General features: G+C 64.1%; 100 protein-coding genes, 1 tRNA gene and 1 riboswitch (1 of these 102 cut by a window edge). Of the genes, 52 read left to right on the top strand and 49 right to left on the bottom strand.

Going from position 1 to position 112235, the window contains the following annotated elements; all coding sequences use genetic code 11:
- Both ACDC66_RS01805 and ACDC66_RS01810 read right to left on the bottom strand, forming a co-directional pair.
- A protein-coding gene (locus tag ACDC66_RS01805) for an MHYT domain-containing protein (RefSeq protein ID WP_376694961.1) crosses the window boundary here: on the bottom strand, window positions 1-590 show its 5' portion. Its footprint begins 172 nt before the window's first position; only the first 590 of its 762 coding nucleotides appear in the window; the start codon lies at window positions 588-590; the stop codon falls past the left edge of the window.
- A gap of 207 nt (window positions 591-797) precedes the next feature.
- The gene (locus tag ACDC66_RS01810) at window positions 798-1832 is read right to left on the bottom strand and encodes an alpha/beta hydrolase (protein WP_376694962.1); all 1035 of its coding nucleotides are present in this window, start codon (window positions 1830-1832) and stop codon (window positions 798-800) included.
- A 103-nt stretch (window positions 1833-1935) separates the two neighbouring features.
- Here ACDC66_RS01810 and ACDC66_RS01815 point away from each other — a divergent pair, with 103 nt between their 5' ends.
- From ACDC66_RS01815 to ACDC66_RS01825, 3 genes are read left to right on the top strand one after another with little or no spacing between them, the layout of a single operon-like run.
- Window positions 1936-2418: a dihydrofolate reductase gene (locus ACDC66_RS01815; protein ID WP_376694963.1), complete on the top strand. Its 483-nt coding sequence runs from the start codon at window positions 1936-1938 to the stop codon at window positions 2416-2418.
- Window positions 2419-2467: 49 nt separating this feature from the next.
- Entirely contained in the window at window positions 2468-3391 is a 924-nt protein-coding gene (locus tag ACDC66_RS01820) for a cation diffusion facilitator family transporter (protein WP_376694964.1), read from the top strand.
- Window positions 3391-4206 carry a symmetrical bis(5'-nucleosyl)-tetraphosphatase gene (locus tag ACDC66_RS01825; protein ID WP_376694965.1) on the top strand — a complete coding sequence of 272 codons (816 nt, stop codon included), beginning with the start codon at window positions 3391-3393 and terminating at the stop codon, window positions 4204-4206. Before ACDC66_RS01820 ends, ACDC66_RS01825 begins: the two co-directional genes overlap by 1 nt.
- Before the next feature lie 16 nt (window positions 4207-4222).
- Here the strand turns inward: ACDC66_RS01825 and aroE are convergent, their stop codons facing one another.
- Window positions 4223-5044 (bottom strand): shikimate dehydrogenase, encoded by an 822-nt coding sequence (gene aroE / locus ACDC66_RS01830; RefSeq protein WP_376694966.1) that lies wholly within the window; start codon window positions 5042-5044, stop codon window positions 4223-4225.
- Between the two features lie 190 nt (window positions 5045-5234).
- On the bottom strand, window positions 5235-6239 hold the full coding sequence (gene hemB, locus ACDC66_RS01835; protein ID WP_376695142.1) for a porphobilinogen synthase: 1005 nt from the start codon (window positions 6237-6239) through the stop codon (window positions 5235-5237).
- Between the two features lie 756 nt (window positions 6240-6995).
- Here hemB and ACDC66_RS01840 point away from each other — a divergent pair.
- The gene (locus tag ACDC66_RS01840) at window positions 6996-7877 is read left to right on the top strand and encodes an NAD-dependent protein deacetylase (protein WP_376694967.1); all 882 of its coding nucleotides are present in this window, start codon (window positions 6996-6998) and stop codon (window positions 7875-7877) included.
- 9 nt (window positions 7878-7886) lie between these two features.
- Here ACDC66_RS01840 and dusB read toward each other — a convergent pair whose 3' ends face one another.
- On the bottom strand, window positions 7887-8924 hold the full coding sequence (gene dusB / locus ACDC66_RS01845) for a tRNA dihydrouridine synthase DusB (protein WP_376694968.1): 1038 nt from the start codon (window positions 8922-8924) through the stop codon (window positions 7887-7889).
- A 66-nt stretch (window positions 8925-8990) separates the two neighbouring features.
- On the opposite strand from dusB, the gene ACDC66_RS01850 reads away from it, so the two are divergent.
- Window positions 8991-9404 (top strand): PilZ domain-containing protein, encoded by a 414-nt coding sequence (locus ACDC66_RS01850; RefSeq protein ID WP_376694969.1) that lies wholly within the window; start codon window positions 8991-8993, stop codon window positions 9402-9404.
- A 12-nt stretch (window positions 9405-9416) separates the two neighbouring features.
- Here ACDC66_RS01850 and yihA read toward each other — a convergent pair whose 3' ends face one another.
- The gene (gene yihA, locus ACDC66_RS01855; protein ID WP_376694970.1) at window positions 9417-10016 is read right to left on the bottom strand and encodes a ribosome biogenesis GTP-binding protein YihA/YsxC; all 600 of its coding nucleotides are present in this window, start codon (window positions 10014-10016) and stop codon (window positions 9417-9419) included.
- Window positions 10017-10095: 79 nt separating this feature from the next.
- On the opposite strand from yihA, the gene ACDC66_RS01860 reads away from it, so the two are divergent.
- The 3 genes from ACDC66_RS01860 to ACDC66_RS01870 all read left to right on the top strand — a co-directional run bounded on the left by ACDC66_RS01860 (window position 10096) and on the right by ACDC66_RS01870 (window position 12346).
- Window positions 10096-10719, top strand: coding sequence for a c-type cytochrome (locus tag ACDC66_RS01860; RefSeq protein WP_376694971.1), 624 nt, complete (start codon window positions 10096-10098; stop codon window positions 10717-10719).
- Between the two features lie 107 nt (window positions 10720-10826).
- Window positions 10827-11522, top strand: a complete 696-nt coding sequence (locus ACDC66_RS01865) for a thiol:disulfide interchange protein DsbA/DsbL (RefSeq protein WP_376694972.1) — start codon at window positions 10827-10829, stop codon at window positions 11520-11522.
- Between the two features lie 5 nt (window positions 11523-11527).
- A complete protein-coding gene (locus ACDC66_RS01870; RefSeq protein ID WP_376694973.1) occupies window positions 11528-12346 on the top strand; it encodes an endonuclease/exonuclease/phosphatase family protein in 819 nt (272 codons plus the stop codon).
- Here ACDC66_RS01870 and ACDC66_RS01875 read toward each other — a convergent pair.
- Window positions 12290-13075, bottom strand: coding sequence for a sulfite exporter TauE/SafE family protein (locus ACDC66_RS01875; protein WP_376694974.1), 786 nt, complete (start codon window positions 13073-13075; stop codon window positions 12290-12292). The two genes, ACDC66_RS01870 and ACDC66_RS01875, sit on opposite strands and share 57 nt — an antisense overlap.
- Window positions 13076-13158: 83 nt before the next feature.
- On the opposite strand from ACDC66_RS01875, the gene ACDC66_RS01880 reads away from it, so the two are divergent.
- The 5 genes from ACDC66_RS01880 to ACDC66_RS01900 all read left to right on the top strand — a co-directional run bounded on the left by ACDC66_RS01880 (window position 13159) and on the right by ACDC66_RS01900 (window position 21561).
- Window positions 13159-15093: a transglycosylase SLT domain-containing protein gene (locus ACDC66_RS01880; RefSeq protein ID WP_376694975.1), complete on the top strand. Its 1935-nt coding sequence runs from the start codon at window positions 13159-13161 to the stop codon at window positions 15091-15093.
- Between the two features lie 45 nt (window positions 15094-15138).
- Complete coding sequence (locus ACDC66_RS01885; protein WP_376694976.1) at window positions 15139-16095, top strand: complex I NDUFA9 subunit family protein; 957 nt, start codon at window positions 15139-15141, stop codon at window positions 16093-16095.
- Window positions 16082-17329: a multifunctional CCA addition/repair protein gene (locus ACDC66_RS01890; RefSeq protein ID WP_376694977.1), complete on the top strand. Its 1248-nt coding sequence runs from the start codon at window positions 16082-16084 to the stop codon at window positions 17327-17329. The genes ACDC66_RS01885 and ACDC66_RS01890 overlap by 14 nt, the downstream gene beginning before the upstream one ends.
- Window positions 17330-17446: 117 nt before the next feature.
- Complete coding sequence (locus ACDC66_RS01895; protein ID WP_376694978.1) at window positions 17447-20515, top strand: efflux RND transporter permease subunit; 3069 nt, start codon at window positions 17447-17449, stop codon at window positions 20513-20515.
- Between the two features lie 14 nt (window positions 20516-20529).
- Window positions 20530-21561 (top strand): efflux RND transporter periplasmic adaptor subunit, encoded by a 1032-nt coding sequence (locus ACDC66_RS01900; RefSeq protein ID WP_376694979.1) that lies wholly within the window; start codon window positions 20530-20532, stop codon window positions 21559-21561.
- Between the two features lie 73 nt (window positions 21562-21634).
- Here the strand turns inward: ACDC66_RS01900 and ACDC66_RS01905 are convergent, their stop codons facing one another.
- The gene (locus ACDC66_RS01905) at window positions 21635-22444 is read right to left on the bottom strand and encodes an ABC transporter ATP-binding protein (RefSeq protein ID WP_376694980.1); all 810 of its coding nucleotides are present in this window, start codon (window positions 22442-22444) and stop codon (window positions 21635-21637) included.
- Between the two features lie 2 nt (window positions 22445-22446).
- Window positions 22447-23400 carry a FecCD family ABC transporter permease gene (locus ACDC66_RS01910; RefSeq protein ID WP_376695143.1) on the bottom strand — a complete coding sequence of 318 codons (954 nt, stop codon included), beginning with the start codon at window positions 23398-23400 and terminating at the stop codon, window positions 22447-22449.
- A 91-nt stretch (window positions 23401-23491) separates the two neighbouring features.
- On the opposite strand from ACDC66_RS01910, the gene ACDC66_RS01915 reads away from it, so the two are divergent.
- Window positions 23492-24004, top strand: coding sequence for an RNA pyrophosphohydrolase (locus ACDC66_RS01915; RefSeq protein ID WP_376694981.1), 513 nt, complete (start codon window positions 23492-23494; stop codon window positions 24002-24004).
- A gap of 132 nt (window positions 24005-24136) precedes the next feature.
- Entirely contained in the window at window positions 24137-25552 is a 1416-nt protein-coding gene (locus tag ACDC66_RS01920; protein WP_376694982.1) for a M20/M25/M40 family metallo-hydrolase, read from the top strand.
- 9 nt (window positions 25553-25561) lie between these two features.
- Here the strand turns inward: ACDC66_RS01920 and ACDC66_RS01925 are convergent, their stop codons facing one another.
- Genes ACDC66_RS01925 through ACDC66_RS01935 form a run of 3 tightly spaced genes read right to left on the bottom strand, consistent with a single transcriptional unit; the run spans window position 25562 to window position 28341 of the window.
- Window positions 25562-26341, bottom strand: a complete 780-nt coding sequence (locus tag ACDC66_RS01925; RefSeq protein ID WP_376694983.1) for an SAM-dependent methyltransferase — start codon at window positions 26339-26341, stop codon at window positions 25562-25564.
- Window positions 26342-28141, bottom strand: a complete 1800-nt coding sequence (locus tag ACDC66_RS01930; protein WP_376694984.1) for a tetratricopeptide repeat-containing diguanylate cyclase — start codon at window positions 28139-28141, stop codon at window positions 26342-26344. It lies immediately after the preceding gene.
- A complete protein-coding gene (locus ACDC66_RS01935; protein WP_376694985.1) occupies window positions 28132-28341 on the bottom strand; it encodes a hypothetical protein in 210 nt (69 codons plus the stop codon). Before ACDC66_RS01935 ends, ACDC66_RS01930 begins: the two co-directional genes overlap by 10 nt.
- Before the next feature lie 133 nt (window positions 28342-28474).
- Here ACDC66_RS01935 and ACDC66_RS01940 point away from each other — a divergent pair, with 133 nt between their 5' ends.
- Entirely contained in the window at window positions 28475-28849 is a 375-nt protein-coding gene (locus ACDC66_RS01940) for a DUF6164 family protein (RefSeq protein ID WP_376694986.1), read from the top strand.
- Here the strand turns inward: ACDC66_RS01940 and recQ are convergent, their stop codons facing one another.
- The 3 genes from recQ to groES all read right to left on the bottom strand — a co-directional run bounded on the left by recQ (window position 28850) and on the right by groES (window position 32830).
- Window positions 28850-30670 carry a DNA helicase RecQ gene (recQ, locus tag ACDC66_RS01945; protein ID WP_376694987.1) on the bottom strand — a complete coding sequence of 607 codons (1821 nt, stop codon included), beginning with the start codon at window positions 30668-30670 and terminating at the stop codon, window positions 28850-28852.
- Window positions 30671-30830: 160 nt separating this feature from the next.
- Window positions 30831-32480: a chaperonin GroEL gene (gene groL, locus ACDC66_RS01950; RefSeq protein WP_376694988.1), complete on the bottom strand. Its 1650-nt coding sequence runs from the start codon at window positions 32478-32480 to the stop codon at window positions 30831-30833.
- A 59-nt stretch (window positions 32481-32539) separates the two neighbouring features.
- Window positions 32540-32830, bottom strand: a complete 291-nt coding sequence (gene groES / locus ACDC66_RS01955; protein ID WP_376694989.1) for a co-chaperone GroES — start codon at window positions 32828-32830, stop codon at window positions 32540-32542.
- Window positions 32831-33101: 271 nt separating this feature from the next.
- Here groES and cutA point away from each other — a divergent pair, with 271 nt between their 5' ends.
- The 6 genes from cutA (at window position 33102) to accC (ending at window position 38831) form a co-directional block, all read left to right on the top strand.
- Complete coding sequence (gene cutA / locus ACDC66_RS01960) at window positions 33102-33422, top strand: divalent-cation tolerance protein CutA (protein ID WP_376694990.1); 321 nt, start codon at window positions 33102-33104, stop codon at window positions 33420-33422.
- A complete protein-coding gene (locus tag ACDC66_RS01965; RefSeq protein ID WP_376694991.1) occupies window positions 33419-35704 on the top strand; it encodes a protein-disulfide reductase DsbD in 2286 nt (761 codons plus the stop codon). Before cutA ends, ACDC66_RS01965 begins: the two co-directional genes overlap by 4 nt.
- Complete coding sequence (locus ACDC66_RS01970) at window positions 35701-36246, top strand: TlpA family protein disulfide reductase (RefSeq protein ID WP_376694992.1); 546 nt, start codon at window positions 35701-35703, stop codon at window positions 36244-36246. Before ACDC66_RS01965 ends, ACDC66_RS01970 begins: the two co-directional genes overlap by 4 nt.
- 302 nt (window positions 36247-36548) lie before the next feature.
- Window positions 36549-36995: a type II 3-dehydroquinate dehydratase gene (gene aroQ / locus ACDC66_RS01975; RefSeq protein WP_376694993.1), complete on the top strand. Its 447-nt coding sequence runs from the start codon at window positions 36549-36551 to the stop codon at window positions 36993-36995.
- Window positions 36996-36998: 3 nt separating this feature from the next.
- Window positions 36999-37478 (top strand): acetyl-CoA carboxylase biotin carboxyl carrier protein, encoded by a 480-nt coding sequence (gene accB / locus ACDC66_RS01980; RefSeq protein ID WP_376694994.1) that lies wholly within the window; start codon window positions 36999-37001, stop codon window positions 37476-37478.
- 6 nt (window positions 37479-37484) lie between these two features.
- Complete coding sequence (gene accC, locus ACDC66_RS01985; protein ID WP_376694995.1) at window positions 37485-38831, top strand: acetyl-CoA carboxylase biotin carboxylase subunit; 1347 nt, start codon at window positions 37485-37487, stop codon at window positions 38829-38831.
- A 188-nt stretch (window positions 38832-39019) separates the two neighbouring features.
- Here accC and ACDC66_RS01990 read toward each other — a convergent pair whose 3' ends face one another.
- The 5 genes from ACDC66_RS01990 to ACDC66_RS02010 all read right to left on the bottom strand — a co-directional run bounded on the left by ACDC66_RS01990 (window position 39020) and on the right by ACDC66_RS02010 (window position 48474).
- Window positions 39020-39493 (bottom strand): chemotaxis protein CheW, encoded by a 474-nt coding sequence (locus ACDC66_RS01990; protein WP_376694996.1) that lies wholly within the window; start codon window positions 39491-39493, stop codon window positions 39020-39022.
- Between the two features lie 8 nt (window positions 39494-39501).
- Window positions 39502-45138 carry a hybrid sensor histidine kinase/response regulator gene (locus ACDC66_RS01995; RefSeq protein ID WP_376694997.1) on the bottom strand — a complete coding sequence of 1879 codons (5637 nt, stop codon included), beginning with the start codon at window positions 45136-45138 and terminating at the stop codon, window positions 39502-39504.
- A gap of 99 nt (window positions 45139-45237) precedes the next feature.
- Window positions 45238-47277, bottom strand: a complete 2040-nt coding sequence (locus tag ACDC66_RS02000) for a methyl-accepting chemotaxis protein (protein WP_376694998.1) — start codon at window positions 47275-47277, stop codon at window positions 45238-45240.
- Window positions 47278-47431: 154 nt separating this feature from the next.
- On the bottom strand, window positions 47432-48010 hold the full coding sequence (locus ACDC66_RS02005; protein WP_376694999.1) for a chemotaxis protein CheW: 579 nt from the start codon (window positions 48008-48010) through the stop codon (window positions 47432-47434).
- Between the two features lie 32 nt (window positions 48011-48042).
- On the bottom strand, window positions 48043-48474 hold the full coding sequence (locus tag ACDC66_RS02010; protein ID WP_376695000.1) for a response regulator: 432 nt from the start codon (window positions 48472-48474) through the stop codon (window positions 48043-48045).
- A 186-nt stretch (window positions 48475-48660) separates the two neighbouring features.
- Here ACDC66_RS02010 and gshB point away from each other — a divergent pair, with 186 nt between their 5' ends.
- From gshB to ACDC66_RS02035, 5 genes are all read left to right on the top strand, one after another.
- A complete protein-coding gene (gshB, locus tag ACDC66_RS02015; RefSeq protein WP_376695001.1) occupies window positions 48661-49599 on the top strand; it encodes a glutathione synthase in 939 nt (312 codons plus the stop codon).
- Entirely contained in the window at window positions 49596-50465 is an 870-nt protein-coding gene (locus ACDC66_RS02020) for an energy transducer TonB (RefSeq protein ID WP_376695002.1), read from the top strand. The genes gshB and ACDC66_RS02020 overlap by 4 nt, the downstream gene beginning before the upstream one ends.
- Window positions 50466-50577: 112 nt before the next feature.
- On the top strand, window positions 50578-51099 hold the full coding sequence (locus tag ACDC66_RS02025; RefSeq protein ID WP_376695144.1) for a YqgE/AlgH family protein: 522 nt from the start codon (window positions 50578-50580) through the stop codon (window positions 51097-51099).
- Complete coding sequence (gene ruvX, locus ACDC66_RS02030) at window positions 51092-51529, top strand: Holliday junction resolvase RuvX (protein WP_376695003.1); 438 nt, start codon at window positions 51092-51094, stop codon at window positions 51527-51529. Before ACDC66_RS02025 ends, ruvX begins: the two co-directional genes overlap by 8 nt.
- On the top strand, window positions 51526-52422 hold the full coding sequence (locus ACDC66_RS02035; RefSeq protein ID WP_376695004.1) for an aspartate carbamoyltransferase catalytic subunit: 897 nt from the start codon (window positions 51526-51528) through the stop codon (window positions 52420-52422). The genes ruvX and ACDC66_RS02035 overlap by 4 nt, the downstream gene beginning before the upstream one ends.
- Window positions 52423-53126: 704 nt before the next feature.
- Here ACDC66_RS02035 and ACDC66_RS02040 read toward each other — a convergent pair.
- Complete coding sequence (locus ACDC66_RS02040; protein ID WP_376695005.1) at window positions 53127-53363, bottom strand: accessory factor UbiK family protein; 237 nt, start codon at window positions 53361-53363, stop codon at window positions 53127-53129.
- A gap of 122 nt (window positions 53364-53485) precedes the next feature.
- Between ACDC66_RS02040 and ACDC66_RS02045 the strand changes: the two genes are divergently transcribed.
- From ACDC66_RS02045 to ACDC66_RS02060, 4 genes are all read left to right on the top strand, one after another.
- Window positions 53486-53824: a P-II family nitrogen regulator gene (locus ACDC66_RS02045; RefSeq protein WP_376695006.1), complete on the top strand. Its 339-nt coding sequence runs from the start codon at window positions 53486-53488 to the stop codon at window positions 53822-53824.
- A gap of 128 nt (window positions 53825-53952) precedes the next feature.
- Window positions 53953-55848, top strand: a complete 1896-nt coding sequence (locus tag ACDC66_RS02050) for a M1 family metallopeptidase (RefSeq protein ID WP_376695007.1) — start codon at window positions 53953-53955, stop codon at window positions 55846-55848.
- Between the two features lie 264 nt (window positions 55849-56112).
- Window positions 56113-56664: a putative Fe-S cluster assembly protein SufT gene (gene sufT, locus ACDC66_RS02055; RefSeq protein ID WP_376695008.1), complete on the top strand. Its 552-nt coding sequence runs from the start codon at window positions 56113-56115 to the stop codon at window positions 56662-56664.
- A gap of 99 nt (window positions 56665-56763) precedes the next feature.
- Window positions 56764-59016: a putative bifunctional diguanylate cyclase/phosphodiesterase gene (locus tag ACDC66_RS02060; protein ID WP_376695009.1), complete on the top strand. Its 2253-nt coding sequence runs from the start codon at window positions 56764-56766 to the stop codon at window positions 59014-59016.
- Between the two features lie 48 nt (window positions 59017-59064).
- On the opposite strand, the gene ACDC66_RS02065 is transcribed toward ACDC66_RS02060, so the two are convergent.
- From ACDC66_RS02065 to ACDC66_RS02075, 3 genes are all read right to left on the bottom strand, one after another.
- Entirely contained in the window at window positions 59065-60846 is a 1782-nt protein-coding gene (locus ACDC66_RS02065; RefSeq protein WP_376695010.1) for a TonB-dependent receptor domain-containing protein, read from the bottom strand.
- A gap of 140 nt (window positions 60847-60986) precedes the next feature.
- Window positions 60987-61190, bottom strand: a riboswitch (cobalamin riboswitch).
- Between the two features lie 94 nt (window positions 61191-61284).
- Entirely contained in the window at window positions 61285-63768 is a 2484-nt protein-coding gene (locus tag ACDC66_RS02070; protein ID WP_376695011.1) for an acyl-CoA dehydrogenase, read from the bottom strand.
- A 3-nt stretch (window positions 63769-63771) separates the two neighbouring features.
- A complete protein-coding gene (locus tag ACDC66_RS02075) occupies window positions 63772-64650 on the bottom strand; it encodes an alpha/beta fold hydrolase (protein WP_376695012.1) in 879 nt (292 codons plus the stop codon).
- Window positions 64651-64771: 121 nt separating this feature from the next.
- Between ACDC66_RS02075 and ACDC66_RS02080 the strand changes: the two genes are divergently transcribed.
- Complete coding sequence (locus tag ACDC66_RS02080; protein WP_376695013.1) at window positions 64772-65365, top strand: TetR/AcrR family transcriptional regulator; 594 nt, start codon at window positions 64772-64774, stop codon at window positions 65363-65365.
- 180 nt (window positions 65366-65545) lie between these two features.
- Here the strand turns inward: ACDC66_RS02080 and zapE are convergent, their stop codons facing one another.
- Together zapE and ACDC66_RS02090 are read right to left on the bottom strand one after the other, a co-directional pair.
- Window positions 65546-66631 carry a cell division protein ZapE gene (gene zapE, locus ACDC66_RS02085; RefSeq protein WP_376695014.1) on the bottom strand — a complete coding sequence of 362 codons (1086 nt, stop codon included), beginning with the start codon at window positions 66629-66631 and terminating at the stop codon, window positions 65546-65548.
- A 3-nt stretch (window positions 66632-66634) separates the two neighbouring features.
- Window positions 66635-67294: an alpha/beta hydrolase gene (locus tag ACDC66_RS02090; protein ID WP_376695015.1), complete on the bottom strand. Its 660-nt coding sequence runs from the start codon at window positions 67292-67294 to the stop codon at window positions 66635-66637.
- A 101-nt stretch (window positions 67295-67395) separates the two neighbouring features.
- Here ACDC66_RS02090 and ACDC66_RS02095 point away from each other — a divergent pair, with 101 nt between their 5' ends.
- Complete coding sequence (locus tag ACDC66_RS02095) at window positions 67396-68004, top strand: acyl carrier protein phosphodiesterase (RefSeq protein WP_376695016.1); 609 nt, start codon at window positions 67396-67398, stop codon at window positions 68002-68004.
- On the opposite strand, the gene ACDC66_RS02100 is transcribed toward ACDC66_RS02095, so the two are convergent.
- Window positions 67980-68489, bottom strand: coding sequence for a c-type cytochrome (locus tag ACDC66_RS02100; RefSeq protein ID WP_376695017.1), 510 nt, complete (start codon window positions 68487-68489; stop codon window positions 67980-67982). The genes ACDC66_RS02095 and ACDC66_RS02100 overlap by 25 nt on opposite strands.
- A 66-nt stretch (window positions 68490-68555) precedes the next feature.
- Complete coding sequence (locus tag ACDC66_RS02105) at window positions 68556-68975, bottom strand: hypothetical protein (RefSeq protein ID WP_376695018.1); 420 nt, start codon at window positions 68973-68975, stop codon at window positions 68556-68558.
- A 176-nt stretch (window positions 68976-69151) separates the two neighbouring features.
- On the opposite strand from ACDC66_RS02105, the gene ACDC66_RS02110 reads away from it, so the two are divergent.
- Entirely contained in the window at window positions 69152-71416 is a 2265-nt protein-coding gene (locus tag ACDC66_RS02110; RefSeq protein ID WP_376695019.1) for a putative bifunctional diguanylate cyclase/phosphodiesterase, read from the top strand.
- A gap of 89 nt (window positions 71417-71505) precedes the next feature.
- Window positions 71506-71582: transfer RNA gene (locus tag ACDC66_RS02115), tRNA-Arg, on the top strand.
- Window positions 71583-71885: 303 nt separating this feature from the next.
- Here the strand turns inward: ACDC66_RS02115 and ACDC66_RS02120 are convergent.
- Window positions 71886-75872 (bottom strand): non-ribosomal peptide synthetase, encoded by a 3987-nt coding sequence (locus ACDC66_RS02120; RefSeq protein ID WP_376695020.1) that lies wholly within the window; start codon window positions 75870-75872, stop codon window positions 71886-71888.
- A 382-nt stretch (window positions 75873-76254) separates the two neighbouring features.
- On the bottom strand, window positions 76255-77442 hold the full coding sequence (locus tag ACDC66_RS02125; protein ID WP_376695021.1) for a serine hydrolase domain-containing protein: 1188 nt from the start codon (window positions 77440-77442) through the stop codon (window positions 76255-76257).
- A gap of 137 nt (window positions 77443-77579) precedes the next feature.
- On the opposite strand from ACDC66_RS02125, the gene ACDC66_RS02130 reads away from it, so the two are divergent.
- The 4 genes from ACDC66_RS02130 to ACDC66_RS02145 all read left to right on the top strand — a co-directional run bounded on the left by ACDC66_RS02130 (window position 77580) and on the right by ACDC66_RS02145 (window position 84530).
- Entirely contained in the window at window positions 77580-79367 is a 1788-nt protein-coding gene (locus ACDC66_RS02130; protein WP_376695022.1) for a diguanylate cyclase domain-containing protein, read from the top strand.
- A gap of 2 nt (window positions 79368-79369) precedes the next feature.
- Complete coding sequence (queC, locus tag ACDC66_RS02135) at window positions 79370-80050, top strand: 7-cyano-7-deazaguanine synthase QueC (RefSeq protein WP_376695145.1); 681 nt, start codon at window positions 79370-79372, stop codon at window positions 80048-80050.
- Window positions 80051-80171: 121 nt separating this feature from the next.
- Window positions 80172-82553: a protein kinase domain-containing protein gene (locus tag ACDC66_RS02140; protein WP_376695023.1), complete on the top strand. Its 2382-nt coding sequence runs from the start codon at window positions 80172-80174 to the stop codon at window positions 82551-82553.
- Between the two features lie 138 nt (window positions 82554-82691).
- Window positions 82692-84530, top strand: coding sequence for an SLC13 family permease (locus ACDC66_RS02145; RefSeq protein WP_376695024.1), 1839 nt, complete (start codon window positions 82692-82694; stop codon window positions 84528-84530).
- 45 nt (window positions 84531-84575) lie between these two features.
- Here ACDC66_RS02145 and ACDC66_RS02150 read toward each other — a convergent pair whose 3' ends face one another.
- Together ACDC66_RS02150 and ACDC66_RS02155 are read right to left on the bottom strand one after the other, a co-directional pair.
- Window positions 84576-85421 carry a substrate-binding periplasmic protein gene (locus ACDC66_RS02150; RefSeq protein WP_376695025.1) on the bottom strand — a complete coding sequence of 282 codons (846 nt, stop codon included), beginning with the start codon at window positions 85419-85421 and terminating at the stop codon, window positions 84576-84578.
- A gap of 78 nt (window positions 85422-85499) precedes the next feature.
- Window positions 85500-85844, bottom strand: coding sequence for a Rieske (2Fe-2S) protein (locus ACDC66_RS02155; protein WP_376695026.1), 345 nt, complete (start codon window positions 85842-85844; stop codon window positions 85500-85502).
- A gap of 15 nt (window positions 85845-85859) precedes the next feature.
- On the opposite strand from ACDC66_RS02155, the gene ACDC66_RS02160 reads away from it, so the two are divergent.
- A complete protein-coding gene (locus tag ACDC66_RS02160) occupies window positions 85860-86126 on the top strand; it encodes a hypothetical protein (protein ID WP_376695027.1) in 267 nt (88 codons plus the stop codon).
- On the opposite strand, the gene ACDC66_RS02165 is transcribed toward ACDC66_RS02160, so the two are convergent.
- From ACDC66_RS02165 to ACDC66_RS02215, 11 genes are read right to left on the bottom strand one after another with little or no spacing between them, the layout of a single operon-like run.
- Window positions 86123-87811: a Na(+)/H(+) antiporter subunit D gene (locus ACDC66_RS02165; protein ID WP_376695028.1), complete on the bottom strand. Its 1689-nt coding sequence runs from the start codon at window positions 87809-87811 to the stop codon at window positions 86123-86125. The genes ACDC66_RS02160 and ACDC66_RS02165 overlap by 4 nt on opposite strands.
- Window positions 87812-88105 (bottom strand): hypothetical protein, encoded by a 294-nt coding sequence (locus ACDC66_RS02170; protein ID WP_376695029.1) that lies wholly within the window; start codon window positions 88103-88105, stop codon window positions 87812-87814.
- Entirely contained in the window at window positions 88102-89562 is a 1461-nt protein-coding gene (locus ACDC66_RS02175; protein WP_376695030.1) for a proton-conducting transporter transmembrane domain-containing protein, read from the bottom strand. The genes ACDC66_RS02170 and ACDC66_RS02175 overlap by 4 nt, the downstream gene beginning before the upstream one ends.
- Complete coding sequence (locus tag ACDC66_RS02180) at window positions 89559-91043, bottom strand: monovalent cation/H+ antiporter subunit D family protein (RefSeq protein WP_376695031.1); 1485 nt, start codon at window positions 91041-91043, stop codon at window positions 89559-89561. The genes ACDC66_RS02175 and ACDC66_RS02180 overlap by 4 nt, the downstream gene beginning before the upstream one ends.
- A complete protein-coding gene (locus ACDC66_RS02185; RefSeq protein ID WP_376695032.1) occupies window positions 91040-91411 on the bottom strand; it encodes a cation:proton antiporter subunit C in 372 nt (123 codons plus the stop codon). Before ACDC66_RS02185 ends, ACDC66_RS02180 begins: the two co-directional genes overlap by 4 nt.
- Window positions 91411-91857, bottom strand: a complete 447-nt coding sequence (locus ACDC66_RS02190) for a Na(+)/H(+) antiporter subunit B (protein ID WP_376695033.1) — start codon at window positions 91855-91857, stop codon at window positions 91411-91413. Before ACDC66_RS02190 ends, ACDC66_RS02185 begins: the two co-directional genes overlap by 1 nt.
- Window positions 91854-92378, bottom strand: a complete 525-nt coding sequence (locus tag ACDC66_RS02195) for a DUF4040 domain-containing protein (RefSeq protein ID WP_376695034.1) — start codon at window positions 92376-92378, stop codon at window positions 91854-91856. The genes ACDC66_RS02190 and ACDC66_RS02195 overlap by 4 nt, the downstream gene beginning before the upstream one ends.
- 26 nt (window positions 92379-92404) lie before the next feature.
- Complete coding sequence (gene mnhG, locus ACDC66_RS02200; protein ID WP_376695035.1) at window positions 92405-92734, bottom strand: monovalent cation/H(+) antiporter subunit G; 330 nt, start codon at window positions 92732-92734, stop codon at window positions 92405-92407.
- The gene (locus tag ACDC66_RS02205) at window positions 92727-93020 is read right to left on the bottom strand and encodes a monovalent cation/H+ antiporter complex subunit F (RefSeq protein WP_376695036.1); all 294 of its coding nucleotides are present in this window, start codon (window positions 93018-93020) and stop codon (window positions 92727-92729) included. Before ACDC66_RS02205 ends, mnhG begins: the two co-directional genes overlap by 8 nt.
- Complete coding sequence (locus tag ACDC66_RS02210) at window positions 93017-93502, bottom strand: Na+/H+ antiporter subunit E (protein ID WP_376695037.1); 486 nt, start codon at window positions 93500-93502, stop codon at window positions 93017-93019. The genes ACDC66_RS02205 and ACDC66_RS02210 overlap by 4 nt, the downstream gene beginning before the upstream one ends.
- A 49-nt stretch (window positions 93503-93551) precedes the next feature.
- Window positions 93552-94973: a phospholipase D-like domain-containing protein gene (locus ACDC66_RS02215; protein WP_376695038.1), complete on the bottom strand. Its 1422-nt coding sequence runs from the start codon at window positions 94971-94973 to the stop codon at window positions 93552-93554.
- Window positions 94974-95095: 122 nt separating this feature from the next.
- Between ACDC66_RS02215 and metK the strand changes: the two genes are divergently transcribed.
- The 3 genes from metK (at window position 95096) to metF (ending at window position 98868) form a co-directional block, all read left to right on the top strand.
- The gene (metK, locus tag ACDC66_RS02220) at window positions 95096-96313 is read left to right on the top strand and encodes a methionine adenosyltransferase (RefSeq protein WP_376695039.1); all 1218 of its coding nucleotides are present in this window, start codon (window positions 95096-95098) and stop codon (window positions 96311-96313) included.
- A 142-nt stretch (window positions 96314-96455) separates the two neighbouring features.
- Complete coding sequence (ahcY, locus tag ACDC66_RS02225) at window positions 96456-97916, top strand: adenosylhomocysteinase (protein ID WP_376695040.1); 1461 nt, start codon at window positions 96456-96458, stop codon at window positions 97914-97916.
- Between the two features lie 91 nt (window positions 97917-98007).
- Entirely contained in the window at window positions 98008-98868 is an 861-nt protein-coding gene (gene metF / locus ACDC66_RS02230; RefSeq protein ID WP_376695041.1) for a methylenetetrahydrofolate reductase [NAD(P)H], read from the top strand.
- Between the two features lies 1 nt (window position 98869).
- Here metF and ACDC66_RS02235 read toward each other — a convergent pair whose 3' ends face one another.
- On the bottom strand, window positions 98870-99067 hold the full coding sequence (locus ACDC66_RS02235) for a CPXCG motif-containing cysteine-rich protein (protein ID WP_376695042.1): 198 nt from the start codon (window positions 99065-99067) through the stop codon (window positions 98870-98872).
- Window positions 99064-100050: an isoaspartyl peptidase/L-asparaginase family protein gene (locus tag ACDC66_RS02240; RefSeq protein ID WP_376695043.1), complete on the bottom strand. Its 987-nt coding sequence runs from the start codon at window positions 100048-100050 to the stop codon at window positions 99064-99066. Before ACDC66_RS02240 ends, ACDC66_RS02235 begins: the two co-directional genes overlap by 4 nt.
- Before the next feature lie 97 nt (window positions 100051-100147).
- On the opposite strand from ACDC66_RS02240, the gene ACDC66_RS02245 reads away from it, so the two are divergent.
- Window positions 100148-100555 (top strand): MAPEG family protein, encoded by a 408-nt coding sequence (locus ACDC66_RS02245; protein WP_376695044.1) that lies wholly within the window; start codon window positions 100148-100150, stop codon window positions 100553-100555.
- A 4-nt stretch (window positions 100556-100559) separates the two neighbouring features.
- Here the strand turns inward: ACDC66_RS02245 and ACDC66_RS02250 are convergent, their stop codons facing one another.
- Window positions 100560-101087 carry an NUDIX hydrolase gene (locus ACDC66_RS02250; RefSeq protein WP_376695045.1) on the bottom strand — a complete coding sequence of 176 codons (528 nt, stop codon included), beginning with the start codon at window positions 101085-101087 and terminating at the stop codon, window positions 100560-100562.
- 86 nt (window positions 101088-101173) lie between these two features.
- Between ACDC66_RS02250 and ACDC66_RS02255 the strand changes: the two genes are divergently transcribed.
- Window positions 101174-102619 carry an SMP-30/gluconolactonase/LRE family protein gene (locus ACDC66_RS02255; protein WP_376695046.1) on the top strand — a complete coding sequence of 482 codons (1446 nt, stop codon included), beginning with the start codon at window positions 101174-101176 and terminating at the stop codon, window positions 102617-102619.
- A gap of 31 nt (window positions 102620-102650) precedes the next feature.
- On the opposite strand, the gene ACDC66_RS02260 is transcribed toward ACDC66_RS02255, so the two are convergent.
- Together ACDC66_RS02260 and ACDC66_RS02265 are read right to left on the bottom strand one after the other, a co-directional pair.
- On the bottom strand, window positions 102651-103568 hold the full coding sequence (locus ACDC66_RS02260) for a 5'-3' exonuclease (RefSeq protein WP_376695047.1): 918 nt from the start codon (window positions 103566-103568) through the stop codon (window positions 102651-102653).
- Window positions 103568-104167, bottom strand: a complete 600-nt coding sequence (locus ACDC66_RS02265) for an HNH endonuclease (RefSeq protein WP_376695048.1) — start codon at window positions 104165-104167, stop codon at window positions 103568-103570. Before ACDC66_RS02265 ends, ACDC66_RS02260 begins: the two co-directional genes overlap by 1 nt.
- Before the next feature lie 230 nt (window positions 104168-104397).
- Between ACDC66_RS02265 and ACDC66_RS02270 the strand changes: the two genes are divergently transcribed.
- The 7 genes from ACDC66_RS02270 (at window position 104398) to ACDC66_RS02300 (ending at window position 110930) form a co-directional block, all read left to right on the top strand.
- Entirely contained in the window at window positions 104398-105747 is a 1350-nt protein-coding gene (locus ACDC66_RS02270) for a Do family serine endopeptidase (protein WP_376695146.1), read from the top strand.
- 289 nt (window positions 105748-106036) lie between these two features.
- Complete coding sequence (locus ACDC66_RS02275) at window positions 106037-106339, top strand: post-PEP-CTERM-1 domain-containing protein (RefSeq protein ID WP_376695049.1); 303 nt, start codon at window positions 106037-106039, stop codon at window positions 106337-106339.
- The gene (locus ACDC66_RS02280; RefSeq protein ID WP_376695050.1) at window positions 106336-107334 is read left to right on the top strand and encodes a hypothetical protein; all 999 of its coding nucleotides are present in this window, start codon (window positions 106336-106338) and stop codon (window positions 107332-107334) included. Before ACDC66_RS02275 ends, ACDC66_RS02280 begins: the two co-directional genes overlap by 4 nt.
- A gap of 102 nt (window positions 107335-107436) precedes the next feature.
- Window positions 107437-108540 carry an MlaE family ABC transporter permease gene (locus ACDC66_RS02285; RefSeq protein WP_376695051.1) on the top strand — a complete coding sequence of 368 codons (1104 nt, stop codon included), beginning with the start codon at window positions 107437-107439 and terminating at the stop codon, window positions 108538-108540.
- Window positions 108534-109331 (top strand): ABC transporter ATP-binding protein, encoded by a 798-nt coding sequence (locus ACDC66_RS02290; protein WP_376695052.1) that lies wholly within the window; start codon window positions 108534-108536, stop codon window positions 109329-109331. The genes ACDC66_RS02285 and ACDC66_RS02290 overlap by 7 nt, the downstream gene beginning before the upstream one ends.
- Window positions 109332-109335: 4 nt before the next feature.
- Complete coding sequence (locus ACDC66_RS02295; RefSeq protein ID WP_376695053.1) at window positions 109336-110304, top strand: MlaD family protein; 969 nt, start codon at window positions 109336-109338, stop codon at window positions 110302-110304.
- The gene (locus ACDC66_RS02300; RefSeq protein WP_376695054.1) at window positions 110301-110930 is read left to right on the top strand and encodes an ABC-type transport auxiliary lipoprotein family protein; all 630 of its coding nucleotides are present in this window, start codon (window positions 110301-110303) and stop codon (window positions 110928-110930) included. Before ACDC66_RS02295 ends, ACDC66_RS02300 begins: the two co-directional genes overlap by 4 nt.
- Here the strand turns inward: ACDC66_RS02300 and ACDC66_RS02305 are convergent.
- Window positions 110924-112030, bottom strand: a complete 1107-nt coding sequence (locus tag ACDC66_RS02305) for a GGDEF domain-containing response regulator (RefSeq protein WP_376695055.1) — start codon at window positions 112028-112030, stop codon at window positions 110924-110926. The two genes, ACDC66_RS02300 and ACDC66_RS02305, sit on opposite strands and share 7 nt — an antisense overlap.
- Window positions 112031-112235: the final 205 nt, after the last annotated feature.

Genomic DNA, 112235 nt, shown 5'->3' on the forward strand with positions numbered 1-112235 from the left:
GGTATGAAGCTCATTCCGGACATGGCGGTGTAGTGCATGCCGCATACCGCCAGGCCCATCAGAAGCGGGCTGAACAGTCGCAAGGCGCCTCGCCAGTGCACGATGATGCGCAAGGCGGCGGTGGCGGCCGCGATGGCGATACCGATCGACAGCGCGGTAATCAGATTGTCGTGCTGCATCGCCATCGGCATGCGCATGGCTGACATGCCGACGTAATGCATCGCCGCCACGCCCAACCCGAACGCCAGACCGGCCAACAGCCAGGCCGAGGTACTCTCGCGCCAGCGGTAGGCCGCATACAGCCCGATGCCGGAGAGTGCGACCGGCAGTCCCAGCGACAGAAATGTCGTGCCGATGTCGTAAGTCACCGGTCCGTCCATGCGAAAAGCCAGCATGCCGATGAAGTGCATGGCCCATATGGCGCAGCCGCCGAAGACCACGGCGGCCAGCGTCAGCCACCCGAAGTTGATACGACCGTTGCGTTCGACGATGAAGTCGGCGAGGTAGAGGCTGACCAGGGCGCCGACGACCGAGATGACGTAGGACAGCGCAACCAGCGCCAGATCGTGGCTGCCGATGAAACTTTGCATGAGATTTTCCTTCCCTTGGTTGATAGGCGCCGCGTATAAATGCGGCCCAGGGGAGAATTTTTGCCTATTGCCGGCAATGGATTGTGAAGGGCGATGGATTCGGCCGCATCGCGACGGCACCGGCAGGGGGTGCGCGGCGTTCGGTCGCGGACGTCGCCCCGCTGCCGGCCGAGCACCGATCCCGCACAGAGCCTTTCAGATATGCCTTCAGGGGCGGACTTGCCCCGATGTGGCCTGTTCCAGCCAGGGAATGGCCAGTTCCAGGACGGCGTCGCGGTCGAGTATCAGTGCCTCGTGCGAAGGTGCATCGACGATCTTCAGGGTGGCATCGGGCAGCGTCCGGTTCAACTGCCGGGCATGCTCCACGGGGACGAGACGGTCAGCCTCGCCGTGGATCAACAATACCGGCGCATGGATATCGCCAGCACGGGAGATCGGCGCCGCGTCGTTCAGCGCCAGGTCGGCCCGGTCCCGCGCATGGGCCAGCGCTCTGTCCATTCGGCCTTCGGACAGGAAAGGGCGGATGTAGAAAGGCGCAAGGTGCCGAAGTGCGCCGGGCAGCGCGGTTTCGAGCCGTGCGTACGGCGCGACGGCGACCACGGCGTCGGGTTGGCTGTCGGCAGCGGCCAGCAAAGCCGCGGACGCGCCCATCGAGACTCCGAACAAGACCAGTGGAGGTGTGTATTGCTCGCGGTTGCGCGTCCAGTCGATGATGGTTTGAAGATCCCTTGCCTCGCGCGCACCGAACGTGACGATCTCACCCCCTGAGCGACCGTGGCCGCGCTGATCGTAGAGCACGACATCCCAGCCTTCTCGGGCCAGTTCCATGGCGTGGGGAAACATTGCCCGATGCTCACCCTGCCAGCCGTGTATGGCGATGATGGTGCCCCTGGACGGCGTTCTCGGCGGCCCCATTGGCAATCCGGTGTGGAACCCCATCGACATCGAGCCGCCGTCTCGTTCGATCTCCATCCGGTTGGGATAGTCGCCGCTCGGCAGTACACCGACCTGCAGTTCGATGCCGTCCGTTGGAGCATCGACACGGGCCCGCTCGACCAGGAAGTGTCTGGCTGCGTGTGATTCCCAGGCCTCGTCCAACTCTTCGTTGAATATGCCGGTCGGATGATCGAGGTTCGGCGCACGCACCATGCGTTCACCGATATAGCTTGCGCACCCGGTCAGGCCCATGATCAGAAGTACAAGCGCAGGGCGAAAGCGGTATCCGAGGGCGTACGGGTGCATGGGCGAGATTGCTTGATTCGTGTGGTTCAACAGCCTACTCAACTCGGCAGAAGGTATCATCGAATTTTCGTGTAAAAAGGTTCCAGCCGTGCAGGAAGTGGTCATGATCGCCGCAATGGCTCGCAATCGCGTCATCGGTGACGAAGGCGATATGCCCTGGCATTTGCCCGCCGATCTCAAGCACTTCAAGGCGGTCACCATGGGCTGCCCGATTGTCATGGGGCGACGGACTTTCGAGTCGATCGGCCGGCCGCTGCCCGGCCGCGCCAACATCGTCATCAGCCGTTCCCGTCCGGATGTGCCCCAGGGTATCGTGCTGGCCGGCAGCCTCGAGGAAGCGCTCAAACTGGCGGATTCCGAGCGAGTGATGGTCATCGGCGGTGGCCAGATTTACCGCGAAGCGCTTCCCCGGGCCGACCGGCTGGAACTGACCCTGATCGATGCGGTGGTTACCGGCGATACCGTCTTCCCCGAATGGCCGACAGCGGAGTGGCGATTGTCCGCGATGCAGTCGAGACCGGCCGACGACAACAATCCCTACAACCTGGTCTTCGCGACCTTCGAGCGGGTGGCTACACGCGAGTGATGCCATCGGCAGGTACAATGATCGGCCCGCCACGGCATTAGTAACTCGAATGGCAGCCGCTTTTCGCACCAACGCCAATCTCGACCAGTACTGGCCGGACAAGCGCCGCGTCACGATCGTTGGTGCCGTCTGGAACCTCCTGCTGGCCATCGGCAAGATTGCGGCCGGCATCGTGGGCCATTCGCAGGCGCTGATCGTCGACGGCATGCATTCGCTCTCGGACATGGTCAGCGACGCAGTCGTGCTGGTGGCCGCCCGCTGGAGTGCCATCGAGGCCGATCACAACCATCCCTACGGCCACGGCCGCATCGAGACCGTCGCCACCGCGATTGTCGGCGTATTGTTGCTGGCCGTGGCGATCGGCTTCATAGTCGACGCCGTACTTCGGCTGCTCGAGCCCGAACGCTTGATGCAGCCGGGCTGGCTGGCCCTGTGGGCGGCGGCGATCTCGGTCGGAATCAAGGAAATCCTGTTCTGGTATACCCAGCGGGTGGCCCGGCGTTCCCGTTCGAACCTGATCATGGCCAACGCCTGGCACCATCGCTCGGATGCGTTATCGTCGATCGTGGTCATTGCCGGGGTGGTTGGCGCCATGGGCGGCCTGCTCTGGCTGGATGCCGTGGCCGCGATCCTGGTTGCCGGCACCGTGGCTGTAATGGGCGGGCGCTTTGCCTTTGATTCACTGGTCGAACTGGTCGACACCGGAGTGCCGCCTCGCGAGCAGAAGCAGTTGGCGAAGATCATCCTCTCGGTCGATGGCGTCCATGACTTCCGAGACCTGAGAACGCGTCTGATGGGCGGACAGATCGTGATGGACGTGTGCATTCTTCTCGATCCGCAATTGACCCTCGATGAAGCCAACCGCGTGGCCGCCATGGTTCGCACCCGACTGCTGAGCGAGTCGACCGAGGTTTTCGACGCGGTGGTCAGCGTTGCACCGCTGCGCGCGCCACGGATGCGTCGATCAGCCTGATGGCGCGCAGGGTCTTCATCGGTGATCTCCAGGGTTGCTGTACGCCGCTGGAGCGACTTCTGGAAAAGCTGCGCTTTGATCCGGCTTGCGATCGCCTTTTCCTGGCCGGCGACCTCGTCAATCGCGGCGGCGAATCGCTGGCTGCACTGCGGCTGGTGCATTCACTGCGCGAGGTCTCGACGACGGTGCTCGGCAACCATGACCTGCATCTTCTGGCCTATGCGCGCGGGCTGCTCGAGAAGAGCAACGCGGAGTTCGACGAGATCCTGGACGATGAACGCGCCGGGGAGTTACTGGACTGGCTGCAGCGTCGACCGTTGATCTGGTTCGACCGGGCGGCCGGCCTGGCGATGGTGCACGCCGGCGTCGATCCGCGCTGGGGGCCGGAGCAGGCGCGTGAACGCGCCGCGGAAGTCGAGCGGGCATTGACCGAATCGCCGGATGAATTCTTCGCCAACATGTACGGCGACGAGCCGGATCGCTGGGAAGCCGACTTGCCGAAGGCCGAGCGCCTGCGCACCATCACCAACGTGATGACACGTATGCGTTTCTGCAGTCCCGGGGGGCGCCTGGATTTCGCCACCCAGGGCGGACCCGGAAACGCACCACCGGGCTTCGCGCCGTGGTTTCATCATCTTCAACCGGACTGGCAGACGTGGACGCTGGTCTTCGGCCACTGGTCGCAACTGGGGCTTTATCAGGGTGAAGGCGTGGTCTGCCTGGACAGCGGTTGTGTCTGGGGCGGTTCGCTGTCGGCGCTTGTGATCGAGGGCGAAGAGCAGCGTATCGAAACGGTCGACTGCGGCGGAGACTGAAGAGAGAATCCGCAGCTCAGTCTTCCGCCAGGGCATTGAGAATCGGGGCGATATCCGGCCGCCGTCCCGTCCAGATTTCGAAAGCCAGCGCGGCCTGCCCGACCAGCATCCCCAGTCCGCCATGGATGACGACATTGTGCTTTTGGCACCAGCGCGCGAAAGTTTCGTGAGCCGGGCCGTAGTTGAGATCGTAGGCGATGGCCGATTCCGTCAGCCAGCCTCGTTCCAGCGGCGGCAGGCCCTGGTCATGGCCGGCACTCGTCGACTGGATCAATATGTCATGCGGTGAGTCCAAGGCTCCCGGCTCGAAACCCCCGCCCCGGATTTTGCCCAGGTGAGCGAACTTGTCGCACAGGCGCTCGGCGCGTTCGGCAGTGCGATTGACCACGGTGACGCATTCCGGTTGTCGATCGAGAAGCGGGCCGAGAATACCGGCGACCGCTCCGCCGGCACCGAGGATCAGGATCCGGCGGCCGGCCGGGTCGATGCCCAGGCGGTCCAGATCCAGCAGGAGGCCGGCACCGTCGGTGTTGTAACCGTGCCAGCCGTCGTCTTCCAGGCGGAGTGTATTGACGGCATGCGCCTGCCGGGCCGGCCGGTCGACGCGCGTACACAGCCTCAGGCCCGCTTGCTTGAGCGGCACGGTCAGGTTCGCGCCCGTACCGCCGTCGGTGCGGAATGCCGCAAGCTTCTCGGCCAGCTCGTCTATGCCGGCCTCGATGGCGCTGTAGTCAACGTCGATGCCGAGCTGTTTACCGAACAGGCGATGAATCCGCGGCGACAGGCTGTGCGTTATGGGCTGTCCGAAGACGGCCAGTTTGAATGTTTGAGTGCTCATCGGGCTTGGTGAAAAGAAAAGAAAAATTTGTCCACAGATGAACACAGATGAACACGGATAAAAGAAAGAAAAGAGAAAAAAGTCAGCTCAATTACATGAGCAAGTGCCCTTGTCCCGATTCTAGAATTTCTTGTTTTCAAAATCTGTGTTTATCTGTGTTCATCTGTGGACAAATATTCGGTTTTTCTTTTCAGTCCTTCAACAACTCGGCTGTTTCGAGGGCGGCATAGGTGAGGATGCCGCTGGCGCCGGCGCGGCGGATGGACAGGAGGGTTTCGAGCAGCACCTTGTCGTTGTCCAGCCAGCCCTTCGCCGCCGCGGCTTTGAGCATGGCGTATTCGCCCGAGACGTGATAGGCGAAGGTCGGCACGCCGAAGGCCTCATGCACGCGCCGGATGATGTCCAGGTAGGGCAGGGCGGGCTTGATCATGACCCAGTCGGCGCCTTCGTCGAGATCGAGCTCGACTTCATAGAGCGCTTCATCGCTGTTGCCCGGGTCCATCTGAAAGCTTTCCTTGCCGGCCTTGCCCAGGCTGGCCGCCGAACCGACTGCATCGCGGAAGGGGCCGTAGTAACTCGAGGCGTACTTGGCCGCGTAGCTGAGGATCAGGGTGTTGACGTGGCCGTCCGATTCGAGCTGTTCGCGAATGGCGCCGATGCGCCCGTCCATCATGTCCGAGGGCGCGACCACGTCGGCGCCGGCGTTGGCATGGCTTGTTGCCTGCCGGACCAGGGCGTCGACGGTGCGATCGTTGAGCACGTAGCCGTCCTCGTCGACGATGCCGTCGAGGCCGTGGCTGGTGTATGGGTCGAGCGCCACGTCCGTGATCACGCCGAGTTCGGGGAAGCGCTGCTTGAGCGCCTTGACGGTCGTTTGAACCAGGCCGTTCTCGTCCCAGGCCTCGGCGGCATCCTCGCTCTTGCGTTCAGTCGGCACCACGGGAAACAGGGCCATGGCCGGTATGCCGACTTCCAGGCAGCGTTCGGCCAGCCTGAACAGGCCGTTGTGCCCGACACGCTCGATACCGGGCATCGATTCCACCGCCTCGCGGCCGTCGGCGTCTTCCAGCACGAAAGCCGGCAGGATCAAATCGGCCGGCGACAGTCGGGTTTCTCGGGCCAGGTCACGGGCGAAGCGATTCGCGCGTGTTCGGCGCATTCGGGTGGATGGAAAAGGCATTGCTGATCCAATCAGTTGGATAATCAATCCATTATAAGGGGCGGGTGGTTGCTCTGTGGTGGGTCGTCTTGTGTTCTGTCGGCAGTTTGGCTGGTGGCCCTGACCGCGGTGCGGGCCTCGACAAGTCAAAATATATTCCGCCCGCCTGCTCCGCAGGCTGATGGCGGGTAACTTTTCTCTCGCGCGAGAAAAGTAACCAAAAGCGCGCTTAAAACATGGCGGCTGGCTGGGCGGTCATACCGCCACGGAGTGGCTTCAGTATTCTGTGCGGAGGCTTCGTTCTAACTCTCTGAGACGCAGGCGGGCTGACGACGTCCGCCTGGACAGGCCTGCACCCGGCGTCGCGACTTCGAGGACGAGTGTTCGAAGGCCGTGCCACGAATCTCGATCCAGGGCTCATTCACCTGAAGCGATCTGCAATGGCGTGGCTGAAGCCGGGGTGATCGAGGTCGGGCCATCAGAATGCAGATTACGCCCCAGCGACGCTGAGGACGCCATGTGTCTAGACGGAGCTAGAGCGAAGACGGAGGCAAAATACTGAAGCCCGCACACCCGCTTGGTCCTGCGGTGCATCCGCCATCTTTTCAGCGCGCTTTTGGTTACTTTTTTCGCGCGAGAAAAAAGTGACTCGCCGCAAGAGCCTGCGAAGCAGGCCGGGCGAAACCGCCTTTGAAGTGTCGAAGCCCGCACCGCGGCCGGTCGGCAACAAGCGAACCGCCAGCACCACGCATTACGACGCCTCTTAGAGCGTGAGATGCTAATCTCCGAGGCATGCCAGCCCAGATTCGCATACCCGAAATGCGCCCCGGCCAACCGGTTGATGTGCCGGCCGGCGACGTCGAGCGGCTGGTCGAATTCATCGATGCGCAAGAGAATCTTCTGGTCCTGACCGGCGCGGGTGTGTCCACCCGGTCGGGTATCCCCGCCTACCGCGACGGCAGCGGGCGCTGGCTGCAGCGCCGGCCCATTCTCTACCAGGACTTTTTGCGCTGCGAGAATTCTCGCCGGCGTTACTGGGCGCGCAGTTTCTTCGGCTGGCCGGTCATGGCGCAGGCCTCGATCAATGCCGCCCATGAATCGCTGGTGGCGCTCGAGGAGGCGGGCCGGCTCGGCAGCTTGGTGACCCAGAACGTCGATGGGCTGCACCGGCGCGCCGGACAGCGGCGCCTGATCGAACTTCACGGCCGACTCGAACGGGTCTGTTGCCTGGATTGCGGGCTCATCGGCAGCCGTGCCGAACTGCAGGATCGCCTGACGGAACTCAACCGCGACTGGACGGCCGAAGTGCGCGGCATCAACGCTGACGGCGACGCCCGGCTCGACGACAACGACTGGCCGGGGTTCCGGGTCGCCGACTGTGCGACCTGCGGCGGCTCGCTCAAGCCGCAGGTGGTCTTCTTCGGGGAGACCGTTCCATCGGCTATTCGCCAGGCGGTCGCAGAAGCGATCGAACAGGCATCCGCCGTGCTGGTTTTGGGCAGCTCGCTGGTGGTTGGTTCAGCTTACCGACTGGTGCGTGACGCATCCGCGCTCGGTCTCGAGGTGGCAGCGGTCAACCAGGGCCGTACGCGTGCCGACGATCTGCTTGCCTTCAAGGTCGATGCCTGCTGCGCGACGGCTATTGCCGAATCAGCGGCGATCCTGGCTAACTGAGTTCGTTCATCAGGCTGCTATCGAGAGTGACGGGTCGACCCCCGCGGCCAGCGCATCGAAGTATTCCCGCGTCAGCCTGAACTGCTCTCCGGGTGATTCAGCCCGATTGACGATCCGGCGGAATCCCGCATTTTCCGGCCGATCCTTGGCGTACCAGCCCAGGTGCTTGCGTGCGATGCGTACCCCTCGGAATTCGCCATAGAAGGCGTAAAGCGCTTCGAGGTGGCCGAGCAGGATGTCGCGTACCTCGCCCAGCGGCTTCTCCGGCAGGTATTCGCCGGTGGTCAGGAAATGGGCGATCTCGCCGAAGATCCAGGGGCGCCCCTGGGCGGCACGGCCGATGAGCAGGCCGGCGGCGCCGGTGTGATCGAGTACCTGCCGGGCTTTTTCGGGCGAATCGACGTCGCCGTTGGCCCACACCGGTATCGAGCGCTGGGAGACGATTTCGGCAATCGTGTCGTACTCGGCCCGTCCGGCATATTTCTGGTCGCGCGTCCGTCCGTGGACGGCCAGGGCCGCGATGCCGGACTCCTCGGCGATGCGGGCGATGTCCGGGCCGTTGCGGTGCGCGCTATCCCAGCCGGTTCGGGTCTTGAGCGTGACCGGCACATCCACGGCGGCGACCACTGCTTCGAGAATCCGTGCGACCAGGCATTCATCTCGCATCAGGGCCGAACCCGCCCAGGCCTTGCAGACTTTCTTGGCCGGGCACCCCATGTTGATGTCGATGATCTCGGCGCCGTGGTCGACATTGTGGCGCGCCGCCTCGGCCATGCGTTCGGGGACCGTGCCGGCGATCTGCACGCTTACCGGCCCGGGTTCGCCCTCGTGGTCCATGCGCTCGCGCGACTTGCGGGTATGCCACAGTGAAGGATCCGAACTGGTCATCTCCGAGGTGGCCAGCCCCGCACCCAGGTGGCGACAAAGCAGTCGAAACGGTTTGTCGGTTACCCCGGCCATGGGCGCCAGGCCCAGCGCAGGCGCGACGCGATACCCGCCGATCGGAAGAGCGCTGCCGGTTGTCTCGAGGGAAGCTGCAGATGCCATGCTTCATTGTATGATGTCAGGAGCGCCCATTTTATCGGCCGGGCCGTGCCCGGTTTCAAAGCGAGCATGAATTCAAACCAGGAACGCCGTCGTTTCCACCGCTTTCCGTTTCACGCCGACTGCGAGTTGCTGCTCGAGGACGGGCAGGGTTATCCCTGCGAATTGCTCGATCTGTCCATGAACGGGGCGCTCGTGCAGCTGGATGGATCGTCGGAATTCGACCTGGAGCGCCCGGGTGATCTCGGGCTTAAGCTGCGCGGGCTGACCGATGATGGTACGGCCGAGATGCTGATCGGCGTGCAGGCCGTGCGGATCGAGGAGCGGTGCATCGCCTGCCGTTTCGTTGACGTCGACGTCGATGCTTTCGAAAGCCTGAAGGATCTGGTGGCCGCCAACCTGGGCGACCTTTCCATGCTTGATCGCGAACTGACCCAGCTTGATTACTGGCCCGGGCTGTCGGTCTCGCCCGCCGAGGATTGATCAGAGGCTACTTCAATCGTCGAGCAGCCAGTTGGCCATGACGGCTTCGAGTTCGTCCAGGCCCTGACCCGTCGTCGCCGAGAAGGCCTGTACGCCGACGCTTTCTTCAACCGCCTTTCGGACTTTCATCTGGGATTCTTTCTGTTTACCCCGGCCGAGCTTGTCGGCCTTGGTCAACACCAGGTGAATCGGCAATCCACGACCGGCGGCCCAGTTGGCCAAGTCGACGTCGCCGGGCTTGAGCGGATGACGGATGTCCATGACGATCACCAGACCGGTCAGTGCGCGACGTTTCTCGAGATAGCCCTGGATCAGGCCCTGCCAGTGGCGCTTGAGATCACCGCCGACGCGGGCGAAGCCGTAGCCGGGCAGGTCGACGAGGTGGTGGGTGTCATCCAGCCGGAAGAACACCAGCTGCCGGGTCCGACCCGGCGTGCGGCTGGTCCGGGCCAGCGATTTCTGGCGGCACAGGCGGTTGATCAGGCTCGATTTGCCGGCATTGGATCGTCCCGCGATCGCGACCTCGGCGCCGTCGTCGGGCGGCAACTGCGAGCGTTCATGCACGCTGATCAGGTATTCGGCCCGGTGGAGCAGGGTCTGTACGGGTTTCATGGACTCAACACGGCTGGCACAGCGGAGGCTGAGAGGCGATAATATCAGTTTCAGACTTCCAATCAGGAGAAGGATCCAAATGGCTCGATTGTTGGTGATGCTGCTTGCGTCGGCGCCGCTTCTGGCACAGGCCCAGATCGTGGGCGATCCCGAAGCCGGTGAAGAGAAAGCGGCGGTGTGTTCTTCCTGTCACGGCATGGACGGTAATTCGCAGGTCAGTATGTGGCCGAAGCTGGCGGAGCAGCACGCCGGTTACGCGGCCCGCCAGTCGCGGCTCATTCGCGACGAGAAGCGCAGTGCACCGGAAATGTACCCGATCGTGGCGGATATGAGCGATCAGGACCTGGCCGACATTTCCGCTTACTACGAGCAACAGGCTCTCAAGCCGGGAGTTGCCGATGACGCGCTGGTCGATCAGGGTGAAGCGATCTACCAGGCAGGCAACCCGGAATCCGGCGTGCCGGCCTGTGGCGCCTGCCACGGCCCTTCTGGCAGCGGGATCAAGGGTGCCCACTACCCGCGATTGGGCGGCCAGCATGCCGATTACACGGAAAAGCGGCTCAATGACTACCGAAATGGCGTGACCAACGGTGACGACGATCCCTACAGCAAGATCATGGTCGCTGTCGCCGAGAACATGACCGACGAGGAAATCCAGGCCGTCAGTTCCTACATCGAGGGCTTGCACACGGCACGCTGGTAACCTCACGGTACGGCTTGGGAACCTCTGATCAAAGGTTCCCTCGGAACTCGCCCGCGCCGGGCGGGTCTGATTTGGCCATACAACACAAGACAACAGCGGAGTAATCAATGCGCAAGTTTCTCATCGTGATGGCGGGTGCAGCCCTGCTGGGCTCGAGTTCACTGCTGGCCCAGGATTTCCAGGAGGGCGAGCATTTCCAGCGGATCGGCAGCCCCGTCTCCACGCCGGACGACCGGATCGTGGTCACTGACGGATTCGGCTACCCCTGCCCCGCCTGCCGCCGCTTCATGCCCTATCTGAGCGCCTGGGAAGAAGATCTGCCCGATTACGTCGAAGTCGAGCGTCTTCCCATCGCGCTGCAGCCCGGCTGGGACCTGTTTGCGCGTGCTTACTACACCGCCGAGATCATGGGGATTGCCGACGAAACGCACGAAGCCATGTTCAAGGCCCTGCACGATGAGCGCCGCCAGTTCCGCAGTTTTGAAGACATTGCCGGGTTTTATGCCGAGCACGGAGTGGAAGAGGAAAGCTTCGTCAACACCTCGCAGTCTTTCGCCGTCGACGCGCGTATTCGCCAGAATCGTAACGACGTGCGGACTTTCGGCATTCGCGGTACGCCCGCGGTGATCGTCCAGGGCAAGTGGCGCGTGAGCCCCAATGGTTTGGGCAGCTATGACGAAATGCTCTCGGTCGTGGACTACCTGATCGAACGCGAGGCCGAAGCCCTCGGCCTGGGCGGTGATGCACAAGGGGCTGAAGGCGAGGACGCCGCGTCCGAACAGGCTGACGCGGCCACCAGCTGACTTCCGTGGGCGGGCCGTGCCGGCAGCTCAGGCTGCTGAGCTACAACATCCAGGCCGGCACCTCGACCGGCCGTTACCACGAGTATGTCACCCGTAGCTGGCGGCAGGTATTGCCCAACAACCAGCGTGTCGCCAACCTGGATTCGATCGCCGAACTGGTGCGCGACTACGATATCGTCGCACTTCAGGAAGTCGATTGCGGCAGCCTGCGTTCAGGCTTTCTCAACCAGGCCAAGTATCTCGCGACGCATGCCCAGTTTCCCTGGTGGAGTCACCAGGGCAATCGCAAGGTGGGCATCGTTGCCCATGCCGGTAACGGCCTGCTCAGCCGCATCGAACCCGGTGACATCGAAGAGCACCGGCTCCCCGGCGCCATTCCGGGGCGCGGGGCGATGGTGGCGCGCTTTGGCGAGGGCGACGCCGCCCTGTGGCTGGTGGTGCTGCACCTTGCACTGGGTCGTCGGGCGCGGTCGCAGCAGCTCGACTACGTGGCCTCGCTGGTGCATTCCTTTCCGCACGTGGTCGTGATGGGCGATTTCAACAGCGGGCCGGGTTCGCGCGAAGTCCGCCATTTCTGCGATCAGGCCGGCCTGGTGCGGCCGGGCGGCGAACCGGTGCTGACGTTTCCGTCCTGGCAGCCGCAACGGGCGATCGACCATATCCTGGTCTCGCCCAATATGCGGGTGAGCGATCTGCGGGCCCTGCCCGTGACCTTTTCGGACCACCAGCCGCTAGCCATGACCGTGGAAATCGACGACGAGGTCGAGTTACCAGGCCATGCGGACGGCAACCAGAATCAATACCCCACCGAATACTCGTCGTAAGCCCGATGCCGGCAAGCGGTGAGCCAGCGCCACGCCGAGCGGCGCGGCGGCCAGCCCGCCCGCGCCGATGGCCAGCATCCCCGGAAGCCAGATGTGCCCGAGTTGCTGGCCCGGCCCGGGCCCGACGGGCGCGATCAATGCAAACACGATCGAGCCGGCCAGCGCGATCGGCCAGCCACAGGCCGAGGCGTTGGCGACTGCCCGGACCATGGTGTAGCCGTTGCGGGCCAGGTAAGGCACGTTGAACGTGCCGCCGCCGATGCCGACCAGTGCCGAAGCCGCGCCGATAACCGGTCCGGCCAGCCACCACATTCGCGGGAAGGGGGCTCGGGAAGCGGGCTTCGGTGCCGGGGCGAACAACATGCGCAGGCCGATGATGGCCGCGATGATCGCGAAAACCCGGGCCAGCGCGTCGCCCGAGACGGACGTGGCCAGCCATCCCCCGGCAGCTGCGCCTGCTGCCACGCCGCTGCCCAGCCGGGCGATCGTCGGCCAGTCGACTGCGCCGCGTCGGTAATGGAACCAGACGGCACTGGCCGCAGTCAGCAACATGGTGGCCAGCGAAGTGGCGATGGCGACCGGGACGGCGACATTTTCGTCGATTTGCCGGACAGTGAGCAGGTAAGTGAGTGCGGGCACGATGACCAGTCCGCCGCCGATGCCCAGCAGTCCGGCCAGGATTCCGGCCGCAAGGCCGATGAGAAGCAGCAGGACGATGGAAACTAACACTTGTCAGGATGCCCGACTCGTAGCAGGATGCCTAGTGTACTGTCTGGTGCCAGGCAGTACATTGACGGTGGAGCGTTGAGGCGATGAAAGCAAGGATCATCTTAGTGGCCCTTTTGTCGGGTCTCTGGGCAACCGCCGTCCTTGCCGATCGCGCGGCCGAACGCGAGATCTTCCGACAGGGCTGGCAGGCGGCCGAAAGCGGCGACCAGCCGGGTATCGTGCAGGCCATATCGGCCTTGCCCGACTACCCGCTCACGCCCTATCTCCAGTTCGAACTGTTCCGGCAGCGCATTGATAAAGTGCCTGCGGAGGTGATGACCGAGTTCCTGGCCCGCTACCGCGACTGGTCGTTCCGGCCCCAGCTGGAGCGCAGCTGGCTGCGCAGCTTGGGCGAGCGTGAGGACTTCGACCGTCTGCTGGCCCATGCCGACGACAGCAAGGACACCCGCGTGCGTTGTCACGTGGCAGCCGCCAGGATTCGGCGCGGGCAGACTGAAGGGCTCGAGCCAGTCGTGCGCGAACTATGGCTGGTCGGCCGTTCGCAGCCGGATGCTTGTAACGAGGCCTTTTCCTGGTGGCGACGGCAGGGCAATCCCGATGCCGGCACGGCCTGGCGCCGATTCCGCCTCGCGCTGGATGCCGGCGAGGCCGGCCTGGCAAGCTACCTGAAACGCTACATTCCGGCCGACGAACGCCAGTGGGCCGATCGCTGGCTGGCGATGGCGCAGCGCCCCCATGTGACGCTTCGGCAGGCACGCCAATGGCGTGATCTGGACTACGCACGCCTGATCGTCGAATGGGGCTTGAAGCGTCTGGCGCGCAGCGACTGGAAGGCCGCCGACGAGTTCTGGCGAGTTTTGGTCCGTCACTTCGACTGGCCCGATGGGGAGCGCGCGGAGATCGAGCGTGATATCGCTCTTTTTCGCGCCGTGGCGCTCGACGCCGGCGCGGTTGCGGCGATCGACGCACTGCCCGACGCGGCCATGGACCAGCAGATGCTGGCCTGGCGGGCCCGCGCCGCCATGGCGCAAGGGCAATGGGCCGAGGTGCTGGCCAGCATCGAGGCCATGTCCCTGCGTGAGCAGGCCGATTCGCGCTGGCGTTACTGGCGTGGCCGGGCCCTGGCGGAACTGCAGCGTCCCGAGGCCATGGTGGCCTTTACGTCTCTCAGTACCGAGGCCCACTACCATGGCTTCCTGGCGGCCAGCCATCTCGGCCAGCCGCTGAGCCTGTGCGAGGAGACCCTGCAGGCCGATGACGCCGTCCAGCGTCGTCTGCTCCGCGATGCCGAATTCGAGCGCGTGCTGGAACTCTTTCACGTCGGCCTGCCCTGGCACGCTCGCAGCACGTGGCGACATCTCTCGCGTCGTTTGATCGAACGTGAGATCGAACAGGCGGCGCTGATCGCCGCCGGTCAGGGTTGGCATCACCTGTCGATCATCGCGCTCAACCAGACCGGGCGGCGTCAGGCCTACCCATGGCGTTTCCCCATGGCTGCCAAGGGAACGGTGCTGGCCGAGGCCCGGCGCTACGGCGTGGATCCGGCACTGGCCTACGGCCTGATGCGGGCGGAATCGGCCATGCAGCCCGACGCGCGTTCTCCGGCCGGCGCCCTGGGTCTCCTGCAATTGATGCCGGGTACGGCGCAGGCGGTTGCCAGGCGCCAGGGCCTGCGCTACGAAGGGTCCGAATCGCTGATCGACCCCGAAATCAACGTGCCGCTGGGCATTGCCCACCTGGGCGAGCTGTATCGGGATTTCGACGGCAACTGGGTGCGGGTGGCCGCCGCCTACAACGCGGGCGCCAATGCCGTCGAACGCTGGCTCGACGAGCGGCCCGAGACGCCGCCGGACGTCTGGATCGAAACCATGCCCTACTTCGAAACCCGCGACTACGTGCCGAAGGTGCTGGCCTTCGCCACCATCTACGAATGGCAACTGGAACGCCAGCCGCAGCTTCTCGCCGGGCAGATCATTCCCGGTTCGGGCCCGGCCGCCGGTTTTGCCTGCCCGCCGTGACGGGCGGTCGGTAGAATGGGGTTCGATTCCAGGTCTGGAGAGAACATGAGAGTGCTGATTCTGGGGGGTTCGGGTTTTGTCGGCTCGCACCTGACACGTCGCCTGGCGCGCGAGGGCCACGAGGTGACCGTGGCAACCCGCTATGCGCCGGGCTGCAAGCATCTCTGGGTGGTCCCGCAGGCAACGATCCGGCAGTTCGATCCGTTTGATCCGGCGAAACTGGCGGAGGAGCTGCGCGGTCACGATGTCGCCATCAACCTGGTCGGTATTCTCAACGAGCGCGGATTCGGCGGCGCCGGCTTTCGCCGCGCGCATGTGGAGCTGGTCGAGCGGATCATCGAGGCCTGCGTGGAGGCCGGTGTGCCGCGAATGATCCAGATGAGCGGGCTCAACGCGGGACGCGGCGAAAGCCACTATCTGCGAACACGCGGCGAGGGTGAGGCGCGCGTGCGCGCGGCCGATCGCGACGGGCGCGTGGCGGGCACGATTCTGCGTGCGTCGACCATCTTCGGGTCCGACGACAGCTTTCTCAATCGATTCGTGGGTCTGCTCAGGATCAGCCCCGTGCTGCCGCTGGCCCGGCCGGGGGCGAAATTCGCGCCGGTCTTCGTCGATGACGTGGTCGAGGCCTTCATGCGGGTGATGGCCGATGACGAGTCCGCGGGCAAGACCTATGAGCTTTGCGGCTCGGAGGAGTGGACCCTGATCGAAATCGTGCGCTGGTTGCGCGACCAGCTCGAGCTTCGGCGCCTGGTCGTGGGTCTGCCGGATTTTCTCGGCCGCCTGCAGGGCCTGGCCTTCGATTTTGTCCCTGGCAAGCCGTTCTCCAGCGACAACTTCAAATCGCTCAAGCTCGACAGCCTGTGCCAGAGCGACGGTTTCGAGGCGCTGGGTATCCGCCCCTGGGGAATGGCCGAGCGCGCGACGGGTTGGTTGCGTCCGGTTGACAAGCAGGCCCGATACCAGCAGTTTCGCCGCCAGGCCACGCGTGAGCGGACCTGAAGCCCGACCGGATCCGGCCGACGGCCTCCGAATCTACTGCGTCGGCGGCGCGGTGCGCGACCGCCTGCTCGGCCGCGCAGCCTCCGACGCCGACTATGTCGTTGTGGGCGCCACGCCCGAGATGATGCAAGAACGCGGTTTCCGCCCCGTGGGGCGCGACTTCCCGGTCTTTCTCCACCCCGTTTCCGGCGAGGAGTATGCACTGGCCCGCACCGAGCGCAAGGCCGGGCGGGGCTACCACGGTTTCGTCTTTCACACCGGACCCGAGGTGACGCTCGAGGATGATCTGGCGCGTCGCGACCTCACCGTCAACGCCATGGCCGAGGATGCCGAGGGACGGATTGTCGACCCCTTTGACGGCCGCCGTGATCTCGCCGACCGGGTGCTGAGACACGTCTCGCCGGCTTTCCGGGAGGACCCGGTGCGCATCCTGCGGCTGGCGCGCTTTCACGCCCGTTTTCCCGCTTTCACGGTCGCCAAAGAGACTCGGACCCTGTGCCGGGAAATGGTGGCCGATGGCGAGGTCGACCACCTCGTGCCCGAACGCGTATGGCAGGAACTGTCTTCCGCGCTGATGGAGACTCAACCGTCGAAGTGTTTCGAACTCCTGCACGAGACCGGCGCGCTGCGCGTGATCCTGCCCGAAGTCGAGCGGCTGTTCGGCGTGCCGCAAGTCGCCGAACACCACCCCGAGATCGATGCCGGTGTCCATACGTTGATGGTCGTCGACCAGGCCGCGCGCCTGGGGGCTGCGTTGCCGGCACGATTCGCCGCGCTGGTGCACGACCTCGGCAAGGGGCTCACACCGGCCTCCGAACTGCCCCGGCACGTCGGCCACGAGAAGGCCGGCCTGGCGCCCATCCGCGAGGTATGTGAACGGCTGCGGGTGAGCGTTGATTGTCGCGACATGGCGCTGCTCGTCGGTGAGCATCACCTCGTTGCCCATCGCGCCCTGGAGCTCAGGCCCTCGACGGTGGTGCGGCTTCTCGAGCGCCTGGATGCATTCCGTCGCCCCGAGCGGCTCGAACCTTTTCTGCAGGCCTGCGAGGCCGACCGCCGGGGCCGTACCGGCCTCGAGGAAGCGCCTTATCCCCAGGCCGATTTCCTGCGCCGGGCGCACGCGGAGGCAGCCGGGGTGAATGCGCGAGTGTTCGTTGAGCGCGGACTCGAGGGACCGGCCATCGCCGAGGCGGTGTACGCCGAACGTGTGAAACGGATCGCAGAATTCGACTAGGGCAGCCGGTTTTTCCAAATCGGCCGGCACCAATCGCCCCGGATGTTGTCAATGTCGTCATCGCGGGTGAGGGATGATGCCGATCCCCGACATAAGAACGACAACGGAGAATTCCTTTTGCCTCTGACTCGACTCGGACTGAGTAATCCGGTGGCCGTGGCCGTGGGCTGCATCCTGCTCGTGATCTTCGGGCTGCTGAGCCTGTCGCGCCTGCCGGTGCAGATGACGCCCAATATCGACCGGCCGACGATCTCCATTTCCACCGGCTGGCGGGCGGCCGCGCCGTCGGAAGTCGAGTCGGAAATCATCGAGCCGCAGGAGAACCAGCTGCGCGATGTCCCGGGCCTGCAGCGCATGACCGCTTCGGCTGGCCAGGGTAGTGGCTCGGTCAGCCTGGAGTTCGACGTCGGCGCCGACCTGAACCGGGCCCTGATCGAGGTGATCAACCGGCTCAACCAGGTGCCGCGCTATCCGGCCGATGTCACCGAGCCCACCGTGCGCGTGGGGTCCGACCAGTTCGGCGATACGGTCGCCTGGTTCGCCATCCGGCCGGTGCCGGACAACAACCGGCCGATCATCGAGTACCAGGATTTCATTGACGAAGTCGTCAAGGAGCGCCTGGAGCGGATTTCGGGGGTGTCTTCGGCCAACCCGCGCGGCGGCCGTCCTTTCGAAGTCCGTATCACCTTCGATCCCTACCAGGCCGCGGCCATCGGCGTCGACCTGACCCGCATCGGCCAGAGCCTGGGCCAGAACAACGACGTCTCCGGCGGCTTCCAGGAAGTCGGGCGGCGACAGTACACGCTGCGCTTCGCCGGGCAGTACGAAATCGCCGATCTGGAGAATCTGGTGCTCGAGTGGCGCGAAGGCCGGCCGGTCTATCTGCGCGATGTCGCCACCGTCGAGCGCGTCATGCGTGACTCTTCAGGCGTGATGACCCAGAACGGCGGCCCGTCGATCGCCATGAACGTCATCGCCGAGCCGGGCGTGAATGTGCTCGATGTCATGGGCGAGATTCAGACAACCATCGAAGAGTTGAGGGCCAGTCATCTGGATCAGGCGGGGCTGGATATCGAGCAGGTCAGCGACGACACGGTCTATATCCGCCAGTCGGTGGGCATGGTGGCCACCAACCTGATCGTGGGCATGAGCCTGGCGGTGCTGGTGCTGTGGTGGTTTTTCCGCAAGCTGCGCGCCACGCTGATGGTCGCGCTGGCCATTCCGCTGTGCCTTTGCTTTGCCTTCCTGGTGCTCGACGGGGTGGGGCGTACGCTCAACGTGATTTCGCTCGCCGGCCTGGCGTTCGCCACCGGCATGGTGCTCGACGCCGCCATCGTCGTACTCGAGAATATCGTGCGCCAGCGCGAGCAGGGCCGTGCCCCGCTGGAGGCTGCCGACCGCGGCACCGGCCAGGTCTGGGGCGCGCTGCTGGCCTCCACGGCCACGACCGTGGCCATCTTCCTGCCGGTGATGTTCCTGCAGGACGAGGCGGGCCAGCTTTTTGCCGACCTGGCGGTGGTGATTTCGGCGGCCATCGTCTGCTCGCTGCTGGTCGCCATCGTCGTCCTGCCGACCGCCAGTTACCGGCTGCTGGGCGATGCGTCGCTGGAGGACCGGCACGCGTCCTGGTGGCAGCGCGGATCCGACTTCATCATGACGCTCACCGATACGCCGCGGAGGCGCTGGGGCTGGATCGCCGGCTTGACCGTCGTGCCGATCCTTATCGGTGCCCTGCTGATTCCACCGGCCGACTACCTGCCCGAAGGTAAACGGAACTTCATTTTCGGATTTCTGCAGACGCCCTCTGGAATGGGGCCGGATACCGCCGAAGAGGAGCTGATCAAGCCCATCAATGAACGCCTGATCCCGTACATCAACGGTGAAAAGGAGCCGGCGATTGAAAATACATTCCTCGGCTTTTTCGGCAGCGGTGCATTTCTCGGCATGCGGGCCGCCGACGAAGACCGGGTCGACGAGCTGATCGATGTCGTCAACGAGGAGATCCTGACCGGCTTTCCCGATACCTTCGGCCGCGCCAACCGCTCGCCGATTTTCGGCGGTCGTGGCAGCCGGCAGATCGAAATCGACTTGCAGGCCGCCGATGTCGAGCAACTGCTGGCAGCCGGGCAGGCCGGATTCGGTCTCATTCAGGAAAAGATGCCAGGGGCTACCATCCGGCCGCAGCCAGGCCTTGAACTGGCGGAGCCCGAACTGCGGCTCGCGCCCGACGACCGCCGCATCGCCGAGTTGGGCTGGGCCCGCGGTGATGTCGCAACGCTTGTGCGCGCCTTCGGAAACGGCGCTTACCTGGGTGATTACTTTGATGGCGATCGCCGCCTGGATGTGATCCTGCGCGGGACCGAGTGGGCCACGCCCGAAGAGTTGATGAGCATGCCGCTGGCCACGCCTTCGGGGCGCATCGCCACGCTGGGCGAGCTGGCCGAGCTGGAACGTACGGCCGGGCCGAACCAGATCCGACGCGTCGACCGGCGCCGCACGCTGTCGCTGCAGGTCACGCCGCCTACTGGCATGCCGATGGAGACCGCGCTGGCCTTCCTGCAGGAAGAGGTTGAACCCGCCATCCGCGAGGCGTTGCCGCCGGACGGCGTGATTACCTACCGCGGCACGGCCGAGGCATTGGGCGAGACCCTTTCCAACCTCGCCGGCAGCTTTCTGCTGGCGATCGTGATTCTCTACCTGCTGATCTCGGCGCTGTTCCGTTCGTTCAAGGACTCGATCCTGGTGCTCATGACCATTCCGATGGCGACCGTGGGCGGTATCGTCGCGCTGCGCATCACCGGCTGGGTGACCGGCCAGGCGATGGATATGCTCACGATGATCGGCTTCGTGATCCTTCTGGGCCTGGTGGTCAACAACGCCATCCTGCTGGTCTATCGCGCCCGTGAGGGCGAACGCGAGGACGGGCTGAGCCGTCGTGCTGCGGTCGAGACCGCGGTTCGCCTGCGCCTGCGGCCGATCCTCATGAGCACCACCACGAGTGTTTTCGGCATGATGCCGCTGCTGGTGCTGCCGGGCGCGGGCACGGAACTGTATCGCGGCCTTGCCGCGGTTATCGTCGGCGGCATGGCGGTAAGCACCCTGTTTACCCTGGTGCTGCTGCCGTCGCTTTTGCGAACCAATGAAGACAAACAAGGCGCCGCCGAAGGCGAGGTGGTGCCGGCATGACAAGGGAATTTCGAATGACACGATTGTTTGTCGCGGCTGTTGGCCTGGTGCTGGCCGCTCCGCTGTGGGGCCAATTCGGCGGTGAGCCGAAGGTGGAGGTTGCTGTGGCCGAGCAGCGTGAGATGGCGCCGACCATGCAGGTCTCCGGAACCGTGCTGTCGCGCTCGGACGCCAGCCTCTCCGCCGAGGTCGAAGGCCGGCTGGTGCAGGTCGCCGATGTGGGCACCCGGGTCGAGGAAGGCGGCGTGGTCGCCCGAATCGAGGATACGACGCTGACTCTGCGCCTGGCCGAACTCGAAGCCGAGATCGACCGCGGCGAGTCGCGCCTGGTCTTCCTCAATACCGAACTGAATCGGGTGGAGCGCCTGGCCGAAACCAACCTGGCGGCGGCGAGCCAGATCGACCAGACACGCTCTGAACGCGACATGGCAAAAAGCGATCTGGCAGTGGCGCGTGCCCGCCTGGCGCAACTCAAGGATCAGATCGAGCGAACGCGCGTGCGCGCCCCGTTTTCAGGGGTGGTCGTCGAGCGGGTGGCACGAACGGGCGAGCGCGTCAGCGTCGGCGCGCGCATCGTGCGCCTGGTCGATCCCGAGAGCCTGGAAGTGGTCGCGCGCGCGCCGTTGCGCTATTACCGCTACGTGCAACCGGGTGACGAGTTGCGGGTCGATGCCGAGGGCGAGGTATTCGAGGCGCCGCTTCGGACCGTTGTCAGCGTGGGCAACGAGGACCTGCACGTGTTCGAACTGCGCCTGGATATCGATCGGCCGCTGCCGGTCGGCCAGACCGCTCGCGTGACGATTCCCACGGCGGAATTGCGCGAAGTGCTGGCCGTGCCGCGCGACGCACTCGTCCTGCGGGGGTCCGGCACGGCCGTGTTCGTGATCGAGGAAGACGGCACGGCTCGCCGGGCCAGCGTCTCGACCGGCATCGGTCAGGGTGACTGGATCGAGGTGGCCGGCCCGATCCAGGCCGGCGACCGGGTCGTCATTCGCGGCAACGAGCGTCTCCGGGACGGACAGACCGTCGAAATCCAGGAAGGCTGAGGCAATCGGGCAGCTGCGCGATCGAGGCAGCGCTTCGAGCACCGCCGCCCGAAGGGGCGGAAGACCGGACCCGCTATCTTTCGTGTCGCTCTCCCGCTCCACCGGCGACGGCGAAAACGCGCTGGTGGCCGTCATCGACCAGCCGCATGCGGCAGCGGTACAGGCGCGAGAGATTGTCAGCGGTCAGCAGCTCGCGGGTCGGCCCGGCATCCCATTCGCCGTTGCCGTAGAGCAACAGCACGTGCGAGCAGTAACAGGTGGCCAGGTTGACCTCGTGCAGGGCCATGACTGCCGACTTGCGCGCTTCGTGTACCTGGCGGTGGAGCACGTTCAGGATGGTCACCTGGTTGGCCGGGTCGAGATGGTTGGTCGGCTCGTCGAGCAGCATCACGGCCGGGTCCTGCACCAGCAGCGCGGCCAATGCCAGACGTCGTGATTCGCCGCCGGACAGGTCCATGCAGCTGCGGTCGGCCAGCTCCAGCATCTCCAGGTCGGCCAGCGCGTCGCGTGCGCGCTCATGGTCGAGTCTCGACTCGCGCGCCCAGGGCTTGAGGTGCGGGTGGCGTCCGACCAGTGCCGTTTCCAGGCAAGTTGCGTCGAAGGCGTAGTGGGTGTGCTGCGGCAGCATGCCCAGGCGTTGCGCGATGTCGCGACGGCTGCGCTCGTCAAGGCGTTTCGAGTCGAGGCGGATGCCGCCGCGCTCGGGTTCGAATACGCCGGCAAAGGCCTTCAGTAAGGTGGTCTTGCCGACCCCGTTGGGGCCCAGCAGGCCCCAGAACTCGCCCCGGCCGATTGCCAGGTTGAGATCGCGCGCGACATCGACCGAGCCGATGCGCACGTCGAGGTCCTCGATGATCAGTGGGCTGTTGGCCGAGGGAATCATGGTTACCTGATCCTGGCGGCGCGGTAGAGCAACAGCAGGAAAAGCGGCACCCCGATCAGGGCAGTGAGCACGCCCACCGGCAACTGCCGTGGCCCCAGGAGGCTGCGCGCCGCCGTGTCGGCCAGTACCAGGAATCCGCCGCCGAAAAGCGCCGAGGCAGGCAGCAGTACGCGGTGGTCTGCGCCCACGAGCAGTCGCATCAGGTGCGGCACGATCAGGCCGACAAACCCGATCGCGCCGGCCAGGGACACCGCCAGGCCGGTCAGCACAGAGGCGATCACGTAGATCTCCCAGAATCGCGCCCGCGCCGACTCGCCCAGCAACGCGGCCTGCAGTTCGCCGCCGCTGAGCACGTTGAGGCTGCGCGCGCGCAGCCACAGCACGCCGACGCCGGCGGCCAGCGGCAGCAGCCACCAGGCCGAAAGGGCGGTATAGCTCAAATCACCCATCAGCCAGTAGAGCATCGAGCGCAGGCTGGCGTCCGGCCCCGTGGCGAGGATCAGTGAGATGACCGCACCCCAGCCGGCAGCTACGACCACGCCGGTGAGCAGAACGCGCGTGGTGCTCCAGGGGCCGCGGCCGCGCGCGAGCACGAACACGATGATCATCGTCAGCATGGACCCGGCAAAGGCGAGCACGGGCGTGGGCAGGAAGCTCAGGCCGAAGCTCATGCCGATCAGGGCGAAGGCCGCCGCGCCGCCGGACAGGCCCAGCACGTAGGGGTCGGCCAGCGGGTTGCGCAGCAGCACCTGCATCAGGCAACCGGCCTGGGCGAGGAGGGCGCCGGTGACGAGCGCCGCGACGGCCCTGGGGACGCGCAGCTCGCCGATAACGCGCTGCATGGCCTCGCCGGCGCCGAACGGCCAGGCCCAGCCGCCGCTGCCCCAGCTGGCGGCCAGCAACAAGGCGGCGGGCGGCAGTGCCAGCAGGCCGGCCCAGACGATAATCCGCTTTATCACTGGTGCACTCGCCATGAATTGATTACCATTCGAGACAGTTGACTCTTTCCGCGGCCCGGTATGATAGCCGGCCGCGCTGACCATCACCATGATTGATCCGGACGGATTCAGACCCAACGTCGGGATCGTGCTGGCTCGGGAAGACGGGCGCGTGTTCTGGGCGCGTCGTGCCGGCAAGGATGGCTGGCAGTTCCCGCAGGGTGGCATGAATACCGACGAGACGCCCATCGAAGCGATGTATCGCGAGCTGGGCGAAGAGACGGGGCTCGGCCCCGAGCATGTTGAATTGCTGGGGCAGACGCCCGGCTGGCTGCGCTATCGCCTGCCGCGCCGCTATCGTCGCCGGCACCAGAAGCCCGTCTGCGTCGGCCAGAAGCAGGTGTGGTTCCTGCTGCAGTTCCTGGCCGACGACAACGCCTTCGACCTCGCTGCGGCCGACAAGCCCGAATTCGACCGCTATCGTTGGGTTGATTTCTGGTATCCGGTGCGGCATGTCATTCCGTTTAAACGGCGCGTCTATGTCAGGGCATTGCGGCATCTTGAACCGATGCTCGCTGAAATTCCAAATTCGAAGCACCAAATCACAAACAAATCTGAATGATCGAAATCCGAAAGTTCGAAACGGGCGGGATCCCCATACCCCGAGCCCAAGCCAACGAATGAAGCTGATCGGGAACGCTCGAACAGTCACGTCCGGCACTTTCGGTTTACCCCAATGAGGAGAACAGTAGAAATGCGATTTTTGCCATGGCTGGCCGTTGGCCTTTTCTTGTCCGGGCCGCTGGCCGCCGAGACTTTTTCCGACGAAGATCTGGCCGTCGCGCGGGAGCTGCGCGAGGCGGCGCTGGGGGGTGACGGGGGTTACGAGATCGTTGCCGACCTGACCACCCGCATCGGACCGCGACTGGCCGGCAGCGAGGCCGACGCAAAGGCCGTGGAATGGGCCGTGAAGATGTTCGAGGAAATGGGTTTCGACCGCGTCTGGACCGAGCCGGCGACCTTTCCGACCTGGCATCGCGGTCTCGAGCGCACCGAAATCGTCTCGCCGGCGCACCATGAATTGGTCACCCTGGCGCTGGGTTTCTCGCCGGCCACGCCCGAAGGCGGTATCGAGGCCGAAGTGGTGATGTTCGACGATCTGGCCGCGCTCGAGGCGGCCGACGAGTCCAAGGTGGCAGACCGCATCGTATTCATCCGTAACCGCATGGAGCGCACGCGCACCGGTTCCGGTTACGGCCAGGCCGTGGGCGCACGCTCGGTCGGCAGCCGGGTAGCGGAAGAGAAGGGCGCCCTGGCGCTGGTCATCCGTTCGATCGGGACTTCCAACAACCGCTTCGCTCACACCGGCATGCAGCGCTTCGATTCCGATGTTCGGTTACTCCCGGCCGTGGCGATTTCCAACCCCGACGCCGACCTGCTCGAGCGCCTGATGGCCGGTGACGAGCCGGTGCGCATCCAGGTCGAAGTCGACGCCGAAACAGTCGAGGCCTACACCTCGCAGAACGTCTTTGCCGAAATCACCGGCGCCGAGGCGCCCGAAGAGATCGTGGCCCTGGGCGCGCACCTGGATTCCTGGGATGTGGGAACCGGCGCGATCGATGACGGCGCCGGCGTGGCGATCATCACCGAGGCGGCGCGCTTGATCAAGGAACTCGATCAACGGCCGGACCGCTCCGTTCGGGTGATCCTGTTCGCCGCCGAGGAAATCGGCCTTTGGGGTGGCCGCGCCTGGGCCGACGCCCGCGAGTCGGAAATCGAAAACTACCAGCTGGTGGCCGAATCCGACTTCGGTGCCGGTGAAATCTACGGGATCAGCGCGCGGGTGCGCGATGCCGCCTGGCCGGTGATCGAGGCCATTCAGTCCGAACTCGAGCCCCTGGGTATCGAACTGGGGCGGCGGCAGGCTTCCGGCGGCCCCGATTTCTCGCCGGCGAGCCGGCTCGGCGTCGCGGCGGTCGACCTGCACCAGGACGGTACCGAGTATTTCGACTACCACCACACTGTCAACGACACGCTCGACAAGATCGAGCCCGAAGCGCTGGCGCAGAATGCCGCAGCCTACGCCGTGCTGGCCTGGCTGGGCGCCCAGGCGCCGGTGTCCTTCGGTTCGGGCGAGACCATTCTGGCCGAGGAAGAGCAAACCGACTGAACGGGTAGTTCAGTCCAGCGCCTCGAGCTTCGCAACCCAGGGCTCGTCCCGTTCGGCCTCACGCGCCGGCGGGATGACCAGGGTGGTGTACTCCTGGTAGCGGGCGTTGGGCAGATCGGCCAGGGTCATGTGATCGGCGCGGAAGTCCTCGATCGGCAGCCGGGCGGCTTCGTAGAGAATTACCGGCGTGTCGGCCTGATACCACTGCATGAGTTTGCCGACCAGGATCTGCAGCCGCCGCGGGTCGGGTTCGAAGCCGATGCATGCGATATTGCCGGCCAGCGCCACCTGCCACAGCAGCACCAACGCACCCGGATCCAGCTGGTGTCGATAAGCCAGAAAGCGCGTCGCCTCGTGGCTCTGTACACCCCGTTCGCCCGGATCGATTCCCAGGTCGGCATACAGACAGGCTTCGGCCGAAATACCCGGCTCCATGAAGGCGCTCAGTCCAGCGGAACGAACCTGTTCGATGGCTGCATGCGGCACCTGGGCGAAGATGCCCGGGTGGCCGTAGAAGACCGCGCAGACACGCCGGCCGGCCAGAACCGGCGAGACGATCTGCTCGGTCATTTTGCGGTAGGACTCGCGGCGGTCGACATGGTCGTCGTAGCAGTCGGTCAGATTGATTGCGTCGGGGCGTCGAGTCCTGACCCAGTCGAAGGTGAAGGGGTCGGCGAGCACCAGCACGTTGTCGGCCCGATCGATCTCGCCGATGGCCCGCTCCGGGATGTGGCGGCCGAGCTGGATGCCGCTGCCGACGACGATCAGTTGTCCCTGGCGGTCGATCAATTAAGACGTTCCGGACTCGTTGTCGGCGATGACCACGCTGTTCCGGCCACCGTGCTTGGCGCGGTAGAGGGCCTCGTCGGCACGGCGCCGGAGTTCCTCCAGCGGCTCTTCCCGCCCCAGCTCAGCTACCCCGAAGCTCATGGTCAGCGGCTTGCTGTTTCCACCGTACTTGATTGTGGCGAGCGCCTCTCGCACGGCGTCGAGTCTGGTTAGCGCGTCCTCGACGGTTGCGTCCGGCAGGCACAGCGCGAACTCCTCGCCGCCGATGCGGCCGATGTTGGTCGAGCTCGGGAAAGCCTCGCGCAGTACGCGAGCCACCTCTTTCAGCGCCCGGTCTCCGGCGATATGTCCGAATTCGTCGTTGACGCGCTTGAAATAGTCGATGTCGCCGAGGGCGAGTACCAGGGGACTGTGATCGTGATGCGCCTTGTCGGCCATCGTCCGGGCGGTATCGAAGAACCGGGTATGGTTGTTCAGCGCGGTCAGGCTGTCGAGTCCGGCCAGGCGTCGGAAGTGGCGTCGTTCCCGCAGAACGCGGATCAAAAGCAGGATCAGGATCAGGAACAGAAACGCGCCGAATGCGTATGCGAGCCAGCGCAGCCGCTCCTGGTGGCGTCTCGATTCGGTCTGCAGTTCGCTGACCCGTTGCTGTTCCCGCAGCAGGGCGAGTTCCTGCTCGCGTGAACGCATGTCGAAGGCGACTTGCAAGTGGGCGAGCTGGCGAGCGCGTTCAAGGTCGAGAAAGCGCTCGCGTGCTTCGAGTTGCTGGCGCATGTAAGCCAGGGCTTGCTCGTGGTTTCCTCTTCCCGTCTCGATGTCACTGAGCATGCCGTAGGCCTCGGCGATGTAGTCCCAGGTCTCGTCGTCCTCGAGCGGGGAGAGAGCCTGCTCGAGCAATCTTTCGGTCGTTTCAAGCTCGTCGAGCTCCCAGTGAAGACGGGCCTTATAAAATCGCGCCTCGGCCAGCCCGGAGTGAAAGCCGGTTTCCCGTAGTCGCGGCAGGACTTGCTGGAACAGTTCTTCGGCCTGCTCGAAATCGCCGGTGGCGCGAAACAGGTCGGCCAGGCCGCTCTGAATGATGCCGGTGACCAGTTCGTCGCCCGTTTCAATGCAGATACCGAGCGCCTCGCGATAGTGGCGACGCGCCGGTTCGAACATGTCGGCCGTTTTGTAGACGAAAGCGAGCCGGCCGTGGCTAATGCAAACATTGCGTGCGATGCCGTTCCCTTGGGCAAATTCGACTGCACGTTTGCCGTAGTCAATAGCCTGCTGGGTCTCTCCGATCTTGGCGTAGACGTAGGCAGCCAGGCTGAAAGTTTTGGAAACGTCTGCCGACTCCGACGGATCAAGCCTCCCGGACAGTTCCAAGGCGCGGTTTAGGTAGTTGAAGGTTTCCTCCCAGCGGCGCAGAAACATGGCGACGTTGGCCGCTAAAGCATATGCCCGGACTTCCTGTTTGAGAGCCAGGGGCTTGTCGAAAAGATCTTCGAGCTGCTCGAGCGCCTTGTCTAAATCGCCGGCAAGCGTATGGTTGCGGGCTTTGAGGAGCCAGAAGTCCCCGCGTTGCTCGGGTGTGGCTTCGGCCAGGCGGGGCTCGATTTCGTCCAGCACGGCCCTGGTTTCGCTCCAGGGTGCTGTTGTGTTCAGTTCGCGTGCGCGATCGAGCTGGCTCTCGATCGAGGGTGAATCTGCCGATTGCGCGCCAACCAGTCCGGCCGCGACAAGCCACGCGCTCGCAACGAAAAGCCGGATCGAAAAACGACCCGGCCGATTGGTGCCACTTGAGTGTATTAGTCGCAAGCGTGGACGGTGCCGTTGGACTTCAACTCCTCGAGACCACTGAGGTTCTTCAGTTTGTCGACGTCCTTGGCGAGCATGGCCTGGATTTCCTCGTCCTTGAGGCCCCGTTCTTTCATGACTTTCTCGGGATCGGCGACGTATTCGTCCTGCAGCTTCGAGTCTTCGCCCAGCTGCTTGAGCAATCGAGTGAGTTCGGACATGGTAGGCTCCCTTCTTCGTTGTTTACGCCCGCACACACCAGCATCCTTGCTCTGCGGGCACAACACTCGATTATACGCATATGGCGTGTCCGCCGACACGCTCGCCAGCGCCCTCGCAATCGGGAGAATTCCGGTGCCCCGTTTACTGCTCAATCTGCGCAACGTACCCGAAGACGAGATCGAGGAAGTCCGCGCGCTCATGGACGAGCACGGTATCGAGTGCTATGACACGCCGCCGGGACCGTTCGGCATCACCGCCGGTGGTATCTGGCTTAAAGACCCTGATGACTATGCTCGTGCCCGCGAGTTGATGGATGACTACCAGCGTGAGCGCGAAACCCGCATGCGAGCCGAGTGGCAAAGGGCACATGAGCAAGACGAGGCCCCGACGCTGGCATCGACGATCCGCAGGCATCCCCTGCGGACCTTGTTGATTGTGGCCGGGAGCCTCTTCGTGCTGATGGTGCTGTTTTCGCCGCTCGTCGTCCTGTTTCGAGCAGGGGGGTAGTTACTCTTCAAGGGCTGACAGCGCAGCAATGACGGCATCACCGTAGCGCGCCAGCTTGTGTTCTCCCACGCCGCTGATGCCGGCCAGTTCCTCGAGCGATCGAGGCCGGGCCTCGACGATGGCCGCCAGAGTGGCGTCGTGGAAGATCACGTAGGGCGGCACTTCCTCGCTTCGCGCCGTCTCCAGCCGCCATTGCCTGAGCGCCTGCCACTGGGGTGATTCCGTGTCGATCTCGACACTGCCCTTGCGGGACTTCTGACGCCTGGCAGGCACGGCATCCCGTCGCATCTCGATTTCATGCTCGCCGCGCAACAGCGCTCGGCAGTCGGGACCCAGTTGCAGGCCGCCGTGTCCTTCCGGATCGGGCACCAGGTAGCCGGCGGCAAGCAGCTGGCGCAGCACCGAGTGCCAGGTCGCGCGATCGATATCCTCGCCGATCGCCCAGGTGCTCAGACGGTCGTGGCCGAGCTGTTCGGCGCGGTCGGTGGGCTTGCCGGTGAGGACGTCGACGACGTGACCGGCGCCGAAGCGCTGTCCGGTGCGGTAGACGCACGACAGCGCCATGCGCGCGGCCTCGGTGGCATTCCAGGTCTCGGGCGGGTTCTGGCAGTTGTCGCAGTTGCCGCAGTCGCCGGCGTGCTCCTCGTCAAAGTAGCCCAGCAGGGCAGGGCGCCGGCAGCCGGCGTGCTCGCAGTAGGCCAGCAGGGCTTCGAGGCGTTCGCGTTCGAGCTTCTTCTGCCCGTCGCCGGCGTTCGACTGTTCGAGCAGCTGGCGAATCCGGACGACGTCGGCCAGGCTGTAGACCATCCAGGCATCGGCCGGCAGGCCGTCGCGGCCGGCGCGCCCGGTTTCCTGGTAGTAGGACTCGATGCTCTTGGGCAGGTCGAGGTGCGCGACGAAACGCACATCCGGCTTGTCGATGCCCATGCCGAAGGCGATGGTGGCGCAGATGACCAGCCCGTCCTCGTTGATGAAGCGGTCCTGGGCCTCGCGGCGATCGCCGGATTCCATGCCGGCGTGGTAGGCAATCGCGTCGAGGCCCTGCTCGGCCAGCCAGCGCGCCGTTTCCTCGGTCTTGCGGCGGGAGAAACAGTAGACGATGCCCGACTGGCCCGGGTGGCGCTCCCGGATGAAGGCCAGGAGTTGCTGGCGCGCGTTGCGCTTGAGCCCGACCGCGTAACGGATGTTGGGGCGGTCGAAGCTGTCGACGAATACACGGGCGTCGCGCCCCAGCAGGCGCTCGACGATTTCGCTTCGGGTGCGCTCGTCGGCGGTGGCGGTCAGGGCGATGCGGGGGATTTGCGGAAACCGCTCGGCCAGCACGCCGAGCTTCAGGTACTCGGGGCGGAAATCGTGGCCCCACTGGGAGACACAGTGCGCCTCGTCGATGGCGAACAGGTTGACCCGGCTCCTGGCCAGCATTCGCAGCGTCGATTCGCGCAACAGGCGCTCGGGGGCGATATAGAGCAGGTCCAGCCGGCCATCGATCAGGTCCTGCTCGGTGCCGCGCTGGGTCTCGGCGTCCAGCGAGGAGTTGAGCACGGCTGCGGCCACGCCGTTGTGTGTCAGCGCTTCGACCTGGTCGCGCATCAGGGCGATCAGCGGTGAGACGACGATGGCCGTACCCGGCCGCATCAGCGCCGGAATCTGGTAGCAAAGCGACTTGCCGCCGCCGGTGGGCATGAGCACCAGCGCGTTGCCGTCGCCCGAGACGTGCTCGATGATCTCGCGCTGGCGACCACGAAAGTCGGAATAGCCGAATACCTGCCGCAGCAGCGTCTCAGGAGAGCACGAGTGCTCGACCGGCGCAGTCTCGTTCATCGAGTCGAATCGGGGAAGGCAAACATCGTGCTACAGACTGCCACAAACCACCCTTTGAAGGGTTGGTGATTCACCGCAGACCAAACAAAAAACCCCGGCACAGAGGCCGGGGTTTCTCGATCAGGCTGCGTGAGCAGCGATGGGCTCATAGCGAGCGGATTTACATCATTCCGCCCATGCCACCCATGCCACCCATGCCGCCCATATCGGGGGCGCCGCCGCCTTCATCCTTTTGCGGGATTTCGGCAATGGCGCACTCGGTGGTGATCATCAGGCCGGCGACCGAGGAGGCGTTCTGCAGGGCAGTGCGCGTGACCTTGGTCGGGTCGAGAATGCCGGCGTCGATCATGTCGACGAACTCGCCGGTGGCGGCGTTGTAGCCGTAGTTACCCTTGCCCTCGGTGACCTGGGCCAGGATGACGGACGATTCGCCGCCGGAGTTGGACACGATCTTTCTCAGCGGCTCTTCCATGGCCCGCAGGGCGATCTTGATGCCCACGGTCTGGTCTTCGTTGTCGCCGGTGAGCTTCTCGATCGCCGCGCGGGCACGCACCAGGGCGGTACCGCCGCCGGGGACCACGCCTTCCTCGACGGCCGCACGCGTGGCGTGCAGGGCGTCTTCGACGCGCGCCTTCTTCTCCTTCATCTCGATTTCGGTAGCGGCACCGACCTTGATCACGGCCACGCCGCCGGCCAGCTTGGCCACGCGTTCCTGCAGCTTCTCGCGATCGTAGTCGGAGCTGGCGTCCTCGATCTGGGCGCGGATCTGGCCGACCCGGCTCTCGATCGCGGCGTTGTCGCCGGCGCCGTCGATGATGGTGGTGTTTTCCTTGTCGATCTGGACCTTCCGGGCCGAGCCGAGCTGTTCGACGGTGGTCTTCTCGAGGCTCATTCCGACTTCCTCGGAAATGACCTGCCCACCGGTCAGGACAGCCATGTCTTCCAGCATCGCCTTGCGGCGGTCACCGAAGCCGGGCGCCTTGACCGCGGCAACCTTGACCGTGCCGCGCAGGTTGTTGACCACCAGGGTGGCCAGCGCTTCGCCCTCGATGTCTTCGGCGCAGATCAGCAGGCTGCGCGACTGCTTGGCCACACCTTCGAGGATCGGCAGCAGCTCGCGCACGTTGGAGATCTTCTTGTCGTGCAGCAGGATGTAGGGGTTTTCGAGCTCGACCTGCATGGTCTGCTGGTCGGTCACGAAATACGGCGACAGATAGCCGCGGTCGAACTGCATGCCTTCGACGACCGACAGTTCGTTGTCGAGCGACTGGCCTTCCTCGACCGTGATCACGCCTTCCTTGCCGACCTTGCCCATGGCCTCGGCGATGATCTTGCCGACTTCTTCATCGCTGTTGGCCGAAATCGTGCCGACCTGGGCGATGGACTTGTCGGTATCACACGGGGTGGAGAGCTTCTTGAGCTCGTCGACGGCGGCACGCACGGCCTTGTCGATGCCGCGCTTGAGGTCCATCGGGTTCATGCCGGCGGCGACCGACTTGACGCCCTCGCGCAGCATGGCGTGGGCCAGCACGGTTGCCGTCGTGGTGCCGTCACCGGCTTCGTCGGAAGTCTGGGATGCGACTTCCTTGACCATCTGGGCACCCATGTTCTCGAACTTGTCTTCCAGCTCGATTTCCTTGGCCACCGACACGCCATCCTTGGTCATGGTCGGTGCGCCGAAGCTCTTCTCGAGCAGTACGTTACGGCCCTTGGGGCCGAGAGTCACGCTGACCGCGCGGGCCAGCACATCGACGCCCTCGAGAATCTTGTTGCGGGCGTCTTCTGAAAATCTGATTTCTTTGGCGCTCATGATTGTTTTCCTTTAAATCTTGAGTCTTGGGATGTCAGGTTGATTCGCAGGCGGTCGTATCAGGACTCGACCACTGCCATGATGTCGTCTTCACGCATCACCAGCAGTTCGTCGTCGTCCACCTTGACCTCGGTGCCGGAATACTTGCCGAACAGCACCGTGTCGCCTACCTTCACATCCAGCGCGCGCTGCTCCCCGTTATCGAGGATCTTGCCGTTGCCGGCTGCCACGACTTCGCCGCGAATCGGCTTTTCGGTGGCGCTGTCGGGAATAACGATCCCGCCGGGGGTGGTGCGCTCTTCTTCCACGCGCTTGACGATGACGCGATCATGCAAAGGACGCAGTTTCATGGGTCTTTCTCCCTTTCACTAAACGTTGTTTGTGATAAATGGCAAACCGCCCGGAGCGTTTGGACCGGTCCGGATGGCATTGCCTGACTCGGGGGCGCGCCCCGTCAAAACGGGTTTTGTTCAGGCCGCGCCGACACGCATTGCGAAATGGAGCCCGCAGAAGAGCATTTCAAGGCTTTCGGGTACACAAGACGACACATTTTTGTGCCGGCGAGGGCGGCCTGTCAGAATAAGGGGCTTGTGACTGACTCGAAAGGGAGGCTGATCGACCATGAGTGACGACATCTGCCTGGTGCTCACGACCTGTCCCGATCGCGAGACGGCTGAACGACTTTCGGCCATGCTGGTCGAACAACGGCTGGCGGCCTGTGTGTCGGCCGGTTCGGAAGTGATCTCGACCTACCCCTGGCAGGGCCGGGTCGAACGAGAGAGCGAGATTCCGTTGACCATCAAGACCACCCGGGCGAGGGTGAGCGCGCTCAAGCACGAGCTGGTCGCGCAGCATCCTTACGACGTGCCCGAACTACTGGTCGTGCCGGTCAGCGATGGGCTCGATGAGTACACCCAATGGATTCGGGACTGGATTCAATGACGACAACACTTTCCAGGTTTCTATCCCTGGCTGCCCTGTTGGCCTGCCTGTGGCCGATGGCGGCGCTTTCCCAGATCAATCCGGACGACCTGCTTCCCGTGGAGGAGGCTTTCGCGCTCGAAGCGAGCGTCGAGGACGGAACGCTCGTCCTGCACTGGGAGATCGCTGAGGGTTACTACCTCTACCGCCACGCCTTCGGGGTGGACTCCGCCGATGAAGACACCGACCTGGGCGAGCCCGACATTCCGCCGGGCGAGGCCACGGTCGACGAGTTTTTCGGTGAGACCGAAACCTATCGCGATTCCGTGACCATCCGCGTGCCGGTCGAGTCTGTTTCCGCCGGTGGCGAACTGACCGCACGCGTCGCATTTCAGGGCTGTGCCGACCTCGGCGTGTGCTATCCGCCGCATCGCCAGGAGATCAGCGTTCAGGTGCCGGCCGAAACGGGTGCGTCGGCTGCCGGCAGTGCTCGCTCGTCGCTCGCGGGCGGCGAGAGCGGTTCCGGCAGTGCGCTGGGCGCGCTGCTTGGCGAGCAGCGTCAGGCGCTGCCGGCCGAGCAGGCCTTTCGCATCGAAGCGATCGCCGACGGGCCGGACACCATCCTGGTGCGGGCTACGGCACAGCCCGACTACTATCTCTACCGCGAGTCGTTTTCCTTCCTGATCGCCGATTCCGACATCGACGTGGCCGGTGCCGAACTGCCGCCGGGCGAGCCCAAGACCGACGAGTACTTCGGCGATACCCGGGTCTACTTCGGAGAGGTGGAAATCCCGCTGAACCTGGCCCGGCCTGCGGGGGGCGAGCGCGAGATCACGCTGGAGACGAATTTCCAGGGTTGCCTCGATGAAGGTATCTGCTATCCGCCGATGACGCGCAATATCGCGGTCACGCTACCGCCGGCCGATAAGGCTTCGGGCGAGATCGAGCCCGAAAGCGAAGCCGCCGGCCCCGTGGCCGCCACCGAGGAGGCAGTGGAGACCGCGCTGCCTCAGTCCGAGCAGGATCGCCTGGCCGCCGCCCTGGGCGGGCGGCCGCTGGTCGCCATGGGGCTTTTCCTGCTGGCCGGCATCCTGCTGGCCTTCACGCCCTGCGTTTTTCCGATGGTGCCGATCCTGTCGGGCCTGATCGCCGGCGAGGGAGATCGCATGACCACCGGCCGGGCCTTCCGCCTGTCACTGGTTTATGTGCTGGCCATGGCCCTGGTCTACACCTTGTTCGGCATTGTCGCCGGCCTGTTCGGGCAAAACCTGCAGGCTGTCTTTCAGCACCCGGCGGTATTGATCGGCTTCGCGCTCCTGTTCGTGGCGCTTTCGCTGGCCATGTTCGGGTTCTACGAGCTGCAGTTGCCGGCCAGGTTGCAGACGCGCCTCAATGAGATGTCCAACCGCGCCGAGGGCGGCACGCTGCTCGGCGCGGCCGTGATGGGCGCACTGTCGGCCCTGGTCGTTGGTCCCTGCGTGGCTCCGGCCCTGATGGGCGCGCTGATCTACATCGGCCAGACCGGCGATGCGATGCTCGGTGGAATGGCGTTGTTCGCCATGGCCATCGGCATGGGCATTCCGCTGATCGTCTGGGGAACATCGGCCGGCAAGTTGCTGCCGCGCGCCGGCGGCTGGATGAACGCCGTCAAGGCGGTGTTCGGCGTCGGCCTGCTCGCCCTGGCCATCTGGATGGTCGAGCGAGTCCTGCCGGGTGCGGTCATCATGCTGATGTGGGGTGCGCTGGCGATCGCCTGCGGCGTCTACCTGGGCGCGCTCACGCGCCTTACGCCCGAGGCCGGCGGCTGGAGCAAGCTCTGGCAGGCCCTGGGCGTCATGCTGCTGATTGTCGGTATCGTGCAGTTCGTCGGTGCACTGTCGGGTGGCCGCGACTGGACTCGGCCGATGCATCACATGATCGGGTCCGGAGCCGGATCCGCTGCGATCGAGGTGCCGGCCTTCCGCGAGATCGAGACCCTGGAGCAGCTCCAGGCCGCGGTGGCGGCTTCCGACCGCCCGGTGTTCCTGGACTTCTACGCCGACTGGTGCGTGGATTGCGTGAGGATGGAGCGGCGCACTTTTCCCGATCCGGCGGTGGCCGAGCGGATGGCCGGCTTCACGCTGCTCAAGGCCGATATCACCGCCTACAACGACGAGCACAAGGCCATGCTGCAGCACTTTGACCTGATCGGGCCGCCGGCCTACCTGTTCTTCGCCGACGGCGAGGAGCTGAAACAGTACCGGATGTTCGGCTTTCTCGGGCCCGATGAATTCCTGCCGTTGCTCGACGAGGTTGCAAAATGAGTGGTTGGCGGCTTTGGGTTTCAGTGGTGGTTCTGGGTTTCCTGCTCGGGACCGCGCTGGCGTGGGTGACCAACAACACCCGGGCGCCCGAGCCGCGGGCAGAATCCGGTCTCGAGATCGGTGAGGCTCACCCCGGGTTCAGCCTGCCCAACCTTGATGGCGAGCTAGTGGCCTCCGAGCGCTTCACGGGCCGGACGATGCTGGTCAACTTCTGGGCGACCTGGTGTGCCCCCTGCCGGCGCGAGATGCCGGTTCTGCAGGCCGCCAGCCAGCGCCACGGCGACGCGCTGGCCGTGGTCGGCATCGCCCTGGACGACCCCGATCCGGTGGCACGCTTCATCGACGAGGTCGGCGTGAACTACACCATCCTGGTCGGCCAGGACGAGGTGCTGGATACACAGAGCGAATGGGGCAACAGCGCCGGCGCGATGCCCTACACCGTGCTGGTCGATGGCGACGGTATCGTGCGATGGCGGCATTACGGGGAAGTGACCGAGGAGGAGCTCGACGAGGCGCTGGCCGGGGTGCTGTCTGAGGCGTAAGGTGGTCGTCGGGAGGGGAGTGGCAGCTTCGGGCGAGACGGTCTGAAAGCGCGTTGGCTAGTTTGCTGGTTGGCTTGTTGGCTAGTTCGGCAACCCATAGCGCTGCGGGGCGGCTTCGCCGCGAAACGATCGCGGGCGGCCGATACGATTGTTGAACCAGCGAACCAGCGAACCAGCGAACCAGCGAACCAGCGAACCAAACACCACCATTCGGCACCGTATCTTCGCCGAACTTCACCGAACGTGTGGACATTTCCGACTGTATGCGGCACACTCGCCCTTCTTTCAGGGCAGGAGTCGGCATGATGGCCGTTCTCGTCGTTCACGGACCCAATCTGAACCTGCTGGGACAGCGAGAGCCCGAGGTTTACGGGCGCGATACGCTCGACGACATCAATGCCCGCCTGGCGCGGCTGGCGGCCCGCCACGATGTCGACCTGGCGACCTTCCAGTCCAATGCCGAGCACGAACTCGTCGACCGAATCCAGGCGACGGCGGAGGACGGCACGGACTGGATCCTGATCAATCCGGCCGCGTTCACGCACAGCTCGGTCGCCCTTCGCGACGCCATGGCGGCCGTGGCCCTGCCCTTCATCGAAATTCACCTGAGTAATCCGCATCGCCGCGAACCGTTTCGGCACCATTCCTACTTCAGCGACCTGGCCGAGGGCGTGGTCGCGGGACTGGGCGCCGATTCATACCTGCTGGCGCTGCAGGCTGTCATCAACAAGATCAAAGCTTCGGGATAGACCATGGATCTGAGAAAAATCAAGAAACTGATCGAACTGCTCGAGGAATCGGAACTGGCCGAGATCGAGATTCACGAGGGCGAGGAGTCGGTACGGCTGATTCGTCATCACGCCCAGCAGGCGGCCGCCCAGGCCCCGGTATCAGCGCTGCCGCAGCAGCAGGCCGTCGCCCCGCAGCCCGCGCCTGCCGAGTCATCGGAAGGGAACGAAGCGGCGTCCGGCGCCGGTGAGTCACTGCCGGAGGGCGAGGTGATCCGTTCGCCGATGGTCGGCACCTTCTATTCCTCGCCCAACCCCGAATCCGAGGCGTTCGTGAAGGTCGGCAGCAAGGTTGCCTCTGGAGATACCCTTTGTCTGGTCGAGGCGATGAAGATGTTCAACCAGATCGAGGCCGAGGTCAGCGGCGAGGTTGTCGCCGTGCTGGTCGAGGACGGCCAGCCGGTCGAGTTCGATGAGCCCCTGTTCGTGATCCGCAAGGCCTGAGACGTCATGGCACCGTTCAAGAAGATACTCATCGCCAATCGCGGCGAGATTGCGCTGCGCATCCTTCGCGCCTGTCATGCCATGGGCATCCGCACGGTAGCCGTCCACTCCACGGTGGATCGCAACCTCAAGCATGTCGGCATGGCCGACGAGTCGGTCTGCATCGGTCCGGGTCCGGCCAACCAGAGCTATCTCAACGTGCCGGCGATTATTGCGGCCATGGAGGTCACCGATGCGGAGGCCGTTCATCCCGGATACGGTTTCCTGGCCGAGAACGCCGATTTCGCCGAACGCGTCGAAGAGTCGGGATTCACCTTCATCGGGCCGCGCGCGGAGACCATCCGCCTGATGGGCGACAAGGTTTCGGCCATCAATGCCATGCGCCAGGCCGGTGTGCCCTGTGTGCCCGGATCGAATGGTCCGCTGGACGAAGATGATCGGCGCTCGCGCAAGCTCGCGGACGAAATCGGTTATCCAGTACTGATCAAGGCGGCCGCCGGTGGCGGGGGCCGGGGCATGCGGGTGGTCGAGAACCCTGATGATCTGATCAAGTCCATCAGTCTCACGCGCCAGGAAGCCAAGTCCGGCTTCGGCGACGCGACGGTCTATATGGAGAAATTCCTGACCAACCCGCGTCATGTCGAGATCCAGGTGCTGGCGGACTCTCACGGCAACGCGGTGCATCTGGGTGAGCGCGACTGCTCCATGCAGCGCCGTCACCAGAAGGTTATCGAGGAGGCGCCGGCGCCGGGCATCACCGATGAAGAGCGTGAGCGAATCGGCAAGATCTGCACCGATGCCTGCAAGCGCATCGGCTATCTCGGCGCGGGAACCTTCGAGTTCCTCTACGAGGACGGCGAGTTCTACTTCATCGAGATGAATACGCGCATCCAGGTGGAGCACCCCGTGACCGAGTGTGTGACCGGGCTGGACCTGATCCGTGCCCAGATACTGGCTGCCGCCGGCGAGTCGCTGCCGTTCGCTCAGGAGGATGTGCATATTCAGGGCCACGCCATCGAGTGCCGCATCAACGCCGAGGATCCGGAGAAGTTCATTCCGCAGCCGGGTACCATCCAGGCCTTTCACGCCCCGGGCGGGCCGGGCATCCGCGTGGACTCACATATCTATGACGGCTACAAGGTGCCGCCCAACTACGATTCGATGATCGGCAAGCTGATTGCCTACGGCGAGACGCGCGAGGCGGCCATCGAGCGCATGCGCGTGGCTCTCGACGAGATCGTCCTCAGGGGCGTGGTGACCAATATTCCCCTGCACCAGCGCCTGATGCGCGACTCCGGCTTCCGCCAGGGTGGTACCAACATCCACTATCTCGAGAAGCTGCTCAAGTCCTGAGTCCGTCGAGGGATTGGAAAAGCTTTAACCGCGAAGACGCGAAGAGCGCAAAGAAAATACGAAAGACAGAAACCTTGTAACTACGGAAGTCACGGAACACACGGAATCTCGAGTAAAGAACTTCTTTTTCCGTGACTTCCGTGTATTCCGTGGTTTCTTTGCGTCTTAGCGGTTAATTGCTTTTGATGTTAGCTGGTCAGCGGCAAGGCACCAAACGCTGCATGGGCGACGAGGTGGCCCAGGCGGTCGAGGTCGGGAATCACCGCTTCGCGGCCTTCGACTTCGGCCCGGCCTGCGACCGCGATCGGGTTGGATTCCGTCGGGATTTCCTCGAAGTTGTCCTCGGTGATCGTTACCAGCCTGGGATGGCCCTGCGTGACGAGCGCCATGTAGGGCATGCGGTCGGTGTCGATCAGGGTCTTGAGGATACAGATACGAGCGCCGTTGAGGTCTTCCCCGTCGGATTCCTCGATCAGGCGCGAGTAGCTGATCACCGGCACCTGCCAGCCGTGCCAGAGTATGGTGCCCAGCACCCAGTCGACAGCCTCGGGAATCGGGTCGGGTTCGGAAAACCCGACCATTTCGGCCACGGTGGCGTTGGGCAGCAACAATTCGACGCCGGTTACGGGAACCAATACGCTGCGAATTTCGGTTTCGGACATGGCTGATCTTATCCTTGGGGCACGGGCATGCGGAGCCGACCGAAGACTTCCTCGATGAGATCGCCTTCCTGGTAAGGCTTGGTCAGGTAACCGTCGACGCCCAGTTGCTTGGCGTGCTGACGGTGTTTCTCGCCGCTACGTGAGGTGATCATCACCATCGGAACATCCTTCAGGCGCGGATCGTTGCGCACATGGGTGGCGAGTTCGTAACCGTCCATGCGCGGCATCTCGATATCGAGCAGGATCAGGTCCGGTACGCGTTCGAACATGGATTCCACCGCATCCAGGCCGTCGCGGGCGGTGACCACCTCGAGCCCACGGTGTTCGAGCACGCGGGCCGTCACGCGACGCATGGTGATGGAGTCGTCGACCACCATGACCAGCGGCGTGCGCTTGACCTCTTCGGCGCGTTCGGCGCGTTCGTACTCGGCTTCGTGACCGGGCAGCAGGTTCTTTTCGAAGGCGCGGCGAATCAGCGGGCCCATGTCGAGGATCGGCACGACCTGGCCGTCGCCGGTGATGGTGCCACCGAGAATGCCGGTGATCGAGCTGATCTGCGGACCCACGGGCTTGATCACGATCTCGCGGTGGCCTTGCAGCTCGCTGACGCGCAGGGCGGCCCGGTGTTCACCGGACTCGATCATCAGCAGTGAAAGCGTGCTTTCGGGCAGATCCTCGACGTCGAAGCCGAGCTGAGTTTCGAGCTCGATCAGGGGGTATTCTTCGCCAGCGTATTCCTGGTGCGGGTCGCTGGAGTGAACCTGGCGCTCCCACTCCGAAGCGAGCATTCGCGTGACGCCACGTACGGCCTGCAACGGTATGGCGAACTGTCGGTCGGAGACGCGCACCATGATGGCCTGCATGACCGTCAGCGAAAGCGGAATGCGGATGGTGAACAGCGCGCCCTTGCCGGGTTCCGAGTCGGCGCGGACGCTACCGCCGATCTGTCGTACTTCGTTGGCGACCACGTCCATGCCGATTCCTCTTCCGGCCAGTTCGCTGACCTGATCGGCGGTACTGAAACCGGGCCTGAAGATCAACTGGGCGAGTTCGCGATCGCTGGCGCCTTCCGGGTCGGCCAGCAGGCCCTGATCGACACCCCGCTTTCGAATGGCGTCCAGGTTGAGACCGGCGCCGTCGTCACGCACGCGCAGGACCAGCTCCGTGGCCTCGCGGCCGACGTCGATGTGGATGGTGCCGGTCTCGGGCTTGCCGGCATCGCGTCGCTTCCCGGGCGTTTCGATGCCGTGGGAGACGGAGTTGCGCAAGAGGTGCTCCATCGGCGCGGTAATACGATCGAGCACCGAACGGTCGAGTTGGCCATCGCCCTCGATATCGACATCGAGATGTGCCTGCTTGTCGAGCTCGCGGGCGGCGTTGCGAACCACGCGCCGGAATCTTGGCAACAGCGTGTTGAAGCCCACCATGCGGGCCTGCATCAAGCCTTCCTGCAATTCCGTGTTCACCCGCGACTGCTGCATCAGCAGTGTTTCCGACTGCCGCGTGGCATCGTCGAGGATGCTGGTCAGGCTGGTGAGGTCATTGACCGACTCGCCCAGGGCTCGTGAAAGCTGCTGGATGGTGGAGTAGCGGTCGAGTTCGAGCGGGTCGAAGGCCTCGTCGGCCGGGCCGTGCTCGCGTTCGTAGCGGGCCAGAATCTGGGCTTCGGTTTCTATTTCAAGCTTGCGCAGCTGGTCGCGCAGGCGGATGACCGTCTCGTCGACTTCCGCCACGTTGCTGCGGAAAACGTTGACCTGTTCTTCCAGGCGTGAACGGAAAATGCTGATCTCGCCGGCGAAGTTGACCAGGTCGTCGACCAGGTTGGCCGGCACGCGCAGGGTTTCGGTACGTGCAACCTGGGCTTCCTCGGCCTGTTCGGGGGCGGCTTCGTCCTGTTCTGCCAGCTCGGGGAGGGCCTCCGTTTCCTCGAGCTCCTCGGCCTGTTCCGGGAAGAGCCCACCGCTGGGCCGTTCGGGCATCGGTTCGCGCTTCTCGACGGCCTCGACCATGGCATGCAGGTGATCACAGCCCGCTTCGAGCGCGTCGATACGTTCGGGGGTCGTTCGGTGCAGGCCGGCGGCAATACCCTCGAGCAATTCTTCCATGACGTGGGCCACCGAGCCGATCGGGTCGAGCCCGACCATGCGCGAACTGCCCTTGATGGTGTGCAGGTCGCGCTGCAGGCTGGTAACCAGCGCCTTGTCTTCCGGTGTGTCGCGCCACTGCTGGAGCGCCTCATCGGCATGTTCGAGCACTTCCCCGGCTTCTTCGAGGAAGGCTTCGAGAAGATCCTCGTCGAGATCGGCGTAGAGTTCCTCCGGCTTTTCAGGCTCGGGTTCTGGCTCTGGCTCTGGCTCTGGCTCTGGCTCTGGCTCTGGCTCTGGGGTAGCCTCCGACTCGCCTTCATCGGACTCCGTTTCGGCTTCGGCCGATTCGGGTTCGGGCTCGGGTTCGACTTCTCCCGCCGGTTCATCCGGTTCGGTTTCAGTTTCAGCCTCGGCTTCTTCTGCGGCCGCGTCCCGCGAATCGAAATCGGCTGATTCCGCGTCGTCGTATTCCGGCTCGGTCTCAAGCTCGGAGTCAGCTTCCAGTCCGGCGCCCTCGGCCGCTTCGGGCGCGATTTCTTCGTCGGCCTCCAGGTTTTCGTCGGCCATCTCTTCAGCCGCTTCCTCGATCGCGTCCGAAGCTGCCTCGTCCAGGCCGAAGATGTCGTCGTCATCGCTTTCGATGCTCGGTTCTTCGGCGTCCGAGCTGAACATCGGCTCGGCTTCAGCCGGCGCCTCGGTAGATGACACGGCCGTTTCTTCAGCAGATTCGGGTGGAAGCGAAGGCCGTTCGATCTCGGTCCGGTCGCGATAGGCCAGGCCATGCAGCCGGCGCAGTTCAGTCGATAGTTCTCCGGTCTCGAACTCCTCGTCCTCGACGGATTCGCCCTGCAGGCGGTCCAGTCGTTTGTGGAACAGCTCCTGGCACTCGAGAATCACATTCAGGCCGGCGTCGTCCGGCGCTTCGCCGGAGTGGGCCAGTTCCTCGAGATACTGTTCGAAGATCTGGGCCGTATCATTCTCGTTGCCGATGGGCGCCAGGCGCATGGTGCCCTTCATGGTGTGAACCGCCCGGACCAACTGGTCATCCACCAGCTGCGGCACGTCGGCTTCCTGCGTCCGGTCGGCCCATTGATCAAGCGTTTCGAGGTTTTCCGACAATTCCTTGATCATCAATTCGATCATCGTCGGATCGAGGCCTTCCAGCTCCGCGTTCCGGGCCGTTGCGGCGGCCGTTGCAGCAGCAGCCTCGCCGGACGCGACTTGTTCGACGTGCGCCGCGAGCTCCGAGCAGGCGGCCTGGTCGTATTCCTGCTCTCCCTGGCCGCTGAGGCGCGCTCGCATGCTCGGCAGCATGCTTACCGCCGACTCGACCAGGTCGATTACGCCGGGCTCGGGATTGACCTGGCCCTCCATGACGCGGTTCATCAGATTCTCGACCTGCCACGAGAATTCGCCGATCTCCTCGGCGCCGGCCATGCGGCCCGAGCCCTTCAGGGAATGGAACGAGCGACGGATGGTGGTGAGGGTATCGTTGTTGTCGGGTTCCTCGCGCCACTTCGGCAGCATGTCCTGGAGCGTCTCGAACTCCTGGTCGAACTCTTCCAGGAAGATCTCGACGATATCGAAATCGTCCATGCCGCCCATCATGCCGAGCGCTTCGTCCGCGGGCGCTTCTTCGGTCTCGCCCGTTTCGGGCTCGGCGATCTCTGGCGCTTCCTCGCTCGAAGGTTCGGCGGCTTCTAAGTCGGGTTCCTCTTCGGTCTCGGGTTCGGTCTCGGGCCCGGCTTCTGCAGCCGATTCGAAATCGCTTGCGAAGTCGAGCCCCTCGTCGATTTCGAAATCCGGCTCTTCGGAGAGTCCCGAATCGTCCGTTCCGGTTTCCCCGTCCGTTGAAGCTTCGGGTTCGGCTTCCAGCGTACCCTCTGCGGTATCCACGACGCCTTCGGCGCCCGGCCAGTAGCCCAGTTCCTCGAGCCGCTGGCGTGTATTGGCAAAGTACTGGCGACCTTTTTCGTCAAGCCGCGTCTGGGCGTCGAAATAGAATTCCGAGACCGTCAGGGCTTCGGCCAGTGTTTCCAGGCGTTCTTCGGACGCCTCGTCGCTATCGATCAGCTGATCGTCGATCAGGTGCGTAGCGGCCACCAGCATGCCCCCGCCGTCCTTAAGACCGGCCATGTAGAGAACATGGCCGATCCGGTCGAGCATTTCGCGTGCTTCACCGGCGGCATCGGGCTCCGCCTTGCCGCGGTTGACGGCATCGAGCAGGCTCTTGGCATGGGAGAGGTCTTCCCCGGCCTCGTGGAAAACCTGCCTCAGTACGCGCCGCCACTCCGAGGGCGGAAGCAGCGTCGCCGTGCTCTCGTCATCCTCCTGGCTGGCATCGGACTCGATTGCGCCCTGGTTTTCTTCCAGCTGGGACTCGACGATCAGCAATTCGCGCGCGACCGACAGCAGGGCTGGATCCTCCGGGTCGGAGCCCAGGTCGGCGAGGCGGTCTGCTTGTGCGTGAATACGCTCGGCCAATTTATCCAGGCCGAGCATGGCCAGCGACTGGCCCACAGAGCCGAGCAGTTCGGTCTGCTTTTTCAGCAAGTCGGGATCGGCGGAACCTTCGAGTTGCGTGCCGAGCGTGTCCTTGATCTGGGCCAGGTCTTCTCGAGCCGCCTGGGTGACGGCGGCAAACAGGCCGCGATTCTTTCCCGCCAGGAATGCGCGCGCCTGGCCGGCCGCATCCGGTGCGTGCTCGTCGAGTCGGAAGGCCTCATGAGCCTCGACGGCCAGGTCATTGGCGGGGCGGTGCATCGCCAGGTTGAAAAGGAAGCTGCGGCAAAGCGCATCGGCCGATTCGTCGACTTCGTCGCTGCCTTCGGCAAGGGTCTTGAGCAGGGCGTCGAGGCGTGCGTACAGGCGGGCCATCGTCGGATTGCTCTGCAGCTCCCCGCCCTGCAGCGAGGCGGAAACAGCCGCCGCCGCCCATCCGGTGCGGCGGGCGGAAGCAGGTAACTCGGCGCTGTCGCGCATGGTCAGGCCGATGCGCGTCAGTTCCGAGAGTGCATCCTGGTCATCGTTGTTGACGAGGAATTTGCCCAGGGCTTGCTGAAAGCTTCGGCGCAAGCCGGCGGTGGTGTCCGTCCTGTCGCCTTCGGGCAGCTCGACATGCCCGAGCTGCGGGTGGAAAAACTCGGATTCGTCGAGTGGCGTGGCGCCGACGACGGCACGCAGATTGTTGATGGTCGGCAGCAGCACCAGCGGGGCGTCGCGCTGGGTGCTCTCGAGGTAATCGAGGTAGTCCGGCAGGGTGGCCGTCGCCTCCATGAGCGCGTTGAGTGCCTCTTCCTCGCGCCCGAAGTCGTCCTTGCGCACGGCCTCGAGCGCTTCGACCATGGCGTCGCCGAGGAGGTTTCCGCTTTCGAACTCCAGTACCGACAGGCTGCCGGCAATGCGCCGGCTGGCCTCGATCGCCTTGTCGAGATCGGCTGGATCGCGCTCGGTCCCGGCCTCGCTCCACTGCTCGATCGACTGGAGGATCTCCTGGCCGAGTTCATCGATCAGCGGACGGGTCCACTGCAGGGACTGGTGGGTGCTCGAGCTGCTCATGTCGACAGGTTTTTCAGCGGGCTGCAACGCATCTGTTTCGGCCTCCGGGGGTTGCCGTCGCGACGGCGGGCGCAGAATGCGCCGGCCGCCGGCGGTCGATCATTCCTCGTCTTCGGGCAGCTTGAAGTCGGCCACCGAATCGCGCAGGTCGCGTACCAGCTCGGCGAGGTTGGCCACCGACTTGGCGGTCTGCCCGGTACCTTCCGTGGTCTGGATGGAAATATCGCGAATCGAGTTCATCATCTCGGCGATGCGCGTCGCGTTCTTCGACTCGGTCTGGGCCTGCTTGGAAATCTCGGCAATCAGGCCGGCAAGGTCGTTCGACACGTTTTCGATGGACTCCAGCGCTTCACCAGCATCTTCGGCCAGTCGCGCACCGGAAACCACCTGCGAGGTCGTTTGCTCCATCGAGGTAACCGCCTCCGAGGTGTCGGCCTGAATGGTCTGCACCAGGGCCTCGATTCGGCGCGTCGCGTTGGTGGCGCGTTCGGCCAGTCGTTGAACCTCGTCGGCAACGACCGCGAAACCGCGGCCTGCGCCGCCGGCCGAGGCGGCCTGAATGGCGGCGTTGAGGGCGAGCACGTTGGTCTGCTCGGAGATGCCGTTAATCAGTTCGACGATGTCACCAATTTCCTGCGAGGACTCGCCCAGGCGTTTGATTCGCTTGGAGGTCTCCTGAATCTGGTCTCGGATGTTGTCCATGCCCGAGATCGTCTGGCGCACCATGTCGGCGCCGCGGTTGGCGATCTCGACCGAGTTCTGTGCCACGTCGGCCGATTCGCTCGAACGCTTGGCCATGTCGTCGAAGGACTGCGCCATTTCGTTGATCGTTTCGGTCGCCGAGCGAATTTCCTGGGCCTGATGCTCGCTGGCCTCGGCCAGCTGGGTGGTGGTTGCCCGTGTTTCCTGGGCCTGGGCGGCCACCTGTTGGGCCGTGGTGTTGACGCCGGAGACCAGGTCGCGAAGGGCCTCCACGGCGTAGTTGACCGAGTCGGCGATCGCCCCGGTGACATCCTCGGTCACGGTCGCCTGCACGGTCAGGTCACCATCGGCGAGCGAGGACATTTCATCGAGCAGTCGCAGAATGGCTTCCTGGTTTCGCTGGTTGACTTCGGCGGTCCGCTTGGCGGCACGGCGCTGCTGGAAGTAGGCGCCGGCACCGATCATGAACAGGATGAACAGGGCGGCGGCGGCAATCGCCAGGCCAGCCAGCATGGAAGGCCAGATCACGCCTTGGCCGAGATTGGCGTAATCTTCGGCCAGTTCCCGTGCCTGATCGGTAATGTCCTGTGAATCGAGGAAGATCTCGTCGGATGCTTCACGCACCTCGAAAAGGTCGGTCGAGGCGGTCAGGATGGTGTCGACGTCGTAGCGGACTTCCTCGAAGATCGGCACGACATCGGCCAGGGCCTCCATCACAGTGCTGTTGCGAACTGCTTGCAGGCCGAGCTCCTCGTCGCCGTTGATGAGGCCCTCGAGTACGCGGTTGAACAGGCTGGCGTCGCGGCTGAACTGGTCGGCGGCCGTGATCGCTCCCTGCCCGCCGTCGAGAATGGTGTTGACGCGCCGCAGCATGCGGTCGGCCAGGGCGAGCTGGCGGCTGGCCACGTAGATCTGGACGGTGGGCGCGCCGGTTTCGATCATGCGCCGGACCACTTCGTCCGACTGGGCCTGCAGGCGCGGGATATTGCTTGAGAAGGCGGACGCGGATTCGCCGAGCTCCACCACCAGTTCGGAGCGATTGAGGATGCTCGTGGCGTTTTCATCGATCCCCGACCAGATTTCCTCGAGCGTCGACAGCGGCGCGTCGACCCGGTCGGGCGACGGCGGCAGCCCGGTTTCGGGATCGCCGTTGCGCAGCGTATTGATCGACTCGTCGATGATGTTGCGCGTGCGGCCGAGTTCGTCGAAGGCCTCGAAGTTACCGACAGCGGCCTCACCGGCCGCCTTGGCGAGCTGCTGGGCGCGCACCTGAATCTCGGTCGTCAGCCCGAGATACTGGGTCTCCTGGACATTTCGCTGGTTGAGCAGGTAGAAGTTGTAAGCCACCAGGCCCAGCAGGATCACCAGCAGGATGAACAGCAGCGCCTGTGTGCGAGAAAGTCGCTGCTGTGTCGTTTGTGTCGCGACGCTACTCATGCCTTCACCTCATTGTTGAATGCTTCGGAGCACCCGGTAGCCAGGCCCAGCGGCCAGGTGCCTTGTCCATCTGCTGCGGTTTGAATCAGTCCCCGGGCTTGGTGCCGGTGCAGGTTGTGTTGGTTGTGATCGTGCACTTTTCCGTCCCCTGGGTTCAGTCGTCTCGGGCGCCGTTGATGAATTCCTGGTTGCGCTGCAGCTCATCGAGCCTGAGCACCCCCCAGGTACGTTCACTGGTTTCGAACTGCTGCGAGACCAGCCCCGAAAGCGGTGTGTCGTTCCAGCCGGCTTCGTCGCCGAGATCGTCGGTGTGAAAGTGGCGCTGGCCGAAGACTTCGTCGACGACCAGGCCGGCCAAACGGCCCTGCATGCGGGTGATGATCAACCGCGTGCGGTTGGTGACCGGCGTGCGGCTGCCGAACAGGTACCAGCCGAGATCGGAGACCGGCGCCAGGTTGCCGCGTACGTTCGCGATGCCCAGCAGCCATTCCTTCGCGCCCGGGATGGGGGTGTACGGGGGAAAGGCGATGATTTCCTCGACCTGTTCGATCCGGCAGGTCAGATAATGATCCCCGAGCCGGAATACGACCCCGTCCCAGTTGCTGATCTGCTGCTGGCGGGCGGCTTCACCGACATCGTGTTCGAGACTGCGCTTCTCGTATTCGGCCAGACGGGCGAACAGCGAAATGCGGCCGGATTCGGTGGCAGTCGCGAGTTGCTGGTCCCCTTGCATCGTCCCTCTCGAATCTCCTCTGACGGCCACCTTCAGGCCGCTTTAGTCCGCTCGCGCTGCTGGCGCACGGCCGTGAGCAGCTCGTCGCGCGTGAATGGTTTTGTGAGGTAGTGGTCGGACCCGACGATACGCCCTCTCGCCTTGTCGAACAGGCCGTCCTTGCTGGTGAGCATGACCACGGGTACATTCTTGAAGCGCGCGTTGTTCTTGATGATGGCGCAGGTCTGGTAGCCGTCCAGACGCGGCATCATTATGTCCACGAAAATCAGATCGGGTTCGTGCTTGTGGATCAGTGCCAGGGCTTCGAAACCGTCGTTGGCCGTGATGACCTCGCAGCCTTCCTTGTTGAGCATGGTCTCGGCTGAACGACGAATGGTTCGGCTGTCGTCGATCAGCATGATCTTGAGACCGCCCAGATCGGTCGCCCCGTTACCCCCACTGTCCGTGTTCTGCTCTGCGCTCATTCTCTACCCGATGCTGCTGACATATAGACCCTAAAGCTCTGACGGCCTAGGTTAGTCTATCTTCTACGGATTTGCCAATCCAGTAGAATTGTGTCACAGAAGTCCATGGGAATACAGATATTTCTCCGATTCCCGGACGCCGATCAACGCCCCTGGTGCAAGCCAGTCTGACCCAACGGAGCCTGCATGCGCAAGAACCTCGTCGTGGTGATGGATGACATTGCCGCCATCAAGATCGTCAAGGACACCACATTTGCCATGCTGCTTGAGGGGCAGCGCCGCGGCTACCAGATGTGGTATCTCGGCGATACCGACCTGTATCTCGACGGTGCCCGGGCATGCGTGCGCATGCGCTCGATTCGGGTGCAGGATGACGCCGACAACTGGTACGAGCTGGGCGAGACGGTCGACCGGCCGCTGGGAGACGACGATCTGGTGCTGATGCGCGCCGACCCGCCCGTGGACAACAACTACCTGATGGCCACCTACTTGCTCGAGCAGGCCGAGCATGCCGGGGCCCGGGTGGTCAATCGGCCGCGCTCGCTGCGCGATTTCAACGAGAAACTGGCCATCGCACGCTTCCCGGACCTGATACCGGAAACGCTGGTGAGCGCGAATGCAAAGCGGTTGCGTGATTTCGTTGGCCAGGCCGGGCGGGCGGTGCTCAAGCCGCTCGACGGTATGGGCGGCAAGAGCATTTTCCTGCTCGATCGCGACGACCGCAATTTGAACGTCGTTATCGAGACGTTGACCGACAATGGTCAGCGGCTGGCGATGGCGCAGGAATTCCTGCCGGCGATTTCCCAGGGCGACAAACGGATCCTGATCGTCCATGGTCGGCCGGTTGACCAGTTGCTGGCGCGCATTCCCGGGCAGGACGACTTCCGGGGCAACCTGGCGCGCGGCGGGCGTGGCGAAGGCCGGCCGCTGGGCGAAGCCGACCGCGCAATCGCCGAGGCGGTGGGCCCGGTCTTGCTCGAGCACGGCATCGAGTTCGCCGGGCTCGACGTCATCGGCGACCGCCTCACCGAGGTCAACGTCACTTCCCCGACCTGTGTGCGGGAACTGGACGCTCAGTTCGGGATCAACATCAGTGGTGACTTCTTCGATGCAATCGATCCATGAAAGCAGCACGGTCGGCCGCACGCGGTAGCGACTCGCTGGCCATCGCCGTGGCGGTGGCCGTCGGGTTGCATGCAGCCGTCATCGGTCTGGTGCACTTCGAGTTCCTGGGCTCGCGGCCCGACGATGTGCCGAGCAGCCTGGACGTCGTCCTGGTTGATTTCGCCACCGAGGAGGCGCCGGAGGAGGCCGATTTCCTGGCGCAGGAAACGCAGCGCGGCGGGGGGACGGCCGAGGAAATCGATCGCCCGGCCGAGCCGGTGGCCACCAGCCCTGAAGAGGAGGTCTCGCCGGTCGAGCAGGAGGCCGCCGATGCCGCCGCACAAGAGCAGCCCGACCAGGTCGACGAGCTCGTGCAGGTTGAAAGCAGCGATCCGGCGCCGGCCGTGAGTGATGAAACCGAGGTGGATCCGGACGTAGAGGTTTCGACCAGCGAAATTATCGAACAGTCGCGCACGATGGCGCGAGCGTCGACCCAGCGACTCAGCGACGCCGTCGACTATCCCGAGCGCCCCCGCCGGAAGTTTGTCTCGGCCAACACGCGTGAGCATCTCTACGCCGGTTACATGCGGTCCTGGGTCTCGAAGGTCGAGCGCGTGGGTAATCTGAACTATCCCGAGCGAGCCCGGCGCCAGAAACTGGACGGCGCGCTGGTTCTCAGCGTGGATGTGTTCGAGGACGGCAGCATCGGACGGATTCGTGTGCTGCGATCCTCTGGACACGATGTGCTCGACGAAGCGGCGGTGCGCATCGTCCGGCTGTCCGCGCCCTTCGCGCCGTTGCCCGAAGAGATCCGGCGTGAAGTGGACGTGCTGACCATTACACGAACCTGGCAGTTTTCCGGTTCGGGCGTGCTTCGCAGTGGATGATGCGGTTCCGGGGCGCAGAGTTGTTCGGAGGCTCCTTAAGCCCCCATATAAGGGGCGAGTCCGCTGATAGAATGAAAACGTGAGTTATCTGGAGCATCAATTCCTGATTGCCATGCCTGGCATGGAAGACCCCAATTTCATGCGCGGGGTGACGCTGCTTTGCCAGCACAACGACGAGGGTGCGCTGGGTATTACCGTCAACCGCGAGTCCGAGTACGTCCTTGAGGATGTTCTCGAACAACTGGAGCTGCACTGCAGCGACGAGAGTGTTGCCAGCATGCCCGTCTACGTTGGCGGCCCGGTTCACCCCGAGCGGGGCTTCGTGCTGCACAGCGACGACCGCAGCTGGGAGGCGACAGTCGCAGTCGGCGAAGGCATCTGCGTGACCACCTCGCGTGACGTGCTCGAAGCGATTGCCCACGGCGAGGGGCCGAAGAAATTCCTGGTGGCGCTCGGCTATGCCGGCTGGGAGCCCGGTCAGCTCGAGGAGGAGATGCGCGAGAACGCCTGGCTGAACGTGATGGCCTCGGCCGAGATCATCTTCGACTTTCCCGTCAACGATCGCTGGGAACAGGCCGTTTCACGACTCGGCATCGACGTGGCCACCCTGCAGCCGGCGGGCGGGCATGCCTGAAGCGGCCGGCGCGCTGCTGGGCATCGATTTCGGACAGCGTACCGTGGGCCTGGCGGTCGGGCACAGGCTGACCGGCTCCGCCCGCCCTCTCGATCCGATCCGCTATCGCGATAGCGAAAGCCTGATGACGAGTCTCGACAGGGTCGTGCGCCAGTGGCGGCCGGCGCTGATCGTCATCGGCCTGCCGCTGGCCGGAGACGGCAGCGAATCGGACATGAGCCGTCGCGTGCGCGATTTCGCCCTCCGGCTGGAAAATCAGCAGCCGGGCATCGATGTCCGCTTTCAGGACGAGCGCTTGAGCTCGCATGCCGCGGCCGAACGTCACGCCAGTCGCCGCCAGCAAGGGCGGGCCAAACGCAGCGATGCGAAACGGCTCGACAGCGTGGCCGCGGCGGTAATCCTGGAATCCTGGATGGGGGAGAATCCGTGAACGACCGACACCTGCTCAATATCGACCGGCTCGACGATGATGATATCGAGCGCATCCTCAACAGAGCCTGCGCGCTCGCCACGGGCGGCGAGCCCGAGTGCGTGACGGCGACGGTGGCCAACCTTTTCTACGAGCCGAGCACGCGAACCCGCGTATCCTTCGAATTGGCTGCCGGCCGCCTGGGCATGCGGGTGGTCAATATCGAACTCGATCATTCCTCGGCCACCAAGGGCGAGACGCTGGAGGACACCGCGGCGACGCTGGCGGCCATGGGTGTGGACGGCGTGATTCTGCGCCATCCCGAAAGCCATCGTGTCAGTCAACTTGCCGACGTCGTTTCGGGCCTGCGGTTGGTCAATGCCGGCGACGGCACCCACGCCCATCCCAGCCAGGCCCTGCTGGACGCGGCCGTTCTGCGTTCGCGTGGCGTCGATTTCTCCGGGCTGAAGCTGGCCGTGGTTGGCGATATCCGCCATTCGCGCGTGGCCGGCTCCGGCATGCGCCTGTGGCAGCGCCTGGGTGTGTCCGAAATTCGACTGGCCGGTCCGGGCGGGTTGTTGCCCGAGCGCCCGCCGATTCCGGCTGCGAGCCTGCACGACAACCTGGCCGATGCCGTGCGCGGAGCCGATGTCGTGATGATGCTGCGCGTCCAGCACGAACGCATGGACCGTGCCGGTTGGCCCGACCGGGAAAGCTATTTCACCGACTGGGGCCTGAAGGAAGCTGACCTCGCCGATGCCGCGCCGGATTGCGTCGTCATGCATCCGGGGCCGATCAATCGAGGCATGGAAATCGACGCTGCGGTTGCCGACGGTGAACGCTCGCTGATCCTGGAGCAGGTGCGGATGGGGGTTTTTGCGAGGATGGCCATTTTCGAATGGTTGTTCGACTGACGCCAGATTGCCTGCAACGGCGTTTGCCGGTTTGGCGACACCGGAGTCGGTGCCGGTCTCGACAAGTCAAAGGCTGTTTCGCCCGGCTTGCTTCGCAAGCTCTTTCGGCGAGTCACTTTTTTCTCGCGCGAAAAAAGTAACCAAAAGCGCGCTTAAAGGATTGCGGAGGCGCCGCAAGACCAAGCTGGTGTGCGGGCTTCAGTATTTTGCCTGCGTCTTCGCTCTTGCTCGGTCGAATTGGATGGCGTCTTCGGTAGAGTTTCGCCGTAGCCCGCACCTAAACGGTATGACTTCGATAACGCCAACTTTCAGTCGCCATCTGGAAAGCTGGAGATGTGAAGCCGCGCCTGTAGTGTGGGCGCTTCAGCGCCGCTGTTGGCATTCATCGAGGTCGGAGCAGTGGGTCAGGCCACGCCAAGCCTCGAATCGAAGCCCGGATGAATCCGGCCGGGCAAGAGCAAAGCCCCAGCCGTAATCCTGTGAAGCCACTCCGCTGGAAGATTCCTGAGACGTATCCGTCTGTCTTTCAAGCGCGCTTTTGATTCCTTTTGCCGCGCGAGGCAAAAGGAATTCGCCGCAAGAGCCTGCGAAGCAGGCCGGGCGAAAGAGCCTTTGACTTGTCGGGGTTCGCACAGCGACCGGCGACGCCAAACTATCCAACGTCCCAGGGCGCGAAGCACCCCGCAAACACGGACGACCCCGAATTACGACTCGGAGTCTAGCTGCTTCTCCAGCGCCTCGAGCTTCTCCCGCGTTCGCAGCAGCACCTTCTTCTGAATCTCGAATTCCTCGCGCGTGACCAGGTCCATGCGGTCGAAGGCGGATTCGAGAACGGCGCGGAACTGTTCTTCCAACTCCGCCCTGGCGGTGCGCAGTTCCCGGGGTACGGCAGCGGCCAGCCGGCGGGTGATCTCGTCGAGGGTCTGAAAGTCGGGGCGCATGAGCGGTCTCGATGGGGATTGATCGGTCATGTTCAGATTATCGCAGATGGCGAATGGACGCGGATTTCTGTTCCGGTATCATCCGCGTTAATCTGCGGTTCCAATTCACGGGTGAGTCATTCATGAAACTGATTACCGCCATCATCAAGCCGTTCAAGCTCGACGACGTGCGCGACGCGCTGGGCGAGGTCGGGGTGACCGGCATGACGGTGTCCGAGGTCAAGGGCTTCGGGCGCCAGAAGGGGCACACCGAACTCTATCGGGGGGCCGAGTACGTGGTCGACTTCCTGCCCAAGCTCAAGCTCGAGATCGCCGTGCCCGACGACGATGCCGAGCGGGTGGTCGAAACCATCATCGAGACCGCCTCGTCGGGTCGCATCGGCGACGGCAAGATCTTCGTCACCGACGTCGAGCGCGCAGTGCGTATTCGTACCGGCGAGGAAGGCGATGACGCTCTGTAGAGCACACCCCGCCTGCTCGGCAATGTAACCACGAAAAAACACCGAATTGACGGAAGGCTGATTTGGCGCCCCCGCTGGAATCTTCAGGCTTTGCGCCAGAGACCAAGGAAACAGGAATGACTGGAAAAATGAATGAATGGCCGCTGGCCTTGTTGTCGATTCTGCTGCTTGCGGCCTGCCAGGGCGACAGCTCGAATGAGCCACTCGAGCCCGCCGAGGAGTGGCAGGTCCAGACCGGCACCGACCCGCACAGCTTTTCCGAGTACGAGAAAGTGCGCGTCGAGCACCTGCGCCTCGACCTGGATGCCGACATGGACGCGCACGTGCTGTCCGGACACGTCACGCTCGATCTCGAGCGCATCGACCCTGCTCATCCGCGCCTGGTCCTCGACACCCGCGGGCTGGATATTCGGGACGTTACGGCGCCCGGGTCGGATGGCGATCATCGCCCCCTTTCCTGGCGACTGGGTGAGGAAGAGGGCTCGCTGGGCCGGCCACTGGTCATCGCGCTGCCCGAGGGCGTCGATGCGGTGCGTATCGACTACGCCAGCTCGTCCGAAGCCTTCGGATTGCAGTGGCTCGACGGCGAACAGACGTCCTCGGGCAAGCCTTTCATGTTCTCGCAGAGCCAACCCCATTACGCGCGCACCTGGGTGCCGCTGCAGGACACCCCGGCGGTGCGCTATACCTTCGATGCCGCCATCAGCGTGCCGGAGAACCTAATGGCTGTGATGGGTGCGTCGGGAAATCCGTTCGAGCGCAATGGAAGCGGTGAATACGAGTTCCACATGCCCCAGCCGGTGCCCTCCTACCTGATGGCGATTGCCGTCGGCGACCTCGAATTCGCCGAAATCGGCGAGCGATCGGGCGTGTATGCCGAACCCGAGTGGATCGAGGCGGCCGCCGAGGAATTCGACGTGCTCGAGGAGATGATCGATATCGGCGTCGACCTCTACGGTGAGTATCGTTGGGGCCGCTACGACCTGCTGGTGCTGCCGCCGAGCTTCCCCTTCGGCGGCATGGAAAACCCGCGCCTGAGCTTCGTCACGCCGACCATCATTGCCGGCGACGGCAGCCTGCTGGCCCTGGTCGCCCATGAACTGGCGCATTCCTGGTCGGGCAACCTGGTCACCAACGCCGCCTGGCGGGACCTGTGGCTCAACGAGGGTTTCACCGTCTACTTCGAGTCGCGCATCATGGAAGCCCTCTACGGCGAGGAAGTCGGGCGCCAGCTCGCCGTACTCGAATGGGAGGGCCTGGTCGAGGAACTGGAGAGCACGGACGACGGCATGGCCAGCCTGGTGCTCGATGTCGATGCCAAGGATCCGGAAAAGGCCTTTATCGGCGTGCCTTACTCAAAAGGTCGCTTTTTCCTCGACTGGATCGAGCATCGCGTTGGTCGCGAGGCCATCGATCAGTTCCTGCGCGCCTATTTCGATCACTTCGCTTTCGAGTCGATCACCACCTCGACCTTCCGCGACTACCTCGAGGAAAACCTGGTTGCGCAGCACGCCGACGCGTTGAGCATGGAGGAAGTCGACCAGTGGCTCTATGAGCCGGGCCTGCCCGAATTCGCCGTCGCACCGGAATCGGATGCTTTCGAGCGCGTCGACGACTGGCGCGAGCGCTGGCTGGCCGGAAACGCCGATACCGGGGCGCTTCCGGCGGATGAATGGTCGGTTTACCAGTGGCTGCATTTTCTCATCGGCCTGGAAGACAGCCTGGACGCCGAGCGCATGGCTGAACTGGACGACGCTTTCGCCCTGACCGACTCAGGCAACTACGAAATCCTGTTCCAGTGGCTGATGCGCTCGATCGAAACGCGCTACGAGCCCGGCATCGAGCGGCTCGAGGCTTTCCTGATCGAAGTCGGCCGCAACAAGTTCACCCGCCCGCTCTATGCCGCCCTGGCCGACACCGACTGGGGCCGCGACTGGGCCGTCGAAGTCTACGAACGCGCCCGCCCCGGCTACCACCCCCTGACCCGCCAGGCCGCCGAGCGCGCGCTTGGGCTGGAGGATTAGAGAAGCTGGGTGGTTCGTCCTTTAGAACCTTTTTAAACGCAAAGACGCGAAGCAGCGAAGAACGCGAAGAAAACCATTGAATTCGAAAATTCTTTTCCAATTAAATTGGACTTTCAAGATTTTGGATTTTCATTCTTTGCGCCCTTTGCTGCTTCGCGTCTTTGCGTTTTAAAGATTTTTGCTGCGCGAACCTCAGCCCCATTGAATCCTCCCGCTCACAGCCAGATATAATAGGGACCAAATCAATCCTGTTTCGGGTGGGCCATGTTCGGCAATTCCTACACGCCGGTGAAATTCGAGCGCGACTGCGAGGTGGTGATGGTGCCCGAGGGCGCGCCGGTGGAGTTGCCCGCCGGCACGGTCGGCTACATCACCCAGCAGATGGGCGGCAGTTTCACCATCTACGTCGACGGTCGCCTGTTCCGCCTGGCCGGTGACGAAGCCGATGCCATTGGCAAGGAGCCGCCGCCGGCTCCGAGATTGCCCGAAAACGCGACCGACGAGGATGTGGAGGAGCTGGTCCTGAGCCAGCTAAAAACCGTCTACGACCCCGAAATACCCATTAACGTCCTCGATCTTGGTCTCATCTACGAGTGCGATATCGAGAAGATCGATGATGACAGCCGGCACGTTTCGATCGATATGACCCTGACCGCACCCGGCTGCGGCATGGGCGACATCCTGGTCGCCGACGTCGAGGATCGAATCGGCCGCATTCCCACCATCGACCAGGTCGACGTCCGCCTGGTATTCGACCCGCCCTGGAACCAGCACATGATGAGCGAGGAAGCCCGGCTCGAAACCGGGATGTTCTGAATCTTCGGGGGCACAATCCGGCTCGATGCAGGGGGAGGTTCGTCCCAGCCGACCATTGCGGCTAGTATAGGCGTTCAGCTGCCCCGATTTGGCTGAAGAATGAGGGAACGTGAACTGCTGCCGGTCTCGATGACCGGCGACCGCCTGGGTCGCATACCGCTATGGCTTTTTGCAGTCATCGCGTTCGCCCTGTATGTGCTGGCTGCGGTTGCGGCGTGGCACCTTTTCCGGGTCGGCCCGATTGCCGCCGTCTGGCCGCCAGCCGCAGTCGCGCTTACCGCCTACGTCTTCGGCGGCTGGTGGATGGCCCCGGGGATCTTTCTCGCCGACATGCTGGCCTCGCAGCTCAATGGCTTGCCTTTCTCACCACTGGTCAGCCTGGGCAACCTTGCAGGCCCGCTCATCGGTGCCGCCGTGCTCCGGTCGCTGGTTGGACATTACCCCGTTCCCCAAACGCTGCGGGATACGGCCAAGCTCTTGCTGATCGTCATTCCGCTGGTCGCGCTGTTGACCACGGCGTTCGGGCTGGCGTACACGCTGCAGTCGGATGTTCTGAAAAACTTTTCGACCGGCATGCTGGCTGTGGCGTGGTGGCTGGGCGATGCACTGGGCCTGGCGGCTTTCACGCCGCTGCTGGTGGCTCTGGTTGCCCGGGTCGGTGGACTGGCCGCGCTCGACAGCGGGATTCCCAGGGCCCGTCTTGCCGAGCGACTGATTCTGTCTGGTCTTGTCGCTTGCCTGGCGCTGTTGCCGTGGCTGCCTTTCACCGCCCGGATGCTGGCTGCGGGTGAGGGGGGCGCGAGCGTCCAGCTGGTCGTGCAGGGCTTGTTGCTGTTGTTTGTGCTGATGATCTGGAGTGCATTGCGCCTCCCGATGCTGGTGGTCTTCACGGTTGCGCCGGTGGCCGTACTGACAGGACTCAAGCTGAGTCTTCTCGAGCTCACATCGCGGGCCACGCACGAGGAGCTCATGCAGTGGCTGGTGCTGCTTCCTACCCTTCTCGTCATGGTCATGGTGACCCTGTTGATCGAGGCGGGCACCCGTGAGCGCCTGTTCATTCAACGGCGGCTGAAATTCCGCTCGGACCATGACTCCCTGACGGGACTATTCAATCGGCGTGCCTTCGAGCGCCGGGCGAAGGAGCTGCTGGAAAAGGACGACACGGATTCTTCGTGGTTGCTGTGCTACCTGGATCTGGACCGTTTCCAGGTGGTTAACGATACCCTGGGTCACACCGCTGGAGACGAGCTGCTTGTCCAGCTTGCTGATCGGCTGGCCACGGCTGTCGGCCGGGACGAGTTGGTCGCTCGGCTGGGCGGAGACGAGTTCGGCCTGCTCATCTGCGGCCCCTGGCAACCTCGGGGGGAAAGGTGTATCGGTCGAATTCAGGATGTCATCGAGGCGTTTCGATTCACGCGCTCCGGGCAGGTGTTTTCGCTGCGCGCCAGTATTGGCGTTACCGATCTGGCCGGGGGGCGGTCGGATTTCGGTCGTCTCTTGAGTGTGGCCGATGCAGCCTGCCTCAGCGCGAAGGAACAGGGTCGGGACCGTGTGCAATACAGCCACGGCCGTGATCGGGTTCGCCGGCATATCGATGAGCTGCAGAAGTTGCCCCTGGTACAGGATGCTCTCGATCAGGAGCGTGTAGAGCTTTACGGCCAGGTCATCGTCAATCTCGATCCGGAGTGCTCCGATGAGCGCTTGCTGGAGGTGCTTTGCCGGCTTCGCGACGCGGATGGACAGCTCGTTGCCCCGGAAGTATTCATCGAGGTGGCCGAGCGTTCAGGCCTGATGCCGCAGGTTGATCGACTGGTCGTTTCCCGGGTCCTGGACTGGCTCGAGCATTGTGACGATCCGCCGGATCGGTGTTTCATCAATCTTTCCGCTGTCTCGATTGCCAACCGCCGGTTCGTCGATGCCCTGATCGAACAGATCGATCACCACGGACTGGATCCGAGAGGCCTCGTTTTCGAGGTAACCGAGACGGCAGCCATCGGTAATTACACCGCCACGCGCCACCTCATGGAACGACTGCGTGAAATGGGAGCGTCGGTCGCCCTGGACGATTTCGGCAGCGGCATGTCTTCGTTCGGCCACCTGCATGCGTTGCCGGTGGACTACGTCAAGATCGACGCGTTGTTCGTGCAGAATCTCGGCGAAGGCCTCATGAACGAGGCCATCGTTCGCTCGATCGCACAGATCGGTCGAGACTGCGGAATTCGCACCATTGCCGAAGGGGTGGAGGATGCCGAATCCCTTGTCACGCTCCGGCGTCATGGCATCGACTATGCTCAGGGCTTCCACCTGGGCAGGCCGGCGCCACTGGCGAGAGTAAACAGGCCGCAGTCGTGATGGGGTGACCCGGGCCGTCAGCGCCGGCCCGGGGTCGAACTGTTGGAGTCAGGGCGATTGCCAACGCAGGGCCACGAAGGCGGCGCGCCGATGGGCGTTGAAGCCGGCAAGCGGTTCGTAGTCTTCGTCGGTCAGGTTCTCGAGCCTTCCTTCCAGCGTCAGGCCTGCGCCCAGGGGCCAGCCGGCGCGCAGGTTGACCAGCGTGTAGCTGGCCAGCTCGACGCCGAAATCGGGGCGCTCGCCGACGTGCACGATCTCCGCGCCCAGCCAGCCGCCGTTGCCGAAGGTTCGGTCGAGGCTGACAGAGCCCTTGATGTCGGCGCGGCGAAGCAGGTCGCTGTTCTGGGTGCGGTTCTCGGCGTCCTGCCAGGTCAGGTTCGACTCGGCCCGCCAGTGTTCCGACGTGAAGCGATAACTCAGCTCCGCGCCGCGGATGCGGGCTTTTTCGATGTTGATGGCCTGGAGATCGGGTCCGGAGAAGGCGACCAGGTCCTCGACCTCGTTCTGGTAGACGCTCAGGCCCAGGCCGTGACCGCCCGGGCCGAACCAGTCGAGCCCGAGCTCGCCGCTGAGAGAGGTCTCGGGGTCGAGCTCCGGGTTGCCGGCGAATTGCCCGGAGAAGCCGGGCGCATACAGCTGGCTGAAGCTCGGTGCGCGAAAGGCGCGGCCCAGGCTGGCCGACAGACGCAAGGTTTCTGAAACGCGCCAGCCGCCGGCGAGATTGCCGGTCAGCGCCGATCCGAACTGACTGTCGTGGTCGCCGCGCAGGCTGGCTTCCCAGGAGAAGACGCCGCGGGCGCCGTCGAGCCCGGTCCAGATGCCGACATTCTCGCGATCCTCGTCGAAGGAGGCGCTGGTGTCACCTTCGACGTGCCAGGCATCGGCGCCCAGCAGCCAGGTCGTGCTGCTGCCGATCTCACGCTCGGCCTGGAAGCCGGTCTGGATGCGGCGGGTGGCCGCATCGGAGATGCTGAAGCCGTTGTCGGTCTCCAGGTTGTCGCGGTAGAAGGCCGCCGAAGCGTTCCAGGCCCAGGGCCCATCGGTGTTCTTGCTGTAGCTGCCTCGAAACGCGTAGTTCAGGAAGTCCGATTCGCCCTGGTCGAACTCGACGTCGCCGTCGGCCAGGCGCGCCGACCAGGAAAGGTCGCCGTCGCCCAGCCGATAGTCGCCACGGGCGCTGACGCTGAGGTTGTTGAAGCCGTCGTCGTCGGGGTCATACGCGAATCCCTGCGGGTTCTGCGACGAGAAGCCCTCGACGCTCCGTCCCGCGACGTTGAGCCCGAGAAACCCGTTGCCGAAATGTGCCGAAAGTTGCCGGTCGTCGTAGCGACCGTACGCCGCACGCGCTGCACCGCCGTCGGGCAGGCGGGTAAAAATCTGGATGACGCCGCCGATGGCGTCCGAGCCCCAGCGCGCCGCGCGGGGGCCGCGCACGATTTCGATCCGCTCGATGATGGACGGGTCGAGGATTTCCCAGGTGAAGGCGCCCGCCCCCGCGGCAGCCACGCGTACGCCGTCGACCAGTACGAGCATGTGATTCGAGTTGGTACCGCGCATGAAAACGCTGGTCTGCCCGCCCGGGCCGCCGCTGCGGGCGATATCGATACCCGCCTCGAGACGCAGCAATTCCAGCAGGTCGGGCGCCTGGCTGCGCGCGATCTCGTCCTGCGTGATGACCGATACAGCGGCCAGGGAGTCGTCGACGGCCTTTTCGGTACGCGTTGCCGTGACCTGGACGGGCTCACCTTCGTAGGCGGATTGGGCTGTGGCGTCGATGGACGAGAAAAGCATGCCGGCGGCCGCCAGCACGGTGATGGTCTTGCTCTGCATGTTTCTTGCTCCTTGCGCTCACCCGCGCATTGAACCGGGACGGGGAGCGTGCAAGGAGCCAAGGACAGGGCAGGAGCCCGACTGTCTTCGACACCGGTCGCCCGCCGCAACCCGGTCGTGAAACAGGGAGCCTCACGCGGCTCCCGCCGATGCAGCAGGCCGGTCTCCTGACTTCCGGCGGGCTTTAGCTGGTACACAAAAGCCCGGGCTGGAACCTTCCCCCGCTCATGGAGCGGAGTGGATTCTTCCGGCCGCATCGACCCTGGGCCGACGCCGGTTACAGTTGCGGGGGCAGTACCGGACTTTCACCGGTTTCCCGAAACACCTGTTGCGGTTTTTTGAACTTGCAATAAAAAGCGCCGGTGGCAGTGCCGACCGGCGCGGGGCAGTATATCGCAGGAAGCCGCTCGGCAAAAGCGCCGACCGGTAGGGCGTTGGTCAGGCAGCCTTGGGCTCGCGCTTGCCGCGGATCCTGTCGCCGTGTTCGGTCAGGCCGGCCTGCAGCTCGGCAATGTCGAAATCATCTGTGGCGATGACTTCCATGCTGCGTTTGCGTACATCGGCCAGCAGGTCGGCTTCCCTTGGGGTCAGGATGTCCTTCTCGCGGGCCTGCTCCAGGCGCTCCTCGAACGTGTATCCCTTGATCTGGCCGGCGCGCTCGGCCTTGAGCATCTTGCGCTCGATCGGCTCGGCTGCGATTACGTCCGGCAGCAGTTCTTCCATGATGCCGGGCCAATAGCCTTCGCGCGCTGTCTTGTAGCAGCCGCGGGTCAGGCGGTCGCGGGTATCCGACGGCGACAGAAGCAAGGAGGCCACCTTGTGGCCCAGCCGGTCGTTGGGCGCGCGTTCACGCTGGCCGAGGGGAAATACGACCAGGCGCAGCAGCGGACGCATCCAGCCGATCGGGTAGTTGTCGATCGTGTCGCTGAGCGCGCGCTGGATCTTGTGGATGGCGTCGTGGAAGGCCCAGGCCATGATCGGTTGGTCAGCGGCCGGCCGCGCTTCGTGCTCGAAACGGCGCAGCATGGCCGAACCGATGTAGAGCTGGCTGAGCGCGTCGCCCAGCCGCCCGGATATCTTTTCCTTCTGCTTGAGCTTGCCGCCGTAAGTCAGCATGGCCACGTCGGCCATGTAGGCGAAGGCGGCGCTGTAGCGGCTCAGCTTCCGGAAGTACTTGCGCGTACGCCGGTCGCCGGGTACGGCGGCAAACTGGGCGAAGCTCAGGCCCAGCACGAAGGCGCGCGTGGCGCTGGATATCGAGTGACCGATGTGGGCGAAAAGCAGCTTGTCGAATTCAACGAGGCGTTCTTCCTCGTCTTCGATCTGCAGTGCCTCGAGCTCCTTGAGGACATAGGGATGACAGCGAATCGCGCCCTGGCCGAAGATCATGAGCGAGCGCGTCATGATGTTGGCGCCCTCGACGGTGATCCAGATCGGCGCCCCTTCCCAGGCGCGGCCGAGGTAGTTCTTCGGACCGAGAATGATGCCCTTGCCGCCGTGGATATCCATGGCGTCGCGAAGGACCTCGCGGCTCATCTCCGTGGAGTGGTACTTGGCAATCGCACCCGGCACGGCCGGGCGTTCGCCGTCGTCCACCGCCGAGGCGGTCTGTCGGCTGAGCGCGCTGATGGCATAGGTGTAGCCGGCCATGCGCGCGAGCGCTTCTTCCACGCCTTCGAAGCGGCCGATGGGCAGGCCGAACTGCTTGCGGATGCGGGCATAGGAACCGGTCACCATGGTGGCCGCCTTGGCGCCGCCGGTGGTTGAAGACGGCAGCGAGATCGCGCGCCCCACCGACAGGGATTCGACCAGCATGCGCCAGCCGTGGCCGGCGTAATCGGTGCCGCCGAGCAGGTAGTCGAGCGGCACGAACACATCCTTGCCGCGGATCGGCCCGTTCGGGAACGGGTTATTGAGCGGGAAGTGCCGGCGACCGATATCCATGCCCGGGGTGTCGGCGGGCAGCAGGGCCACGGAAATTCCGATGTCCTCGGTATCGCCGAGGTGACCGTCGGGGTCGTAGAGGCGGAAAGCCAGGCCGACTACCGTAGCCACCGGCGCCAGCGTGATGTAGCGTTTTTCGAAGTTGAGCTTGATGCCCAGCGTTTCCTTGCCGTTGAACTTGCCCTTGCACACCACGCCGTAGTCGGCGATGGAGGTGGCGTCGGAACCGGCCACCGTGCTGGTCAGGCCGAAGCAGGGCACTTCCTCGCCGGAAGCCAGCCTGGGCAGGTAATGATTTTTCTGCTCATCCGTGCCGTAGTGCAGCAGTAGCTCGGCCGGGCCGAGCGAGTTGGGTACGGCGACGATCGAACCGACGGTGGAACTCAGGCCGCCGACTTTCTCGAGCACCGCACGGTGGGCCATGGCCGAAAAGCCCAGCCCGCCATATTCCTCCGGGATGATCATCCCGAAGTACTTGTTTTTCTTCAGGTGTTCCCAGACTTCGTCGGAGGTGCCGGCGCGGTAGTGGGTGAATTCCCATTCGTCGATCATGCCGCACAGCTCCTCGACCGGCCCGTCGACGAAAGCCTGTTCCTCGGTGCTGAGTTCGTGGAGCGGCTTCTTGACGAAACGGCTCCAGCGCGGATTGCCGCCGAAGATTTCCCCTTCGAAACCGACCGTGCCGGCGTCGAGCGCGACCTGTTCGGTCTCGGAAATGGTCGGGACCATGTCCTGGAAGCTTTCCAGCACGCGGCGGGTAATGAATTCGCGTCGCCAGCTGCGGTTGTTGAGCACCGCGGCGACCGGCAGGAACAGCAGCCAGTACAGGGTCAGGCTGATCCAGCCCGGCTCACCGGCGATGGTGAAACCGAGCCCGACGACGGCGGTCACTGCCGACCAGGTTGTGGCGGAGGCGCGAAAATACGCGCAGGCCAGCCCGGCGACGAGCAGGGCCAGCAAAAACAGCACGATGGTCATGATCTAGCTTGCTCCTTGCGCAGCCTGCCGCTTGAGGAACGGCGTAACGGCGCCCATGAAGTGTTCGTTGTGGTCGCCGGCGACCATATGGGCGGCATCTTCCACCGTGGCCTGTTCGGCGTGGGGTGCCAGTTTGAGGAATTCCTCGATGTGCTCCTGGCCGATCATTTCACTCTGGCCGCCGGCGACCAGCAGGGTTGGAATCTTGAGCCGGCGCGAGGCCGACTTGAGGCGCGACTGCAGGTTGCTGCTCTTTTCGGCCAGCGCCAGCATCGCGGGGTCCCAGTGCCAGTACCAGCGGCCGTCGCGGGCCTGACGCAGGTTGCGCGTCAGGCCGTCGTTCGATCCGTTGCGGCGTCGATGGGGCAGGAAGCCGCGCACCGCTTCGATGGCATCATCGAGCGTTTCGAATCCTTTCGGGTTCTGGCGCATGAATGCGAGCATGGCTTCCACGCCACTGTCGTCCCAGCGCGGAGCGATGTCGACCAATACCAGCGACGTCAGATCGACCTTGGGCTTTTCCGAATGGGCGAGCAGGGCGGTCAGGCCGCCCATCGAGGCGCCGATAACAGCCGGGCGGTTCGGCAGCGACGCGCAGACGCGGCGAAAGTCTTCGATGAATTGCTCGAAGTCGTACTCACCGCTGGGCGCCCGGTCGCTCTCGCCATGGCCACGGGCGTCGTAGCTCACGGCCTGCCAGCCGGCGGCTGCCAGCAGCCGCCCGGTTTCTTCCCAGGCATACTGGGTCTGGCCGAAGCCGTGGGCCATGAGCACGCACGGCGCCCGGTCGTCGCCGTAATAGCGCAGGTTCAGGCGGATGCCGTCATCGGTCCAGATCTGGCGCCGGCGAATATCATCGTTTAGTTTGCGTACAGCTTCCATACGGCAGAGTATGGGTTTACCCTATTCATTAGTCAATCAGCTTTCATATTGGTTCGGTAAGGCCCGTTAACAAGTGTTGCGTCGGCCGCCCAAACCCCTGCAGGTACCATCGCGGATCATCATGACCAAATCAAGCACAGAGCGTAACGGTGGCGGCGACAAGCCTTCGTTAACGCCGGCCGACTGGGAGCAGGAAGCGCTGGCGCTGATCGCCGAGAAAGGCATTGCTGCGCTGCGCGTGGAGCCGCTCGCCCGACGCCTGGGGATCACCAAGGGCAGTTTCTACTGGCATTTTCCCGGCCGCGACGAGCTGTTGGCCAGAGCGCTGGAGCGTTGGGAGCGGCAGGACCGCCAGCATCTCAAACTTTCTCTCAGCGCGGCCAGCGCAGCGGCCGAGCGCCTGGCCGACTTTGTCTGGCGTACCAGCCGGCAGACGCTGACTCACCGCGTCTACGTCGCGCTTTGCGCCACGCCCGACCATCCCTGTATCGGGCCCGTCCTTCGCCGTGTGACCCAGCGGCGCGTCAAGTACCTGGCCGCAGCGCTCGAGGAACTCGGCCTGGAAGGCATCGAGGCGCGTCACCGCGCAAATCTGATGTATTCCTCCTACGTTGGCTATCTGCAGCTGCAGGCGCAGGGCCTGGTGCCGGACAAGGACGAGCCGGACTTCGACGACTACGTCCAGCACGTGATCGAGACGTTGATCGAAGTCTGACCTTCGGTCGTTTGCTGGTTTGCTGGTTGGCTAGTTTGCTTGTTCGGCAACTGTCGGGTTTGCGGGGCGGCTTCGCCGCGAATGGACTGCGGGCAACCGGTATCATCGCCGAACCAGCGAACCAGCGAACCAGCGAACCAGCGAGCCAGCGAGCCAGCGAGCCAGCGAACCGGGTTAGCGTCAGGGCCGGTGTTCTCGCCCCAGATATTCGTGGCTCTGCATCTCGATCAGCCGCGAGACGGTGCGCTCGAAGGGCGCGGCCAGCCGTTTACCCTGGTACAGATCCTCCGGTGCGACCTCGGCGGAGACCACCAGCTTGACGGCCCGGTCGTAGCACTCGTCGACCAGGTGAATGAATCGTCTTGCGGCGTCGTTGTCGGTCTCGTCCATGGCCGGGATGTCGCTGAGGAACAGCGTGGAAAAGCGCCGGGCAAGCTCGATGTAGTCGCCGCTGGAGCGGGGCCCGAGGCAAAGCGTTTCGAAATCGAACCAGGCGACCGGCCCGGCGCGGCGCAGTGGCTCGATTTTCCGCCCCCGAACCTCCAGCGCCCGGTTGCGGTCCGATTCTCCCCGGGTGAGCGAGGCAAACTCGCTATCCATCTCTTCACGCGTATCGGCGCTGATCGGGTGGTAGTAAATCCGGTGCCGGCTGAGTTCGCGTAGCCGGTAGTCGGTTTCCGCCTCGAGCTCGACAACTTCGCAGTGATGCTCGATGGCGTCGATGGCGGGTATGAAGCGCTTGCGCTGGAGGCCGCCGGCGTAAAGATCGCGGGGCGCGGTATTGCTGGTCGCGACCAGACACAGCCCGCGCTCGAACAGCGGCTGGAGCAGGCCGGCGAGCAGCATGGCATCGGCGATGTCGCTGACGTGAAACTCGTCGAAACACAGCACGCGGCAGCGCCCGGCAATGTCGCGCGCCATGGCCGGCAGGGGGTCGCGTTGGCGGCCGTGGCGCTTGAGGGCATCCTGGATATGGTCCATGAAGCGATGGAAATGGATGCGCCAGGTCGGAATCCCGGCCTCTCGGAGGCTGCCGGCGAAAAGATCCATCAGCAGCGTCTTGCCGCGCCCGACCCGGCCGTGCATGTAGAGCCCCTCGACCGGCGGGTGGCGGTGCCGCCAGCGGTCGATCATTCCGGTGCGATTGTCCAGCAAGCTCGCGTAGCGCTGCTCGAGCCGCTCGATCACGGCCTGCTGGGCCACGTCGGGCTGCAGCTGGTCGCCTTCGAGCAGGGCGCGGTAGCGCGCGAGCGGACCGCGTATCACGCGTCAGGGCAGGTTGGGCTGGACGTGGTTCTTGATCAGGCCGCGCAAGTCCATCAGGCGACGATGGAAGAAGTGGCCCGTACCCTCCATGACCACCAGGTTGGCGTCCTGCCCGAGCTTCTCGGCCCAGGCGTAGACGGCCTCGGGCGAGACGACCTCGTCCTCGTCGCCCTGCACGACCAGCCACGGGCAGTTGGGCGGTTGCAGGTCGGCAAACCCGTAGCGCTCGACCGGCGGTGCGATGGAGATCAGCTGGCGCACCGGCAGATCCTGGGCGGCCTTGAGGGCTATATAGGATCCGAACGAGAAGCCGCCCAGCCAGAGATCATCGTCGGGCCGGACTTCTCGCACCCATTCGATCACCGCCAGGAGGTCGTCCGTTTCGCCCTCGCCGTCGTCGAAGTCACCCTCGCTGTCGCCCACCCCACGAAAGTTGAAGCGCACGGTGCGCAGGCCGAGCTCGCGCAGGCTGCGCTCCATGATGGTGACCACCTTGTTGCGCAGGGTGCCGCCATGCTGCGGATGGGGATGGCAGAGCACGGCCGTGGCAGGCCGTTCTTCATCGGTTTCCGGTGCGTCGGCCAGGCATTCGATGCGGCCGGCCGGGCCGGTAATGAAAAATTCCGTGGATTCGCTCGGGAAGTGGGCCGGGTCGGTGTCCATGAAGGGTCCTTGACTGTTGCCAGCGAACTTGCCGCGTGGTTCACTGCGGGGGCATCATCATAACTCACCCGATGCGGCGACTGCAGGCTACTCTGACAGGCATGAACCATCTCGCACACGTCGTGCTCGCCGGGTCCGATGAAGGACTTCGGCTCGGAGCGTTCCTGGGCGACCACGTCAAGGGACGAGCGGCCCTCGATGAACTTCCGGCCAGCTGGGCGGCCGGCGTCGAACTACATCGCAGGATCGATTCACTCAGCGATGCGCACCCGGCCGTTGTCGGGCTGCTGGAGCGTCTGGATACGCCGTGGCGGCGCTACGGGGGCGTCATCTTCGATGTGCTGTTTGATTACATGCTTTCGCGCCACTGGTCCCGCTTCGGGCCCGATGGACTCGAACAGTTTGGCGGGCAGATCGATGCGCTGCTGGCGCGGCACCGACCCCGGCTGCCGAAGAGGCTGGTGAGATTCAGTCTCTGGGCCAAAAGCCGTGGCCTGTGGTGGCGCTACGGAGAGCGTGAAATGATCGAGGAGATCTTCAGCCTGCTCGCCCGCCGCCATGGCCGTTGCTGGCCGCTGGCCGAGGGTGCTCGCCTGCTCGACGAGCACGAAGCCGCCATCGAGCAGGCGTTTCTGGCGTTGTTCCCGGACCTGCTGGCGCAGATGTCCGCAGAGCGCGAGCGACTTTACTCGACCTGGCCGAGCATGTAGTCGACGGAGGCGGCGACCTGTTCGTCGCTGAGATCCGAGCGACCGCCGCGTGCCGGCATGGCGTTGAACCCGTCGATGGCGTGAGTGACCAGGGTCTCGCGTCCCTTGTCCAGCCGATCGCTCCAGTCGCCGGCCTCAAGCCTGGGTGCGCCGGCCGTGCCCGCGTCGTGGCAGACCGCGCATACCTGGCTGTAGATCATCTCCCCGTCGGTCGAGCCGTCGAAGGCCACCTGCGGCTCGGCTTCGGCAGCGGCTTCTTCAGCCGCGGCTTGGGCGGCCGCCCGGCCGGTCTCGCCGGCGTAGACGCCGGCCACCGGCTGCAGGCGTTGTTCGACGGCAGCCTGGCGCGCGGCACTGGTTTCGCCGTCGAATTCACGGTTGTGGATGATCAGGGCCAGCACGATGATGACCACGGTAAAGGCGGCCAGCCCGGCCAGTACCGCGCTGAACGATTGAATGAATTGACGATCATGTTGCTCGGACACGCCGGACAGACCTCACGCTTGAATGAGTGGAGTGCGGCGCGCCGTCGCGCGGCCGCAAAGCCGCAATTATACCGCCTGGTCGTTCGTGGATACAGTCGCCTTTTCATCTTGCAGGCGCACGACCAGTGCGGTTCCGGCGGCGGACCCGGCGATCGGCAGCGCACTGGCCAGCAGCGCCATGGGGTTGCCGGGGGTGGTCAGCCCCACCAGCACGAGAGGCGGCAGGGCGAGAAGCACGCCTGCACAGAGACCCCAGCCGATACGCGGGGCCAGCGCGGCGGTCATCATGCTGCCGATCAGCCCGCCGGTCATCCAGATCAAGGCCGGTATGGGCAACAATGGCCATACCAGGGCTTCGCCGAAACCGTCGGTCGCCTCGACCCGGAGCATCGAGTCCGGGATCAATACCAGTAGACCGGCCGAGATCGCCTCGATCATCGTTACGCCGACTAAAAGGCCGGCAGTCAAGGCCAGGAGAGCGCGCATACAGTCATGGTTCCGGTGAACGCCCAGGCGAGTCTACCAGCACCTCGGGACCGGTTGGCTGCGCTATACTGCCGCCAATTCCCGAACCCCATTCTGCGTCGCCCGGGTCATCAAAGGGTCCGCCAATTCATGTCGATTACGCCACCGATCCCACCACTGCACGCGGAGGCCGCTGCGTGACGCCGGTCGATCCCGACGCGCGTGCAGCAAACAAGCGTCCTCAGGCCTGGCGCCCCTGGGTGGCGGGACTGCTCGTGCTGGCCGGCGTGACCGGTACCCTGTTTGTCTACCGTGGGTTGCAGTCGGCCGAAGAAGAGTCGCTTTCGCGCTACGTCGACAACCTCGCCGGCTACATCGAAGCGGACATGCTGGCCGACCTGGGCGAGCAGATCAATGCGCACCGGCGTATGGCCGCCCGGCTGGCTCACGACGGGCTTGAAGATTCAGAGGGCTGGGATCTCAACGCTGAATTGTTCCTGGACCACTATGGCTACTATCGAACGCTGGCTGTACTGGGCCCCGAGCTGCAGGTTTTGTGGGTTCGCAATCAGGGCGTCGCTCGGGTAGGGCCGGGAGAGGCCTTCCCGGTTGACGAGGAATACAGGCCGGCCCTGGCGCGCGCCCGGGCGACCGGCGAGATCATCGCCACACGACCTCGATTTCTCTCTGATGGACGGCCGGGCATCAGCCTGATTGCCCCGGTTGGCGCCAATGAGCGGCATGTCGGCTACCTGGCGACGACCATGGATATTCCGGAGGCCATCGATGCCATGATCCCGGCCCTGTTCCGTGAGTCGCTCGACCTCCATGCTGTTGCTCGAGGGCGCGAGGTGTACCCCTATCCGCCGCAGCCCGCCCCGCCGCAGTGGGACTCCGGATTCAGCGTTGATCTCGACGAAGATCAGGCCGGCTTTCTGTTCGAGTTTGCCGTCAGCGACGAGATTCGAGAGCAGTTGAGTTCGGCCATGCCTGAAGTGGTATTGATCAGCGGCATCCTGTTGTCGCTGCTGCTCTCGGCAGTGGTCTATCTCGGGCTCGGTGCCAGCGTCCAGGCACGTGTGATGGCCCGCGCCAACCGCAGGCTGGAGCAGGAAATCGGCGAGCGGCAGGCCGCCGAGCGTGAGCTGGGCTTCCTGGTCAAGCACGACGGCCTGACCGGCCTGCCCAATCGATCGGGAATTTCCGAGCACCTGGCCGACATGATCGAGGACCACGCTGACCGACAGGCACAGCTTGCCGTGCTGTTTCTCGATCTCGACCAGTTCAAGGACATCAACGACTCGCTTGGTCACCAGCTCGGCGACCAGCTGCTGTGCGAGGTGCCGCGTCGGCTTGCCGGCGTGTTGCGCGACCGGGACTTCGTCGGTCGCCATGGCGGCGACGAATTCCTGATTGCCGTCGAGCGTGTCGATCGCGAGCAGGTCGAGCAGCTCGCCGCCAATATCCTGCGCGCCCTCGACAGTGGCTTTGCCGTGGACGACCACCGCCTGTTCATTTCCGGCAGCATCGGGATCGCCTACTATCCGGAGTCGGGGCGGTCGGTCAGTGAGCTGATCCAGAACGCCGATACCGCCCTGTTCAAGGCCAAGAACGCGGGGCGTAACCAGTTCGCCGTGTTCACCCGCGAAATGTTCGCCCAGGCACAGCATCGGCTCAACCTCAGCCGTGATATTCGGCACGCGCTCGAGGATGGCGACTTCCGGGTCGTCTACCAACCCATCGTCGACATCCGTGACCTGTCCATGAGCGGTGTCGAGGCCCTGCTGCGCTGGGAGCATCGTGACGGCTATACCGTGCCGCCCCAGGAGTTCATCCGTGTAGCCGAGGAGACCGGCATCATCGGCCGGCTGGGAGAGTTCGCCCTCGATCGGGCGCTTTCGGATCTGGCGCACTGGAAAACGCTTTCCGATGAAGTGCCCGGGCTGGCCGTCAACGTCTCGGGCGCGCAGATTCACGAGGCCGGCTTCGCCGAGCAACTGAGCGTCCTGCTGCACCAGCACCGAATCGAACCAGAGCAACTACACCTGGAAATCACCGAGGAAGTGCTGATCGAAAACCTCGCCAGCAACCGACGGATGCTGCACAAGCTCGATGAGATCGGCATGCGCATCGTCGTCGATGATTTCGGCGTCGGTTATTCCTCCCTGAGCTATCTCAAGAACTTTCCGATTTCGGTGGTCAAGATCGACCGCGGCTTCGTCCATGACATCGTTTCCGACCCGGAGGATCAGGCCATCACGCGAACCATCTGCAGCCTGGCCGCCGACCTGGGCATGCAAACCGTGGCCGAAGGCGTCGAGACCGACGAGCAGCTCGCGCTGCTCGCCAGCTATCGCTGCTCCTTCGCCCAGGGTTTCCTGTTCGCGCGCCCGGCTGAAGCCGACGAGATTGCCGGGATGATTTCCCGGCAGCTACCGTGGCGGATCACTTCAACCAGTTGAGGCGCCCGCGCGGACACCACCGTCAGCCCCGAAGCCTTTCGGTTACAATAGCGCCGCATCGCGCGGCTGTAAGGCACAAGACGTTTCAAGCGCCCGTAGCTCAGCTGGATAGAGTACCGCCCTCCGAAGGCGGGTGTCGCAGGTTCGAATCCTGCCGGGCGCGCCAAATCTGATCAAAGCCTCGCCCAAGGACGGGGCTTTTTCATTACTAAATTCACATTCGAACCTGCGACCCATGACAAGCCAGGTTCGCATTGTGCGCTTAGCGCACAATCGCTGGAGCGAAGCGACAGCCCGAAGGGCAAGCGGCCGCGCAGCCATCCTGCCGGGCGCGCCAAATCTGATCAAAGCCTCGTCCAAGGACGGGGCTTTTTCATTACTAAATTCACATTCGAACCTGCGACAAAACAATCCAGGTTCGCATTGTTAATCCTGCCGGGCTTATATCGGTCATGCAGGGTTCCCGGGCTTATTCGATCGATCGCCGGCGCGGGCCCGCACCGGTGTCGAGCGCTGCGGCCAGCGCGGCAGCGAGGCTGGCCCGCGAGATCAGGTCCCCGTGGGTGCCGTCCACCGGTAATACGCGCACGCGTTCGCCGACCACGTCGCGCCAGCCGAGCGTCGGGTCGAAGTCGCGTCCGGCGCGTCCGTCGCTGGCGAGGAACAGTGTGATTTCGCCGTCGTAGTCGCCGGGCACGTAGGCCTGGTAGGCGCGCAGGCTGACCCGCTCGACGTGGCGGTAGCGCACCGAATGCGGCAGCGCGCGCCTGAGCAAGCGATAGGTGGACACCCGCGTCCGATCGGCAAGCGCCCGTGTGCGGCTCGACAGCGACGCAGAAACACGGCGCAGCAGCGCGCTGGCGTTGCCGTCGAATAGCTCGCGCAGCCGGGCGCGCAGGCTGCCGAGCGGCACGCGTGCGGCCTTGCTGTCGCGCCAGCGCGGCATCTCGCTGTCGAACATTGCGAGCAGCTCGACCCGCTCGCCGCACGCGCGCAGCCTGCGGGCGATCTCGAACGCGACCACGCCGCCCATCGAGCCGCCACCGATCCGGTACGGCCCCTTCGGTTGCTTGCTGACGATCTCGCCGACGTAGCGCTCGGCCATCGCCGGGATCGAGGTCAGCGGCGCGGTGAGCCCGTCGAGGCCGACCGCCTGCAGGCCGTACACCGGCACATCCGTCGGCAGCGCACGGGCCAGAGCGCGGTAATTCATCACGTTGCCGCCAACCGCGTGCACCAGGAACAGCGGTGTCGCGAGGCCGGCCGGGCGGATTGGCACCAGCGGCCGCCAGACGTCCTCGGCAGTCGAAATCGTACTTGGCTCCTCCGCACTGTCGCTGATCCGCGAGCCGGCCGCGGCGAACGCCGAGGCGAGCGCCGCGATGGTCGGTGCACGGAACAGCGTCGCCAGCGGCAGGTTGACGCCGGTCTGCTGCTCGGCCTGGTGGAACATGGACACCGCGATCAAGGAGTAGCCGCCGAGGTCGAAGAAACTGTCGTCGATGCCGAACTCGTCGTGGCCGAGCACTTCAGCCCACAGGTTGTGGAACAAGGCCTGCAGCGGCGATTGCGGCGGGCGAGTGGTGGCGGCGGGCAGCGAGTGGCCACCGAGCTCGAAGAGATCCTGGCTCGCCTGCGGCGGTGGCAGCGCGGCGCGATCGGTCTTGCCGTTCGGCAATCTGGGCAACTTGGCCAGCGGCACCAGGTGTTGCGGCATCATGTATTCGGGCAGGAAGCGGCGCAGCGCGGCGCGAATGTGCGCGGTATCGGTCACGTGTTCCGGTGTCGGCACGATATAGGCGACCAGCCGCTGGTCGCCGGGACGGTCCTCGCGCACGATTACCAGGCTGCGCGCGATGCTTTCGAGCGCGGTGAGCTGCGCTTCGATCTCGCCAAGCTCGATCCGGTAGCCGCGCAGCTTGACCTGGTGGTCGAAGCGGCCCTGGTGTTCGATCTGACCGTCCGAGCACCAGCGCCCACGATCGCCGGTGCGGTACAGCATGCGCGGCGGCGCGCCCGGCTCGGCCGGCATGAAGGGGTCCGGCACGAAGCGATCGGCGGTCAGCTCCGGGCGCTGCCAGTAGCCGAGCGCGACCCCGTCGCCACCGATGCATATCTCGCCGCTGACGCCGACCGGGCATTGCTGCCCGTGCGCATCGAGCACGCGGACATGGGTGTTGCGGATCGGTTGGCCGATGGCGATGCCGCGCGTGCGCGGCTCGACCTTCCAGCAGGTCGACCACACCGTAGTCTCGGTCGGTCCGTACAGGTTCCACAACTCGACGCCGTCGGTAGTGAGCCGGTCGGCGAGGTCGGCCGGCAGTGCTTCACCACCGCACAGCGCGCGGAATCCGCCCGGCGGCTGAAAGCCGGCGTCGAGCAGCAGTCGCCACGAGGCCGGGGTCGCCTGCAGGGTGTTGGCACCTGAGCCTTCGATCAGCCGGCGCAGCTCGCGCCCGTCGGCAACCTGTTCGCGGGTCGCGAGCACCACTTCGGCGCCGACCCACAGCGGTAACAGCAGTTCCAGCACCGAGATATCGAAGGACAGTGTGGTCACCGCAACCAGCCGGTCGCCGGATGTGAAACCCGGCCGTTCGGCCATGCTGTGCAGCAAATTGGCGACCGCGGTGTGTGGCACCACGACCCCCTTGGGCTTGCCGGTCGAACCCGAGGTGTAGATCACGTAGGCCGGTGTACGGCGCGGATCCGCGTCGGCCGGCAGCAGGTCGATGTCAGCGTCGCTATGCGCGTCGATCTCGTCGCGGTCCTGGTCGAGCAGCAGACGCTCGGCAATCGGCAGCCGCAGCGTGTCGAGCAGCCGCCGGTTCGACACCACCAGCGCGAGGTCGGCATCGCGGACCATGAAGTCGAGCCGCTCGGGCGGGAATCCCGGGTCGAGCGGCACGTACGCGGCCCCGCACTTGAGCACTGCGAGCATCGACGGCAGCATTTCGAGGTCGCGCTCCAGGCATAGGCCAACCCGTGCTCCCGGGCCGACGCCGCGTGCCTGCAGCGCGTGGGCAATGCGGTTGCTGCGCGCGGCGAGCCCCGCGTAATCGAGCCGGCCGTCGTGACATTGCAGCGCGGGGCGCTCGGGGTGGCGCTGCCGACTGGTATCCACACTGCGATGTATCCAGCCGCTGTCGGGCAGCGGCCGGAACTGCGGCTGCCAGCCCTCAAGCGCGCTGCGGGTGGCATCGCCGAGCAGCGCCAGGCTGCCGGCTGCGGCGGCAGGCGTGTCGGCCAGCGACGCGAGCAGGCAGTCGAAGCTGTCGAGCCAGTGGCCGATTGTCGCTGCCGAGAACAGGCTGGTCTGGTAGTGACAGCCGAGCCGCGCATCGGTCCGGCCGAGCGCGATTTCGAGCGACACTTCGCACAGGTCGCAGCGGCTGGGCAGCAGAATGGCCTCGGCATGCAGGCCGGGAAAGGCATTGCCGAGCGCGCCCGGATCGGGCAACAGCGCGATCGACACCGCCGCCGGATCATTCGATGCCTGCCCGCCCTCACTCTGCAACGCGGCCGCGGCGGCATCGAGCAGGCGGGTGAACGGCGCGGCCGGGTCGACCTGCAGCGTCAGCTGTTGTTCGCCGAGCGGGCCAGAAACCGCCGGCTCGCCGGCCGGCCGCCAGGCAAAGCGCACCGTCTCGTCGCCCGTCAGCCGCGCCAGCCACAGCGCGGAGGCCGCGGCGAACACGGCCTGCAGTTCGGCCCCATGCTGCGCCGCGAGTGTGCGCAGCGCCATGAGCCGGTCCGCCGTCAGCTTGTGTTCGATGCGCGCCAGCGACAGATTCGGACGCCGGCCGCGCGGGCGATCAGTCGGCAGAAGGGTGATCGGGGAAGGATCGGCGGCGCCAGAATCCGCGGGTTGTCGGTCGAGTACCGACGCGGCGGGCCGCAGTGGCTCGGTGGTCACTCCGCGACATGCTGCATACAGCGAACCGAGCTCGGTCGCCAGCCGCGTCAGCGAAGCGTGGTCACCGACCAGCCGATGTACGAGCAACAGCAGCCGGTGACGCTCGTCGTCGACCCGAAGCAGGCTGGCCCGCAGCAGCAGGTCGTGGCAAGGATCCAGCGGCTGCGTAACGGCCTCGTCGACGAATTCGGCAATACGCATGTCGCGCATCGCCGCGGTGGTATTTTCGAATTCGTGGATCAGCAGGTCGATCTGTGCGGCCGGCGACACCAGCATGCGTTTGCCATCGTCGGAAAATCGTGCGCGCAGCACGTCGTGGCGTGCCAGCAGTTCATTCAGAGCGGCATGCAGGGCCTCGATGTCGAGTGCGCCTTCAAGTCGCAGCTCGATCGCTTGCGTGGCGTCGAACGCCTGACCGGTACCGGGCTCCGCCAGAACGCTCCAGAGCCGGCGCTGGGCCGGACGGGTGGGCATGGGTCTGGGTTCGATTCCGGCAGACGTTTCATGCTGGTTCAGCGCGGCATTGCGCGTCAAGTTCGTCATCGAGTGACCTGCATCGTTTCTTCTCCACGTCGACGCCGTGTGTCCACAGCGCATCGGCGGCGACCAGGCGCTTCGAGTTCGGGCGGCTCAGCCGGCGAGGTCAGCACCCGGTCTGTGCCGGCCTGCTGCAGGCGCGTGAGCGCCACCAGACCTCCGCCGGGATTGACTGAGCAGCTTTCGGTGACCCGAGCATGCCGTAACGCCTCCTGTTCCACGATTCCCGACTACAGCTAGGCTAGAATCGGGCCGCCTGGAGGTCTGTGCGACTGCGTACAGAGCGCGCGGAAAAGTGCCCGGAGGGCAAGCTCGCGTAGCGAGCGTCCCGTCGGGCGCGCCAGTTATGAATAGCCCCGCCCGAAGCGGGGTTTTTATGTGCCGGAATTCAGTTCGACGCAGCGCATTCCGACGAGGATTGCCTGGCTGCCAGAATCCGCTCGACCACGCCTTCCAGATCCGGAATCCAGCGCAGTACCACTACCAGGTCATTGCACTCGTCGACGTAAATGTAGTTGCCTCCGAATCCGGCCGCGAAGTAGGCATTCTCGGGAGCGGAAGGGATCCGTTCCTGCCCCGTGTTGAGCCACCACATGTAGCCATAGTCGGGACGCGCCTCGGTCGGCTGGCGCAGTTGTTCGAACCAGTCGTCGGGTAACAGGCGGGTGTCGTCCCAGACGCCGCGGTTGAGCATCAGCAGACCGTAGCGAGCGTGGTCGGCCGTGCTGATGAACAGTCCGCCGCCGAAATGGCCGCCGCCGGATACCGACTGCATTCGCAGTCCGTCGAGTTCCACCCAGGAGTTCTCGTAGCCGTGCCAGCGCCAGGCATTGGAGGCGCCGATCGGGTCCATGACGGCCTCGCGCAACACGACGGGCAAGGGCTCGCGGAAGACCTGCATCAGGCTATAGGCGAGCAGGTTGACGCGCACGTCGTTGTACTTGAAGTGCGTGCCGGGTGCGTGCATTTCGCGGTTGCGCCACTGTTCGGGATCGTCGCCAACAGGGCGGTCGGCCCAGTCGGGCGTGTCCCAAAGCGTGCCCGACCAGTCGGAGGTTTGTTGCAGCAGGTGGTGCCAGGTGATTGCGCTGTTGTGCTCACCGGCGAACTTCCCGTCGGTGACATAGCGTGCAACCGGATCGTGCAGCGACTCGATCAGTCCGCGTTCGACGGCGATGGCTGCCAGCGTGGAGAGATAACTCTTGACCACGCTGAAGGTCATGTCGACGCGATGGATGTCGCCCCATTCGGCGACGAGGCGACCGTTCGACAGGATCATGCCGCTGTCGCTGTCGCGCGGCTTTGTCGGGCCGAGGACGCGATAGTCGGGTTCGCGCTCGGTGTAGGTGTCGAGCAGGATCTGGCGAAGATCGTTCGGTTCGGTTTCGGCGCTTTCGCGAGCAAAGGCGACGGCCGACTCGAGCGCTTCAGGATCGAAGCCCGCTCCTTCGGGCTCGACGGGCTGCCAGTCGAAGCGGTCGGGAAAAAACCGATCGTCGGCAATGACCGATGATGCCGCAAGAAACGTAACGCAGAGAACGAGTGTGCGAGCGAGAGAGGCTGTCGGCTGGAACATGATGGTTATTCCCTGATCGGTGATGTCGAGGGTAGCACCGATAAATCATGGTCAGCTCGCCGATACGGTAGTCGGAATCCGGCCGTTCGCTTGCGGCCGCTATACTGCGGGGTATGAAGCTTCACACTGCAATAGTCTTGCTGCTTGTCTTGTCCGGCGTGCATTTCTCGGCTCCGGCGGCGCCGCTGAGCTGCGGCGAGCTGCCGGAGCGAGCCGAGTCGATTCGGGCCATGCGCGATCACGATCCGGCCGCCGGTGTCGAACAAGGTCAAGAGCTGCTTGGGCGGATCGATCAAGCCGGTCTGGATTGTTCGGCCGGACACATGGCCGTTCAGGCGGCCGTGGCGTCGAACCTGCATATCCTCGGGCGCAGTCAAGAAGCGATCGACGCCGTTAACGCCGCGTTGTCTTTGGGCGAGAACGTGGACGACCCGATTCGGCTGGCGTCCGTTCGCCGAACCGCCGGCGTCGTGTTCTGGGAGATCGGCGCCCACGACCGGGCCCTGGAGCATTATCTTGCCGCGCTGGAGGCGAGCAGAGCGGCGGGCGATGTCGGCGGCGCCGCACGGGCAGCCGGCAACGTCGGCAACCTGCACAATACGCTCGGCAACTGGGACGAGGCACGAAGTTTTCACCGCCAAGCACTGGAAGGCTTCGAGGAGATCGGCTGGCGCGAAGGGATCGCGGGCACCCTGGTCAATCTCGGCGCGCTGGCAGAACGGATGGGCGAGTCGTATGCGAAGGCGGGCGAAGAAACCAGGGCTGCGGCCGAGCACCAGGCCAACCTGGACTACAACCGCCGAGCCCTGCGGTTGTTCGAGCAGTTGGACAATCCGCGCGGCATTGCCTACGCCGCCGACAATATCGCCCGGGCGCTGGTCGAGCTCGAGCGGGTCGAGGAGGCGCTGTCGTATCACAGGCAGTCACTCGAACTGCGGCGTGAAGTGGGTGATACGACGGGTGTCGTCAACTCGCTGCTAACGGGCGCTGAAGCCCGCCTTGCCCAGGGTTGGCCGGACTCGGCGCTTGTCATTCTGGAAGAAGCCCGTTCCCTGGTTCCCGAATCCAATCGAGAGTTACTTCGCCAGGTCGTGCGCCAGGAGGTTGCGGCATACGAACGACTCGGTGACTACGAGTCGGCCTTTCGTCGACTCGAGCGGCTCATGTCGCTCAACGATGCACAGGCGAGCGAGGACCTGGCCGCCCGCGTCGAGCAACTGCAGGAAGCATTCAGGGCCGACCAGCTCGAGCAGGAACTGGCCCTGCAGCGGGCCAGGGTGGAGGTGTCCGAGCAGCGTGCCCGGCGCCAGCAGATGATCAGTGCCGCATCGATCATTACGGTCGTTCTACTGCTGCTCGTGCTGGGGCTGCTCTACAGCCGCTACCGCCTTGGTCGGCGGGTCTCGAAGACGCTCGACAAGGCAGCCCGCACCGATTCGCTGACCGGCCTGTCGAACCGGCGCGACATGACCGAGCATATCGACCGCGCAATCCTGCGGCGCAATCAACACAACGAGCCGGCTGCCCTGGTCATGGCCGATATCGACAGCTTCAAGCGCATCAATGATTCGCTGGGACACCAGGTGGGTGATGAAGTGCTCGTGCATGTGGCCGGACTGCTCGGCGATCACTTGCGCGGCGTGGATATCGCGGCTCGCTGGGGCGGAGAAGAGTTCCTGATTCTCCTGCCCGGAACGCGCGAGAAGGGCGCCTACAGCGTCTCTCGCAACCTGGCCCGGGCGCTCGACAATTCACCTCCGCAAGTGGGCGGCAGGCCGCTTTCGCTGACCCTGACGTTCGGCGTCACCGAAATCGAATCCGGGGCCGACTTCAATGATGTGATCAAGCGTGTGGACAACGCCATGTATGCCGGCAAGTCGCAGGGCAAAAACCGGGTTGTATCCGCTTCGGAGTTGGCGACTTGACGGTGAGCGACCGCAAGGCCGTGGTGCTGCTCTCGGGCGGGCTCGATTCGGCAACGGTGCTGGCCGAAGCCGTCGCTGCCGGGTACGAATGTCATTCGCTGGCCGTTGATTATGGACAGCGGCACCGGGCCGAGCTTGACGCCGCCAGAAAGATCAGCGATGCCCTGGGCGGGGTCTCGCACCGGGTGGTGAGTGTGGACCTGCGCGCGATCGGCGGGTCGGCGCTGACCGACAATATCGATGTGCCCGAGACCGAATCCAGCGGTATTCCGGTGACTTACGTGCCGGCCCGGAATACGCTGATGCTCTCCCTGGCGCTGGGGCATGCCGAGGTGATCGAGGCCTTTGACCTGTTCGTGGGCGTCAATGCTGTCGACTACTCAGGGTATCCGGATTGTCGCGCACAGTTCATCGTCGCCTTCGAGGCGCTCTGCCAGGTTGCAACCCGGGCCGGCGTGGAGGGCGAGAAATTCCGGGTTCATGCGCCCCTGATCAGTCTCTCGAAGGCGGAAATCATTCGCCGGGGGGTCTCTCTGGGCGTCGATTATTCGGCGACCGTCTCCTGCTATCAGGCCGATGCAGAGGGGCTTGCCTGCGGTCGCTGTGACTCCTGCCGTCTTCGACGAGCCGGTTTTGAATCGGCCGGGGTAGCCGATCCGACCCGCTACGCCCTGCGAGACTGAATCGCTGCTTGTCTCTTTGCCGATGGCCATGGCTGCACGGCTATCACCAGGCGTCGCTGACAATAGGATTGGCCAGCCGTAACATACGGCTCTGAATTTTCCAAAAAGGGGCCGTTTCACGATGACCGAGCAGAAGCCGCCGGAGGACGACCGCACCCTTGTCGATAACCCGGGCACCGGAAGCTTCGAGAACGACGCAGCGCCCGGGCGGATCGGGCCGTATCGCCTGATCCGCGAACTGGGGCGCGGCGGTATGGGCGCGGTCTACCTGGCCGAGCAGCTCGAACCCATGCAGCGAGAAGTGGCCCTGAAACTGCTCGGCGAACGTCGGCGGGACGGTTCGGCCGGCGCCAGGTTCGAAGTCGAGCGCCAGATGCTGGCACGCATGCATCACCCGGCAATCGCCCAGGTCTACGATGCCGGGACGGCCGAGGACGGCCGACCTTGGCTGGCAATGGAGTGGGTGCGGGGCGAGCCCATCGTCGACCATGTCGAGCGGCACGGTCTTTCAATGCAAGAGCGGCTCGAATTGTTCGTGCGCGTGTGCGGCGGTATCCAGCATGCCCATCAGCAGGGCGTGATTCATCGCGATATCAAGCCGGGCAATATCCTGGTTCATCGGGTCGACGACTTTTCCATGCCGAAGATCATCGATTTCGGCGTGGCCACCGGTGTCGTCGAGCGCGACGGCCGGGCGCGGTCGGATACCACCGACCGGGCCGGCACCCGCGGGTACATGAGCCCGGAGTTGTTGTCCGGACCGGCTTCCGAGGTGGATACGCGCACCGACGTCTATTCGCTCGGTGTCTTGCTGTTCGAGCTGTTGACCGATCGGCGTCCGCCGCCGGCCGACAACACGGCCGCGCTCGACACCATCCGGCATATGCTGGTCGGTGCAACCCGTACGGGAGATGGCGAGCATGGTGATGCCGTGCAGTCGGCCCGGGGTGCCCGGCACCTGCCACGGGAGCTTCGCTGGATCCTGGCCCGTGCGCTGGCGCCCGACAGGGACGAGCGCTACGATTCCGCCGCCGAGCTGGCGGCCGACCTGCGCCGCTACCTGGCCAATGAAGTGGTCGAGGCAGTGCCGGACACGCGCGCCTACCGCTGGCGCAAGTTCCTGGCCCGCCATGCGCTGGTGGTCGGGGCGACAAGCATTGTTTCGCTGGCGCTGGTGGTCGGGCTTGTGGTGGCCGTCTACGGCTTGTTCCAGGCCCGTGCCCAGGCCGAACGGGCCGAGCAGATCGCGGCATTTACCACCAGCATGCTCTCTTCGATCGACCCCCGCTACGCCGAGGGCGCCGATACGCCCGTACTCGATCGGGTGCTGGCCGACGCCGCCGAACGGGTGGGCGACGAGCTGGCCGACCAGCCGGGGATCCGGGCCGAGATCGAACTGACCATCGGGCAGGTCTACTCCAGCCTCGGCCAGTACGAGCGAGCCCGGCAGTTCCTGCAGGGAATTCTCGACTTGCCCGCCAATCAACGGCCGCTCGAGATCTATCTGAATGCCGGTATCGAGCTTTGCCTGATCGATTTGCAGGAGTCCCGAATCGAGCGGGCCGATGAACGCGTCGAAGAATTGCTCCGGGTCGCCGAACGGCAGCGGCCGGAGACGCGGGATGAGTGGCTTGACCTTCTTTCGCTTCGCGGCAACGTCCTTTCCGAGCAGGCGCGGCACGAGGAGGCGCTTGAAATCTACCGGCGCATTCTCGACGAGATCGGTCCCGAGCCTTCGGAATCCCTGCGGTCGATACGCATCAACGTCATGCGACAGATGGGCCAGTCGCATTCCGAGCTTTACGAGCTCGACCAGGCCGGGCAGTGGTTCCGGGCCGCGCTGGATGCGGCACGCGAATGGGACGATCCCTCCGCCCGGGCAGCCATGGTCAGCCTGCTCAACGACCGCGGCGTCGTCCTGCTTCGCCAGGAGCGCTATGCCGAAGCCGAGGAAGTCGTGCGCGAGGGTGTCGAAGAGACCAGGCGGTTGTATGGAGAGGATCATCCGCTGATCATCGTGCAATACGGTAACCTGGCCGGCGCCCTTCGGCAGCAGGGGGATGAGGACAAGCTGGGGGCATCGCTGCCCTTCTACGAGCGAGCACGCAATCTCGCGCTCGAGCATTACGGGCCCGACCATCCGCAATCGGTGGCTTTTACCTACAACCTGGGTAACGCCTACCGCGATATGGGGCAGATCGACCAGGCCCTGGCCATGCATCGTGAGGCACTCGCGCGCCGCAACGCCATGCCCGATACGCACCTGTTCCAGGGATTGGTGTATTTCGGCCTGGGGCAGAGCGAACTGGCCGCAGGCCATCTGGACAACGCCCGCGATCACCTGCAAAAGGCGGTCGATCGCCTGGCCGATCTGGCCGGCGAGGATTTTCACCGGCGCATCCAGGCCATGGAGTTTCTGGCCGATACCCACGAGGCGCTCGGCAATCCGGATCGTGCAGCCGGGTTGCGCGAGCAGGCAGACTCCCTGCGCCCCCCGCAATGAATGACGTCATGGTGTCTCCGGTGCTTGTTCCGGCCTGCGCCAATACGCTGAAAATTCGCGCAATCCTTGCGGCCATCGGGTAAGGTAAATGCTCAGGAATTTCCCAATAATTCAAGACGGACCCGAAGCGCAAACGGAATGGAAGGCGGCCTGACTCTCAGCGGCGACATGATTCTGGTGCTGATGCTGCTGGGTCTGACCGTCACGCTGTTCGTCACCGAGATTGTTCGTCTGGATGTCGCCGCCATCTGCATGCTGGTGCTGGTCGGGCTGCTTGGGCTGGTTCCGGGGGATCAGCTTTTTTCCGGGTTCGCATCCAACGCCGTCATCGCCATCATCGCCGTAATGATTCTCGGTGCCGGCCTCGACCGGACCGGCGTGATGAACGTGGTTTCCTCGTTCATTGTCAAGCTGGGCGGGCCGTCGGAGCCGCGCATTCGCGCCATGCTTTCGGCGACCGTCGGGGTGACGTCCAGTTTCATGCAGAACGTCGGCGCAACGGCGCTTTTCATGCCGGTGGTCAGCCGAATCTCTGCGCGACTGGATATGCCGCTCTCACGCCTGCTCATGCCGATGGGATTTGCCGCTATCGTCGGCGGCACATTGACAATGGTGGGCTCGTCCCCGCTGATTCTGCTCAACGACCTCATCGAGACGTCCAACCGCTCCCTGCCGCCGGGAGCCGAGTCCCTTCAGCCTTTCGAGCTGTTCGACGTGACGCTGGTCGGCCTGGCGCTTTTGGCCGCCACCCTGCTGTACTTTTTCATCATCGGAGCGGCATTGCTGCCGAAGCGGGAGGAAAAGCGGCCGGCTTCACCGGGGCGTACCAAAAGCTATTTCAAGGAAATTTACGGCATCGAGGGCGATATCTACGAGATGCTGGTGACGGTCGACTCGCCCCTGGTCGGCATGCGGATTGCCGAAGCCGAGAATCTCGAAGGCGCCCCGCTGATGCTCGCCATCCAGAATACCGACCAGCCCCGCCTGGCGCCGCCGGCCGGCGAGATGATCTGGGTCGGCACCGTGCTGGGCGTGATGGGCACGCGCGAACAGGTGGGGGAGTTCGCGCTGGCGAATAACCTGCGACTGCAGCCCCGGTTGAGAACTTTCGGCAGCCTGTTCAATCCGACTCGCGCAGGGATTTCGGAGGTGGTCATTCCGCCGGGCTCGCGGCTGATCGGCCAGACCATCGGCGAGGCGCGGCTGCGCTCACGGTTTGGTATTTCGGTACTCGCGATCAACCGTCGCAACGAGATCATCACACACGACCTGCGTGAAGAAGAGCTGCAGATCGGCGATTGTCTGGTCAGCCATTCGACCTGGCGTGACCTGGCCAACCTGGCCCGCGACAAGGATTTCATCGTCGCCACCGACATCCCCAAGGAAGAACAGCGGCCACAAAAGGTCGTGCACGCGGTCGCCTTCTTTGGTTTGAGCCTTTTCCTGATTCTGTTTACGGATTTTGAACTGTCGGTGGCCTTGATGGCCGGGGCCATCGGCATGGTGCTCACCGGTGTTCTGAGTATGGACGAGGCCTACCAGGCGGTCAGTTGGAAGACCGTCTTTCTGATGGCCGGCTTGATCCCGCTGGGTATCGCCATGGAAGTGACCGGGACCGCGGCCTGGCTGGCCGAACAGGTTCTTAATCTGATCGGGGACGTCCCGCAACTGGTCGTGCAGATCGTGCTGGCGACTCTCGCCACACTATTTACGCTGGTGATGTCCAACGTAGGTGCCACGGTGCTACTGGTGCCAATTGCCATCAACATCGCCCTGGCGACCGGCGGCAATCCGGCGGTCTACGCCCTGCTGATCGCGCTGGCCACATCCAACGCCTTCATCCTGCCCACGCATCCGGTCAACGCGCTGATCATGGGGCCCGGCGGCTACAAGGTGAAGGATTTTGTGCGCGTCGGCGGCATCATGAGCCTGATCTTCATGGTCGTGATGCTGGCCGGACTGAACCTGGTCTTCTGAAATGATCAGCGCTTCTGGTGGGGCATGCGTCCGCCGCCGGAATCTTCAATCGTTCTGCATATAGCGATCGAGGATGCGCTGGTGCCCGCCGCTTTGGCGCAGTTCCGACAGTGCCTCGTCAAAGTCCTCGACTCGCTCGGCGTCGACACTGACCTCGCTGAACATCAGATGCACGTCGCCGCTGTGGACGTCTAGCGGCAGGGCCTCGAAGGTCACGCCCCACTCGCGGCGATTGTCGATGCTGGCGGCCACGAAGGGATCCTCGAGGAAACCGTCGATGCGGAAATCCACCAGGTTGAGAAAGTTGAGTTCACCCACCGGCACCTCGACCAGTTGCTCCTGCCACTGCGGATTCCCGAGCACCTGCTCGACGGCTTCGCCGTAGATATAGCCGCGAGTCAGTCCCAGCCGAAAGTCCGCCTCCAGTAGTTCGATCAGGGACATGCCGTTCCACTGGTCTGTTTCGTCGGCCCGTACGTGGATGCGAAACGATTCACGTCGGTAGGGCTCGGAGAAGTACGCGAAGGATTCACGCTCTGAAGTGCGCGTTGCCCCGGGCAGTAGATCAAGATCGCCGGAGCGCACCAATTGCAGCATGCTGGCCCAGCTTCCCTGTTCCCAGGTCAGTTCGCAGCCGACCTCTTCGGCCATCGCGCTGATCAGATCCACATCCAGGCCCTGCACGCGATTACCGACGGGCGCGTAGTGGTAGGGTTCCCAGGGGTCCCAGCCAACCGAGAGATGGCAATCCGCTTCAGCCGTTTGCGCGCTTGCCGAGGGTTCAGCAGCTGCCTGCTCCGCGGCAGCCTCGACGGCCGGTTCGGGCGGATCGTTGTCCTGGCAACCGGTGAGGCCGAAAAGCAAGATGAATGGGATCAGTGCCTTGCGCATGGCGCTTTCTCCTGTGATGGCCTGTCCTCACTCTAGCCCAAGCGGAATTCACCCACAAATACAGCGGGCTTCTGGCTGTTATGCTGGCGGCTGGACAAAGACTCTATCCTCGCGTTGACAAACGTCGAGCGCACGCAACTCGGCATTGCGGCAGGGGCCGGCTACGCAGGTGCCCGAATCGGGGTCGAAAACGGCGCCGTGGTGAGCGCAGACCAGGCGGTTGTCGTCATCGGTCAGGAAACGGTCCGGCGCGAAATTGAGTGGCCGTGCCTGGTGGGGGCAGAGATTGATCCACACCCGGGGTTGTCCATTGCGGCGCGTAGCGATCAGCCACAGCGGCTCGCCGTCGTAATCGATCCGGAATTCGCGATAACATCCCTCGGCGAGTTCATCGCCGGCGCACAGGAACACTGCTTCATTCACGGGGTCTGAAACAACATGCAAGATCCATGGCAACGATTCTACCAGCCGCCGGCGAGTCCGCTCGCACGGCTCGGGCTGGTCCTTCTGGGCATCGGCGTTCTCGCCCTGAGCTTTTTTGTGGGCGTGATCTTTCTCGCTATCGCCGCCGGCGCCGCGATCATCGGATTCGTGGTGCTGACCGTGCGCCGCTGGCTCGGCGGGACGACGAGGAGCAGACGTGACGACGGCCTGGTCGACGTCGAGTACCGCGTGGTTCACCGGCACAAGCGCGACAAGGACTAAACGACGGTTTCAAGTATCCCGAATATCAGCAGGACCGCCAGCAGGGCGGCTACCCACAGCGCCATGGCACCGACCGGCCAGGTTCGCCCCGGCATGCCGTCGTAGCCTTCGCGCGTGAGCGTCGTTCCCACACGGCGTCCGGCCCGGGCAAACTGCTCGAACAGGAATTCCATTGCCAACGCGATGCGGTCGATGCCGGCCGGCAGCAGGCGGCGGTAGAGCCAGTCGCTGTCGAGGTTGGTCGAGCGCAGCTCCGGTGGATAGATGCCGGTGCGCATCAGCACGGTAAACGCCAGGGCTGAGAACAGCAGCAGCTGCATCTGCGTGAGCACGTGGCTGGCCGTATACGGCTCGTAGTCGACGGCGTAGGGCAGGATGTCGTAGAGCGGCCCGGGGAAGACACCGATCCCGATGCAAAGCGCGGCAGTAATCCCCATCGCCAGCAGCATGTTCCAGGGCGCTTCCTTGCAGCGGATGCCGGAGTCGTGGGCGAAGAAGGCGAAAAACGGGATCTTGATGCCAGAATGGTGGAACACGCCGGCGGAGGCGAATACCAGCACCAGCCAGACGAACCACAAGCCCTGGTAGCCGGCACTGCTCAGGATCAGCGACTTGCTGATGAAGCCGGAAAACAGGGGGAAGGCCGAAATTGACGCCGCGCCCACCACGCAGAAGACCATCGTCCAGGGCATGGACTTGTACAGTCCGCCCAGTTCCGAGCCCTTGACCGTGCCGGCGCGATAGAGCACCGCACCCATCGACATGAACAACAGCGCCTTGTAGAGGATATGGGTGAAGGCGTGGGCGGCGGTGCCGTTGAGCGCCAGCTCGGTACCGATGCCGATGCCGACGACCATGAAGCCGAGCTGGTTGTTGAGGCTGTAGGCGAGCACCCGCCGCAGGTCGTTCTCGATCACCGCGTAGAAAATCGGAAACGCCGTCATCAATGCGCCGATGGGAATCAGGATCTCGGTGCCGGCATAGCCGCGCGCCAGGGCGTAGATGGCCAGCTTGGTGGTAAAGGCCGAGAGCGCCACGGTGCCGGTGGGGCTGGCCGCCGGGTAGGCATCCTGCAGCCAGTTGTGCAGGAAGGGGAAGGCGGCCTTGATACCGAAAGCGAAAAAGATCAGCCAGCCGCCCGGGGCATCGAGTCCCAGGTGGCCGAACTCGAACGAACCGGTCGAGCGGAAGTAGATCAGGGCGCCGGTCAGCAGCAGCAGACCCGAGGCTACCTGCATCACCAGGTAGCGCATGCTCACGCGGAAGGTCTGTGGGCCGTTGGCCAGAATGATCAGCACCGAAGCCAGCGCCGTCGCCTCCCAGTAGAGGAATAGCGTGAGCAGGTCGCCGGCCAGCGCGGCGGCCACGGCGGCGCCGGCGTAGACCAGCATTGCCGCCGGCTCCAGCCGGCTGCGGTTGGAAAGCATGAACAGCCCGGTCAGGAAGGCGGCGATCAGAAAGATCAGCGCAAAGACGAACGACAGGCCGTCGAGGCGCACGGGCATCAGGGCATAGCCGAGCAGTTCGGTTTCGACGGTCAGCGGCCGCGGCATTTGCAGCAGCCAGACGGCGGCGATAACCGGCACGATCAGCAGCAGCGCGCAGCGCAAGCGATAACCGAACAGCGGCAGGATCAAGCCACCGATGATCAGAAGCCATGCGGGATTGGCGAACCAGGCAGCCATTTATCGCTCGTCCTCCCGGCTATCGTGGCCCGGCGGCGTGTCTTCGTAGTAGTCCTCGGACCGCATGATCAGCCGACGCAGACCCTTGGCCGCGACCACCAGGCCGACGCAGGCCACGAAGCCATACCAGGCGTAGAATCCGAACCAGTTGGCGAAGCCGAGGTATTCGTGGCGTTCGACGAACAGATCGAGCGCGAACACCACGGCGCAGACCGCATACAGGGTGTAGACAATGCGGTCGATGTTCTTCGGCTGCTCGACCCAGCCCTTGCCGCGATCGCTCGGCTCGCTCATGACAGGCCTCCGTCAATCAGCATGGCCGCCAGGTCGAATACCAGGTCGGGCCGGAAAAAGAAGAAGATGCAAAGTCCCGAGGTGATCAGCATGGCGGTGACCATGGGCCAGGGTGCTTCCTTGATCTTGTCGGGGACCTGCGCGTCGGCGGGCGGCAGGAAGAATGCGCGCACCGGAATCGCCAGCAGGTAAACGATATTAAGCAGCGAACTGGCCAGCAGGGCCACGACCAGAATCCACTGCTCGGCCTCGAGCGAGCCCAGCAACAGATACCATTTCGACCACATGCCGGCGACCAGCGGCAGGCCGATGATGCTCAGCGCCGCCACGGTGAAGGCGGCGAAAGTCAGCGGCATGGCGCGCCCCAGGCCGTTGAGCTGGCTGATTTTCTTGCGGTTGTGCGCGACCTGGATCGAGCCGGCGGCAAAGAACAGGGTGATCTTGGCGGCAGCATGGAAAGCCAATTGCATGACCGCGCCGACCAGCGCCAGGGGCGTGGCCACCAGCGCACCGAGCACCACGTAGCTCAACTGCGCTACCGTCGAGTAGGCCAGCCGCGCCTTGAGGTCGTCCAGGCGCAGCGCCACGACCGAGGCCGCGATGATGGTAAACGCCGCTACCCAGGCGATCCACAGGGCCGCGGAAGTGTCGGCCAGCAGGTCGATGCCGAAGACGTAGACGGCCACCTTGAGCACGGTGAAGACACCGGCCTTGACCACGGCCACGGCATGCAACAGGGCGCTGACCGGGGCCGGCGCGACCATCGCCGCCGGCAGCCAGCGGTGCATCGGCATCAGTGCGGCCTTGCCGATGCCGAAGAAGAACAGGCCGGCCAGCAGCGGTAGCCAGGTCTCGTCGACGTGGCCGGCCAGGATGCCGCCTTCGCTGAACTGCACGGTGCCGGTGGCAAAGTACGTCCACAGGATGGCGACCAGCAGCAGGCCGATCGAGGAGGTCAGCAGGTAGCCTAGATAGATCCGTCCACCGCGGCGGGCGTCGGCATTGCCCGAGTGCGTAACCAGCGGATAGGTCGAGATCGTGAGAATCTCGTAGAAGATGAACAGCGTGATCAGGTTGTCGGCGAAGGCTACGCCGGCGGCCGCGCCCAGCGCCAGGGCGTAGCAAGCAAAGAACCGCCCCAGGTGCGGGTAGTTCATCGCCTTCATGTAGCTCTGTGCGTAGAGCGTGGCCACCAGCCACAACGTCGAGGCCACCAGGGCGAAGATGAGGCCCAGCGGCTCGACGCGCAGCGCCAGATCCAGCCCGGGCAGGATCGACCAGAGCAATTGTTCGCGGCCGGCACCGTCGAGTACGGGCCCGACCTGCTGGAGGACGCCGACGAAGAAGGCAATGGCCGCGATCCAGCCGAGCGTGTCGCGCAGGCGCGGCTGGCCGGCGGCGAGCGCGATGGCGATCGCGCCTGCGAACGGAATCAGGATGACGGTCAACGGGCTCATGGTGCGACCCCCGTCGGCCCGAACAGGGCTTCGGCCGCGGCCGTGGCGCCGGCGACCGGCAGGCGGGTGTCGAGACCGAACCAGAAGTTGAGCCCGACCACCAGCCACAGCGGCAAGAGCAGGGCGAGGGGCGCTTCGCGCACCGCTTCGGCGTCAGCCGGCCGCGGCTGGAACCAGGCCGCTTCGATCACGCGCCAGACGTAGACGACGGCCATCAGGGAGCTGATCACGATCAGCGCCACCAGCCAGGCGTGACCGGCGTCCATGGCCGCCAGGATCAAATACCACTTGCTGATGAAGCCGGCGGTGGTCGGGATGCCGATGATCGACAGCCCGGCCAGGGCGAAGGCGGTCATGGTCCAGGGCATCTGGCGGCCCAGACCGCGGAACGCCTCGATGCGCGCCGATCCGACCTGGTACATGACGGTGCCCACGGCCATAAAAAGCGCGGCCTTGATCAACGCATGGTTGAACAGGTGCAGGAAGGTGGCCGTAAGGCCCGCCACCGTGCCCAGGGCAAGGCCGAGCAGCATGTAGCCGACCTGCGAAATCGACGACCAGGCGAGCATGCGCTTGAGGTTGGCCTGGAAAATGGCCGTCCAGGCGCCGATGAACATGCCGGCCAGGGCGAGTGCCAGGAACACCGCAGTCAGCGGCAGCACGGCATAGCTGTAATCGGCGCCGAAAACCGTGTAGATCATGCGGATCATCACGTACAGCGCCACCTTGGTGGCCGTGCCGGCGAGAAAGACGCTGATGAAGTTGGGCGCGTAAGTGTAGGCGTTGGGCAGCCACAGGTGCAGCGGCAGCATGGCCAGCTTGAGCCCCATGCCGACAATAATGAAGGCCAGCGCAACCTGCACGGTTCGGGTGTCGGCGACAGCCGGCAGCCGCTCGGCCAGGTCGGCCATGTTGAGCGTGCCGGTCATGATGTAGAGGAAGCCGACGCCGATCAGGAAGAAGGTGGCGCCGACGGTACCCATGATCAGGTAGCGGAACGAGGCCAGCAGGGCACGGCGGTCGGAGCCGTGGGCGATCAGGGCGTAAGTCGACAGCGAGGAGACCTCGAGGAATACGAACACGTTGAAGGCATCGCCGGTGAGCGTGATACCCATCAGGCCGGCCAGGGCGAGCAAGAACAGGCTGTAGAACACGCCCTGCGGCTGGTCGAGTTCCTCGTCGACGCTCTTGCGACCCCACAGTGTGGCCAGCGCCGCAAGACCACTGACCAGCAGGGCGACGAAGGCATTGGCGCCATCGACGCGGTACTCGATACCAATTGGTGGCGGCCAGTTGCCAAAGGCATACGACAACGGACCGTCGATGGACTGTGGCAGCACCAGGGCGGCGATGACGGCACTGACGGTCGCCGCAACCAACGCCAGCAGCCACGGCAGGATGCGTCCCGGCAGAAGCGCACATACGGGTGCGGCGATCAGCGGCACGAGCACGCTGAACGGCATCAGTTCGATCAACGTCATCGATCGACCTCGTCGGCGGCCGCGGGTTCGTCATCGTGGATCAGGTCGTCCTCGATCGTGCCGTAGGCCTCCTTGATGCGCATGGCCAGCGCCAGGCCGACGGCCGTGGTGGCCACGCCGACCACGATGGCGGTGAGAATGAGCACGTGGGGCAGCGGGTTGGAGTAGACCTCCACGCCCTTGCGCAGGATCGGCGTCGAGCCGCCGATGATCTTGCCGGCGGAAATGAAGAGAATGAATACCGAAGTCTGGAAGATGTTGAGCCCGATCATCTTCTTGGCCATGTTGCCGCGTGCGATCACGCAGTAGAAGCCGATCATCATCAGGATGACCACGATCCAGTAGTTGAAGTGGCCGAGTGCTTCCATCAGTCCTCTCCCCTTTCGGCTTCCTCGATCCAGCTTCGGCGGCGGGCGAATTGCGTGAAGACCAGCATCATCACGGTCGCCACCGTGACGCCCACGCCCAGTTCGACGGTGATGATGCCGAACTGCTGGGCCGCGTGTTTGCCGGGCAACAGCGGGTAGAAATCGAGGAAGTGCCCGCCCAGCAGCACACCGGCGACGCCGACGGCTGCATATAACAGGACACCCAGCAGCATGAGCACGAACATGGCGCGCTCGGGAATCACCTTGAGTGCCGCCTCCAGGCCGTAGATCAGTACGAACAGGATCCAGGCGGCGGCGAAGACCACGCCGGCCTGGAAACCGCCGCCGGGCGAGTAGTCGCCGTGGAACTGGATATACAGCCCGAACAGCATGATCAGTGGGATCAGGAACCGGGCGACAATACGAAGGATGCCGTGTTCCCTCATCGTGCGTCCTCTCCCTCGGGCGGCAGTTTGCGGCGCCGCCGCGGCCGCGTCGACAGCAGCGCCCACACCGCCAGGCCGGCGGTCAGGATCACGAAGGCTTCGCCGATGGTATCGATGGAACGATAGCTGGCGAGCACGGCCGCGACCATGTTGGGCACACCCATGTCCGGATAGGACTGCTCGATGTAGTAGGGCGCGACGTGGGTGTGGACGGGATTGTCCGGCGCACCGAACTCCGGCAAGTCGAGCGTGGCCCAGATCAGCGCCGCGCCGGTGACCAGGACCACGATCAAGGCCGGCAGGTTGTGCCCAGGTACGGGCTTCTCGTCCCGGCGAGCGACCGTCAGTACGGCGAGAATCAGCAGGGTGCTGATGCCCGCGCCCACTGCCGCCTCGGTCAGGGCCACGTCGCCGGCGTCGAGCACGGCGAACAGCCCGGCCGACAGCAGCGAGTAGATGGCGAACAGCATGGCCGAGGCGAACAGGTCGCGCATGCGCACAACCGCGGCGGCCACGACCACCAGCAACGCCAGCAGGGCGATGTCGATCAGGAATTCGATGGCGGCTCTCCCTGCTTCGTTTCCGGCTCGACCCCGTCGACCATGGCCGCGCGGGCCAGGGCGTGGCTCGCCGTCGGTGTTGTAAACAGCATGAACAACATGATCAGCGCGAGCTTGATCGACAGGATGCTCAGGCCCGCCTGCAGGATCAGCCCGCCGATGATCAGCAGCATGCACAGCGTGTCGGTCATGCCGCCGGCGTGCAGGCGCGTGTAGAAATCGGGAAAACGCAGCAGGCCAATTCCGCCGATGACGGCCGCGAGGCCGCCGGTGAGCAGCATCAGCCAGGAAATCCAGTCGAGCACCACATCAACCATCGGTGATGTCTCCCTCGCCGGAGGCCGCCAGGTCGCGCATCTTGACCAGCTTGAGTACGGCCACAACCGTAATGAAGTTGATCAGGGCATAAACCAGGGCCACGTCGATAAGATCGTCGTGGCCGGTGATGAACACGATCAGCGCCACACCCAGTACGGTCTTGGTGCCGAAAACGTTGACAGCCAGGATGCGGTCGTAGTTGGTCGGCCCGCGGAACGCCCGAACCAGTGACAGCGCCATGGTCAGGAAAACGGCCAGGATCGTGATCAGGAGTACCGCATTCATGACTCGATCTCCCGGCCACGTTCGAGCCAGCTGACCTTCGCTGCCATGCTGCCGTCCTCGACGCCGGCGGCCGATTTATCGTCGATGGCATGAACTTCAACGAAGTCGGCCTCCAACTGCAACGTCACGGTGCCGGGCGTCAGCGTGATCGAGTTGGCGTAGGTGACCTTGGCCACCGAGGTCTTGTGCGGTACCGGTGCGCGGAACACGCGCGGTCGGATGCGCTGCGGCTGCAACACCAGCCGGGCGACGTTGATGTTGGCGACGATGATCTGCCAGATCAGCCACGCCCAGTAGGCCAATAGCCGCCAGGAGTAGAGAACCGGGTTGTGCTCGGTCCCCACCACCTCCATACGCGCCGAGAGCCAAACGACCAGCAGTACGGAGGCCGCACCCAGTGCCAGGATGACCGGCTTGTAGACGCCGGAAATTCCGAGCCAGAGGGCGGCGAGGATGATTGCGAGCGACAGGAAGTAGCGCATAAGGGCGGGAATTCTACCAAGTTCGGGGAGCGGGGCAAGTGAATCCGATTCAAAGGTAAGGCGAAAACAACCAGCACGCTGCATCGCGCAGTCGCGCCGGGAATCGGCGGCCATCGACTTCGGCCAGCGAGAGTTCGCGCCCGGCGGTTGCGGCCTTATCGACATACGCGCCCAGATTCTGCGCCAGGCGTTCATCGTAGGCCTCCACTTGCAATTCGAAGTTAAGACGCAGGCTGCGCGGGTCCCAGTTGGCCGAACCCACCAGGCTGTAGAAGTCGTCGACGACGAAAAGCTTGCCGTGATTGAACGGTGCCGGCTGGAGGCTCACGCGCACACCGCGGAACAACAGCTCCCACAGCATGTTACGCGTGGCCCAGTCGACATAGCGCAGGTTGCTGGTCTCCGGCAGCACCACGTGGACGTCGATACCGCGCACCGCCGCTACCTGCAAGGCGCCGATGAGCTCGCGCGGCGGCAGGAAGTAGGGCGTCATGATGCGGACCGAGTACCGCGCGCTGGCGATCGCGGCAGTCAGTAGCATGGTCATGCGGTCGAGATCTTCGTCCGGGCCGTCGGTCATTACGCGACAGGCCACTTCGCCGCATTCCGTGTCGACGCCTGGCTGATGGTCTACTGCTTCGCCGGTCGCGAATTCCCAGGTGCGGTAGAACTCCAGCGCCAGTTGACCCACCACCGGCCCGCGAAGGCGGAAATGCACGTCGGCTGTCGGGTTTGAGTCCCCGGCAGTGTCCACGCAGTGCCGGTCGGAGATGTTCATGCCGCCCGTGAAGCCGACCTGGTCGTCCACCACCAGGATTTTGTGATGGTTTCTGAGGTTGATCGAAACTGAAGGCGGAAGCGCCCTGGGGGGCAGGAATCGGGCGGTCCGGATGCCGGCCTGCCGCAGGCGACGGCTCGCGCGCGGCCTCGAATACCACTCACCCACGCCGTCGATGAGCACGCGTACGTCCACCCCGCGCGCGACGGCCTCGGCCAGGGCCTGGCAAAACAAATGCCCGGTCCGGTCGTGATCGAGGATATACGTGGTCAGGCAGATGTAGCTGCGGGCCTGCTCGATGGCCTTGAGCATGGCCGGGTAAGCCTGCCCGCCATTGAACAGTGCCTCGACTGCGTTACCGCCGACGAGCGCGTGACGGCTCAGCGCACGGCCACTGCGGGCAAGCTCGGTGAACGTTGCCGGCAGGTCCTCCGGCAAGGGATGCAGATTCGCCACAGCCTCGCCTCGCTCGCCCGAGCGCAGGGGCGGCATGGCGAAGCGCTGGGCCCGGTTGCGCGTCCGGTTGAGCCCGAAAAACAGGTAGAGCACCGGTCCGGCCACGGGCGTGACCACGCACACTGCAATCCAGCCGAAAGCACCGCGAGGCTCGCGCTTGTAGAGAAGGGCGTGTAACGCCGTGGCCGGTGCCAGCAAGGCATGAAACAGCAACAGGGCGATCGTTTCCCACGACATCGGTACTCAGTGCTCCGGAGGCAGTCTTCGCCAGTGTTTCTCCGGGGCGCGCATGATGCAAGCGCGGCGGGCCTGAGTTACACTAATATCTTTCTATCCCGATCAAAAGATAACGTATTGCCATGAGATCCTATCTATTCACTTCCGAGTCGGTGTCCGAGGGCCACCCGGACAAAATGGCCGACCAGATTTCCGACGCCATCCTGGACGCCATTCTGACCCGGGACCCGCATGCCAGAGTCGCCTGCGAGACCTTCCTGAAGACCGGTGCGGTCATCGTTGGCGGTGAAATCACCACCACCGCCTGGGTCGATCTCGAGGAATTGATCCGTGGAGTTGTCGTCGACATTGGCTATGACTCCTCGAAGGTCGGTTTCGACGGTCATACCTGCTCGGTCATCAACATGATCGGCAAGCAGTCACCCGATATCGCCCAGGGCGTCGACCGCGAAATCCCCGAGAACCAGGGGGCCGGCGACCAGGGCTTGATGTTCGGTTACGCCTCGAACGAAACCGAATCGCTGATGCCGGCGCCAATCTATTACGCGCACCGCCTGGTGGAACAGCAGACGAGAATTCGCAAGCACCGCGACAATCCGCTGCCCTGGCTGCGTCCCGACGCCAAGAGCCAGGTGACGCTTCGCTACGAGGACGGCCAACCGGTCGCCATCGACGCGGTCGTTCTATCAACCCAGCACGACGAGGGCGTCGGCCTGGAGGAACTGCGTGAAGGCGTGAAAAAGCACATCATCGAACCCGTGCTCCCGGCGGAGTGGTTGCATGACGACACGCACTATCACATCAATCCCACCGGCAAGTTCGTTATCGGCGGACCCGTCGGCGATGCCGGGCTGACCGGGCGCAAGATCATCGTCGACACCTACGGCGGCATGGCGCGCCACGGCGGTGGCGCCTTTTCGGGCAAGGACCCGTCCAAAGTTGATCGTTCGGCTACCTATGCCGGCCGTTACGTGGCCAAGAACGTGGTCGCGGCCGGTCTGGCCGACAAATGCGAGGTTCAGGTCAGCTACGCCATCGGCGTGGCCGAGCCGACATCGGTCTCGGTGACCACATTCGGCACCAACAAGATTCCCGAGGAGAAGATCGAAGAGCTCATCCGTCGACATTTCGATCTCAGGCCGTACGGCATCCTGAAGGCCCTGGACCTGCTGCATCCGATGTATCGCCAGACGGCGACCCACGGCCATTTCGGCCGCCACCCGCAGGAGACTTCGGCAAAAGTCATCCGCGACGGCCACGAAGTGACCGAGCATTTCACGACCTTCAGTTGGGAAAAGACCGACAAGGCCGAGGCACTCCGCGCGGATGCAGGGATCTGAATGACAAAGTGTGAAGTGGGAAGTGTGAAGTGTGAAGGAACGGCAAGATCCTTCCAGATGCCCGCCTCTTAACACTTCACACTTAACACTTCACGCTCAACTCTAATCGCAATGAATTCAAATAGTAACGAGGAAATAACTTATGAACGCCAACCCTGAAGACGTAAGAAAGGGCGTGCTCTTCGACGAGCAGTATGCCCCCACCGACAAGGACTTCTGTATCGCCGATCCAAGCCTGGCCGACTTCGGCCGCAAGGAAATGAAGATCGCCGAGACGGAAATGCCGGGTCTGGTTCAGACCCGCGCCGAGTATGCCGACGACCAGCCGCTCAAGGGCGCGCGGATCGCCGGTTCGCTGCACATGACGATCCAGACTGCCGTGCTCATCGAGACCCTGATCGAACTCGGCGCGGAAGTGCGCTGGGCTTCGTGCAATATCTACTCGACGCAGGATCACGCCGCGGCTGCCATTGCCGAGCGCGGAATCCCTGTGTTCGCTTTCAAGGGCGAATCGCTCGACGAGTACTGGGAGTTCACGCACCGTATCTTCCAGTGGCCCGACGGACAGACGGCCAACATGATTCTCGACGACGGCGGCGACGCCACCATGCTGCTCAATCTGGGCGCGCAGGCCGAGCAGGATCCAAGCGTGCTCGATAATCCGGGCAGCGAGGAAGAAAAAGCCCTGTTCGCCGCCATCAGGAAGCGTCTCGAATCCAGCCCGGGCTGGTATGCACAGGCGCTCGACAACATCCAGGGCGTGACCGAGGAAACCACCACCGGCGTTAATCGTCTCTACCGTATGGAGCGCGAAGGCACGCTGAAATTCCCGGCCATCAACGTCAACGATTCGGTCACCAAGTCGAAGTTCGACAACCTCTACGGTTGCCGCGAGTCACTGGTCGACGCCATCAAGCGCGCCACCGACGTAATGATCGCCGGCAAGACCGCCATCGTCTGCGGTTACGGCGATGTCGGCAAGGGCTCGGCTCAGTCGCTCAGGGCGCTGTCGGCCAATGTCTGGATTACCGAAGTCGATCCCATCTGCGCCCTGCAGGCCGCGATGGAAGGCTACAAGGTGGTCAACCTGGAAGACGAAGGCGTGGTCGAGGCGGCGGATATCTTCGTGACCGCCACCGGCAACTACAACGTCATCAACCACGACCACATGCGCCGCATGAAGGACGAGGCGATCGTCTGCAACATCGGTCACTTCGACAACGAAATCGACGTGGCCAGCCTCGACCAGTACGAGTGGGATGAAATCAAGCCGCAGGTCGATCACATCACCTTCCCCGACGGCAACAAGATCATCCTGCTCGCCCGCGGTCGCCTGGTGAACCTGGGCTGCGCGACCGGCCACCCGAGCTTCGTGATGTCGAACAGCTTCACCAACCAGACGCTGGCGCAGATCGAGCTTTTCAAGCACGGCGATCGCTACGAAAACCAGGTCTACGTGCTGCCCAAGCACCTGGACGAAAAGGTCGCCCGGCTGCACCTGGAACGCATCGGTGTTCGCCTGACCGAACTCAGGCCGGAACAGGCCGACTACATCGGTGTTCAGGTCGAAGGGCCTTACAAGCCGGAGCATTATCGCTACTAAGGGAAGAGGGTTTCAGGGTTCAGGGTTCAGGGTTCAGGGAATCCTGGACCGGAGCCCGCCCTGAAACCTGAACCCTGAAAACTGAAACCTTATGAGCAATCCCCAACTCAGCTTCGAGTTCTTTCCGCCCAAGAACGACAAGCAGCAGGAAACCTTCGAGCGATCGCGTGATCACCTTGCCGAGCTCGGCCCGGAGTACATGTCGGTAACCTTCGGGGCCGGCGGTTCGACGCGCACGCGCACTTTCGAGACGGTCCGAAGTATTGCCGAGGCGACCGGGGTGCCGGCGGCGCCGCATATTTCCTGCATGTCCGAGGACATCGACAGCATCCGCGACCTGCTCGACGACTACCGTGACAACGGTATCGAGCGGCTTGTGGTGTTGCGTGGTGATCGGCCCTCCGGTGGCGGCTCCGGTGTGTTCGATTACGCCGTCGACCTGGTGCATTTCATTCGGGAGCACTACGGCGACCGTTTTCACATCGAGGTTGCCTGCTATCCGGAGCATCACCCTGAGTCGAAGACGCCGAGAACCGACATCCAGCATTTTCGCGCCAAGGTCGATGCCGGTGCCGACGGCGCCATTACGCAGTACTTCTTCAGTGCCGAGAGCTATTTCCGTTTCGTCGACGATGCCCGCGCGGCCGGCGTAAATGTGCCCATCGTTCCGGGCATCATGCCGATTACCAACTACTCGGGCCTGGCCCGCTTCTCGCGCATGTGCGGCGCCGAAATCCCGCTGTGGATCGCCAAGCGCATAGAAGCCTGGGAAGCGGCAGACGACATGGCGTCGTTGCGGGCTTTCGGAGAGGAGGTCGTTACCGATCTGTGCCGGCGCCTGCTCGAAGGCGGCGCGCCGGGCATTCACTTCTATACGCTCAATCGAGCAAAGGCGCCGCTGGCGCTTTGCCGCAACCTCGGGCTCGGAAAAAACGAAACCAACGTCGCCTGAATTACTGGTCCTCGGGCCGCACATCCGGCGCCACGGCCGGGTCGAGTGGTATCGCGATCTCGATCGGGCGGCAGCAGACCCGGCAGTCCATGACGACCACCTGTCCGCGCTCGTCGGGGTCGATCAATAGTTCGTTGGGTTCATCGCACCAGGGGCAGGCGAAGCCAAAGTCTTCGCCGTGTCCGCTCTCGTCCATCATTCCTCGTCGCGGTAGATGGCGATTTCGAAGCGGCCGTCGGCGTGGATGGCGGCACGGTACATGCCGGGCGTGTTGAAGGGCATGGTCACGTTGCCTTGCGGATCGACGGCGATCACACCGCCATCGGCGCCGGCTTCCTTGAGTGTTTCATTGATGAACTGATCGGCGGCATCGTCTAGGGTCATGCCGGCCAGGCGCACCAAGCTGCAGATGCTGTGGGCGGCGACGTGACGGATGAAGAACTCGCCGTGCCCGGTGGCCGAAACAGCGCAGGCGCGGTTGTCGGCATAGGTGCCCGCACCAATGATGGGTGAGTCGCCGACGCGGCCCCAGCGCTTGTTGGCCATGCCGCCGGTGGAGGTTGCGGCGGCGAGATTGCCATGGCTGTCCAGAGCAACGGCCCCGACCGTGGAGTGCCAGCTCTCCGACAACTGGGTGGCCGCCTGTTCATCGGATCGGATGGACTCGAGCTGCTCGCGCCGGAAATCGGTGATGAACCAGTCCTCGTCCATGAATTCCAGGCCATGATCTCCGGCGAAGCTCATGGCGCCTTCGCCCATCAGCATCACGTGCGGCGAGTCGTGCATCACCAGCCGGGCGGCTTCGATTGGGTGGCGGATGCGCTTGACCGAGGCGACCGCGCCGGCTTCGAGATTGGCGCCGTCCATGATGGAGGCGTCCATCTCGACCGTGCCGGTGTTGGTCAGTACCGCGCCGCGCCCGGCATTGAATTCGGGTGAGTCCTCGAGAATACGGATGGCCGCCACGACGGCATCGAGCGCCGGCTCGCCGGATTCGAGCACTTCGTGCCCGGCCTGGGCCGCCTGTTCCAGCGCGGCGCGAATGGCCTGCTCGCGATCATCGGTCATCTTCTCCGGAAGGATCGTTCCGGCCCCGCCGTGGATGGCGATGGCGACCGGTGATTCAGCCACGGCAAGCGGGGCGGCCAGCAGCGTGGCCGCGAGGAGGAAAATTCGAAGCATATTGGTACAGTCCGTTTGTCATTGTTTGATCAAATGCAGCTTGGTGCAGTCTAGCACCAGCACTATACTGCTCGACCTGAATCTCCGGGGAGTCGTCATGTCCTTTTCGATCACAATCTTTTATGCAGGCCTGTTGGGGCTGGTGTTCCTGGGGCTCGCCCTGCAGGTGGTACGCCTGCGCCGAAGCCTCCAGGTGGGCCTGGGCAGCGGTGGCCATGAGTCACTCAATCTTGCGGTGCGCGCGCACGCCAATTTCGCCGAGTACGTTCCCATGAGCCTGATCATGCTCGCCCTGGTTGAAGCCGGCACGGCCGCGCCTGCCTGGGTGCTGCACCTGCTTGGGCTTGGGTTGCTTGCCGGACGCCTGATGCACGGATTCGTGGGCCTGAATCGAAGCGCGGGCTACACGCCCGGTCGTTTCTGGGGCACCGCGCTGACCTGGCTGGTCATCGCCATTGCCGGCTTGATGCTGGTTGCCACGGCGGTGGGGCGCTGGATCATCTGACCTTTCAGGTTTTTCGGCTCCAGTACAGCGCCGTGTAGATCTTGGGGTCGATGGCGAATCCCTCGGCGTGTCGATCGGACAGCCATTGATCGACCTGCGCCCGGCTGACCGCGTGCACCCGGATCTCCTCGCTGGCATCACCGCCGCCGTCGCCGATTCGTTTCAGTTCCGTTGCGCGAACGAATACGGCCATCTCGTCGGTCATGCCGGCCGAGGTGGGACAGGGCATGATCTCGGATACCCGACCGGCCCGCCAGCCGGTTTCCTCCTCGAGCTCGCGCGCTGCCGCTTCCAGAATCGGTTCGTCTTCCCGGCCGGGCGTGTCGCCGACCAGCCCGGCGGGCAGTTCGATGGTGGGCCGCTCGAGCGGAATACGGTATTGCTCGACCAGCAGAAGGTCGTCCTCTGGGGTCCAGGCCACGATCACGGCCACGCGATGCTGGCGCGAGAGCAACTCCCATCCGCGACGATCGATCAGAGTCAGGTAGCGACCGGCGTACAATAACGCGTCGTTGTCTGTCGTTTTCGCCATGGTTTCGGCGTCCTTGTCGGGTTGAACGAATTACGTCGACAACAGTCCCAATGTCCGCGAACAATCATCAACAGGAAACAAGGATTATGCGCATTTCCGCCATTCTAATCAGCCTCCTGGCCGGCCTGCTCCTGGCTGTGACCGCATCGGCTCAGTCCGAGGCCGAAGTCAATCAACCGGACTCCGCGCCGGAGCCCGGGCCCGAACAGTCGGCCGGTCCGCCGCCGGGACAGCAGATGTCGCACTGGATTCGCAAGGCGGCGAACGCCTACCAGAGCCAGGATATCGAAGGCTGGGTCGAGGCGACCCGGGAATTGCATAAGCTCAGACCCTACAACCAGGATTTCATGCGACAGCTGGTCGAGGGAAACGCTCTTCTCGGCAATCTCAGGGAAGCATTCAACATCATGCTCAAGATGCAGCAGCAGGGCTTATCGGTCGACTGGGATGCAATCGAGGCTGTTGAGCCGCTGCGCGAGCACAGCCTCTACGACCATCTCAAGCAGCTGATGACCGAGGCTGGCCAGCCGTTCGGCGACGCCAGCACCTGGTCGACCCTCGATAGCGAGCACGCCATGCCCGAAGCGATGGCTTTCGACAGCGCCTCGGAACGGATTTTCGTGGGGACAATCCGGGACGGCGAGATTCTAGTCAGTGAAGATGGCGAATCCTGGGACATGTTTGCTTCCCCCGAAACAGTGCCGGAGCTGGCTTCGGTTTTCGATATTGCCGTCGACGCCGAACGGAGGCACCTGTGGGCCGCCGTAGGCCGGGTTTCGCATTACCAGGGACCGGAAGCCGAAGAAGGCGCTAACAGCGCATTGCTGCGCCTCGATCTGGAGAATGGTGAACTCCAGGAGCAGTACACGCTGAGCACCGACGACCAGCGCAACCTGATCGGATCCTTGACGCTAGCCGGCGACGGCACGATATTCGCGGCCGATACGCAGGCGCCGATCGTCTATCGGCTCGAGCCCGGCCAGGAACAGATCAAGCCCTATTTCGCCCATCCCAATTTCACTAGTCTGCGCGGCATTGCCCTCAACGACGACGACAGCCTGCTATACGTGGCTGACTATGAGCTCGGCATCCTGGTTGTCGACGCCACGGGCGGTGAGCAGGCCTGGCAGTTGGCCGTGCCCGAGACCTTCAACGCCGGCGGTATCGACGGACTTTACTGGTGGAACGATCACCTGGTTGCCATTCAGAACGGCATTTCGCCGCAGCGAGTTGTCCGCCTTGAGCTGGGTCCCGACGGGCTGGGCGTGACTTCGGTTGCTCCCCTTGCTGCCGCAAAGGAAGAATTCGATACCCCGACGTTCGGTACCATGGACGGGCAAATGTTGTATTTCCTCGCAGGCAGCCACTGGCCGCATGTCGATCAGAAGGGTAATGCGGTCGACAACCTGCCCGATGTCCCGATCATGCAGCTCGATGTGGACGCGGCCTCGGTTCAGGTCGTGGGGCAGCAGGTTCTCGAGCAGCTCAAGAGGCAGGGTCGGGGTGTTCCGATCGATGAACAGGACGGCTGAGCGTTACCTAATTAGCCTCGTGGCCCAATAGTTAGCTGTGTAGTCTCAGCCGATGCAGCCGCTCGCGTAGCGGGCGGCCGAACCCCAGGCCGTCGAGCAGGGCGTCGAGCGCATCGGCATCGCCGCCGGTGCGCTCGAGCTCGCCGATATCGGTGAGCATCGGGACCTCGCAGTGCAGCCCCGTCAGGCGGCGCGCCAACCGCGCCGCCGGTTCGTTTTCCCTCAGTTTTTTTGCCAGCGTTTTTGCGCCCCGGATCTTCAGCCAGGCGATCTCGTCGAGTCGATCGTAGAGCGCGTCCAGGCTGCCGAAGTGCGCCAGCAGTGCGCTCGCCGTCTTGGGGCCCACGCCGGGTACGCCGGGGATGTTGTCGACGGCGTCGCCGGTCAGCGCCAGGAAGTCGGCGATCTGGTGCGGATGCACGCCGAAATGCTCGAATATTCCGCGGCTGTCCAAACGACGGCGGCGCGAGAAATCCCACCAATGGTCGTCATCGACCAGCAACTGGGCGAGATCCTTGTCGCCGGTGACCACGCAGACCGATTGTTTCCGCGCGCGGCACTGGCTGGCCAGCGTGGCGATGAGATCGTCGGCCTCGTAGTAGCCATCGGCACAGACGGTCAGGCCGAGCGCCCGGCCGAGATCCTGGCACCAGGCGAACTGGCGCTTTAGCTGCTCCGGGGCGGGTTCCCGATTGGCCTTGTACTCGGGATAGATTTCGTTGCGGAACGAGCTGGTCAGCGACTCGTCGAAGGCCACCGCCACGTGGCCGGCCTGCGTCTGCTCGAGCAGTTCGCACAGGAAGCGGGCAAAGCCATAGACCGCGTTGGTCGGGTTCCCGGCCGGGTCGGCAAAACGGTCGGGCATGCTGTACCAGGCGCGAAAGATGTAGACGCTGGCATCGACCAGGAAGACCGGTCGGCCGCCCGGCGTTTCGGGAGCCGATACCATTAAAAAGTTGCGGCCAGGCGCTTGCGCAGGACGCTGTTGCGCGGGAAGTGTGCGAGCAAAAATTCCATCTGGTCGGCCAGGATACGCCGACCCTGCAGGTAAACGTATTCGGCGTGTGTGGGCGTGAACGGGATGGCCAGCAGTTGCATGCCCGCTTCCTCGGGTGTGCGGGAACCCTTGTGATTGTTGCAGCGCTTGCAGGCGGTGACCACGTTGGCCCAGGTGTCGACACCCCCCTGCGAAAGCGGGTGCACGTGATCGCGCGACAGATCACGGTCGCGAAACTGCTCGCCGCAATACAGGCACAGGCTCTCGTCGCGGCGGAACAGGGCGCGGTTGGAAAGCGGCGGCGTATAGCGATCGTAGAAGCGGTGGGCGTCCGGATGGGAGCCGTTCGTGGCGATGATGGCGTTGACCGGAATTTCAGTGCGCTGTCCGCTGCTGGCGTTGATGCCGCCGTGCAGACGGTAGAGCACGCTGCCCAGGGCGTAGCAGACCTGATCGAGAACGATGAGGCGAACCGCATCCTGGTAGCCGATCCATTCGAGCGGCATGCCGGTCACGTCGGTTCGCAGTACTTGCTGGTCCAGGTTCAGCATATTGTGCTCTCCAGGCTCTACCTACCCAAGATGTTGGGTCGCGAAACCTGCGTTGCGACTATATCATCCGGATTTTGCGTGCAAATGCAACCCATTGGCGCCGCGTCGAAATCTGCACGGTTGTTTTGCTTTGCCGTTCGGTCGATTCAGTTGAAACTGTCACCCGTCATACCAGTCAAACGCGGCATCGTTCGATCAATCAATTGCCACTACGAGCCTACAGGTCAATGATGAAAAACGCATTTCGGATTTCGCTTGCCGTCGTCATGCTTCTCATGCTGCGCGCCGTACCGGCGGCGCTGCCGGCCTCGGTCGACGGCGAACCGCTGCCATCCTTGGCGCCGGTGCTGGAGGATGTCATGCCGGCGGTGGTCAACGTGCACACCAGGACCCGCGTGCAGGTGCGCACCAGCCCGTTTTTCGACGACCCGTTCTTCCGGCGTTTCTTCGACTTTCCCAGCATGCCGCGCGAGCGGGTGCAGCAGAGCCTGGGTTCGGGGGTGATCGTCGATTCCGATGGTGGCTACGTGCTGACCAACAACCACGTCATCGAGGGCGCTGATGACATCGCGGTGCGGCTCGAGGACGGGCGCGAACTGGCCGCTGAGCTGGTCGGCTCGGACCGCGATACCGACCTGGCGGTCATCCGGATCGAGAACGACAACCTGGCCGAACTACCCCTGGACGAATCCGATCGCCTGCGCGTGGGCGATTTCGTGGTGGCCGTGGGCAATCCCTTCGGCCTGGGCCAGACCGTAACCTCGGGCATCGTCTCGGCACTGGGCCGGCAGGGGCTTCGCGGATTGGAATATCAAAACTTCATCCAGACCGACGCGTCGATCAACCCCGGCAACTCCGGTGGAGCGCTGATCAACCTGCGCGGCGAGCTGGTCGGCATCAATACCGCCATCTTCACGCCCTCGGGCGGCAATGTCGGCATCGGCTTCGCCATTCCCGTCAGCACCGCCTCGCACGTCATGGAACAGCTGATCGAGCACGGCGAAGTGCGTCGTGGTTCCTTCGGTATCGAGATCCAGGATCTCGACGAGGAGCTGCGCGAGGCCCTGGGTCTCGACTCGACCCGGGGCGCGGTTGTCACCAGCCTGGCGGAGGATTCGGCGCTGCGGGCCGCGGGCCTCGAAGCCGGCGATGTGATCGTGGCGGTCGACGGTCGCCCGGTCGAGAATGCCCAGGGCCTGCGCAATATCGAAGGCCTGCTGGCGGTGGGCAGCCGCGTGCGGGTCGAATACCTTCGCGACGGCGATCGCGATTCGGTTCGCGTGGTTATCGAGGAAAACCTGGACGAACGAATCTCCGGCCAGCGGCTGGATGAACGGCTGGAAGGCGCTGCACTGGCCCGCATCCCAGAGCGCGCCCGCGCCCGGGGTGTCCTGATCGAAGACGTGCGACGCAATTCCGCGGCGTGGAATACCGGACTGCGGCCCGGCGATGTGATCGTCGGCTTCAGTGGTGGAGAAGTAGCCGACCTGAGCGAACTGCGTGAGCAATTCCCGGTCGATGGCGGCTTTGCGCTACAGATCCGCCGCCGGGGCAGGGGCTATATCGTTCGCTTTGATTAGCACGGAGCGCTGTAAACCTACCTATCCGTTCAGCAATCGACGATGGCGGTCGATGGTCTCAGACGCTACCATAACGGACAAGTAGTGAGGGAGGCGGTTTGCCGATCGCGTCGACTCTGGACAGGCCAATGAGCCACAGGGAGGTATCGTCATGAACAAACCGCCATTTATCTTCAATATATTGTTCGCTTCAGTTGCAATGCTCGCTCCGATATTGGTTTGCGCCGAGGGGCCGGAAAACACGCAGCGTGCGGAAGTCTTGGACCGGGAAACGCAGAACCGCTCCGGGATGCGGGCGCACATCGATCCCGAGACCGGTGAATTGATCGGCTACCGGGCGCCGGAGGCGACGGATGCGCGCATTAGCGATCACGTCAGGAATGCGTTGAGCCGTTCAGACGAGGGGCTGGAGTCGGTCACGCTGCCCGACGGCTCGGTGCGCGTCGATCTTCAGGGGCGTTTCCGCCATCTCAATGCCGCGCGAACGGGCTCGGGTCACGGTCCCGATTCGATTTGCGTCGATCATTATTCACACCTGTTGGCATTCATTGCCGCCAGCAGTCCGCTCAAGCAGGGGGAGGGTGAGCCATGAGTCGTCCGGGCAATATGGTTAGCGTGATCCTGATCGCATCGGCCCTGGCGTCGCCCGCGCTTGCGGCCGAGTTCATCATCGTCAATCTCGACGATCCGAACGAGGGGCTCAACGACATCACAGCCGTCTCGCCGGAAGGCGGCAACAGTGGCACAACGCTGGGCGAGCAGCGCATGATGGTGCTGGAGGAGGCGGCTGCCCGGTGGGCGGAATTCCTCGAGTTGAGCGTGGATATTCGCGTCGGCGCCAAATTCGATGTTCTGGACTGCAGTGAAACAAGTGGCATACTGGGCTCGGCTGGGCCGGATTTTGTTGATCGGGATTTCACCGGAGCGCCGAACGCTGATACCTGGTACCCGATTGCGCTGGCCGACACGTTGCGGGGCAGTAATACGCTGGGTCCTGATCAGGAACACATTGGCAGCACCTATAACGTAAAGCTGGACGATGGGGACTCGGCATGCCTCGGGGGAGCGACCTGGTATTACGGTCTGGACGGCAATGTGCCCTCCGGAGAAATTCCCCTGTTTCCGGTCGTGCTGCACGAGTTGGGGCACGGGCTCGGATTTACGACCTTCGTCGATCTGGAGAACGGCACGAAGTTCAATGGTGACGACGATGTGTTCATGCAGTTCCTGCGCGATCAGGAAACGGGCAAGCAATGGCCAACTATGACGGATCAGGAGCGCGCGGATTCCGCCCTCAATAATCCCGAAGTAGTCTGGACCGGCTCGAACGTGGATGAACAGTCCGATATCGTCACCGCGTCGGCCGCATTCAATGGCGGGTTACTGCGTATGCATGCTCCGGATCCGTTGGAGGGTGGTTCGTCCATATCGCATTGGACAACCGATGCCGATCCAGCGCTTCTAATGGAGCCAGTGATTGACGGCAGTCTCTGGGACCAAGTCGACCTCACTCCCGCCTTGCTCGAGGACATTGGATGGCCTGTCAGAGTGTTGAGCCTCATCTTCGAGGACCGCTTCGAAAATTGATAAAACGCTGTGGAAGTGAAGTTGATCTTGTGATTGGGTCGGAAAGATTCTGCTAACTTGTAGCGTCTGTCATCCGGATTGTCTGTGGCCCATATGGCCGACATGCCAAGCATCAGCCGAGATTCTGAACGGGCGGAGCATCTTATTGCCGCCGGCGACTGGCGACTCGATCATGCTTCCAACCTGGAACGTATTATTTCCGGTGTAAGCGGTGAAGCTCGCGTCGTCGATGCCCGAGGGATCGAGCGCCTTGACGCGGCTGGTGCCTTTTTGCTGCTGCGCGCCGCCCGCAGCCTTTCTCTCAAGCCCGGCGATATCGAGTTGCGCGAGGAGCACCGGCCGCTTTTCGATGTAATTGTCGCCGCGCTGGAAGGCGAGAGCGAACGCGAAACCGAGCCGCCGCCCTTGTGGCGCGAGTGGCTGGGGGGAATCGGGCTGGTTGTTGCCGGAGCGGGCGGTAATCTGCGCTTGCTGGTCGGCTTTCTCGGGTTGGCGTTAAGCCGTCTGGTGACAACCCTGTTCCGGCCGTCGCAATGGCGCGTGACTGCAACCCTTTTTCACATGCAGCAGACCGGGCTCAACGCCCTGCCGCTGACCGCGCTGCTGGCTTTCCTGGTGGGCGCTGTGGTGGCTTATCTTGGCGCGACGGTGCTGCGCGATTTCGGCGCCGAACTGTTTGTCGTCGACCTGATTACCTATGCCTTCCTGCGCGAGTTCGGGGTGTTGCTCACCGCCGTCCTTCTGGCCGGGCGGACTGCCAGCGCGTTCGCCGCCCAGATCGGTACCATGAAGTCGCGCGAGGAAATCGACGCGATGCGCACCCTCGGCCTCGATCCCGTGGTGCTGCTGGTTTTACCGCGGTTGCTGGCCCTGGTGATCATGTTGCCGATTCTGGCGCTGCTGGCCACGATTGCCGGCTTTGCCGGTGGTCTGGCGGTTTCCGCTCTGGCGCTGGGCCTCGAGCCGGACATGTTTCTCACGCGCATGCGCGAAGTCGTCACCCTGCAGCACTACCTGGTCGGCCTGTCCAAGGCGCCGCTGTTCGCCGCCACGATTGCGCTGATCGGCTGCCTGGAGGGTTTCAAGGTGGTCGGAACGGCCCAGTCGGTGGGTGAGCGCACGACATCGGCGGTGGTGCAGAGCATCACGCTGGTCATCATCATCGACGCGCTGGCGGCCATTTTCTTCATGGAGATGGGATGGTGACCGGGACGAATTCGCCCGACGACGTCGTGATCCGGGTCCGCGGCCTGGTCAATCGATTCGGTACACAAACCGTTCACCAGGGCCTGGACCTCGACGTTTACCGCGGCGAGATACTGGGCGTGGTCGGTGGTTCGGGCAGCGGCAAGTCGGTGCTGATGCGCGCCATTCTCGGTCTGCGTGGGCCCCAGGGCGGCACCATCGAGGTGCTGGGCCGGCAGGTAGACGGCAGCGGCCAGTCCCTGCAGGCGCTGCGACGACGGACCGGCGTACTCTTCCAGGACGGCGCCCTGTTTTCTTCGCTGACCGTTCGCGAGAATGTCGAAGTGCCGATTCGTACGCATTACCCGGAGATCGGCGACGATCTCTGCTGCGAGCTGGCCCGGCTCAGGATCCGGCTCACCGGCCTGCCGCTGAGCGCCTGCGGGAAATATCCCGCCGAACTGTCCGGTGGCATGCGCAAGCGCGCCGGCCTGGCGCGTGCGCTGGCGCTGGATCCCGAATTGCTTTTTCTCGACGAGCCGACGGCCGGCCTGGATCCAATCGGTGCCGCGGCATTCGACGAGCTGCTAAGCACCCTGGCCGACGCGCTGGGGTTGACCGTATTCCTGATCACGCACGATCTTGATACGCTTTACGGTATCTGCGACCGCATCGCCGTCATCGGTGAAAGGCGCATTCTGGTGAGCGGCCGCCGCGAAGTGGTCGAGGCGTTCGACCATCCCTGGGTCCAGGACTACTTCCACGGCCCGCGGGCTCGACAGGCAAAGCAGGCGCAAGCCGGAGAAACTTAATCGTATGGAACCGCGGGCCAATCACGTACTTATCGGAGCGTTCACGCTGGTGGGCGCCATTCTGCTCGTGCTCGGCGGACTGTGGTCGGCCAGGTGGGCGAGCGAAGAGGCCTGGCGGGAAGTGGAGGTGCATTTCCTGCAGCCGGTCAGTGGACTCAACGTCGGTTCGACCGTGCAGTACAACGGGATCAGTATGGGCAGCGTGCGCGACTTGCGCCTGTCCCCCGATGACCCGGGCCGGGTCATCGCGGTCATCCGTATTGAATCCCAGGTGCCCTTGCGTGAGGACACGACGGCAAGGCTGTCGGTCTCGGGCCTGACGGGGGTGTCCACCATCCAGCTTCGCGGTGGTGCTTCGGACAGCGCCCCTCTCGAGTCGGAGGCCGGTCGCGAGCGGCCGATCATCATCGCCGAGGAGTCGGGCCTGCAGCGACTGATCGAAACCTCCGAGGACATCGCCAGTACCGCCAGCAAGGTCATGCTGCGCCTGCTGGAGTTCCTCAGCGAGGAAAATGCCGAGCGCGTCAATACCACCCTGAACAACATCGATGCTTTCGTGGAGACCCTGCACGGTGAACGCGGACGCTTCGGAGAGATCGTGCAGAACCTGCACCGGGGCAGCGAGGAACTGGTGCCGCTCATCCAGGAACTGCGGGCTTCCGTGGCGGATATCTCGACGTCGCTGGAACGTCTCGAACCGGTGCTGGTCGATACCTTCCCCCAGGCCGCCGACCAGTTGCGCGATACCATGACGCAACTGTCGGTCACGGCCGGCCGAATCGATCAGATGGTGGCCCGCAACGAGGCCGCCATGGCCGGTTTCGGCGACCAGGTCATCACACCGCTCGGGCCTGCGGTTCAGGAGTTTCGCCAGCTCATCGACGAGCTTTCGAGCCTGACCGAACAGTTCGAACGCAGTCCGGCCGGTTTCCTGTTTGGTGACGAACGACCCGAGGAGTACGAGCCGAAATGATGTATCCCCTCAACAGACCGGCGGTCGTGCCGATTGTCGTGGCGATTGTCGTGATGATTCCCGTGGTGTTCCTCTCCGCCTGCGCGCTGGGCGGCGGGCAGACGCCTTACCGGCTGATCGCACCGGAGGTGGATCTCCCGGAGCCGGGACAAGCAGCTGCTGCCGACCGGACGCTCGCAGTCTCCAGGCCCGAAGCCGACCGAACCCGGGACTCGACGCGAATCCTGGTCCGGCGCGGCCGCAGTTTGATGCCCTGGAAGGGCGCGGCGTGGATCGACCGAGCCCCGGACCTGCTGCAGGGCCTTCTGGTCAGATTTCTGGACGGTCGTGTTGCCACGGTTGGCCGAACCGGGAGCCTGCCGGCGGAGTTCCGGCTGGAACTGGTCATGCGCCGTTTCGAAATGGTCGAGCGCTCTGGTGGGCTCGAGGCCGAAACGGTCATGGTGGTGCGGCTGTTCGATGCGGTCGGACGGCTACTGGCGGTCAATACGCTGGAAGGCCGGGTACCGGCAAGCGGCGAGTCGCTGGATGCTTCCGTGACCGCCATGGAAGCGGCCATGGGCGAGGTGTTCACCGATCTTTCCGACTGGCTGCAGCCGAAGGTTGCGAAGGATTCCGGTCAGTGAGAGTGCCACCAGGTCTGGCGCGGTGACGAATCTTCTCGGCCGCCGGGCGCGGTGCCTGCCTCGTCCAGCATGTCGAGGAGCGGGCGCAGCCGCTCTTGTAGCGACGCCAGGTGGGGCTTGACCCGATCGCCCTGACCGCGCTCGATCATGCGCAGGGCCTTTTCGATGCCGGGAGCCTCTTCCGGCTCAGCCCCGGGCATTACCGGGCTGGCACGACCGGCGAGGCCTTCCTCGAGAATCTGTGCGCCGTCGCGCCCGTTCGGCGGGGGCGGTGTCTGGACGATGAAGCCGGCTTCCACTTCGAGTATCTCGCCGTCGGGGCGCAGCCCCAGTTCGTCGAGATCGGGCATGAAGCGTTCCTGCAAGGTTTCCGCGCCCTCGGCGTCGGTCGCAGGAAGCAGGAACGAAAAGGTCTCGGTGTCGGATCGAAACACCGTGTCTTCACGCCGAACCCGGCGGCCAAGCGTGTCGCCGATGCGCTTGAGCGCCCGCGATGCGTGCGGTTCGCCCAGTTCCCCGAGGAGTGCCGTGAGACCGTCGAGGCGCAGGTGCATCAGCGTCAACGGCTGCTTGTGACGATGGGCGAAGCTCATCGCCTGCATCAGCCGCTCCTCGCAATAGCGACGGTTTCCGAGCCCGGTCTGGGAATCGATATGGTGGTCCTGCTCGAGCAGCCGCAGGCGCCGGGCGGACTGGCCGCTTTGCGCATAGGCCGAGGCGCGCGCGGTCAGTTCACTGGCCTGGAACGGCTTGGAAATGAAGTCGGTGGCGCCCAGCAACAGGGCATGCTTGCGCTTGGTTTCGCCGTCTTCCTCGCCCGTGATCAGCACCACCGGCAGATCGATCAGGTGGGGCTTGTCGGCCTCTCGAATCTCCTGCAGCAGATCGAGGCCACTCTTGCCACCCATGTGCAGGTCGCTGAAAAGCGCCTCGATGCGTGAGTCGGCCTGAAGCAGCTCCCACGCCTGTTCTGCCGATTCGGCCAGCACAAGGTCGAACTGCTGGCCCAGGATGCGGGTGGCACAGGCGCGCATCAGTCGGCTGTCATCCACGAACAGGATGCGCGGTCGGGACGGATTGGTATGCGTGACGGCGTTCATGCCAGTCATCATGCAATTGGTGTGCCATATATTTGATTAACTTGCTGCAGATCATCAAAAGAGCTGCCAGGAGGGCTTTTTCATGGTCGTCCAGCCCTGCCTTTGCCGAACCCGGGGTGACGATAGCGGTCAATTGACGGCACGCTCCGACAGCGCCGGGCGTGTGTCGGCTTGACTTGCCTTGAGGCGCGCCGGAGACTGACTG

It is taken from the genome of Wenzhouxiangella psychrophila, from assembly GCF_042310375.1.
Lineage (GTDB): Bacteria > Pseudomonadota > Gammaproteobacteria > Xanthomonadales > Wenzhouxiangellaceae > Wenzhouxiangella.

What these genes read in the sequence shown, in the direction of transcription:
- ACDC66_RS01810 (WP_376694962.1), bottom strand. Translation starts at nt 1,832, where the DNA reads ATGCACCCGTACGCCCTCGGATACCGCTTTCGCCCTGCGCTTGTACTT.
- ACDC66_RS01815 (WP_376694963.1), top strand. Translation starts at nt 1,936, where the DNA reads ATGATCGCCGCAATGGCTCGCAATCGCGTCATCGGTGACGAAGGCGAT.
- ACDC66_RS01820 (WP_376694964.1), top strand. Translation starts at nt 2,468, where the DNA reads ATGGCAGCCGCTTTTCGCACCAACGCCAATCTCGACCAGTACTGGCCG.
- ACDC66_RS01825 (WP_376694965.1), top strand. Translation starts at nt 3,391, where the DNA reads ATGGCGCGCAGGGTCTTCATCGGTGATCTCCAGGGTTGCTGTACGCCG.
- aroE (WP_376694966.1), bottom strand. Translation starts at nt 5,044, where the DNA reads ATGAGCACTCAAACATTCAAACTGGCCGTCTTCGGACAGCCCATAACG.
- ACDC66_RS01840 (WP_376694967.1), top strand. Translation starts at nt 6,996, where the DNA reads ATGCCAGCCCAGATTCGCATACCCGAAATGCGCCCCGGCCAACCGGTT.
- dusB (WP_376694968.1), bottom strand. Translation starts at nt 8,924, where the DNA reads ATGGCATCTGCAGCTTCCCTCGAGACAACCGGCAGCGCTCTTCCGATC.
- ACDC66_RS01850 (WP_376694969.1), top strand. Translation starts at nt 8,991, where the DNA reads ATGAATTCAAACCAGGAACGCCGTCGTTTCCACCGCTTTCCGTTTCAC.
- yihA (WP_376694970.1), bottom strand. Translation starts at nt 10,016, where the DNA reads ATGAAACCCGTACAGACCCTGCTCCACCGGGCCGAATACCTGATCAGC.
- ACDC66_RS01860 (WP_376694971.1), top strand. Translation starts at nt 10,096, where the DNA reads ATGGCTCGATTGTTGGTGATGCTGCTTGCGTCGGCGCCGCTTCTGGCA.
- ACDC66_RS01865 (WP_376694972.1), top strand. Translation starts at nt 10,827, where the DNA reads ATGCGCAAGTTTCTCATCGTGATGGCGGGTGCAGCCCTGCTGGGCTCG.
- ACDC66_RS01880 (WP_376694975.1), top strand. Translation starts at nt 13,159, where the DNA reads ATGAAAGCAAGGATCATCTTAGTGGCCCTTTTGTCGGGTCTCTGGGCA.
- ACDC66_RS01885 (WP_376694976.1), top strand. Translation starts at nt 15,139, where the DNA reads ATGAGAGTGCTGATTCTGGGGGGTTCGGGTTTTGTCGGCTCGCACCTG.
- ACDC66_RS01900 (WP_376694979.1), top strand. Translation starts at nt 20,530, where the DNA reads ATGACACGATTGTTTGTCGCGGCTGTTGGCCTGGTGCTGGCCGCTCCG.
- ACDC66_RS01905 (WP_376694980.1), bottom strand. Translation starts at nt 22,444, where the DNA reads ATGATTCCCTCGGCCAACAGCCCACTGATCATCGAGGACCTCGACGTG.
- ACDC66_RS01915 (WP_376694981.1), top strand. Translation starts at nt 23,492, where the DNA reads ATGATTGATCCGGACGGATTCAGACCCAACGTCGGGATCGTGCTGGCT.
- ACDC66_RS01920 (WP_376694982.1), top strand. Translation starts at nt 24,137, where the DNA reads ATGCGATTTTTGCCATGGCTGGCCGTTGGCCTTTTCTTGTCCGGGCCG.
- ACDC66_RS01935 (WP_376694985.1), bottom strand. Translation starts at nt 28,341, where the DNA reads ATGTCCGAACTCACTCGATTGCTCAAGCAGCTGGGCGAAGACTCGAAG.
- recQ (WP_376694987.1), bottom strand. Translation starts at nt 30,670, where the DNA reads ATGAACGAGACTGCGCCGGTCGAGCACTCGTGCTCTCCTGAGACGCTG.
- groL (WP_376694988.1), bottom strand. Translation starts at nt 32,480, where the DNA reads ATGAGCGCCAAAGAAATCAGATTTTCAGAAGACGCCCGCAACAAGATT.
- groES (WP_376694989.1), bottom strand. Translation starts at nt 32,830, where the DNA reads ATGAAACTGCGTCCTTTGCATGATCGCGTCATCGTCAAGCGCGTGGAA.
- cutA (WP_376694990.1), top strand. Translation starts at nt 33,102, where the DNA reads ATGAGTGACGACATCTGCCTGGTGCTCACGACCTGTCCCGATCGCGAG.
- ACDC66_RS01965 (WP_376694991.1), top strand. Translation starts at nt 33,419, where the DNA reads ATGACGACAACACTTTCCAGGTTTCTATCCCTGGCTGCCCTGTTGGCC.
- ACDC66_RS01970 (WP_376694992.1), top strand. Translation starts at nt 35,701, where the DNA reads ATGAGTGGTTGGCGGCTTTGGGTTTCAGTGGTGGTTCTGGGTTTCCTG.
- aroQ (WP_376694993.1), top strand. Translation starts at nt 36,549, where the DNA reads ATGATGGCCGTTCTCGTCGTTCACGGACCCAATCTGAACCTGCTGGGA.
- accB (WP_376694994.1), top strand. Translation starts at nt 36,999, where the DNA reads ATGGATCTGAGAAAAATCAAGAAACTGATCGAACTGCTCGAGGAATCG.
- accC (WP_376694995.1), top strand. Translation starts at nt 37,485, where the DNA reads ATGGCACCGTTCAAGAAGATACTCATCGCCAATCGCGGCGAGATTGCG.
- ACDC66_RS01990 (WP_376694996.1), bottom strand. Translation starts at nt 39,493, where the DNA reads ATGTCCGAAACCGAAATTCGCAGCGTATTGGTTCCCGTAACCGGCGTC.
- ACDC66_RS01995 (WP_376694997.1), bottom strand. Translation starts at nt 45,138, where the DNA reads ATGAGCAGCTCGAGCACCCACCAGTCCCTGCAGTGGACCCGTCCGCTG.
- ACDC66_RS02000 (WP_376694998.1), bottom strand. Translation starts at nt 47,277, where the DNA reads ATGAGTAGCGTCGCGACACAAACGACACAGCAGCGACTTTCTCGCACA.
- ACDC66_RS02005 (WP_376694999.1), bottom strand. Translation starts at nt 48,010, where the DNA reads ATGCAAGGGGACCAGCAACTCGCGACTGCCACCGAATCCGGCCGCATT.
- ACDC66_RS02010 (WP_376695000.1), bottom strand. Translation starts at nt 48,474, where the DNA reads ATGAGCGCAGAGCAGAACACGGACAGTGGGGGTAACGGGGCGACCGAT.
- gshB (WP_376695001.1), top strand. Translation starts at nt 48,661, where the DNA reads ATGCGCAAGAACCTCGTCGTGGTGATGGATGACATTGCCGCCATCAAG.
- ACDC66_RS02020 (WP_376695002.1), top strand. Translation starts at nt 49,596, where the DNA reads ATGAAAGCAGCACGGTCGGCCGCACGCGGTAGCGACTCGCTGGCCATC.
- ACDC66_RS02025 (WP_376695144.1), top strand. Translation starts at nt 50,578, where the DNA reads ATGCCTGGCATGGAAGACCCCAATTTCATGCGCGGGGTGACGCTGCTT.
- ruvX (WP_376695003.1), top strand. Translation starts at nt 51,092, where the DNA reads ATGCCTGAAGCGGCCGGCGCGCTGCTGGGCATCGATTTCGGACAGCGT.
- ACDC66_RS02040 (WP_376695005.1), bottom strand. Translation starts at nt 53,363, where the DNA reads ATGCGCCCCGACTTTCAGACCCTCGACGAGATCACCCGCCGGCTGGCC.
- ACDC66_RS02045 (WP_376695006.1), top strand. Translation starts at nt 53,486, where the DNA reads ATGAAACTGATTACCGCCATCATCAAGCCGTTCAAGCTCGACGACGTG.
- ACDC66_RS02050 (WP_376695007.1), top strand. Translation starts at nt 53,953, where the DNA reads ATGAATGAATGGCCGCTGGCCTTGTTGTCGATTCTGCTGCTTGCGGCC.
- sufT (WP_376695008.1), top strand. Translation starts at nt 56,113, where the DNA reads ATGTTCGGCAATTCCTACACGCCGGTGAAATTCGAGCGCGACTGCGAG.
- ACDC66_RS02060 (WP_376695009.1), top strand. Translation starts at nt 56,764, where the DNA reads ATGAGGGAACGTGAACTGCTGCCGGTCTCGATGACCGGCGACCGCCTG.
- ACDC66_RS02065 (WP_376695010.1), bottom strand. Translation starts at nt 60,846, where the DNA reads ATGCAGAGCAAGACCATCACCGTGCTGGCGGCCGCCGGCATGCTTTTC.
- ACDC66_RS02070 (WP_376695011.1), bottom strand. Translation starts at nt 63,768, where the DNA reads ATGACCATCGTGCTGTTTTTGCTGGCCCTGCTCGTCGCCGGGCTGGCC.
- ACDC66_RS02075 (WP_376695012.1), bottom strand. Translation starts at nt 64,650, where the DNA reads ATGGAAGCTGTACGCAAACTAAACGATGATATTCGCCGGCGCCAGATC.
- ACDC66_RS02080 (WP_376695013.1), top strand. Translation starts at nt 64,772, where the DNA reads ATGACCAAATCAAGCACAGAGCGTAACGGTGGCGGCGACAAGCCTTCG.
- ACDC66_RS02090 (WP_376695015.1), bottom strand. Translation starts at nt 67,294, where the DNA reads ATGGACACCGACCCGGCCCACTTCCCGAGCGAATCCACGGAATTTTTC.
- ACDC66_RS02095 (WP_376695016.1), top strand. Translation starts at nt 67,396, where the DNA reads ATGAACCATCTCGCACACGTCGTGCTCGCCGGGTCCGATGAAGGACTT.
- ACDC66_RS02105 (WP_376695018.1), bottom strand. Translation starts at nt 68,975, where the DNA reads ATGCGCGCTCTCCTGGCCTTGACTGCCGGCCTTTTAGTCGGCGTAACG.
- ACDC66_RS02120 (WP_376695020.1), bottom strand. Translation starts at nt 75,872, where the DNA reads ATGACGAACTTGACGCGCAATGCCGCGCTGAACCAGCATGAAACGTCT.
- ACDC66_RS02125 (WP_376695021.1), bottom strand. Translation starts at nt 77,442, where the DNA reads ATGTTCCAGCCGACAGCCTCTCTCGCTCGCACACTCGTTCTCTGCGTT.
- ACDC66_RS02140 (WP_376695023.1), top strand. Translation starts at nt 80,172, where the DNA reads ATGACCGAGCAGAAGCCGCCGGAGGACGACCGCACCCTTGTCGATAAC.
- ACDC66_RS02145 (WP_376695024.1), top strand. Translation starts at nt 82,692, where the DNA reads ATGGAAGGCGGCCTGACTCTCAGCGGCGACATGATTCTGGTGCTGATG.
- ACDC66_RS02150 (WP_376695025.1), bottom strand. Translation starts at nt 85,421, where the DNA reads ATGCGCAAGGCACTGATCCCATTCATCTTGCTTTTCGGCCTCACCGGT.
- ACDC66_RS02160 (WP_376695027.1), top strand. Translation starts at nt 85,860, where the DNA reads ATGCAAGATCCATGGCAACGATTCTACCAGCCGCCGGCGAGTCCGCTC.
- ACDC66_RS02165 (WP_376695028.1), bottom strand. Translation starts at nt 87,811, where the DNA reads ATGGCTGCCTGGTTCGCCAATCCCGCATGGCTTCTGATCATCGGTGGC.
- ACDC66_RS02170 (WP_376695029.1), bottom strand. Translation starts at nt 88,105, where the DNA reads ATGAGCGAGCCGAGCGATCGCGGCAAGGGCTGGGTCGAGCAGCCGAAG.
- ACDC66_RS02175 (WP_376695030.1), bottom strand. Translation starts at nt 89,562, where the DNA reads ATGAGCCCGTTGACCGTCATCCTGATTCCGTTCGCAGGCGCGATCGCC.
- ACDC66_RS02180 (WP_376695031.1), bottom strand. Translation starts at nt 91,043, where the DNA reads ATGACGTTGATCGAACTGATGCCGTTCAGCGTGCTCGTGCCGCTGATC.
- ACDC66_RS02185 (WP_376695032.1), bottom strand. Translation starts at nt 91,411, where the DNA reads ATGGAAGCACTCGGCCACTTCAACTACTGGATCGTGGTCATCCTGATG.
- ACDC66_RS02190 (WP_376695033.1), bottom strand. Translation starts at nt 91,857, where the DNA reads ATGAGGGAACACGGCATCCTTCGTATTGTCGCCCGGTTCCTGATCCCA.
- mnhG (WP_376695035.1), bottom strand. Translation starts at nt 92,734, where the DNA reads ATGGTTGATGTGGTGCTCGACTGGATTTCCTGGCTGATGCTGCTCACC.
- ACDC66_RS02205 (WP_376695036.1), bottom strand. Translation starts at nt 93,020, where the DNA reads ATGAATGCGGTACTCCTGATCACGATCCTGGCCGTTTTCCTGACCATG.
- ACDC66_RS02210 (WP_376695037.1), bottom strand. Translation starts at nt 93,502, where the DNA reads ATGCGCTACTTCCTGTCGCTCGCAATCATCCTCGCCGCCCTCTGGCTC.
- ACDC66_RS02215 (WP_376695038.1), bottom strand. Translation starts at nt 94,973, where the DNA reads ATGTCGTGGGAAACGATCGCCCTGTTGCTGTTTCATGCCTTGCTGGCA.
- metK (WP_376695039.1), top strand. Translation starts at nt 95,096, where the DNA reads ATGAGATCCTATCTATTCACTTCCGAGTCGGTGTCCGAGGGCCACCCG.
- ahcY (WP_376695040.1), top strand. Translation starts at nt 96,456, where the DNA reads ATGAACGCCAACCCTGAAGACGTAAGAAAGGGCGTGCTCTTCGACGAG.
- metF (WP_376695041.1), top strand. Translation starts at nt 98,008, where the DNA reads ATGAGCAATCCCCAACTCAGCTTCGAGTTCTTTCCGCCCAAGAACGAC.
- ACDC66_RS02235 (WP_376695042.1), bottom strand. Translation starts at nt 99,067, where the DNA reads ATGATGGACGAGAGCGGACACGGCGAAGACTTTGGCTTCGCCTGCCCC.
- ACDC66_RS02240 (WP_376695043.1), bottom strand. Translation starts at nt 100,050, where the DNA reads ATGCTTCGAATTTTCCTCCTCGCGGCCACGCTGCTGGCCGCCCCGCTT.
- ACDC66_RS02245 (WP_376695044.1), top strand. Translation starts at nt 100,148, where the DNA reads ATGTCCTTTTCGATCACAATCTTTTATGCAGGCCTGTTGGGGCTGGTG.
- ACDC66_RS02250 (WP_376695045.1), bottom strand. Translation starts at nt 101,087, where the DNA reads ATGGCGAAAACGACAGACAACGACGCGTTATTGTACGCCGGTCGCTAC.
- ACDC66_RS02255 (WP_376695046.1), top strand. Translation starts at nt 101,174, where the DNA reads ATGCGCATTTCCGCCATTCTAATCAGCCTCCTGGCCGGCCTGCTCCTG.
- ACDC66_RS02260 (WP_376695047.1), bottom strand. Translation starts at nt 103,568, where the DNA reads ATGGTATCGGCTCCCGAAACGCCGGGCGGCCGACCGGTCTTCCTGGTC.
- ACDC66_RS02265 (WP_376695048.1), bottom strand. Translation starts at nt 104,167, where the DNA reads ATGCTGAACCTGGACCAGCAAGTACTGCGAACCGACGTGACCGGCATG.
- ACDC66_RS02270 (WP_376695146.1), top strand. Translation starts at nt 104,398, where the DNA reads ATGAAAAACGCATTTCGGATTTCGCTTGCCGTCGTCATGCTTCTCATG.
- ACDC66_RS02275 (WP_376695049.1), top strand. Translation starts at nt 106,037, where the DNA reads ATGCGGGCGCACATCGATCCCGAGACCGGTGAATTGATCGGCTACCGG.
- ACDC66_RS02280 (WP_376695050.1), top strand. Translation starts at nt 106,336, where the DNA reads ATGAGTCGTCCGGGCAATATGGTTAGCGTGATCCTGATCGCATCGGCC.
- ACDC66_RS02285 (WP_376695051.1), top strand. Translation starts at nt 107,437, where the DNA reads ATGCCAAGCATCAGCCGAGATTCTGAACGGGCGGAGCATCTTATTGCC.
- ACDC66_RS02290 (WP_376695052.1), top strand. Translation starts at nt 108,534, where the DNA reads ATGGTGACCGGGACGAATTCGCCCGACGACGTCGTGATCCGGGTCCGC.
- ACDC66_RS02295 (WP_376695053.1), top strand. Translation starts at nt 109,336, where the DNA reads ATGGAACCGCGGGCCAATCACGTACTTATCGGAGCGTTCACGCTGGTG.
- ACDC66_RS02300 (WP_376695054.1), top strand. Translation starts at nt 110,301, where the DNA reads ATGATGTATCCCCTCAACAGACCGGCGGTCGTGCCGATTGTCGTGGCG.
- ACDC66_RS02305 (WP_376695055.1), bottom strand. Translation starts at nt 112,030, where the DNA reads ATGAACGCCGTCACGCATACCAATCCGTCCCGACCGCGCATCCTGTTC.